General features: G+C 70.5%; 102 protein-coding genes and 1 pseudogene (1 of these 103 cut by a window edge). 54 read left to right on the forward strand and 49 right to left on the reverse strand.

Annotation, left to right across the window (positions count from 1 at the left end):
* Positions 1–191: hypothetical protein (locus ACWFR3_RS13085; protein ID WP_453734624.1), on the reverse strand; the 191-nt coding region annotated here is incomplete at its 3' end.
* Between the two features lie 261 nt (positions 192–452).
* Between ACWFR3_RS13085 and ACWFR3_RS13090 the strand changes: the two genes are divergently transcribed.
* The gene (locus ACWFR3_RS13090) at positions 453–701 is read left to right on the forward strand and encodes a hypothetical protein (RefSeq protein WP_453734625.1); all 249 of its coding nucleotides are present in this window, start codon (positions 453–455) and stop codon (positions 699–701) included.
* An 83-nt stretch (positions 702–784) separates the two neighbouring features.
* Here the strand turns inward: ACWFR3_RS13090 and ACWFR3_RS13095 are convergent, their stop codons facing one another.
* The 4 genes from ACWFR3_RS13095 to ACWFR3_RS13110 form a co-directional block, all read right to left on the reverse strand.
* Positions 785–2,455, reverse strand: a complete 1,671-nt coding sequence (locus tag ACWFR3_RS13095) for an amidase family protein (protein ID WP_453734626.1) — start codon at positions 2,453–2,455, stop codon at positions 785–787.
* Between the two features lie 184 nt (positions 2,456–2,639).
* A complete protein-coding gene (locus tag ACWFR3_RS13100) occupies positions 2,640–3,899 on the reverse strand; it encodes an MFS transporter (protein WP_453734627.1) in 1,260 nt (419 codons plus the stop codon).
* 76 nt (positions 3,900–3,975) lie between these two features.
* On the reverse strand, positions 3,976–4,551 hold the full coding sequence (locus ACWFR3_RS13105) for a helix-turn-helix domain-containing protein (protein WP_453734628.1): 576 nt from the start codon (positions 4,549–4,551) through the stop codon (positions 3,976–3,978).
* 181 nt (positions 4,552–4,732) lie between these two features.
* Positions 4,733–5,392, reverse strand: a complete 660-nt coding sequence (locus ACWFR3_RS13110) for a DUF4232 domain-containing protein (protein WP_453734629.1) — start codon at positions 5,390–5,392, stop codon at positions 4,733–4,735.
* A 418-nt stretch (positions 5,393–5,810) separates the two neighbouring features.
* Between ACWFR3_RS13110 and ACWFR3_RS13115 the strand changes: the two are divergent.
* The 4 genes and pseudogenes from ACWFR3_RS13115 to ACWFR3_RS13130 form a co-directional block, all read left to right on the forward strand.
* Positions 5,811–6,602, forward strand: a pseudogene (locus tag ACWFR3_RS13115) (phytanoyl-CoA dioxygenase family protein); the annotation flags it as partial.
* A 201-nt stretch (positions 6,603–6,803) separates the two neighbouring features.
* Entirely contained in the window at positions 6,804–7,004 is a 201-nt protein-coding gene (locus ACWFR3_RS13120; protein ID WP_453734630.1) for a hypothetical protein, read from the forward strand.
* Positions 7,005–7,013: 9 nt separating this feature from the next.
* Positions 7,014–7,283, forward strand: a complete 270-nt coding sequence (locus tag ACWFR3_RS13125) for a hypothetical protein (RefSeq protein WP_453734631.1) — start codon at positions 7,014–7,016, stop codon at positions 7,281–7,283.
* A gap of 82 nt (positions 7,284–7,365) precedes the next feature.
* Positions 7,366–7,827 carry an SRPBCC family protein gene (locus ACWFR3_RS13130; RefSeq protein ID WP_453734632.1) on the forward strand — a complete coding sequence of 154 codons (462 nt, stop codon included), beginning with the start codon at positions 7,366–7,368 and terminating at the stop codon, positions 7,825–7,827.
* Positions 7,828–8,001: 174 nt separating this feature from the next.
* Here the strand turns inward: ACWFR3_RS13130 and ACWFR3_RS13135 are convergent, their stop codons facing one another.
* The gene (locus tag ACWFR3_RS13135; protein ID WP_453734633.1) at positions 8,002–8,853 is read right to left on the reverse strand and encodes a GNAT family N-acetyltransferase; all 852 of its coding nucleotides are present in this window, start codon (positions 8,851–8,853) and stop codon (positions 8,002–8,004) included.
* Positions 8,854–9,127: 274 nt separating this feature from the next.
* Between ACWFR3_RS13135 and ACWFR3_RS13140 the strand changes: the two genes are divergently transcribed.
* From ACWFR3_RS13140 to ACWFR3_RS13155, 4 genes are all read left to right on the forward strand, one after another.
* Positions 9,128–9,814 (forward strand): FadR/GntR family transcriptional regulator, encoded by a 687-nt coding sequence (locus ACWFR3_RS13140; protein ID WP_453734634.1) that lies wholly within the window; start codon positions 9,128–9,130, stop codon positions 9,812–9,814.
* A complete protein-coding gene (locus ACWFR3_RS13145) occupies positions 9,811–11,238 on the forward strand; it encodes a hypothetical protein (protein WP_453734635.1) in 1,428 nt (475 codons plus the stop codon). The genes ACWFR3_RS13140 and ACWFR3_RS13145 overlap by 4 nt, the downstream gene beginning before the upstream one ends.
* A complete protein-coding gene (locus tag ACWFR3_RS13150) occupies positions 11,235–13,091 on the forward strand; it encodes a GMC family oxidoreductase N-terminal domain-containing protein (RefSeq protein ID WP_453734636.1) in 1,857 nt (618 codons plus the stop codon). Before ACWFR3_RS13145 ends, ACWFR3_RS13150 begins: the two co-directional genes overlap by 4 nt.
* A 114-nt stretch (positions 13,092–13,205) precedes the next feature.
* Positions 13,206–14,384 (forward strand): PucR family transcriptional regulator, encoded by a 1,179-nt coding sequence (locus ACWFR3_RS13155; RefSeq protein WP_453734637.1) that lies wholly within the window; start codon positions 13,206–13,208, stop codon positions 14,382–14,384.
* A 44-nt stretch (positions 14,385–14,428) separates the two neighbouring features.
* Here ACWFR3_RS13155 and ACWFR3_RS13160 read toward each other — a convergent pair whose 3' ends face one another.
* A complete protein-coding gene (locus ACWFR3_RS13160) occupies positions 14,429–15,310 on the reverse strand; it encodes an alpha/beta hydrolase family protein (RefSeq protein WP_453734638.1) in 882 nt (293 codons plus the stop codon).
* Between the two features lie 303 nt (positions 15,311–15,613).
* Between ACWFR3_RS13160 and ACWFR3_RS13165 the strand changes: the two genes are divergently transcribed.
* Positions 15,614–16,552 (forward strand): hypothetical protein, encoded by a 939-nt coding sequence (locus ACWFR3_RS13165; protein ID WP_453734639.1) that lies wholly within the window; start codon positions 15,614–15,616, stop codon positions 16,550–16,552.
* Between the two features lie 255 nt (positions 16,553–16,807).
* Entirely contained in the window at positions 16,808–17,317 is a 510-nt protein-coding gene (locus ACWFR3_RS13170; protein ID WP_453734640.1) for a hypothetical protein, read from the forward strand.
* A 155-nt stretch (positions 17,318–17,472) separates the two neighbouring features.
* On the opposite strand, the gene ACWFR3_RS13175 is transcribed toward ACWFR3_RS13170, so the two are convergent.
* Positions 17,473–18,057: a TetR/AcrR family transcriptional regulator gene (locus tag ACWFR3_RS13175; RefSeq protein WP_453734641.1), complete on the reverse strand. Its 585-nt coding sequence runs from the start codon at positions 18,055–18,057 to the stop codon at positions 17,473–17,475.
* Positions 18,058–18,177: 120 nt separating this feature from the next.
* Between ACWFR3_RS13175 and ACWFR3_RS13180 the strand changes: the two genes are divergently transcribed.
* Positions 18,178–18,867: a nitroreductase gene (locus ACWFR3_RS13180; RefSeq protein WP_453734642.1), complete on the forward strand. Its 690-nt coding sequence runs from the start codon at positions 18,178–18,180 to the stop codon at positions 18,865–18,867.
* A 99-nt stretch (positions 18,868–18,966) separates the two neighbouring features.
* Here ACWFR3_RS13180 and ACWFR3_RS13185 read toward each other — a convergent pair whose 3' ends face one another.
* Together ACWFR3_RS13185 and ACWFR3_RS13190 are read right to left on the reverse strand one after the other, a co-directional pair.
* On the reverse strand, positions 18,967–20,019 hold the full coding sequence (locus tag ACWFR3_RS13185) for a LacI family DNA-binding transcriptional regulator (RefSeq protein WP_453734643.1): 1,053 nt from the start codon (positions 20,017–20,019) through the stop codon (positions 18,967–18,969).
* Positions 20,020–20,177: 158 nt separating this feature from the next.
* Complete coding sequence (locus ACWFR3_RS13190) at positions 20,178–20,975, reverse strand: phosphotransferase family protein (protein ID WP_453734644.1); 798 nt, start codon at positions 20,973–20,975, stop codon at positions 20,178–20,180.
* A 77-nt stretch (positions 20,976–21,052) separates the two neighbouring features.
* Between ACWFR3_RS13190 and ACWFR3_RS13195 the strand changes: the two genes are divergently transcribed.
* Both ACWFR3_RS13195 and ACWFR3_RS13200 read left to right on the forward strand, forming a co-directional pair.
* The gene (locus ACWFR3_RS13195; protein ID WP_453734645.1) at positions 21,053–21,604 is read left to right on the forward strand and encodes a GNAT family N-acetyltransferase; all 552 of its coding nucleotides are present in this window, start codon (positions 21,053–21,055) and stop codon (positions 21,602–21,604) included.
* Between the two features lie 684 nt (positions 21,605–22,288).
* Positions 22,289–22,627 carry a MaoC/PaaZ C-terminal domain-containing protein gene (locus ACWFR3_RS13200; protein WP_453734758.1) on the forward strand — a complete coding sequence of 113 codons (339 nt, stop codon included), beginning with the start codon at positions 22,289–22,291 and terminating at the stop codon, positions 22,625–22,627.
* Position 22,628: 1 nt separating this feature from the next.
* Here the strand turns inward: ACWFR3_RS13200 and ACWFR3_RS13205 are convergent, their stop codons facing one another.
* Positions 22,629–23,327 carry a MerR family transcriptional regulator gene (locus ACWFR3_RS13205; protein ID WP_453734646.1) on the reverse strand — a complete coding sequence of 233 codons (699 nt, stop codon included), beginning with the start codon at positions 23,325–23,327 and terminating at the stop codon, positions 22,629–22,631.
* A 111-nt stretch (positions 23,328–23,438) separates the two neighbouring features.
* Here ACWFR3_RS13205 and ACWFR3_RS13210 point away from each other — a divergent pair, with 111 nt between their 5' ends.
* The 3 genes from ACWFR3_RS13210 to ACWFR3_RS13220 all read left to right on the forward strand — a co-directional run bounded on the left by ACWFR3_RS13210 (position 23,439) and on the right by ACWFR3_RS13220 (position 25,339).
* Positions 23,439–23,918 (forward strand): DUF6194 family protein, encoded by a 480-nt coding sequence (locus tag ACWFR3_RS13210; RefSeq protein ID WP_453734759.1) that lies wholly within the window; start codon positions 23,439–23,441, stop codon positions 23,916–23,918.
* Positions 23,919–24,134: 216 nt separating this feature from the next.
* A complete protein-coding gene (locus ACWFR3_RS13215; RefSeq protein WP_453734647.1) occupies positions 24,135–24,449 on the forward strand; it encodes a hypothetical protein in 315 nt (104 codons plus the stop codon).
* The gene (locus ACWFR3_RS13220; protein ID WP_453734648.1) at positions 24,446–25,339 is read left to right on the forward strand and encodes an NAD(P)-dependent oxidoreductase; all 894 of its coding nucleotides are present in this window, start codon (positions 24,446–24,448) and stop codon (positions 25,337–25,339) included. Before ACWFR3_RS13215 ends, ACWFR3_RS13220 begins: the two co-directional genes overlap by 4 nt.
* A gap of 252 nt (positions 25,340–25,591) precedes the next feature.
* Here the strand turns inward: ACWFR3_RS13220 and ACWFR3_RS13225 are convergent, their stop codons facing one another.
* Positions 25,592–26,095, reverse strand: a complete 504-nt coding sequence (locus ACWFR3_RS13225; RefSeq protein WP_453734649.1) for a DUF6281 family protein — start codon at positions 26,093–26,095, stop codon at positions 25,592–25,594.
* A 169-nt stretch (positions 26,096–26,264) separates the two neighbouring features.
* Between ACWFR3_RS13225 and ACWFR3_RS13230 the strand changes: the two genes are divergently transcribed.
* From ACWFR3_RS13230 to ACWFR3_RS13245, 4 genes are all read left to right on the forward strand, one after another.
* Entirely contained in the window at positions 26,265–26,519 is a 255-nt protein-coding gene (locus tag ACWFR3_RS13230) for a DUF6332 family protein (protein ID WP_453734650.1), read from the forward strand.
* Positions 26,520–26,867: 348 nt separating this feature from the next.
* Positions 26,868–27,878: a winged helix-turn-helix domain-containing protein gene (locus tag ACWFR3_RS13235; protein ID WP_453734651.1), complete on the forward strand. Its 1,011-nt coding sequence runs from the start codon at positions 26,868–26,870 to the stop codon at positions 27,876–27,878.
* Positions 27,879–28,076: 198 nt separating this feature from the next.
* Positions 28,077–29,552: an FG-GAP-like repeat-containing protein gene (locus tag ACWFR3_RS13240; RefSeq protein WP_453734652.1), complete on the forward strand. Its 1,476-nt coding sequence runs from the start codon at positions 28,077–28,079 to the stop codon at positions 29,550–29,552.
* 288 nt (positions 29,553–29,840) lie between these two features.
* Positions 29,841–30,041 carry a hypothetical protein gene (locus tag ACWFR3_RS13245; protein ID WP_453734653.1) on the forward strand — a complete coding sequence of 67 codons (201 nt, stop codon included), beginning with the start codon at positions 29,841–29,843 and terminating at the stop codon, positions 30,039–30,041.
* A gap of 42 nt (positions 30,042–30,083) precedes the next feature.
* On the opposite strand, the gene ACWFR3_RS13250 is transcribed toward ACWFR3_RS13245, so the two are convergent.
* Positions 30,084–31,358 carry an ROK family transcriptional regulator gene (locus ACWFR3_RS13250; protein ID WP_453734654.1) on the reverse strand — a complete coding sequence of 425 codons (1,275 nt, stop codon included), beginning with the start codon at positions 31,356–31,358 and terminating at the stop codon, positions 30,084–30,086.
* Positions 31,359–31,526: 168 nt separating this feature from the next.
* Here ACWFR3_RS13250 and ACWFR3_RS13255 point away from each other — a divergent pair, with 168 nt between their 5' ends.
* The 5 genes from ACWFR3_RS13255 (at position 31,527) to ACWFR3_RS13275 (ending at position 38,745) form a co-directional block, all read left to right on the forward strand.
* Positions 31,527–32,831: an ABC transporter substrate-binding protein gene (locus ACWFR3_RS13255; RefSeq protein ID WP_453734655.1), complete on the forward strand. Its 1,305-nt coding sequence runs from the start codon at positions 31,527–31,529 to the stop codon at positions 32,829–32,831.
* A 71-nt stretch (positions 32,832–32,902) separates the two neighbouring features.
* Positions 32,903–33,883, forward strand: a complete 981-nt coding sequence (locus tag ACWFR3_RS13260) for a carbohydrate ABC transporter permease (RefSeq protein ID WP_453734656.1) — start codon at positions 32,903–32,905, stop codon at positions 33,881–33,883.
* Complete coding sequence (locus ACWFR3_RS13265) at positions 33,880–34,785, forward strand: carbohydrate ABC transporter permease (protein WP_453734657.1); 906 nt, start codon at positions 33,880–33,882, stop codon at positions 34,783–34,785. The genes ACWFR3_RS13260 and ACWFR3_RS13265 overlap by 4 nt, the downstream gene beginning before the upstream one ends.
* Positions 34,782–36,785 carry a hypothetical protein gene (locus tag ACWFR3_RS13270; RefSeq protein WP_453734658.1) on the forward strand — a complete coding sequence of 668 codons (2,004 nt, stop codon included), beginning with the start codon at positions 34,782–34,784 and terminating at the stop codon, positions 36,783–36,785. The genes ACWFR3_RS13265 and ACWFR3_RS13270 overlap by 4 nt, the downstream gene beginning before the upstream one ends.
* A gap of 136 nt (positions 36,786–36,921) precedes the next feature.
* Positions 36,922–38,745, forward strand: a complete 1,824-nt coding sequence (locus ACWFR3_RS13275; RefSeq protein WP_453734659.1) for an RICIN domain-containing protein — start codon at positions 36,922–36,924, stop codon at positions 38,743–38,745.
* A gap of 140 nt (positions 38,746–38,885) precedes the next feature.
* Here the strand turns inward: ACWFR3_RS13275 and ACWFR3_RS13280 are convergent, their stop codons facing one another.
* Positions 38,886–39,086: a hypothetical protein gene (locus ACWFR3_RS13280; protein ID WP_453734660.1), complete on the reverse strand. Its 201-nt coding sequence runs from the start codon at positions 39,084–39,086 to the stop codon at positions 38,886–38,888.
* Positions 39,087–39,394: 308 nt separating this feature from the next.
* Between ACWFR3_RS13280 and ACWFR3_RS13285 the strand changes: the two genes are divergently transcribed.
* Positions 39,395–41,446 (forward strand): ATP-binding protein, encoded by a 2,052-nt coding sequence (locus ACWFR3_RS13285; RefSeq protein WP_453734661.1) that lies wholly within the window; start codon positions 39,395–39,397, stop codon positions 41,444–41,446.
* Between the two features lie 61 nt (positions 41,447–41,507).
* Here the strand turns inward: ACWFR3_RS13285 and ACWFR3_RS13290 are convergent, their stop codons facing one another.
* Complete coding sequence (locus ACWFR3_RS13290) at positions 41,508–42,746, reverse strand: hypothetical protein (RefSeq protein WP_453734662.1); 1,239 nt, start codon at positions 42,744–42,746, stop codon at positions 41,508–41,510.
* A 425-nt stretch (positions 42,747–43,171) separates the two neighbouring features.
* Here ACWFR3_RS13290 and ACWFR3_RS13295 point away from each other — a divergent pair, with 425 nt between their 5' ends.
* Positions 43,172–45,961: a glycosyl hydrolase gene (locus tag ACWFR3_RS13295; protein ID WP_453734663.1), complete on the forward strand. Its 2,790-nt coding sequence runs from the start codon at positions 43,172–43,174 to the stop codon at positions 45,959–45,961.
* Positions 45,962–46,070: 109 nt separating this feature from the next.
* Here the strand turns inward: ACWFR3_RS13295 and ACWFR3_RS13300 are convergent, their stop codons facing one another.
* The 8 genes from ACWFR3_RS13300 to ACWFR3_RS13335 all read right to left on the reverse strand — a co-directional run bounded on the left by ACWFR3_RS13300 (position 46,071) and on the right by ACWFR3_RS13335 (position 57,295).
* A complete protein-coding gene (locus ACWFR3_RS13300) occupies positions 46,071–47,966 on the reverse strand; it encodes an Hsp70 family protein (protein ID WP_453734664.1) in 1,896 nt (631 codons plus the stop codon).
* Positions 47,963–49,300 carry a KAP family P-loop NTPase fold protein gene (locus ACWFR3_RS13305; RefSeq protein ID WP_453734760.1) on the reverse strand — a complete coding sequence of 446 codons (1,338 nt, stop codon included), beginning with the start codon at positions 49,298–49,300 and terminating at the stop codon, positions 47,963–47,965. The genes ACWFR3_RS13300 and ACWFR3_RS13305 overlap by 4 nt, the downstream gene beginning before the upstream one ends.
* Before the next feature lie 70 nt (positions 49,301–49,370).
* Positions 49,371–50,249, reverse strand: a complete 879-nt coding sequence (locus ACWFR3_RS13310) for an SGNH/GDSL hydrolase family protein (RefSeq protein ID WP_453734665.1) — start codon at positions 50,247–50,249, stop codon at positions 49,371–49,373.
* 109 nt (positions 50,250–50,358) lie between these two features.
* Positions 50,359–51,792: a carboxylesterase/lipase family protein gene (locus ACWFR3_RS13315; protein ID WP_453734666.1), complete on the reverse strand. Its 1,434-nt coding sequence runs from the start codon at positions 51,790–51,792 to the stop codon at positions 50,359–50,361.
* Positions 51,789–53,273 (reverse strand): long-chain-fatty-acid--CoA ligase, encoded by a 1,485-nt coding sequence (locus ACWFR3_RS13320; protein ID WP_453734667.1) that lies wholly within the window; start codon positions 53,271–53,273, stop codon positions 51,789–51,791. Before ACWFR3_RS13320 ends, ACWFR3_RS13315 begins: the two co-directional genes overlap by 4 nt.
* A 167-nt stretch (positions 53,274–53,440) precedes the next feature.
* Positions 53,441–54,658: a PucR family transcriptional regulator gene (locus ACWFR3_RS13325; RefSeq protein WP_453734668.1), complete on the reverse strand. Its 1,218-nt coding sequence runs from the start codon at positions 54,656–54,658 to the stop codon at positions 53,441–53,443.
* A gap of 166 nt (positions 54,659–54,824) precedes the next feature.
* On the reverse strand, positions 54,825–56,147 hold the full coding sequence (locus tag ACWFR3_RS13330) for an MFS transporter (protein ID WP_453734669.1): 1,323 nt from the start codon (positions 56,145–56,147) through the stop codon (positions 54,825–54,827).
* Positions 56,148–56,368: 221 nt separating this feature from the next.
* Positions 56,369–57,295: a hypothetical protein gene (locus ACWFR3_RS13335; protein WP_453734670.1), complete on the reverse strand. Its 927-nt coding sequence runs from the start codon at positions 57,293–57,295 to the stop codon at positions 56,369–56,371.
* A gap of 186 nt (positions 57,296–57,481) precedes the next feature.
* On the opposite strand from ACWFR3_RS13335, the gene ACWFR3_RS13340 reads away from it, so the two are divergent.
* The gene (locus ACWFR3_RS13340) at positions 57,482–57,727 is read left to right on the forward strand and encodes a hypothetical protein (RefSeq protein ID WP_453734671.1); all 246 of its coding nucleotides are present in this window, start codon (positions 57,482–57,484) and stop codon (positions 57,725–57,727) included.
* 148 nt (positions 57,728–57,875) lie between these two features.
* Here ACWFR3_RS13340 and ACWFR3_RS13345 read toward each other — a convergent pair whose 3' ends face one another.
* Complete coding sequence (locus ACWFR3_RS13345) at positions 57,876–58,490, reverse strand: TetR/AcrR family transcriptional regulator (RefSeq protein ID WP_453734672.1); 615 nt, start codon at positions 58,488–58,490, stop codon at positions 57,876–57,878.
* Between the two features lie 67 nt (positions 58,491–58,557).
* Between ACWFR3_RS13345 and ACWFR3_RS13350 the strand changes: the two genes are divergently transcribed.
* From ACWFR3_RS13350 to ACWFR3_RS13365, 4 genes are all read left to right on the forward strand, one after another.
* Complete coding sequence (locus ACWFR3_RS13350; RefSeq protein ID WP_453734673.1) at positions 58,558–60,171, forward strand: FAD-binding oxidoreductase; 1,614 nt, start codon at positions 58,558–58,560, stop codon at positions 60,169–60,171.
* Between the two features lie 263 nt (positions 60,172–60,434).
* A complete protein-coding gene (locus ACWFR3_RS13355; RefSeq protein ID WP_453734674.1) occupies positions 60,435–61,175 on the forward strand; it encodes a peptidoglycan-binding protein in 741 nt (246 codons plus the stop codon).
* A gap of 141 nt (positions 61,176–61,316) precedes the next feature.
* A complete protein-coding gene (locus tag ACWFR3_RS13360) occupies positions 61,317–61,802 on the forward strand; it encodes a pyridoxamine 5'-phosphate oxidase family protein (protein ID WP_453734675.1) in 486 nt (161 codons plus the stop codon).
* A gap of 164 nt (positions 61,803–61,966) precedes the next feature.
* Complete coding sequence (locus ACWFR3_RS13365; protein ID WP_453734676.1) at positions 61,967–63,622, forward strand: PucR family transcriptional regulator; 1,656 nt, start codon at positions 61,967–61,969, stop codon at positions 63,620–63,622.
* A gap of 41 nt (positions 63,623–63,663) precedes the next feature.
* On the opposite strand, the gene menC is transcribed toward ACWFR3_RS13365, so the two are convergent.
* Genes menC through ACWFR3_RS13385 form a run of 4 tightly spaced genes read right to left on the reverse strand, consistent with a single transcriptional unit; the run spans position 63,664 to position 67,776 of the window.
* Positions 63,664–64,767, reverse strand: a complete 1,104-nt coding sequence (gene menC / locus ACWFR3_RS13370; protein WP_453734677.1) for an o-succinylbenzoate synthase — start codon at positions 64,765–64,767, stop codon at positions 63,664–63,666.
* Between the two features lie 29 nt (positions 64,768–64,796).
* A complete protein-coding gene (locus tag ACWFR3_RS13375; RefSeq protein ID WP_453734678.1) occupies positions 64,797–65,609 on the reverse strand; it encodes a GNAT family N-acetyltransferase in 813 nt (270 codons plus the stop codon).
* The gene (locus ACWFR3_RS13380) at positions 65,606–66,697 is read right to left on the reverse strand and encodes a M20 family metallopeptidase (RefSeq protein WP_453734761.1); all 1,092 of its coding nucleotides are present in this window, start codon (positions 66,695–66,697) and stop codon (positions 65,606–65,608) included. The genes ACWFR3_RS13375 and ACWFR3_RS13380 overlap by 4 nt, the downstream gene beginning before the upstream one ends.
* A gap of 41 nt (positions 66,698–66,738) precedes the next feature.
* Complete coding sequence (locus tag ACWFR3_RS13385; RefSeq protein WP_453734679.1) at positions 66,739–67,776, reverse strand: dipeptidase; 1,038 nt, start codon at positions 67,774–67,776, stop codon at positions 66,739–66,741.
* 237 nt (positions 67,777–68,013) lie between these two features.
* Between ACWFR3_RS13385 and ACWFR3_RS13390 the strand changes: the two genes are divergently transcribed.
* Positions 68,014–69,066: an NAD(P)/FAD-dependent oxidoreductase gene (locus tag ACWFR3_RS13390; RefSeq protein WP_453734680.1), complete on the forward strand. Its 1,053-nt coding sequence runs from the start codon at positions 68,014–68,016 to the stop codon at positions 69,064–69,066.
* A 56-nt stretch (positions 69,067–69,122) separates the two neighbouring features.
* Here the strand turns inward: ACWFR3_RS13390 and ACWFR3_RS13395 are convergent, their stop codons facing one another.
* The 3 genes from ACWFR3_RS13395 to ACWFR3_RS13405 all read right to left on the reverse strand — a co-directional run bounded on the left by ACWFR3_RS13395 (position 69,123) and on the right by ACWFR3_RS13405 (position 71,729).
* Complete coding sequence (locus ACWFR3_RS13395) at positions 69,123–69,776, reverse strand: hypothetical protein (protein WP_453734681.1); 654 nt, start codon at positions 69,774–69,776, stop codon at positions 69,123–69,125.
* A 3-nt stretch (positions 69,777–69,779) separates the two neighbouring features.
* Entirely contained in the window at positions 69,780–71,246 is a 1,467-nt protein-coding gene (locus ACWFR3_RS13400) for an alpha/beta hydrolase (RefSeq protein WP_453734682.1), read from the reverse strand.
* A 216-nt stretch (positions 71,247–71,462) separates the two neighbouring features.
* Complete coding sequence (locus ACWFR3_RS13405) at positions 71,463–71,729, reverse strand: hypothetical protein (protein WP_453734683.1); 267 nt, start codon at positions 71,727–71,729, stop codon at positions 71,463–71,465.
* A gap of 227 nt (positions 71,730–71,956) precedes the next feature.
* Between ACWFR3_RS13405 and ACWFR3_RS13410 the strand changes: the two genes are divergently transcribed.
* From ACWFR3_RS13410 to ACWFR3_RS13435, 6 genes are all read left to right on the forward strand, one after another.
* Positions 71,957–73,138, forward strand: a complete 1,182-nt coding sequence (locus ACWFR3_RS13410; protein ID WP_453734684.1) for a sensor histidine kinase — start codon at positions 71,957–71,959, stop codon at positions 73,136–73,138.
* Entirely contained in the window at positions 73,139–73,816 is a 678-nt protein-coding gene (locus tag ACWFR3_RS13415; protein WP_453734685.1) for a response regulator transcription factor, read from the forward strand.
* A 36-nt stretch (positions 73,817–73,852) separates the two neighbouring features.
* A complete protein-coding gene (locus tag ACWFR3_RS13420) occupies positions 73,853–74,746 on the forward strand; it encodes an NAD-dependent protein deacetylase (protein WP_453734686.1) in 894 nt (297 codons plus the stop codon).
* Positions 74,747–74,949: 203 nt separating this feature from the next.
* The gene (locus ACWFR3_RS13425; protein WP_453734687.1) at positions 74,950–75,774 is read left to right on the forward strand and encodes a PP2C family protein-serine/threonine phosphatase; all 825 of its coding nucleotides are present in this window, start codon (positions 74,950–74,952) and stop codon (positions 75,772–75,774) included.
* 125 nt (positions 75,775–75,899) lie between these two features.
* Complete coding sequence (locus ACWFR3_RS13430) at positions 75,900–76,928, forward strand: MASE1 domain-containing protein (protein ID WP_453734688.1); 1,029 nt, start codon at positions 75,900–75,902, stop codon at positions 76,926–76,928.
* 94 nt (positions 76,929–77,022) lie between these two features.
* Positions 77,023–77,403, forward strand: coding sequence for a hypothetical protein (locus ACWFR3_RS13435; protein ID WP_453734689.1), 381 nt, complete (start codon positions 77,023–77,025; stop codon positions 77,401–77,403).
* 58 nt (positions 77,404–77,461) lie between these two features.
* On the opposite strand, the gene ACWFR3_RS13440 is transcribed toward ACWFR3_RS13435, so the two are convergent.
* From ACWFR3_RS13440 to ACWFR3_RS13455, 4 genes are all read right to left on the reverse strand, one after another.
* Positions 77,462–77,839, reverse strand: a complete 378-nt coding sequence (locus ACWFR3_RS13440) for an STAS domain-containing protein (protein WP_453734690.1) — start codon at positions 77,837–77,839, stop codon at positions 77,462–77,464.
* 226 nt (positions 77,840–78,065) lie between these two features.
* Positions 78,066–78,602 (reverse strand): hypothetical protein, encoded by a 537-nt coding sequence (locus ACWFR3_RS13445; protein WP_453734691.1) that lies wholly within the window; start codon positions 78,600–78,602, stop codon positions 78,066–78,068.
* Between the two features lie 234 nt (positions 78,603–78,836).
* The gene (locus ACWFR3_RS13450) at positions 78,837–79,298 is read right to left on the reverse strand and encodes a hypothetical protein (RefSeq protein WP_453734692.1); all 462 of its coding nucleotides are present in this window, start codon (positions 79,296–79,298) and stop codon (positions 78,837–78,839) included.
* A 121-nt stretch (positions 79,299–79,419) separates the two neighbouring features.
* Complete coding sequence (locus ACWFR3_RS13455) at positions 79,420–80,364, reverse strand: SDR family oxidoreductase (RefSeq protein WP_453734693.1); 945 nt, start codon at positions 80,362–80,364, stop codon at positions 79,420–79,422.
* Positions 80,365–80,554: 190 nt separating this feature from the next.
* Here ACWFR3_RS13455 and ACWFR3_RS13460 point away from each other — a divergent pair, with 190 nt between their 5' ends.
* Entirely contained in the window at positions 80,555–81,394 is an 840-nt protein-coding gene (locus ACWFR3_RS13460; protein WP_453734762.1) for a helix-turn-helix transcriptional regulator, read from the forward strand.
* A gap of 98 nt (positions 81,395–81,492) precedes the next feature.
* Positions 81,493–81,822, forward strand: a complete 330-nt coding sequence (locus ACWFR3_RS13465; protein WP_453734694.1) for a nucleoside triphosphate pyrophosphohydrolase — start codon at positions 81,493–81,495, stop codon at positions 81,820–81,822.
* A 161-nt stretch (positions 81,823–81,983) separates the two neighbouring features.
* Here ACWFR3_RS13465 and ACWFR3_RS13470 read toward each other — a convergent pair whose 3' ends face one another.
* Both ACWFR3_RS13470 and ACWFR3_RS13475 read right to left on the reverse strand, forming a co-directional pair.
* Entirely contained in the window at positions 81,984–82,817 is an 834-nt protein-coding gene (locus tag ACWFR3_RS13470; RefSeq protein ID WP_453734695.1) for a PIG-L family deacetylase, read from the reverse strand.
* Between the two features lie 120 nt (positions 82,818–82,937).
* On the reverse strand, positions 82,938–83,888 hold the full coding sequence (locus ACWFR3_RS13475) for a GlxA family transcriptional regulator (protein WP_453734696.1): 951 nt from the start codon (positions 83,886–83,888) through the stop codon (positions 82,938–82,940).
* Between the two features lie 71 nt (positions 83,889–83,959).
* On the opposite strand from ACWFR3_RS13475, the gene ACWFR3_RS13480 reads away from it, so the two are divergent.
* The 3 genes from ACWFR3_RS13480 (at position 83,960) to ACWFR3_RS13490 (ending at position 89,379) form a co-directional block, all read left to right on the forward strand.
* On the forward strand, positions 83,960–84,799 hold the full coding sequence (locus tag ACWFR3_RS13480) for an alpha/beta fold hydrolase (RefSeq protein WP_453734697.1): 840 nt from the start codon (positions 83,960–83,962) through the stop codon (positions 84,797–84,799).
* Positions 84,800–85,114: 315 nt separating this feature from the next.
* Complete coding sequence (locus tag ACWFR3_RS13485) at positions 85,115–89,038, forward strand: SpoIIE family protein phosphatase (protein ID WP_453734698.1); 3,924 nt, start codon at positions 85,115–85,117, stop codon at positions 89,036–89,038.
* Complete coding sequence (locus ACWFR3_RS13490; protein ID WP_453734699.1) at positions 89,035–89,379, forward strand: STAS domain-containing protein; 345 nt, start codon at positions 89,035–89,037, stop codon at positions 89,377–89,379. Before ACWFR3_RS13485 ends, ACWFR3_RS13490 begins: the two co-directional genes overlap by 4 nt.
* Positions 89,380–89,434: 55 nt before the next feature.
* On the opposite strand, the gene ACWFR3_RS13495 is transcribed toward ACWFR3_RS13490, so the two are convergent.
* The 6 genes from ACWFR3_RS13495 to ACWFR3_RS13520 form a co-directional block, all read right to left on the reverse strand.
* Positions 89,435–89,635 (reverse strand): hypothetical protein, encoded by a 201-nt coding sequence (locus tag ACWFR3_RS13495; protein WP_453734700.1) that lies wholly within the window; start codon positions 89,633–89,635, stop codon positions 89,435–89,437.
* Positions 89,636–89,672: 37 nt separating this feature from the next.
* Positions 89,673–90,317, reverse strand: a complete 645-nt coding sequence (locus tag ACWFR3_RS13500; protein WP_453734701.1) for a TetR/AcrR family transcriptional regulator — start codon at positions 90,315–90,317, stop codon at positions 89,673–89,675.
* Positions 90,318–90,359: 42 nt separating this feature from the next.
* Positions 90,360–91,136, reverse strand: coding sequence for a class I SAM-dependent methyltransferase (locus ACWFR3_RS13505; protein ID WP_453734702.1), 777 nt, complete (start codon positions 91,134–91,136; stop codon positions 90,360–90,362).
* A 270-nt stretch (positions 91,137–91,406) separates the two neighbouring features.
* On the reverse strand, positions 91,407–91,676 hold the full coding sequence (locus ACWFR3_RS13510; RefSeq protein WP_453734763.1) for a pyridoxine 5'-phosphate oxidase C-terminal domain-containing protein: 270 nt from the start codon (positions 91,674–91,676) through the stop codon (positions 91,407–91,409).
* A 30-nt stretch (positions 91,677–91,706) separates the two neighbouring features.
* The gene (locus ACWFR3_RS13515; protein ID WP_453734703.1) at positions 91,707–92,723 is read right to left on the reverse strand and encodes a DMT family transporter; all 1,017 of its coding nucleotides are present in this window, start codon (positions 92,721–92,723) and stop codon (positions 91,707–91,709) included.
* Positions 92,724–93,062: 339 nt separating this feature from the next.
* Entirely contained in the window at positions 93,063–94,160 is a 1,098-nt protein-coding gene (locus tag ACWFR3_RS13520; RefSeq protein ID WP_453734764.1) for a MerR family transcriptional regulator, read from the reverse strand.
* A 263-nt stretch (positions 94,161–94,423) separates the two neighbouring features.
* On the opposite strand from ACWFR3_RS13520, the gene ACWFR3_RS13525 reads away from it, so the two are divergent.
* Positions 94,424–95,368, forward strand: coding sequence for a LysR family transcriptional regulator (locus tag ACWFR3_RS13525; protein ID WP_453734704.1), 945 nt, complete (start codon positions 94,424–94,426; stop codon positions 95,366–95,368).
* A 61-nt stretch (positions 95,369–95,429) separates the two neighbouring features.
* Here the strand turns inward: ACWFR3_RS13525 and ACWFR3_RS13530 are convergent, their stop codons facing one another.
* The 3 genes from ACWFR3_RS13530 to thrS all read right to left on the reverse strand — a co-directional run bounded on the left by ACWFR3_RS13530 (position 95,430) and on the right by thrS (position 98,841).
* Positions 95,430–96,671 carry a cytochrome P450 gene (locus ACWFR3_RS13530; RefSeq protein ID WP_453734705.1) on the reverse strand — a complete coding sequence of 414 codons (1,242 nt, stop codon included), beginning with the start codon at positions 96,669–96,671 and terminating at the stop codon, positions 95,430–95,432.
* A 49-nt stretch (positions 96,672–96,720) separates the two neighbouring features.
* Positions 96,721–97,431 (reverse strand): tRNA-dependent cyclodipeptide synthase, encoded by a 711-nt coding sequence (locus ACWFR3_RS13535; protein WP_453734706.1) that lies wholly within the window; start codon positions 97,429–97,431, stop codon positions 96,721–96,723.
* A gap of 165 nt (positions 97,432–97,596) precedes the next feature.
* Positions 97,597–98,841: a threonine--tRNA ligase gene (gene thrS / locus ACWFR3_RS13540; protein ID WP_453734765.1), complete on the reverse strand. Its 1,245-nt coding sequence runs from the start codon at positions 98,839–98,841 to the stop codon at positions 97,597–97,599.
* A 425-nt stretch (positions 98,842–99,266) separates the two neighbouring features.
* On the opposite strand from thrS, the gene ACWFR3_RS13545 reads away from it, so the two are divergent.
* The 5 genes from ACWFR3_RS13545 to ACWFR3_RS13565 all read left to right on the forward strand — a co-directional run bounded on the left by ACWFR3_RS13545 (position 99,267) and on the right by ACWFR3_RS13565 (position 106,551).
* Positions 99,267–100,469, forward strand: a complete 1,203-nt coding sequence (locus ACWFR3_RS13545) for a hypothetical protein (RefSeq protein WP_453734707.1) — start codon at positions 99,267–99,269, stop codon at positions 100,467–100,469.
* 66 nt (positions 100,470–100,535) lie between these two features.
* The gene (locus ACWFR3_RS13550; protein WP_453734766.1) at positions 100,536–101,501 is read left to right on the forward strand and encodes a diiron oxygenase; all 966 of its coding nucleotides are present in this window, start codon (positions 100,536–100,538) and stop codon (positions 101,499–101,501) included.
* Between the two features lie 91 nt (positions 101,502–101,592).
* Positions 101,593–102,597, forward strand: a complete 1,005-nt coding sequence (locus tag ACWFR3_RS13555) for a PDR/VanB family oxidoreductase (protein ID WP_453734708.1) — start codon at positions 101,593–101,595, stop codon at positions 102,595–102,597.
* 83 nt (positions 102,598–102,680) lie between these two features.
* Positions 102,681–103,382, forward strand: a complete 702-nt coding sequence (locus ACWFR3_RS13560) for a glutamine amidotransferase (protein ID WP_453734709.1) — start codon at positions 102,681–102,683, stop codon at positions 103,380–103,382.
* Positions 103,383–103,593: 211 nt separating this feature from the next.
* The gene (locus ACWFR3_RS13565) at positions 103,594–106,551 is read left to right on the forward strand and encodes an AfsR/SARP family transcriptional regulator (RefSeq protein WP_453734710.1); all 2,958 of its coding nucleotides are present in this window, start codon (positions 103,594–103,596) and stop codon (positions 106,549–106,551) included.
* A 37-nt stretch (positions 106,552–106,588) separates the two neighbouring features.
* On the opposite strand, the gene ACWFR3_RS13570 is transcribed toward ACWFR3_RS13565, so the two are convergent.
* Complete coding sequence (locus ACWFR3_RS13570) at positions 106,589–107,074, reverse strand: hypothetical protein (protein WP_453734711.1); 486 nt, start codon at positions 107,072–107,074, stop codon at positions 106,589–106,591.
* 131 nt (positions 107,075–107,205) lie between these two features.
* On the opposite strand from ACWFR3_RS13570, the gene ACWFR3_RS13575 reads away from it, so the two are divergent.
* Positions 107,206–108,366, forward strand: coding sequence for a serine hydrolase domain-containing protein (locus ACWFR3_RS13575; RefSeq protein WP_453734712.1), 1,161 nt, complete (start codon positions 107,206–107,208; stop codon positions 108,364–108,366).
* 42 nt (positions 108,367–108,408) lie between these two features.
* On the opposite strand, the gene ACWFR3_RS13580 is transcribed toward ACWFR3_RS13575, so the two are convergent.
* Together ACWFR3_RS13580 and ACWFR3_RS13585 are read right to left on the reverse strand one after the other, a co-directional pair.
* The gene (locus ACWFR3_RS13580) at positions 108,409–108,813 is read right to left on the reverse strand and encodes a DUF5640 domain-containing protein (protein WP_453734713.1); all 405 of its coding nucleotides are present in this window, start codon (positions 108,811–108,813) and stop codon (positions 108,409–108,411) included.
* A gap of 151 nt (positions 108,814–108,964) precedes the next feature.
* Positions 108,965–112,762 (reverse strand): CHAT domain-containing protein, encoded by a 3,798-nt coding sequence (locus tag ACWFR3_RS13585; RefSeq protein ID WP_453734714.1) that lies wholly within the window; start codon positions 112,760–112,762, stop codon positions 108,965–108,967.
* 82 nt (positions 112,763–112,844) lie between these two features.
* Between ACWFR3_RS13585 and ACWFR3_RS13590 the strand changes: the two genes are divergently transcribed.
* On the forward strand, positions 112,845–113,240 hold the full coding sequence (locus ACWFR3_RS13590; RefSeq protein ID WP_453734715.1) for a hypothetical protein: 396 nt from the start codon (positions 112,845–112,847) through the stop codon (positions 113,238–113,240).
* Between the two features lie 10 nt (positions 113,241–113,250).
* Positions 113,251–114,163, forward strand: partial view of a hypothetical protein gene (locus ACWFR3_RS13595; protein ID WP_453734716.1) — the 5' portion only. The gene runs 11 nt beyond the window's last position; 913 of the gene's 924 nt are visible here — the first part of the coding sequence; its start codon is at positions 113,251–113,253; the stop codon falls past the right edge of the window.

Genomic DNA, 114,163 nt, shown 5'->3' on the forward strand with positions numbered 1-114,163 from the left:
GAGCCGTCGCGCAGCTTCACCGTCTTGGCGCGCTTGGCCTTGGCGTGCGCCGCCGATTCGGCCGTCACGGAGGTGGGGGCGGTCGTGTGCGGGGCCGTGGCGGCCATGGCGCCTGACGCGGCGCCGAGGCTGATGCCGGCGGTGGCGATGGCGGCGATGGCGGTGGTGCGCAGAGTGCGGGGGGTACGCATGGTGAAAAGGGGCCCTCTCGGGTCGGTTCCAGCTGGCGGGGGGATGTTTCCGCTTCGTCGCGGCGACATCTACGAAGTTACGCAGCCCACATCAAAGCCTCCCGTAGGAGATGTAACAGTCATCACTCGCATTTCACGCAAAATGGACAGCGTGGGGGTTGTTTCGCAGTAAAATTCCCTGCACCACGGCCCGGCTCCGGCTTCACCCGGCCGGGCGGCCCTGCGGATGCGCCGCCCGCGACAACACGTGACGCTGGCGATATGACCGAGCCGCTCCCCGTCGTCGTATCCCCGCCCTCCCCGACCGGTGGCCGCCGCGTCCGCGTGGACGGACAGATCCTCGGCCTGGCACACAACGTGGCCGACATCGTGGAATTCCTGCGCCGGGCCGGCATGGACGAGGCCGACACCTACATGGTCGAGACGTCGATGTTCATCGACTGGCGGGGCGGCGGCCCCGAGGTGTGGTCCCGATCCCGGGGCGGGGGAGAGGGCCCGGCCGGCGCTTGAGGTGCCGCACATCCCCGCCGGGATGCAGAAGGGCTGCTGACGCCTCGCGGACGTCAGCAGCCCCTCCGTATCCCGTCCCGTACTTACCGTGGCGCGCCGGCCCCGGCCGTCGGCAGGTAGCGCGGTGCCCGCCAGGCCTTCAGCCGGTGCTCCACGGCCGCCCCCAGCGACAGCAACCCGGCGTCCTGGTGGTCACCGGCCATCAGGAGCAGGCCGACCGGCAGTTCGTGCACGGACCCGGCGGGCACCGAGAGGGAGGGGTATCCGGCGACGGCCGCCGGTGTGGAGGAGGGGATGACGTCGTTGTCGCCGCGTGCGCAGTCGGTCGTCCAGGCGGGCGGGTTGGTGGGCGCGGCGATGGCGTCCAGGTGATGGGTCGCCATGGTCTCGTCGATGGAGCGCCGGGAGAGATCCTTCAACTCCGCGCGCATGGCCAGGTACTTGGGGTCGGTGGTGGGCGGCGCGGCCAGGGCCTGCTCGAACAGCTCCTGGCCGGCGAAACAGGTCTGTTCCCCGGCGTGGCCGCGGTTGAACTCGATCAGCTCGGCGAGGTCGCGGGGTCCGTTGCGCGTGGCGAGATAGGCGTCGATGTCCCGGTGGAACTCGCTGAGCAGCGCCGGGAATTCGAGTTCGGCCAGCCGCGCCTGGTACGGGGGTGTCACCTCGAAGACCACGGCTCCGGCCTTGCGCAGCTTCGCCGCCGTACGGGTCATCACCGCGTCGACGTCGTCTCCGAGCGAGGGCAGGCGCCACAGGCCGATCCGCTTGCCGCGCAGGCCGGTGCCGTACTGCGCCGCCGCTTCCTTGGCAGCCGGGAGGCCGGAGGCGCCCGCGCGGCTCTGGAGGCCCGGCAGACCTGCGAGGCCGCCGGAGCGGGCGCCGTCACCGCGCGAGCTCTTGCCCTCGCTCAGCACCGAGAGCGTGAGCGCGGTGTCGATGACGTTGCGCGCCATGGGCCCGGCCGTGTCCTGTTCGGCAGAGATCGGCACGACGCCCGACCCGCTGACCAGGCCGAGGCTGGGCTTGTGGCCGACGACGCCGTTCATTCCTGCGGGGCACACGATGGACCCGTCCGTCTCGGTGCCGATCGCCACCTGTGACAGTGACGCGGCGAGCGCGGCGGCCGAGCCGGCGGAGGATCCGCACGGGTTGCGGTCCAGGACGTAGGGGTTGTTGGTCTGCCCGCCCACCGCCGACCACCCCGATGTCGGCTTGGCCGCGCGGAAGTTGGCCCACTCGGACAGGTTGGTCTTGCCCAGGATCACCGCCCCCGCCTTGCGCAGCCGGGTCACCAGCTCGGCATCGGTGTCGGGCGGGCTCCCGGCGAGCGCCAGCGACCCGGCCGTCGTCGGCATGTCGCGGGTGTCCACGTTGTCCTTGAGCAGCACGGGAATGCCGTCCAGCGGCCCCAGAGTCTTGCCGTGCCGGTGCCTGGCATCGCTGGCGGCCGCCTGGCGCAGGGCCGTGGGGCTGGTCCGCAGCACCGCATGAATCTTGGGGTCGACTCTGTCGATACGCCGCAGGTAGGCCCGGGTCAGCGCCGACGCGGTCAGCGAACCGTCGTCCATGCGGGCCTGCAACTCGGGAATCGTCACGGTGTCCAGGTCGACCCCGGGTGCGAGAGCGGAATCCGTCGGCGGCGAGTCGCTGGCGGTGCCGTGCTCGGCGGCCTGCGCGCCGGCGTTTGGTAAGCCCGTCAGAAGGGACCCCGCGACAAGGGCGGCGGTCATTGCGGCAATGCTCTTCTTCCCCATGCGGGTCAGCGCACTACACGAGCCGCGTCCGGCGCAAGGGTGCGGGGCTTACGCAAGGCTGGATGTCGGTCTTCGATCCGGGGAGGCGTCCGGGGCTTGGCCGGGATGGGCTTGGCTGGGAGGGGCTTGGCCGGGAGGAGGCCCGGTGCGCGCGTCGGGCGTCGGCGCCGGCTTGACGTGTCGCCTAATGCCGGGTGCGCGACTTGCTTCGCGTACGCGGGCGGCGGGTGTCCGAAGGGGTGCTGGGGGAGGGCTGTGCACGGGAGAGGACGACCGCGATGACCGCGGCTGCCATCGCGGCGGACATGATGGCGAAGCCGGCGGAGAACGTGGCTGCACGGGCTGCCAGGCCCAGTGCGAGGGAGCCGAGCCCGGTGCCGCTGTCGTAGCCGATGTTCCACGCGACCGACGTGATGTGCCGGTTCTCCGTGCCCGCACGGTTGAATGCCTGCACCAGCGTGAGGCTCTGGAGTCCTCCGTAGGCGGCTCCCAGCAGAAGCAGTCCGGACAGCAGGATGAGGACGCTGTCGCCGTCCGAACCGACAGCCAGGGCGATCAGCGCCAGGCCCGCGCACGCGGCCGAGACGAGGATCGCGCTGATCGGTCGCGGGGCGATCCGGTCGGCCAGTTCTCCGCAGCCCCAGCGGGCCAGCGCGGCGGTGGCGGTGAGGGTGAGCAGGCTCGCGGCGGCGAGCGCGGGGGTGTCGGTGAACTGCGGGGCGAAGGTGAGGATCGCACCGCCTGCGGCCGTGACCAGGAGCAGGACGGTGAGCGGGAGCAGGATGCGGCGCAGCACTGTGCTCGCGGGGGTGTGATGCTGCGGCTGGTCGGGCCGGTGCGGGGTGTCGGTGCGGGTTTCGACGGTGTGGGTTTCGACGGTGCGGCCGAGGGTCCGTGTCCAGGGCAGTGCGAGGACGGGAAGAACACCGCAGGCGATGATCGCGGGGAGGGTGATCGTGTCCATCAGCCACGGTGCCGCCGGGGTGAGGACGACCTGGGGCAGGGCGATGGCGAGGCCGTAGAGGCCTATGGCTGCTCCCTGGCGTCCACGGGGCGCCAGGGAGGCTACGGCGATGGAGCCGCAGACCGTGATGATGCCGAAGCCCGCTCCGCGCAGAGCGGTCGTCAGCAACACGGGCCACAGCTGGTCGCTGAGGGCTTGCAGGAGGGCGGGCAGGCCGAGCAGGAGAGCGCCGAGCGCCAGAGTGCGGGTCCATCCGAGCCTGCGCAGCGCTGTCTTGACGCCCAGTTGGGCCAGGACGGTGGTGGCCATCAGGACGGCGGTGACGAGTCCGGAGCCGAATTCGTCGGCTCCTCCGCTGACGGCCCACGCCGGTGTGACCGGCAGCAGGAGGGCGAAACCGGAGAAGCAGAACAGCACCACGAGCAGCAACTGCGGTATGCCCGGGGAGCGGAGGACGGATTCTTTCGCGGGTGCAGACATGGACCTCGGTTGTCCTTGATCTTCGAGGCGGGTGAGGGGCAGGGAAGACGGGTGAGGCGGAGGGCAGGGGGTGCGGTCAGGCGGGGCCGGGCGGCAGGTGGACGGTCATGATCAGGTGGCAGGTCCCGTCGCCGTCGCCGCGGTAGGTGTGGGTCACATCGCCGTTGAAGGTGGCGGTCTGCCCGGCCTCGACGGGATGCGCGGCGCCGTCGACAAGCAGGATCATGCGCCCCCGGGTGACGCTGACGGTCTCCACGACGCCGGCCTGGTGGGGGTGGCTGGGGTACTCCTCGCCGGGCTCGAGCTCCCAGCACCAGACTTCGACCGGGGCGGGCCCGGAGGTCGTCAGCATCAGCCGGGCCGCGCTGCCCTGAGGTCCTGCCCACAGCGGCATCACGCTGTCGACGGAGACGATCCGGACGGGCTGCTGCGAGGCCCCCTCCGTCAGGGCCGACACCGAGATACCGAGAGTGTCGGCCAGCCGGACCAGGGTGGCGAAGTTCGGGTTGCCCCGGGCCTTTTCCAGCGCGCACAGGGAGCCTTTGCTGACCTTGGCGCGCCGTCCGAGTTCGTCCAGGGACAGTCCCGCGCGGGTGCGCGCCGCTCTGACGTTGTGTGCGAGCGTCCGCAGCGCCGCCGGGGTTTCTGTCATCGGTTCACTCCCCTCCGCCGTCCGGTGTGTTGGGCTGCGCGGCCCTTCAGCCGAAGCACCACGTTCGTTTAACTGTACTGTTTGGTCGTTCTATTGATACTAAAGGGCGGTGAACGCCGAACGACCGCCCCCTTGCGGGGACGGTCGCACGGTCGACTGGACGGGCTCCGGGAGGTGCGGGTCAGTTCGCCCCGCCCTGACCGGCGCTGCCGATCGCGCCGACCTTCACCGGGGAGCCGGCGCCGTCCGTGACGGGCAGCGTCTTCGCGCCCGGCCATTCAAGGGCGAAGGACTTCGTCTCACCCGGCGGGGTCACCACAAGCCCCGTGACACTGACACCGGAGCCGCCCGAGTCGTTCACCGGGTAGGTGACGCCGAAGGAGACCGATTCCCCGTCCTTGAGGACACCCGGGTCGGCCGGCTCACCCGTGCGCTTCGCCGACAGCGCCCCCTCGCTGGTCTTCAGGTCGACGCCCGCGAACCCGGATATCGCACAGTCCTTGCCGCCGCCGTTCAGCATCGTCACCGCGACGGTGCCTTCGGTGTCGCCGTCGATGGTGCTGTCCTGCGCCGAGATCTCCAGGTCGTCGGTGCGGCACTTGGCCAGGTCGGCGTTCTCCTCGGACCCTGCCCCGGCGTCCGTGCCCTGCCCGCCGGACTTCCCGCCGGAGTCCTTGCCGCCGCCCTGCTCCGATCCGCCCGAGCCCGAACCGCTGTCCGAGGAAGACGAGGACGCGGCCGACGGATCACCCTGTCCCGCTACGTCCTCGTCGTTGCAGGCCGTGAGCGAGAGACTCGCGGCAACGGCCAGGGCGGCGAAGGTGAGCTTGTGAACGCGCATCGTCTATTTCCTCAGAATCGGTTGGGGTGCCGGCTGCTCGCCATGGGTGAGCATTTCTGATCAACAGGAGTCGGCCGGCCCGGTGAACCGTTCCGCGCAACTACCCCCTAATACATCCCTGTTACACACATGCCAGGCACCACACACACCACCACCGCGCACCACCCGCCCCTCCCGCGCTCCTGCTCTGCCCCCGTCCACCGCGGTAGACGGGCCTGAACGCGGCCCACCCGCGCAACCCGGGGGAGCGCGGCTCATGTGCCGGGACAGCGGTTCCCGCCAGGGTCGCGCAGGCGTTCGCATCCGCCGCTCGCTGGGACAGACCCGTAACCCGGCATCCCTTGACCCGACGGTGCCCGACAGAGGCGGTGCGGAAAGTGTGGGGTGACGAGGACCGACGACGCCACACGATGGGCGCATGGACGACACGACCTTGGTATCCCGCTTCCTCCGCGACGGCTTCGTGAAGCTGGAGGGCGCCGTCGCACCGCGCGTGGCCACCGACTGCGCGCGACTGCTGTGGCGGGAGACGGGCCTCGACCCGGACGATCCGGCGAGCTGGACGCAGCCCGTGCACTGGGTGGCCGGCATGGCACAAGGACCGTTCGCCGCCGCCCCCAACTCCCCGGCCCTGCACCGCGCGTACGACCTGCTCGTCGGCGCCGGGCGCTGGGAGCCGCGCTACTCGCTGGGCACGTTCCCGCTGCGCTTCCCGCACGAGGAGGAGCCGGACGACGCGGGCTGACACATCGAGGGGAGTTATCTGCCGGAGGGCGAGAGCTGGTACTTCACCAACCTGCGCTCCCGCGGCCGGTCGCTGCTGATGCTGTTCCTGTTCAGCGAGGTCGGTGAGCAGGACGCCCCGACCCGGATCCGGATCGGCTCGCACCTCGACGTGCCGAAGGTTCTTGAGAAGTACGACGAGGAGGGAGCCAGCGGCCTGACCCTGGCCCCCGACCTGGTGGCGGCTTCCGCCCGCCGGCCACTCGCCCTCGCCACCGGATCCCCGGGCGACGTCTTCCTGTGCCATCCGTTCCTGGTCCACGCCGCGCAGCCGCACCACGGAACCAGGCCGCGCTTCATGGCCCAGCCGCCGCTGATGCCGGCCGCGCCGTACGAACTGGAGCGGGCCGACGGCGCGTACTCACCCGTGGAGATCGCGATCCGACGGGGCCTGGGACGGCACACCCCCGGTCCGGACGGGGACGGCCCCGGTCCGGACGGGGACGGCCCCGGTCCGGACGGGGACGGTGCCGACTACGGCGCCGGTCAAGACGCCCGTGCGGACGCGGACCGGATGCGCTCTGACCTGCCGGTACGCCAGGAGTGATGCCCCCTGATATCAGGAGCGCTACCATCCGAATGTCAACCCGCAATCACGGATCGTGATCCCACAGCCCGGGAGGGCGGCATGAGTCAACAGCCGTGGACCGACGAGGAGTTCGCCGACCTCGACGAAACCATCGACGCCGCGCGGGTGTCCGGCAACGAGGAACTCGCCGCCTACTGGCAGGGCATCCGGGACGGCAAGACGCCGACCGCGGACTGGGAGGACCTGCGGGTGAAACTGTATGCGCATCACGGCATCGACGTGAGCGACCACGCGGCATAATCAGGCGCCATGGCGTCCACTCACGGCAGACCCGGAGCCCGGATCGTTCTCGGCCCCGTCGCAGCGGAACAAGCCGGCCGCTTCACTCCCGCCGAACAGATCGCCGTGGACCGGGCCTTGGCCGCCATCGCCGCCGACCCCACGATCGGCATCGCGCGTACCCGGACCGAACACGGGGGAATCGTGTGGCAGTACCGGGCGCCCGGCACCGGCGTCCGCATCGTTTACATGATGACCGTCCGGCGCACCACCGTCACCGTGGCGTACTTCGAGGCCTGAGACAGGATGACGCCCCGCGGCCGGGGCACCCGGATCACCGTCCGCCGCTGGTCCCGGTTCCGTGATCGTGTAAGGGTGCCCTATGACGACAGAGCGATTCGAAGTGCAGCGCCAGGTAGCAGCGCCCCCGGAAAAGATTTTCGCATTGCTGTGCGACCCCTCCGGGCACGTGGCGATCGACAGCTCAGGCATGCTGCAGTCCGCAGAGGGGGACCCGGCACGCGGGGCCGGCGATGAATTCGTCGTCCACATGGATCGCGAGGCGCTCAACGACTACCCGATGGGCAAGTACGACGTCACCGTGATCATCACGAAATTCGAGCAGGACGCCCTGATCGAATGGACCATCTCCGGCCAGGTGCAGCCCCCGATCCGCCACCTCTACGGCTACCGGCTCGAGGCCAGCGAGGGCGGCACCCTGGCCACCTCGTACTACGACTGGAGCGAGATCGAGGAACGCTACCGGGACGCGGGCATCTTCCCGGTCATCCCCGAGGCAGGCCTGCGCGCGACCCTCGGAATCCTGGCGCGGAACGTGGAGTAGCAGTAATCCCCGAAGACCTCTGCTCAGCGGGGACGGCCCGCGGGCCGATTACGCGGTCACGCGATCAGGCGCAGCCAGGCCCGACGGCGGGGGCCGGGGACTGGGGACTGGGGACCGGCGAGCTCGGCTCGTGAGCGCCGCGCCGGGGAAGTCCGCGGCAGGGCTGCGGGCAGTTCAGGGCTGCTTCAGCAGAATGGCGCGGGTGTAGAGCAGATCGAAGCCCTGGCGCTGCGCGTTCTGCTGGGACTTGGATCCCGGCTGGGTGGTGATGACGGCGACGTCGCAGCCGGCGGCTGCGGCATGGGCGAGCCGGTAGGAGAGCAGCGCGGTCTGGACGCCCCGGCGGCGGTGTGCGGGTGCGGTCGCCGCGCCCGTGAGCTGCGCGATGCCCTCTGCCGTACGGAAACTGGCGCCGCCGGCGACGACCCCGTCGCGCAGCGCGACCCAGCGCGTCACGCCGGCCGCCGCCGTGAGATCACGCATGGCCGTGGCGATGATCTCGCGCGGAAACTCTTCGTGCGAGGGCACCCCTTGGGCGTCGGGGTGCGCAAAGCCCTCTGCCACGACGTCCAGCCAGGGCTCGAACTCGTCGTCGCCGCTGGGCCGGACCTCGACCCCGGCCGGCGTGACGCGCTCGCGCCCGGCCTTGAGGGTCAGGCCGAGCACATTCTCAAAGGAGACGAGGTGATAGCCCCGTTCGGTCAGCAGGGCGGCGATCGCGGGGTCGGCGAGGTGGGCGAGCTCGATCTGTACGGGGGAGCCGCAGGCGGCAAAGGCCCGTTCGGCCTCGTCGAGAGCGGATGCGCTCGGCACACCGCCGAAGCCGAGCCCCGCAACCTTGTTGAGCGGCGAGCCCTCCTCGGCGAAACTCGCCACGCCGCCGGCGAGCGGCATCACGAAGCCCTCGCTGTCCGCCCTGCGACGGCGGGTGGCCTCGCTGCCCTTGGCGATGAGCTGTGCCTCGACCCGCTCGATGCGCTCGGCCAGAGCCGTGTCGCAGAAGAGGGGCAAACGATCGGCATCCATGGCTTGTCTGTACTCCCTTTTCCGCCGGGGACGTTCTTGCCCCAGCCGTGTCGTCCCAGCCTCGCGGACACGCAGGAGGCACTCAAGCAGGCGGGGCGGGTATCGGCCTGGTCGCATGACGCCCCGGGATGGGATCTGCCGGAGTCCGAGCCGCCTCTCTCCGCTCGGGTGTGCAGGGGCCCTTGACGCCGCAGCGCCGACCCTGTTCTCCTGACCTTACGTCAGTGGATGAGCCACTCATTCACTCATCAACCCCCGCACTGAGAGGCCACCCGTGGAGACGCTGCCGCGCGAGACCGTCGTCGATCTGCTCGAGGGGCGGCTGCGGGAGGGCATCCTCACCGGCCGGTATCCCGCCGGGAGTTACCTGCCGCCCGAGCGCGAACTGGCCGATGGTTACGGCGTCACCCGCACCACGCTCAAGCACGCCTTCGGCCGGCTCATCCAGGCCGGGCTGCTGGAGACCCGCCATGGCGTGGGCACCCGCGTGCGCGACTACACGCGGCTCGGCGGCGCCGACCTGCTGCCCATGCTGGTGCGCCACAGCCCGGCCTGGATCACAGAGGTCTTCGAAGTCCGGCGCAGCATCGGCGCGTTGATCGCCGGGCGGGCGGCGGCCAAGGCGACTGAGGGGCAGCGCGACGAATTGCGCACTCTGATCGAGGCGGTCCGGGCCGCGCAGAGCGCGGATGCGGTGCAGCTGGCGGATGTCGAGGTGCACCGCGCGCTCGCCCGCGCCACCGGCAACCGGGTATACGTCCTGCTCACCAACACCCTGTTCAACGCCTATCTGCCGGTCAGGTCAGCCCTGGTGGAGCCCTTCACCGACCCGGACGTCGCGCACGCCCGCCTCGCACCGGTGGTCGACGCCGTCGTGCGGGGCGACGAGACGGCGGCCCACTCGGCCGCCGAGGGCTATCTGACCGCCACCGAGCGCATCATGCTGGAGGGCCTCAAGTGAGCCCGCGCGGGACGCAGTTCGCGGAGACCATGCTGGGCACCGCCCGGCTCGACGGCGACGGGAGCGACCGCCGGACCCGGCTCGACCTGCGGGTCAGCGCGGATACGGTGCTCCGGCCGCTGGGCACGACCCGGGCGCGTCTGGCCGGGCGGATCCGGATAGCCGGGTGGGCCGATGACGCCCACGCCCCGGGCGATCTGGAGATATCGCCGCTCGCGCGCCGCCGCATCCGCTACCGCCTGACCTTCATCGCCCGGGGGCGCCGGCTGACCCTGGACGGCTGGAAGTCCATCACTCCGCTGCACCCGGTGCGGTCGATGACCGTCCTGCCCTTCACGCTGTATGAGACGCACGAGGGTGAGGAGCGGCCCATCGGGTCCGGGACCCTGCGCTTCCCGCTGGCCGGCGGCCTGGCCGCCTTCCTGCTGAGCTTTCGTTTCCCGCGCCGCGAGGACGGCGTCCCACTGATGAAGCCGCGCTGGAAGGGGGAGGCGGGCCGCACCGAGGTCTGGTACACCACTGCGACCGACCCGGTCACCGGCAGCGGACTGTGGCTGCACCATGAACTGGTCGCCCCCGCCGACGGGGCACCGCCGTTCGCGCACGGCTGGGCTGCCGTCTTCCCTGCGGAAGGTCCGGTCACGCACGCACGGTTCGGCCCCGAGCCCTGGCGCGCAGGCGACACCGAACCCTGGCGGGCGGGCGACACCGACGGCTTCACTGCCAACGGCATCCGCGCCCGCCCCGGACAACTCACCGGCAGCGCCGGGCACATCCAATGGGAGCTGGCCGAACACCCGCAAGACGGCCCGCTGTTCACCTTCCCGCACTGGTCCTGGCGCCGGCCGCTGCTGCCCGCAGCCCAGCTCCTGCCCGCGGCCCGGGCCTCGTACGACGGCAGCGTGACCTACGGCGGCAACAAGCTGACCCTGCACCGCGCTCCCGGAGCCTCCGCCCGCATCTACGGGCACGGCAACGCCCGGCGCTGGTCCTGGCTGCACGCCGACCTCGGCGGCGGTGACGTACTGGAGATCGTGGCCGCTGTCTCGATGCGGCCGGGGCTGCGGCGGCTGCCGCCCCTGGTCTTCTTGCGGCTGCGGCGCCGGGGACGCACCTGGCCGCGCCGGGCCGAGCGCACCGCGGTGGGCTGGGCGGGCCTCGGTCGCTTCAAGGCCGATCTCGGCCTGCCCCGCTGGACGGTGACCGGACGCAGCGGGCTGCGCCGTATCCGCGTCGAGGTGACCCAGGCCGAGGAGCGCACTTTGCACCTGGACTACGCCGACCCGGACGGGACGCCGGCCACCTGCCACAACAGCGAGCGAGCCGATGCCGTCATCCGGCTGGAACGGTGGTGGGGCCGCTGGCGCCCGGAGGCCGCGTGGGACCTGGACGGCACCGCGCACGCTGAGGTAGGCACCCGGTGAGCCTGACCGGTCTTGTCGCCGCGCTCCTCGCGGACGACGGCAGCCGGCGCTGGCCCGCACGGGTACCGCAGCGGCTCCAGGACGTACTGGACTCGATGCCCGCACCCGCCCGTGCCGGGGTACGCAGCGCCGCGGCCGCCGCGGACGCCTACGCCCTCGCGCGAACCGGACGGCGCCTCGCAGGACTTGAACCCGCCGAACGCGACACCGTGATGGAAGCGCTGGGTGCCCGGCCCGCACTGGTGCCGCTTCTGGATCTGCTCAAGGTGCCGGTGCTGCTCGCGGCAGGCACGGAGCGGATGCTCGAGCATGGCGCGCGGACCGGGCCGTTGGCCCCACCGGACGATCCGCCGCTGGACTGCACGCCCGCCGGGCAGTGGCCCGACCGGTCCACCGCGGACGCGGTCGTGATCGGCTCCGGCGCCGGGGGCGCCATGGCGGCGCGTACCCTCGCCCGGGCCGGATATCGCACCGTCGTCCTGGAGGAAGGGGACCACCACACCACCGCGTCCTTCGGCCGGCGCGCGCCACTGGACCGGTTCGCCGCGCTCTACCGCGACGGCGGGGCCACCGTCGCCGCCGGCCGCCCGCCCCTGCTGCTGCCGACGGGCCGTGCGGTGGGCGGCACCACGATCGTCAACTCCGGCACCTGCTACCGCACACCGGGCCATGTCGTCGAGCGGTGGCGCAGTGAGTTCGGCTTCGCCCTCGCCCGGGGGCTCGACACGCATCTGGACGAGGCCGAGCGCACCCTGCGGGTGGCGACCCAGCCACTGGACGTCCTGGGCAACAACGGGCGCCTGGCGCTGGCAGGCGCCGCCGGACTGGGCTGGAGGGCCGGGCCCCTGCGCCGTAACGCGCCCGGCTGCAAGGGCTCGTGCCAGTGCGTCGTCGGCTGCCCGACCGGCGCCAAACAGAGCGTGCAGCTTTCGGTGCTGCCCGACGCCTGCGCCGCCGGCGCACGGATCGTGACCGGGGCCAGGGTCCGCACCATCCTGGTCGACGCCGACCGGCCCGGCGGCCCACGCGCGGCCGGTGTCCGCGTACGCCGCGCGGACGGCAGCGACCTGGAAATCCTCAGCCCGCTGGTGGTCGTCGCGGCCGGCGCGCTGCAGTCCCCGCCGTTGCTGCGCCGCTCGGGCCTGGGCGGCCACCCGCGTCTGGGCCGCAACCTCAGCGTGCACCCGGCGACCAGCGTGGCGGGACGGTTCGCCGAGCCGGTGACGGCCTGGGAAGGCGTGCTGCAAAGCGTCGGCGTCGAAGAGCTGCACCACGAGGGAATTCTCGTCGAAGCCACCGCCACGCCCCCGGGGATGAGCAGCTTCGTCCTGCCGGGCGTGGGCCGCGAACTGCGCCGCGAACTCGACTCCGCCCATCACCTCGCCACCTTCGGAGCGATGATCGCCGACCTGCCATCGGGCCGGGTGCTGGGGCGCGGGCGCACCCTGATCCGCTACGACCTCCACCCGCGCGACGCGCACCGCCTCATGACAGCAGTGCACGCCATGGGCCGCCTGCTCTTCGCCGCCGGCGCCCACGAGATCCTCACCGGCATCCCCGCCGCACCCCGCGCCCGCTCCCTCCGCGAACTCGACGTACTGCTCGACAGGGTGACGGCCCGACAGCTGCACCTGTCCGCCTTCCACCCCACCGGCACGGTCGCCGCCGGCAGCGACCCCCAGCGGGCACCGGCCGACCCCGAGGGACGCCTGCGCGGCGTCCACGGCGTCCTGATCGCCGACGGCTCCGTGCTGCCCGCCTGCCCGGAAGTCAACCCGCAGCTGAGCATCATGGCCACGGCACTGGCAATCACCGGCCGGCACGTGCGGAACGAGGGAGGCGACGCGCATTGAGCCGGCGCCCATCGTGGGAGACCCGGCGGAGGGAGCCTCGGGTCCCGCGGCCCGCCCCGGGCAAGCACAGATCGTGGGTTCCCCCTGTGGGTGCAGACACATAATGTGCCGGGCATGACAGAAGGCGAACCGGCGCTGCGCAGCCGCCTCGCGCGGACGCTGCTCGCCGACCTCGACGGGCTCACCGCGCAGGTGGTGGCGGACATCCGCGCGCACAGTCAGGCCTATGCCTCCGGAGGCATGGTCTCCGCCGACGATCTGCGGGCGATCTGCCGGGACAACCTGGCTCTGGCCCTGGAGGACTTCGGCGGCCTGCCGGCCAGCGCCGGCGACATCGAGGCGGCGGCCACCGAGACCGGGCGGCGGCGTGCGGAGCAGGGCATCCCGCTGGATTCCGTCCTGCACGCCTACCGGCGCGGCGGCCGGGTGATGTGGCAGGCCATGACGCAGCCGCTGCGCGGTCCGGCGGCGGCCGAGCAGGATCTGGTCCTGGAGGTCGCGGGGGCGCTGTGGGAGACCATCGACCGCTTCTCGACGGTGGTGTCGGATGCCTACCGGCTCATGCAGCTGGAGCTGCACCACCGTGAGGACTCGCGGCGCGGCGCCCTCCTGGAGGCCCTCCTGGACGGGCGCGGCAGCGACCTCGCGGTGGCGGCGGCCGCGGCGGCGGCGCTGGGAGTGCCCGTACGCGACCGCTTCGCGGTGGTGGTGGTCGACCAGAATCCGGCGGCGCCGCCGGACCCGGGCCCGGCGCTGCGGGCGGCGGGCATGTGGTCGTTCTGGCGCACCCGCGCCGAACGGTACGCGGGCCTCGTACGACTGGGACCCGCCCAGCCGCACGAACTGACCGCCGTGCTGCGCAAGGAACTTGACGGTACGGCCGGCATCTCCCCGCCGTTCGAGGAGCTGACGGCGGCGGGCACCGCCCGCCGCCTGGCCGAGCGTGCCCTGCGCACGCTGGCACCGGGCAGCGGAGCGGTGGCCGAACTCGACGAACGCCTGGTGCAGGCGGCGTTCACCGGCGACCCGGAGATAGCCGCCCGGCTGGTCACCCGCTACCTGGACGGGGTCCTCACATGCGGCTCCGAGCGGGTGGTGCTCCTTGAGACGCTGCGGGTCTGGCTGGACGCCGGGTGCTCGGCATCCCGTGCCGCCGAGGAACTGTACTGCCACCGCAACACGGTGCTCAACCGCATCATCCGTATCGCCGAACTCACCGGCTGGTCCACGGAGTCGGGCGAGGCCAGGCTCGGCTGGGCACTGTCGCTGCGCGTGATGGAGGCGCCGAGCTGAGCACCGCGGAGGGAGGGTCCGGCCGGGTCGCCGACCTCCGCCGGTCAGGAGCCGGGAGCCGTCACGGCCGGGACTTGCGCGTTGCGCTGCCAATCGGACCACAGGACCGTGTCCGAGCAGTAGCCGCAGCCGGGGCCGAAGAACTCGGCCCCGGCCTGCTCGTCACCCATCAGCCAATAGCGCAGCCAGGCCGTCGTGGGGGCGCGGAACGCTCCGCCGTCCGCGATGGAGCTCAAATGCCCGGCGCCGCGGACCTCCCCGTAGACGGCCGGGACGTGATCGGAGTCGCGGTAGAAGGCCCGCACCAGCGAGGGCCACACGATCAGGTCGCGCTGTCCTGCGAGATAGAAGACGGGTTCGTCCATGCCGTCGGGGTCGGCGAGCGGTCCGGGCTGGATGGGAACGGCCGTGTCCACCCGGGGATCGACGGCTGCGTTGATGGCCGCCGCCCCGCCCTGTGAGTGGCCGGCGGAGCCGATGTGTTCGAGGTCGACCTTCTGGTGGAAAGGGCTGGCGCTGTCGGCATTACGCCGTTCCAGGACGTCGATGCCCGCCCGCATGCTGATGGCGAAGTTGGAGGTGGGCGTGTTGGCCGCGGCCACGATGAAGCCATGGCTGGCCCAGTGGCGCAGCAGGGAACTGTAGATGCCCGGCACCGCACCGGTCCCGTTGCCCCAGATGATCACCGGGTGCCGCTCGCCCGACTGCCCCATGGACGCCGGGTAGTAGAAGGTGTGCACCGCCTGGATGTCGACCTGCACTTCGTAGGGGCCCGGCTGCCCCCAGTCCCTGCCGACCGAGGGGATGGCACCGGGGGTCGAACCGGCCTCCGGCCCGGCCGCGCCAGCCGTCCCGGGCACGGCGGCCAGGGAGAGCAGCGTGGTGAGCAGGAGACTGCAGAGCGTGCGGCGTTTTCTGCCTGGCATCGGAGCTCCTTGGTCAGGTGTTGGCGCGAGGCGTCAGTCGCGTACGTGGCTGACCGCCCATGTTGATGCGTTCGCCCGCCGCTGTCCCGCTTCAGCTGCCCCGTTCTGCCGTCCCCCGCTTGGGCATTCGCACACCCTGCCGCCGAAGGCCAGGCTCGGCGGTTCCATGGCTCCGGCAGCCATGTGCTCCCCTCGGCTGATTCTCCCTCCGCCTGAGTAGGGACACGGATACGCCTGGCGGTTGACGCCCGTGGGGGCCGAGGTGCATGAGGCTCGAACTCCGTTATGCAAAAGGGGAGTTCAGTGGATCGATGGGATCGGCTCGGGAGCATCGCTGCGTATGGGGCGGCGCTGGCGCTGACGCCCTACTTGCTGATCAAGGTGTCGTGGGTGATCGGTTCGCTCCTGGGGCTGCTGCCGGTCGGGGCCGGGTTCGGCAAGGCGGAGTGGGTGGTGCTCAACAGCGCGACGATCGCCATGGCAGGGACGGGGATCGTGGTCGCGCTCGCGCTGGTGCGGCCGTGGGGGATGCGCATACCGGGTGCGCCGTTGGCCTTCTGCGCTTGGGTCGGGACGGGGTTTCTCGTCCCGGTGTTGCCCTACGCGGTTCTCAGTTCGCTCCTTGGCTCGGCGGACGGCAGTTCCAAGGGAGGTAGCGAGACCGACCCGTCGACGCCGGTCTGGGAGGCCGCGCTGGTTCAGACGGGCTTCATCGGCATGGGGCTGGGTCTTGCCATCGCGCTGCCCGCGTACTTGCGGCGGCGCTGGCCGGACGCGTTCGCGGGCCGGCTGGGGGACGGCGGGGCGGGGACGACCGGGGCGCTGGCGATGGCCGTGGTCGGCGCCGCCGTCGGTCTGATCTGGCTGTACTGGGCGGCGGGCGGCACGGCAGGTATCGCCCGCGAGGGCGAGCGGGACCTTGCTTGGCATGCGCTGTGCGCAGTCTTCGGGTCGTGGGCGTTGGTGGCGTCCGCCGCCACCCGGGCCCTCGCCCGGCGACGGCCCGCACGAGTTCCCCGGTGGGGTCCGATGGTGCTCGGCTGGCTCGGCTCGGGGTCGTTGTTCGCCTGGAGCGGCTGGAAGTTGGCGTTCACCCTGTACCTGGCGGCCGCGCGACCGGCTGATGCGGCCCTGCCGGAAAACCTCGCGCTCGCGGCGGTCCTGCACTTGGCGGCGGTGGGGACGGGTGCGGCGATGTTGCGGGCGCTGGTTCGGACGCGGCTGGTGGCATCGGCTCCGTAGCCGCCGCTCTCCTGTGTGCGTCACTCGCCAGCGCGGGCCGCCGGCGCGACGCGAGCACGACGCCAGCGCGATGCCAGCGCGATGCCAGCAGGGGCGCTGCGACGGACGAAAAAGCCCCTGTGAGGGGACCAACCGCCGGACCTTCCGCTTTGTCCTCTGGCTCTGACGCGTGGTTCCGGGCACCATCTCCTTACTCCACCTGCACCACAGCCGTCCCACCGTCAGCACGGTCATCAGCAGGAAGGAATTCCCCCCATGCGCATCCGTTCCGCCCTCACCGCGCTCGCACTGTCCGCAGGCGCCCTGATCGCACCGGGTTTCGGCGTCCTCACCACGGCCACCGACGCCTTCGCCGCCACCAAGATCAGCCACGCCACCGCCACGTCGATGTTCCGCGACGCCGGCGTCACCTGGTCGTCTTCCGGCGGCTGCTCGAACCGCAACAACCCCACGTGTACATCCTTCGACCAGCTCAACCTCGCCACCGCGCAAGGCGCCCGCACGCTCAAGAGCGCCAGCGGGTGCGCCCTGAACATCACGGGTGGCACGGAGACCGGCCACGCGAGCGGCACGTACTCTCACTGGAACGGATACAAGCTCGACTTCGGCAAGACCACCTGCGTCACGAACTACGTCAAGAACACCTTCACCTACATCGGACCGCGGGGTGACGGCGCGCCGCAGTACAAGTCCGGCTCCGGCAACATCTACGCCGACGAGGGCAACCACTGGGACGTCCTCTACTACAACTGCGGTGGCTGCTGACCTTTCCGAGCCCGGCCCCGCCCCGCCTGCCGCCCACCGGCATGCCGCACCAGCGTGTCAACAGGCCGCCGCCGTCTGCCCGTTCGATCAGACGGCGGCGGCCTGTTCAGGAGCAGGAAGCCGCCGCGGGTGCGTGCGGCCGCGAGGCGCGGTGTCTACAGGGCGCGTTCGAGCAGGATCTCTGCTGCCGCGCGCGCGTGCCGGCCGTAGTCCGCGTCGTCCAGGACCATGGCTCGACTGGCCGCGCCGTCCGCGAGGATGACCAGTTGTTCGGCCAGGGCGGCGGGCTCCCGGCAGCCCAGCTCCCTCGTCAGTGCGGTGACCAGTTGCACCATCCGCAGTTTCTGTTCGCGGGCGTAGGAATGGACCGCGCTTTTCGGGTCGGGGAACTCCGCGGCGGCATCGATGAAGGGGCATCCGCGCACCGGAGCCGCGTCCGGTGCGGGCTGGTCGAACAGGCCGAGGATCCGTTCCCGCGGGGGGATGTCCTCGCGGGTCAGCACGCTCTCCAGGGTGGCGCCCGACGCCGCGAGGTCCTGCAGGTGCGCGATGACCAGGTCGCTCTTGGTCCGGAAGTGCGCGTAGAGCGTGCGCTTGGACACCGGTGCTTCCTCCGCGACCTGTTCCATGCCGGTCGCGTTGATCCCCTGGACCGCGAACAGTTGGGCGGCGGCAGCCAGGATGCGCTCCCGGCCTCCGCGTCCCCGCCCTCGGGGTGCGGCAGTCGTCGTCGTGCTCATGCCGCAAGTATACGTACGCGTTTACTTCGGCGGGGTCGGCTTGCTACGGTGCTCTCGAAGTAAACGAGTGCGTTTACATTCGCTGTCGCTGTCGCTGTCGCTGACGCTGAGGAGTGCTCCATGACAAGGCCCGTTCCCACCGAACTGAGTGGCAGCGCGGAGAAGCTGATACGCGGGCGTCACGCGACACGCGCGTTCCGTCCGGACGTCGTACCGGCGTACACGATGCGCGCGATCTTCTCGCTGGCCGGCGCCGCGCCGTCCAACTCCAATACGCAGCCGTGGCGGGTAGAGGTGGTGAGCGGTGCGGCGCGCGAGCGCCTGGCCGATGCCCTGCAGGCGGCCCACGCCGAGAGCCGCATCTCGGCGGACCTTCCCTACTCCGAGGACATGTACGCGCCGGTGCACCGAGCGCGCCGGGCCGCCTTCGGAGCCGAACTGTACGGAGCACTGGGCATCGGCCGTGACGACCATGCGGGACGCGTGGCGTACGACGCACAGAGCCTGCGGTTCTACGGCGCGCCCCACGCCGCGTTCCTCTTCGTCAGCGGCGACGGTGCGACGCGGTTGGCCGCCGACGTCGGCGCCTACATGCAGACCCTGCTCCTGGCGATGACCGCCTACGGCGTCGACAGCTGCCCGCAGGGACTGCTGAGCTTTTACGCCGACACCGTCCGAGAGGAAATCGGCGTCACCGGAGGGCAGTTGCTCGTGGGCATCTCCTTCGGCTACGCCGATGAGACCGCGCCGGTGAACCGGGTTACGACCGAGCGCGCAGCACTCGAGGCGACCACGGCCTTTCACGACTAGGGAGGAGCGCTGAACTGGGGTGGCTGATTGGGGCGTCCGGCGTCCGCCCACGGCTGTCGGGGGAGGGGCAGCGAAAGCCCGCGCCAGTTGAGGCTCCGCTCAGGCGGACTGCCGCACGACCAAACGGGTCGGAGTGACCACAGAGGACGGCGGCGGGCTTCCGTCCCCCGACGCGGGCTGCTCCGATGCCCGCTTGAACAGCACCTGGGCCATCAGACGCCCCATGCCCTCGATGTCCTGGTGCACCGTGGTCAGCGGAGGTTCCGTCGACTCGGCGATGGCCGGAAGGTCGTCGAAGCCGACGACCGCCACGTCCTCGGGTACGCGGCGCCCGTGTTCTCGCAGTGTGCGCAGGGCGCCCGAGGCCATGACGTCGGAGGCGACGAAGACGGCGTCCAGGTCGGGGGACCGGTCAAGGAGTACGGTCATGGCGTCGGCGCCGCCCTGCAGCGTGAAGTCGCCCTCGGCGATGAGTTGGGCCGGGGTATCGAGGAGGACATCCCGGTAGCCGTCGAGGCGGTCGATCGCGGACGCCTGGTTGAGCGGGCCGGTGATGGTCGCGATGCGGCGGCGTCCCTGAGACAGGAGATACCGGGCGGCTTCCCTGGCTCCACCGCGGTTGTCGGCATCGACGTATGTGTACGTGTGACTGCGATGGCCGGACCCGACGACGGCCGGGCGACCACCGAAGACGGCGGGAAGTCCCATGCGCTCGACCATGGCGGGCAACGGGTCGTCGGTGCGCAGCGAGAACAGCAGCGCGCCATCGACGTGGCCGCCACCCAGAAAGTTCCCGACACGCGGATAGTCGTCCGGTTCCTCAATGAACAACAGCACCGGCTGCGCACCCTGTTGGACGAGTTCCTGTCGTATACCTCGCAGTAGGTGGTTGAAGTACGGGTCCACGAACAGCCGGTTCTGCGGTTCGGTGACCACGACGGCGACGGCGTTGTTGCGGCGCGTGACCAGGCTCCGGGCGGCTTGGTTGGGTACGTAGCCGAGCTCGTCCACGGCCTGGCGGATGCGCTCTGCCACTGAAGCCCGCACCCGGGGCTCACCGTTGATCACACGGGACACCGTGGACTTCGACACCCCTGCCCGGTGCGCTACGTCCTCAAGGGTGGGGCGATAGCTGCTCGACCGTTCCGTCAACACCTACTCCAATGAGCGCAGTTCTCCGGGCGCTGGACAGGTTAACCGCCGAACGCCGGGACGCGGAGTTCGCTTCGACGATCACGACGCCGGCCGCAACGTCGCTGCGCGGCAGCACTCTGCCTCAGCCCGGCGGGAAACACACCCGGTCAGCCCGGTCAGGCAAGCAGGTCCATCAAACGCTCGGCTTGCCGCTCCGCGGTGCCGGCCGGGTTCTTGGCATTCTCACTCTGTTTGTCAAAGTTGAGGAGGAACAGCCAGACCAGGGCGAGGAGCCGGCGGCAGTGCGCAAGCCGTGCGGTTTCGGCGGCGGTCAGGTCGAAGTGCTGCAGGAACGACGGGACATCGAGCGGGAACTCCACCCAACTCCCCACGTGCTCGGTGATTTCCGCAAGCTCGAAGGCGCGGTCACTGCGCCCCGAGTCCTCGAAGTCGACCACCCGGACGCCGGTGCCGTCCCAGAGGTAGTTCGCGAGATTGCCGTCTCCCGGGCCGAAGACCGGCGGCACATCCGCAGTCGCGTCTGTCTCCAGGCCCGACCGGGCGAGCCAGTCCAGCCCGCGGTCCATGGCCTGTGCCACCGGACCGTCCGGAACCGAGGGACGGGCCGTCTGTGCCCAGGTGTTGAGGCGGGAGATGAGATCGCTCTGCTGCCCGGGCCGGAGAGGAACCTCGCGGAGCGTGTCGGCGGGCACTGCGGCGTACAGCCGGCGCGCGGCTTGCGCCAGCGCCTTGATCTGCTCATTGCCCAAGGCGTATCCACGCAGGGGCACACCGGCAAGCCGGGACATCACCACGGTCGACCCCTCCGCCGTGAGGTTTGCCTTGCGGGGTTCGGGGGCCAGCCCCGGCGCATGAGCGAACAGGAGCCTCAAAGCGAGCCATTCGCGCTGGGCGCGGCCGCGGTCCTCTCCGGAAAACCGCTTGACCACCTGGTCAGCGGCCACCTCCACCACATGTGTACTCCATGCAACAGAGCTCATAGGAACGGATCATGTCACTGAGTTCACGCGAGCCGGAATAGGATCCCCGCATGGGGCGCTTGAAGCCGATCGAACCGTTGACGGAACCGCTCGCGGACGGGGTGGTCGCCGTGAGGTTCCGGCGCGAGTCAGATCTGCATGCGATCGGGGTGGCGAGCCATGACCCCGATACGCGTCGCTGGCTCGACGACACGCCCATGGATGAGGCTGCTCGCAGCACCAGCATGTCGCGGGTCGAAGAAGCCTGGCGCACCGGACAAGCGGCGCCCCTGGTTATCGTCGACGCCGCGACAGACGAACCCATCGGCATCATCAACCTGCAGTTCCGGGCCGATGACGTGGCGACCATCGCGTACAGCGTGTTCCCTGCCCATCGAGGACGGGGCATCGCCCCACGAGCCGTGCAGCTGGTCGTGCGATGGGCCTTCAGCAACCTCGGGTTGACCCGGGTCCTGCTGGAGGCCGCCGCGGAGAACGCGGCCTCGGTCAGAGTTGCCGAGAAGTGTCAGTTCCAGAGGATCGAAAGCCGGGTTGAGGCACGCGCAGAGGGCCTGCACACGACGATCGTCTTTGCTTGCACGAAGACTTGCACGAAGAACTGACTCGGGCGCGGGCTCTGGTCTGCTTTCGAGGGCTACGGGACGGCGACTTGTCGCTGACGGCAGAACACCGTGCCCGGCGCCTTGAGGTGCCGCCGCCATGAGTAGGTCGACCACGTAACTCTCCTCCACCATGCCAGCGGGAAACATCTCACTCAACCGTGCGCCCTCATCTGACAGGAAGTCACGGGCGCGGTCCTCGCCGAGGACGAGAAATGCCGAGCGGCTGGCGATGTTGGCCAGATGTGTGGCGAGGGGCACGCTCCGACTCCAGCCGTGGCGACGGCGTATGGCACGCAGGCCCGTGAAACCGGCGAGCCGGATCGCCTCCTCGTCGCTGGGACGGATACCGGCTCCTCCAGGGCGGCGGGCGGGCAGGAAGGCCGGTTCTCGGCGTAGCGCTCGGCGGCCTGGTCGAAGGAACGGGATCGGGACGCAGCGGACATCCCCGCATCCTCGCATGCCCGCACGCGCCACTCTGATCTACTTCGGTCCCGCCAGGGAGCAGTCTCCGCTAGCGTGCGCCGATGACCACACCATCGACCTCAGCGCAGGGCCCGGACTTCAACACACCGATCCAGGAACGCTACTTCGAGGATTACACCCCCGGATCGACGTACGCCTACGGCAGCATCACCATCATCGAGGAAGACATCTTGCTTTGCCGCCGAGTTCGACCCGCAGAGCATCCACACCGACCCCGAGGCCGCCGCGACAGGCCCGTTCAAAGGACTCATCGCCAGCGGCTGGCACACCGCATCGGTGATGATGCGCCTGTACGCCGACCATTACGTCAGCAAGGTAGCCAGCCTGGCGTCCCCCGGAATCGACGAACTGCGCTGGATCCGCCCCGTCCGCCCCGGCGACAGCCTCTCCATCCGCACCAGCATCCGTACGGCCAGGCCCTCACGGACGAAACCGGACCGCGGCATCGTGCATACGGACATCGAAGTGCTCAACCAGCACGCCGAGGTGGTGCTCACCCTGACCGCGATGAACCTGCTGCTGCGCCGACCGGCCGGTTGAGTCAGGCGGTGGGCGGTTCCCGGCCGGAGGTGACGACGGCTGCCAGGTCTGCGCCCGCGCGCAGCAGCGCCACGGTCCGCACGGCGATCTGGTCCAGACGCTGTTGGAGGACGTGTCGGGTCTCCTGCAGACCGTCGAGCCGGGCCAGGGAGGCCATGATGTCGCGCACTGCGGGAATGCCGTAGCCGCTGCTGCGCAGGGCCGCGACGATGCGGGCCGACCGGATCGCCGGCAGGCCGTAGCGGCGTGCGCGCAGTGACGTCACGCGCTCGGGAGTGATGAGCCCTTCCTGCTCCCAGAACCGCAGCGTCGAGGGACGCACACCGAGCGCTGCGGCAAGCTGCGTGATCGTCATCGCGTCGCCCTCCTGCTCGAACCCGGGCCCGCTCGTCTCCTCCCGGATCGCGCGCAACGCCTGCTGCGCCCGCAGAGCCTCGTCCCGCTTCCGTGCGAGTCCCACGTGCACCGCGCTGATCGCCGAGGCCGCCGCCTCCAGGGACTCCGTCCGCAACTGCGTGAGCAGCTGCCGGGCTGCGACAGGCCCGACAGCACCGGCGAGTCCGCGATAGGCGCCGAGCGCATGCACATGAGCCGAGGTGTAGGAACGGTAGCCGTTGCCCGACCGAGCGGCTGGAGGCAGGACTCCCAGCCGCTCCAGGTCGCGTACCTGCTGCACCGAGTATCCCGACTCCCTGGACACATCGACGGTCCTCAGCGTGACCCGTTGCGCACCGCTCTCGCTCCCGCTCCCGCTCTCGCCCACCGGCTCAACCCCACATAAGCACTTGAAGGTAATGCTTGAACCATGAGTATGGAACAGATCATCGCGTTCGTGCGCGGCCTCGACGGAGCGCTCGTGGTTGTCCCGGAACCGGGAGGCGACTTCCCTGAGCTGGTGTGGGGAGACGCGTTCTTCTACTACGCCCCCGACGGCCAGATGCCCCACAACACCCAGCCCTACGGGACGATCGTCACCAAGAACTACCCCGACGATGTCGCCTCCGACCTCGACCCGCCGGGCCGCTGGCGCGTGAACGTTCACGTCGACCGTGCGACGTTCGAGGAACTCACCGGACAGGAGCCGCGCAGCGTCAGCCACCCCGGCGACTACGCGGCCGCCGACCGTGTGCTGCCCCACCCGGTGTACGGCGTGCTCGGCTGGCTCTGCGTCGTCAGCCCGGGGGAGAGGACCACGGAGAGCGTCGTGCGGCTGCTGCGCGACGCCCACGACGCCGCGCGAGCCCGGTTCGCACGGCGACAGGAGGCAGGACACCCGCCGAGCACCGACTGACACGCTGGCGAAGACACTCCCGGCGCCTACCAGGCGAGGGAGAGGGGGGGGTGAGCGGCAGCTCGTCCGGATCGTGCAGGAGGCTCAGGGTCGGTTCCGGCCTTAGCGTCGAAGTGCCGCCGGATCGCGGCGCAGGCAGCGGAACGTGAGGATGCCTGTGACGCAGCAACGCGGCAACACGGACCGAACGCCCGCCGTATCCGAGAGGATCCCTGCATGACCACGCAGAACGCGATCACCTGGCCCGAGAAGTACTTGCCCGGCACCGGCGACAACTTCGTCTCCGACGAAGTGATCGTCCGGGGCCCGGCCGCCAACGTCGCCGATATCTCCTTCCCCCAATGCGGCGGCCCCGAGCTCAAGTCGGACACTGTCTTCAGCTTCGGCACCTTCGGCTTCCCGCCCTTGGACACCCGTCTCACCGAGTTCCAGCACCCCGCACAGGGCGTTCCCGGCCGCCCGATGCGCAACGGCCATGAGGCATGGCTGAACGGCCTCGTCCGCGCCGCGTCCGGGAAGGCGGACCGATGAGCGACACGCGCACCGTGGGCATCATGGGCACAGGGATTATGGGGGCCGCCATGGCCCGTAACCTGGCCCGAGCCGGACACACCGTCCGCGCCTGGAACCGCACCCGCGACAAGGCCGAGCCCCTCGCCGCCGACGGCGTTCAGGTCGCCGACACTCCGGCCGAGGCCGCCACCGGCGCCGACATCGTCCTGACCATGCTCTACGACGGCCCGGCCGCTCTGGACGTCATGCAGCAGGCTGCCAAGGCCTTGAGCCCCGGTACGGCCTGGGTGCAGTCGACGACCGCGGGGATCGAGGTGATCGGCGACCTGGCCCGTTTCGCCGACGAGCACCGGCTCGTCTTCTTCGATGCCCCCGTGCTGGGCACCCGGCAGCCCGCCGAAGCCGGGCAGTTGACCGTCCTTGCGGCTGGTCCGAGCGAGCACCGCCCCGCCGTGACACCCGTCCTCGACGCGATCGGCGCCCGCACCGTATGGACCGGCGAGGACGGAGCCGCCGGCAGCGCCACCCGGCTCAAACTCGTGGCCAACAGCTGGGTCATCGCCGCCACCAACGCGGCCGGCGAAGTCCTCGCCCTGTCACAGGCCCTGGGGGTGGATCCGCAGAACTTCTTCGACGCCATCGAGGGCGGCGGGCTCGACCTGCCCTACCTGCGGGCCAAGGCCGGCCTCGTACTGAACGACCAGCTGTCCCCGGCCCAGTTCGCCGTGAACACCGCCGTCAAGGACGCCCGCCTGATCGTCGAGGCCGGAGAGCGGCACGGCGTGCGGCTCGACGTAGCCGCCGCGGGCGCCGAGCGCCTGGCGCGCGCCGCCGCGGCCGGACACGGCGACGAGGACATGGCCGCCGCCTACTTCGCCAGCTTCGACGACCCGCCCGCTACGCACTGACCCGCGCCATCCGCCTGAGCCGTGTCCACCTACCGGAGCCGCGCCCGTCCACCGAACCCGCCCCCCGAACCCACCCCTCCAACACGACCGGCGGTCTGGTCGGCTGTCCGCTGGCCAGGACGCATCCTCTGCGTACATGGCTGCTGGACCAGTTCAGAGGCTGACGGGGCTGCACTGTTCTGCCCCGCCGAGCCGAGCGCAGCCGCCACGACAGCCGCGTAGGACGCAACGTGATGGAGGGCGCCTGCGGCGCTACGAGCCGTCGATCATTCGCTTCACCTCGGCTGGGAGCTTCGTACCGGAGTAGACGGCGACGAACTTGAGCTCCTCGCGCGTCTCTCCGACCGCAATCGCTGCCTTGGACGAGATGCCGTCCACCGCGTACGCGGTCACGGTCGACTCCGCGTCCTCGCTCCCGCCTTGCGCACCGGTGTCGTCGCAAGCGGGGAGGGTGGCGGCGCCGAGCTTTTCCTTCACTCGAAACTCGACATTCGCCACGTCCTGGTAGGCGCGGCCCTCATAGGTCACCCTGTAGGCGCAGACTGCCGATCCTTCAGCGTTGGTACCACTGTCCGACGAGCACGCAGCTGCCGACATCATGATTAAGGCCGCTATTCCCGCGCAGGCAAAACTCCTGGCCGAACCCATCGTTGTTCTCCCCCTGAGGCCAAAGGTGCGGGTGGCGCGGAGGCGCCCGCCCATCCTGTTCTCCACACCCAGAACACGCTCGACGGCGGCGACGTTGAGGTCGTTCACGCCTGGGCGAGCGGCATTCTCGGCGCTTCACAGTACGTACCTTCGACCCCCTGCGGAACACTTACCCGGCAGATCGCGCAGCTTTGGCTGCTGCCCAGCGCCAGATCAGCGGTGTCCAGTTGGAGCCGATCATGATGGTGTGGTTGGCCGTGGTGGTAGGACTTACGGCATGGATATGGGGCGTGAGTCGCGGTGGGAAAAGGACGCGATGACGGTAGAGATCGTCTTCGCCCTTGTGACGGCCGCCCTGCTGGCCGGAGCCGTATGTGCCCTGGCGCTGGCCCTCATGCTGCTACTGGACCTCACCGGTTCGGCACGTGACAACCTGCGGACGGCGGGCTTCCTGGCCGGAGCGGTGGTCGGAGTGTGGCGCGTGGTGCGGGTGCTGCGTCGGTTCGATAGGCGGCGCCGTCAGGGGCGTTGAGGCCATCGGGGCCGACAGGCCGGGCCGGAATCGTGCAGCGGCCGGTGTGGGACGGCACGGCACCTGCGAGATCGCTCCGACGGGCAGTGCCGGAGGCGAGTGACTTGGCGGGCGCAGCCCGCGTGACGCACCGGTCATGCCGGGAAGCCTGGAGAAGCGGCACGAGCACGGTCGGGCGGTCGCCTCCCCCCTGCCGCGGCCGTCCGACATCCAGATCGGGCCCGCCGACGGAGGGCCGAAGTGGACTGTGCTCGTGCTCGCTCACGTGCAAGATTGGCTGAGCGGTGATCGAGGATCGACGTGATTTGGCCTAGCCCGAATAACGACATCTTGATCAGGCTCTGCGCCATGCCCCTACGTCTCCACTTCACGGCCGCAGATCTGGCGCGCACCCGGCTGGCTGACGGACCTCGTCCCATGCTGGAGCTGGACATCGCGCTGCGACTGCTGCAAGAAGGGAGCCATCCGACGCGGTTCGGGGCCTGGCGCAGGGAATCACTGCGCCGTCTGCCATCCGGCACCAGGCGCCTCCTCGATCTGATCCCGCCGACGGGCTGGACCGTGGACTTCCTCGATCACGCGACGGTCGGCAGCATCGACGAGGCGCTGGAGCGGGTGCGCGCCACACCAGCCGCCCGTATCCGCAAGGACATGGAGACCTGGGCCGGACGAGGCCAACAGCGTGCCGTGCCGACCTGGGCCCAGTCACTCGGCAGCGACAGGCGACTGCTCATGGATCTGGCCGACACCGCCGCCCACGCCCATCAGCACGTCATCGCCCCCTATCAGGAGCACATCGACGCCCTCAGCGGTGCGGACCAAGCACTGCGTACCCGGCAGGCCGCTCACGGCGGACTCCAGGCCCTGCTGTCCGGACTCAACCCCCGCTACATCCGCTGGAGACCGCCCGTTCTGGAACTCACCATGGCCTCCGGCAGCGAAGGCGACATCCATCTCGCGGGCCGCGGCCTGCTCCTGATCCCCACCGTCTTCGGAGCCGTCTACCCCGCGCTGGACGGAACAGCCGAACCCCAGCCGTGGCTGACCTATCCCGTCGGCCTGCGTGACACGGACCTCTTCCTGCCGGCCACCGACACCGCACGGGCCCTGAGTACCATCCCCGACTCCCTGACCGCTCTGCTGGGGCACACCCGCGCCGTGGTGCTGTGGACCATCGCCCACCACCCCGGCTGCACCACCACCGAACTCGCCCGCCGCGCAGGCATCTCCCCGGCCAGCGCCAGCCAGCACGCGACCGTTCTGCGTACCGCCGGCCTCTCCCACACCACCCGGCACCACAACACCGCCCTCCACACCACCACTCCCGCAGGCACCAGCCTCCTCAACACCGCAGCCTGAGAGCGCAGGGGCGCAGGGGCGCAGGGGCGAAGGGGAGCCGGGCGCCGGGCCGCACGGTCCGCGGAGCAGTCCACGGGACAGCCGGCGCGCGTTCAAATGCCGTTCACCGCACAACCATCAGCCGTTTCCACGTGTCTCGCAGATGAATCACATCTGCGCGCACGCGTCTCGACACCGCTCGCGCTCTAGGGAGGAACCGTGGGCATCCGCCGACCCGCCATATCGACCGCCGTAGCCGCCGCCCTGATCGGGTCGCTGGGGGTGCCGCTCGTCGCGGGCATCGCATCAGCCAAGGACCGCGCCAATACCGTGCGCGAGGACTTCGATGGCGACGGCTACCAGGACATCGCCGTCGCCGCCCCCGGGGCGACGGTCGGCGGCCATACCTGGGCCGGCTACATCACGATCAGATACGGCTCGGCGCAGGGCCCGGCCTCCGGGCGCACCACGGTCATCAGCCAGGACACCCCCGGCGTGCCCGGTACCTCCGGGGACGACCAGGGCTTCGGCTACGCGATGATCGCCCGTGACCTGGACGGCGACGGCCTGACCGACCTGGGGCTTGTCACCCGCGAATACCGGCCGGAGGACAACGTCGGCGGGTCGGTGATCGTCCTGTGGGGACGGAAGAGCGGCATCACCGGCCAGGGCGCCGTACGCCTCGGGGCACCGGCGAACGCGCAGGTCGGTGAGGACATCACCGCGGGCGACTTCGACGCCGACGGGCACACGGACCTGTTCATGCGCAATGGCGACGACTACGACTACCACGCCGTGCTCTACGGTCCCCTCGACCGCGACGGCGCCCCCGCCCGCGAGCAGCAGGTGAAGGTCTACAGCACCGACAACTCCATCAACTCCACGGCCACGGGCGACTTCAACGGCGACGGCATCGAGGACCTGGCGACCTTCTACGTCTACGAGAACCACGCCGAGGGCGGCAAGCTCTGGCTGGGCACCAAGGACGGCCTGTCCACCGTTCCGCAGCGCCTGGACTCCGCCTCCAGCACCGCCGTCGCCGACTTCGACCAGGACGGTTACGCCGATCTCGCGACCCGGATCTTCGCCAACGGCGACACCGAGGGCACCGAGGACGACCCCGGCACCGTCAAGATCTACTACGGTTCGCCGACCGGCCCCAGCCAGACCCGTACGAAGACGATCACGCAGAACACGGCGGGCGTGCCCGGAACGAGCGAGAAGGGCGACCAGTTCGGCGGCCGCCTGAGCGCCGGCGACGCGAACGGCGACGGCTACCCCGACCTGGCCGTCGGCGTTCCCGGCGAGGCGATCGGCACGAAGGCGAAGGCAGGCGCCGTGGTCCTGCTGAAGGGCGCCAGGGGCGGGCTCACCGGCACGGGAGCACAGGCCTTCCACCAGGACACGGAGGGCGTACCGGGTGTCGCGGAGTCCGGTGACCGGTTCGGCGGGTCGGTGCGTCTGCTCGACGTGACGGGTGACGGCAAGGCGGACCTGACCGCGGGCGCACCCGGCGAGAACCTGGGGACCGTCGTGAACGGCGGCGCGGTGTGGCTGCTGCGCGGCGCCGCCTCCGGCCTGACGGCCGCCAACTCCACCGCGCAGAACCCGACCGACATCGGAGCACCGGCCGCCAAGGCGCTGTTCGGCCTGAACCTGAGCGGCGACAACGGCCCCGGAATCGTGATCCCATAGGGCCGCAAACCGTGGCGCCGGGAGGCGGCCGTCGTCCCATGCTGCCGCGAGGCGTCCGAAGTATTTCCAGCAGCCACCACGGCTGTTCGCCGTCGCCCGCAGCGCGGCTTCGAAACCGACCCAACCGTAAGGAAGTTGGACCGCCGCCGCTTCGTCCCCCCGGAGATTTGCCAGGTCAGACGCAGGGTCTCGGGCGTACCCCCGGTGTGGGCCGTGTGCGGGCGGGGGCTACGGTCCTCAATCGGAGAGTCGGTCGGCTTGGGGGTGGGGACAATGGTGGTGGTACGCATGGCGGCCGTGACGTTGGCCGGGTGGGGTGGCCTGCTTGTACTTCTGGTCGCGCCTTCGTTGCTGCCGGTGGCGTGGCACTACTACATCTATTCACCCGCAAGCGTGGGCCTTTGGCTGCTTTCGATGTTCCTCTCGCCCTTTGTGGCCTGCGCCATGAAGTGGGACTGGATCAGGAAAGGCGGTGGCAGGCGGACCTGAGTCCGGGCTCAGGTCCGCAATACGCCTGCAGCCAGACCGAGTTCACCCCGCGTCAGCAGTAACCCCGCCCGGGTCCTGGTACACGCTGTCGAGTGCCAGATAGGCACCCCCGCGTGCCGCCGCGCTGAAGCCCAGAGTGGACAGCACGATGTCGCAGTCGCCGGCTTCGGGGGCCATGACCCGGGCCGACAGTTCCCCGCGTACCCGGTCGACGAGGTGGTCGCCGAAGTGGGCGAAGTAGCCGCCCAGAACGATGGCCCGCGGGTTGAGGACGTCCACCAGGAGTGCGAGGCCCAACGCGAGGCCGTCGGCGATCTGTTCCAGTGCCGCAAGGGTGTGAGCGTCGCCGGCATCCGCGCGGCGGCGCAGTTCCGTCAGGCGTTGTTCCAGGTCCACGGTGGGGTCGTGGACCGGATCCTCCGGCGGCGCGGCGAGCCGCAGCAGGGCGGCCAGGCCGACCATGGTCTCCCAGCATCCGCGGCGGCCGCAGGAGCAGGGCTGTCCGGTCGGGTCCAGGGGCATGTGGCCGATCTCGCCGGCGAATCCGGCTGACCCGCGCAGCAGCCGTCCGTCCGAGATGATGCCGCCACCGACGCCCGTCTCGCCGGTCACGTAGATCAGGTCGTGGATGTCCGCCGCGGCGGCGACCCGGTATTCGGCGATGGCGCCGAGCTTGGCGTCGTTCTCCAGCCGGATCGGCAGCGCGCCGGGGGCGAGCCGGGTGCGCAGGCCGTCGGTGACGGCGACGTCCCGCCAGCCGATGTTGGGTGCGTAGGAGACCACGCCGGTGTCCATCCCGATCACTCCGGGGGCCGCGATGGTCACCGCCACGGGCTGAACTCCCCGTATGCGCAGGGCCTTTTGTGCTTCCCCGATCGCCTCGGCCATGCGGTCCAGGACGGCGTCGGGTTCGCTGCCCCGGGCGTCGAAGGGGATGTGGCGTTCGGTGATGAGCTCGCCGCGCAGGTCGAAGGCGATCAGGCTCAGGTAGTCGACGTTGATCTCCACGCCGATGCCGCAGATGGTGCGGCCGTCGATCTGCACGGTGCTGCTGGGGCGGCCGACCGAGCCGAGGCGCTCGGCCTGGCCCTCGCGCACCAGGCCGCGTTCGACCAGCTCTGCGACGAGGTTGGTGATGGTGGCCTTGGGCAGGCCGGTCTCGTTCGCGATCTGGGTGCGGGGCCGTGGCCCCGCGTCGCGCAGCAGCCGCAGCACCAGGCCGAGGTTGGTGCGGCGCAGCGACGCGCGGTCGCTCGCGCGGAGCGGTCCTTCGCTGCCGGGGCCGCGTACCCCTGCTCCGCGTAGATCTGCCTTCACCAGGCCTGCTCCTGTTCCGTTGGGCGATTCGCCCGTCAAGGTAGCCGGTCGCCGGGGACTCCGGGGCGGGTGCCCCTGCTCCGCTTCCGAAAGTCACCGGCCTCAACCCGTTGACGTGCCACTATTTATTTCAGATCCTAGCCGAACTAATTACGGCAAGGAGATGACATGAAGATGCGGCGGATCCGGGCAGGGGCGCTGGCAGTGGCCGGTGCCATGGTCCTGATGGCAGGGTGCTCGTCCGGCGACAGCGGCTCCGACGCCGCCGGGCAGCAGGTCACCCTCGACTTCTGGGGCTGGACACCGGGCTACGAGGAGGCCGTCGCCCGCTTCAACAAGACCCATCCCGACATCCAGGTCAACTTCCAGAAGACGGCGTCGGGCACCAAGGGCGGCTACACCAAGATGCTCACCGCGGCCAAGGCCGGCAACGCGCCGTGTCTGGCGATGGTGGGCTACGAGACGATGCCGAGCTTCGCCGCCGCCGGAGCGCTGCAGGACGTCGCCCAGTACGCGGGGCCGTACAAGAAGAAGTTCGCGCAGTGGACCTGGAACCAGGTGACCATCGCCGGCCAGACCTTCGGTGCGCCGCTGGATACCGCACCCATGGCGCTGTTCTACCGCAAGGACCTGTTCAAGAAGTACGGGATCGACAAGCCCCCGGCCACCTGGGACGAGTACCGCGCCGCAGCCGAGAAGGTGCACCGCGCGGACCCGGACGTATACCTGGGGACCTTCGGCAACGACCCCTACACCTACGCGGGCCTGGCCTGGCAGGCCGGGGCCAAGTGGTTCGGCACCAAGAACGACGCCTGGCAGGTGTCCCTCGACAGCCCCGCCAACACGAAGGTCGGCGACTACTGGCAGGGCCTCCTGGACGACAAGCTTCTCAAGTCCCATCCCAGCTTCGATCCTTCGCTCTACAAGGACATGGCCGCAGGCACGGTCCTCTCCGATGTCAACGCCGTCTGGAACGCGCCGATCCTCGCCTCCAGCGCGAAGGGCACCGCAGGCAAGTGGGCGGTGGCGCCCATGCCGGTGTGGGACGCGGACCGGCCCGCGCACGGCAACGACGGAGGCTCGGCCACCGCGGTGATGAAGGGCTGCAAGTACCCCGAGCAGGCCACCGAGTTCGCGATGTGGATGAGCACCGACAAGGACAGCCTGAACACCCTGATCAAGGCCGCAGGCATCTACCCGGCGGCCACCGCAGGCCAGAGCCACCCCGCCCTGGACAAGCCCGACCCCTTCTACGGCGGCCAGAAGATCTACGACGTGTTCAAGCAGGAGTCCGCGCACATCGACACCAGCTGGCAGTGGGGCCCGACGATGACGCAGGCCTCGACGGACCTCTCCGACGGCCTCGGGCGCGCCGGAAAGGGCGGCAGCCCGCTGCCGGACGTCCTGGCCGGCGTGCAGAGCAAGACCGTCGGCGAGCTCAAGCGCCAGGGCCTGAACGTCACCACCCGCTGACCCGAGGCCCTTGCGCCGCCATCCGCCGACGCAAGGCCCCAGCGCCACCATCCGCCGACTGGAGTTCCACCGTGACCCTTTCCGCACCCGCGGCGGCCGCACCCGCGCCTGCCGCAGCCCGGGCGGCCGCACCCCCGGCGGCCGCGAGGGGCGGCCGCCCCTCGCGGCACGGCCGCCGCCGTGCCAGGACCGCCCGGCTGTTCCTTCTTCCCTTCGCCGCGCTGTTCGCAGGCCTCTACCTGGCCCCCATCGGCTACACGCTCTACCAGAGCCTGTACGAGCAGCAGCGCTCCGGCCTGGGCCTGACCGAGCCCACCACCAGCTTCGCCGGACTCGGCAACTACCTCACCGCGCTGGGCGATGAGGCCTTCCGCGGCTCGCTGCTGCGCGTGCTGCTCATCGGTGCCGTACAAGTACCGGTGATGCTGGGCCTCTCACTGGGCCTCGCCCTGCTGCTCGACGCCCGCCAGACGCTGTTCAAGCGGTTCTTCCGGCTCGCCTACTTCCTGCCGTACGCACTGCCCGGCGTCATCGGCGCCATCATGTGGTCGTTCCTGGTGGCACCCCGGCTCAGCCCGATCAGCGCCGCCGCCGGCAGCCTGGGCATCGACCTGGACCTGACCACGGACGGCATGCTCGCCCCCGTCATCGGCAACATGCTGACCTGGGGCTGGACCGGCTACAACATGCTGATCATCTACGCGGCGCTGCAGGCCATCCCCGCGGAACTGAGCGAGGCGGCCCGCATGGACGGCTGCTCCGCGTTTGCCATCGCCTGGCGCATCAAGGTCCCCATGGTCCGGCCGGCCCTCGTGCTGACGACCGTGTTCTCCATCATCGGCACCGCGCAGCTCTACAACGAGCCGGCCATCCTGCACAACGTCGCCCCGAACCTCCCCAGCGACTACACCCCCATCTCGGCCGCCTACTCCGCCATCAACGCGGGGGACTTCAACTACGCAGCCACCCAGTCGGTGATCCTGGCCCTGCTGACGCTGGTGCTCTCCTTCGGCTTCCTGAAGTTCGTGCAGCGACGGGGGGCGGCCCTGTGACCCTCCAGACCCTCACCCGTCCCGCTAAGCCGGCCCCCACGCTGCCGGCGCCCGCCGCCCGCGCGCCGCTGGCGCTCTCCCGCTGGCTGGTCCTGGCCGTGATGATGCTGGCCGCCGGCTACTTCCTGCTGCCGGTGTGGTGGCTGGTCGTCTCCGCCACCAAGACCAGCTCCGGCCTGTTCACCGGCAACGGCTTCTGGTTCGGCGACTTCGCACTGGCCGACAACATCCGCACGGTCTTCACGGCACAAGGCGGGATCTTCTCGCGCTGGCTGCTCAACAGCGCCCTGTATGCGGCCGGCGGCGCGGCCCTGAGCACCCTCATCTCCGCGCTGGCCGGCTACGCCCTGGCCAAGTACTCCTTCCGCGGACGGGAGTTCACCTTCAACGCGGTACTCGCCGCAGTCCTCATCCCCCAGCCGCTGCTTGCCATCCCGCTGTACCTGATGTTCTCGCAGGTCCACCTGGTCAACACCTACTGGGGAGTGCTGCTGCCCAGCATCGTCAGCCCCTTCGGCGTGTACCTGGCGCGGATCTACGCCGCCGCCTCCGTACCGGACGAACTGATCGAGGCAGGCCGCATGGACGGCGCGGGGGAGGCGCGCATCTTCGCCACCATCGCCCTGCGGCTGATGTCGCCCGCCCTGGTGACGATGTTCCTGTTCCAGTTCGTCACCGTGTGGACCAACTACCTGCTGCCCGTGCTCATGCTGACCGACGACCGGCTGCAGCCGGTCACGGTGGGCATCGTGGGCTGGCAGGCCCAGCGCGGCATCGGCTCGGCGGTGCCCTACAACGTCGTCATCACCGCGGCGCTGGTCTCGGTCATCCCCCTGGTACTGCTGTTCCTGTGCCTGCAGCGCCACTGGCGCTCCGGCCTGGTCGCCGGGAGCCTCAAATGACCCCCGGCGCCCGGCGGGCGCGCTACCACCTGCGCTTCCAGCTGAGCCCGGGTGACGACCTCGCCGCCAGGGCCGCGGCCCTGGCCAAGATGTGCGGCGAGAACGGGGTCGACGAAGTGGTGCTCCTGCTCGGCGCCGAGCAGTTGTACACGGGCCACCTCGCGGGACCGGACGAGGCGCGCTGGTTCGATTCGGCGGCCGAGGCCCACGCGATCCTGAGCGGGGCGGGCCTGGACGTCAGCCTCAATCCCTGGGTCACCGTCGGGCACGCCGATCGGGGCCGCTTCGACGCGCTCGGCTTCACCCCCATGGTCTCGCCGACCGGCAGACCCGCGACCGCCCAGGCGTCCTTCGCCTGCCCGCGCTGGCGCCGCTGGCTGTACGCGCACTACGGGCGCTTCGCCGGCCTCGGCTTCCGGGTGCTGTGGGTGGAGGACGACTTCCGTTTCCACAACCACGCGCCGCTGGACTGGGGCGGCGGCTTCGAACCGCTCATGCTGCGGCGCCTGGCCGACCTGACGGGCGAGCCCGTCTCCCGCGAACAGGCCGTCGCGGCGATCACCGCTGCCGGGCGGCCGCACCCCTGGCGCACGCTGCTGCAACAGGTATGGCAGACCGCCCAGCTGGAAGTGGCCCGCGACCTGGCGCAGGTGGTCCAGGAGCGCTCCGGCGGCCGCTCGCAGCTGGGCCTGATGAGCTCCGCGCCGGCCATGCACTCGGTGGAAGGGCGCAACTGGGCCGACCTGTTCACCGCCCTGTCCGCTGGGGGCAAGGTGACCCACCGGCCGCACTTCGCGCCCTACTCCGACACCCCCGCGCGCAGCCTGACCTCCGCAATCTGGTCCCTGGAGGCCCAGCGAGTCCTGCGCCCGCAGCGGGCGGCCTGCGAGCCCGAGATCGAGAACTGGCCGCACACCGCGTGGTCCAAGTCCGACACCCAGACCTGGTCGGAGATGGTCACCGCCCAACTCTCGGGCGCCGACGCCCTGTTGCTCAACGTCCACCCCACCCAGGCCGAGCGAGCCGAGTCCTTCCCGCGCATCGACCGGCTGCTGCGCCGCTCCCGGCCCGCCCTGGACTGGCTCGCCGCGAACCGCCCTCATCAGGCCGTGCCGCTGGGCGTCGGATTGCCCTGGCGCCAGGACACCGCCGCCCGGTTGCCGAACGCGACGGGCACGCCGGAGGAGCTGGCGGCCGACGCCGGGCCGACCGCGGACTACCTCCTGGGCTACGGGGTCCCGGTCACCGCCGGGCCCGCCCCCGTCCAGGCCCTCTTCGGGCCGCTGGCCCATACCTTCGACGACGACGAGCTGCGCGCCCTGCTGCACGGGGGAGTGCTGCTCGACGGCGTGGCCGCGCACATCCTTGCCGAGCGCGGGTTCGCGGACCTGACGGGGGTGCGGGCCGGCGAGCTGGTCGCCCGCTCCCAGCGGGTTGGTCCCGGCCCCTACGCCATCGAGCGGGTGACCGCTGATGCCTCGGCGGACGCAGGGGTGCTCCTGAGCGTCGACGTCCAGCCGTCCCTGGCCCGGCTCGCCCCTCTGCCCGGCGCCCACGTGCTGACACAGATCCAGACACCCGACGGCCGCGACTGGGGCGCAGGACGCTGCCACTTCGTCAACGCGCTCGGCGGACGCGTCGCGGTCCTGGCCGCCACCTCGCCCGTCGAACTGGCCCGCAGTGACGAAGGCCGGCGGCTGCTCCACACCACCATCCGCTTTCTGGAGGGCGACAGGCCCCGACTGCCGCTCGTGAGCGGAGCGCCCCACCTGATCCCGTACGCGACGCGATCGGGCGACACCCGCCAGCTCGCGGTGGTCAACGGCAGCGCCGATGCGGCCCACCCGCGCATCCACCTGCCCGCGGCACCCCCCACCGTGCACGCCACCGTGCTCACGCCGCTGACCGAGCCGCAGCAGGCCGCCACCCGAGCCGCCGGCGACCTGCTGGAACTCGAGCCCGCCCTGCCGCACCGGGGCTGGGCGGTCATCACCTGGTGAGCCGCCCGCCCCGTACAGGCGGCCGGGCGGGCCACTCGACGAGGCACCCAAGGACATCGACCCCGGGGCCGCTCCCATCCCCAGCCTCACCAGCGGCCCGACCACGAGAGGAGAACCTGTGTCAGTTCGTTCCAGAATGAGGATCGCCGGTGCGCTCGGTGCGACAGCCGTAGTGCTGGCCGGCACGCTGGCGTCCGCCCGGGCGTCCGACCCGGCGCCCGCTTCGACACATGCCCCGACCTACGGCGTCAGCATCGGCGACAAGGGCCCGTGGACCAACCCCGACGACACCCCCGCCAGCACGTACATCGACAAGGACGGCAGCTTCCACTACCAGTCCGCCCATGCCCTGTACGCCGCGAACGACCCCCGCAAGTGGACGTTCTACACCGGCAAGGACTTCGACGCGGCGACGCGTGACGCGAAGCTGAGCGACGCGGTCAACCCGGCCAACGCCAAGGACCGCAACAACGACACCACCTGGCGGTGCAACAACAGCCCCACCGGCCGCGAAGCCACGAACGCCCCCGACACCGCGCACTACGCGCAGAAGAACTACTGCGACCTGCTGGGTGTGTGGACCGATCCGGACACCGGTGACTGGTACGGCCTGGTCCACAACGAGTTCACCCCCAAGCCCTTCGGCGACGGCCTGCACTACGACGCGATCGACTACGCCGTCTCCACGAACCAGGGCAAGACGTGGGACATCAAGGACCACGTCCTGACCTCGCCGTACTCGACCAAGCGCGGCGACGACGCGGCCTTCCCCAACGACCTCTACCACTACGGCAACGGCGACCCGCGGCTCTTCGTGGACACCGCATCCGGCTACTTCTACGTGTACTACAACTCGCGGGCCATCCCGAAGGGCGGCATATCCGGCGGCTGGACGGACGGCAGCCGGGCGCACGTCGCGCGCGCCCCGATGTCCGCGAAGATGGCGCCCGGATCCTGGAAGAAGTGGTACGACGGCAAGTGGTCCCAGCCGGGCGTCGGCGGCCTGGAGAGCAACATGGAGCCGGTCGACGCCGACCACCGCACGGGGTACACGCCCGTCGCGGGCGACTACGACCCGGCCAACGACGGCAACGTCAAGGAACAGCAGGATGCGGGCGAACTGCCCGCGAAGTCCGACCTGCTGACCATGAACATCGCCTACAACGCCTACCTGGGGCTGTATGTCGGACAGCCCGAGGCCATCACCCAGGACAGCAAGGAACCCCAGCGGTTCTACGTCACCGACAACCTCGCCACGCAGAAGTGGAAGCTCATCGGCGACTCCGGTGACTACAAATCGGGCTCCTGGTACCGCTGGATGCTCGACTCGGTGAACAAGACCGGATCCACCGTCGTCGGCAAGAGCTTCCGCAGCTACTGCTCCTTCCAGTGCTCGGACGGCAAGGACGGCGAGTACTACGAGACCACCCTCACCACCAGCGAGCCCGCCGCCCCCGTGACGGCAGGCACCGCCTACACGATCGGCAACGGCAAGGGGCGCGTCCTCTCCCAGGCCGCTGGCAGCCAGAACACCACCTCGCTGCCCGCGGGCGACGGCAGCGCCCGCAGCCGCTGGATCTTCACCCCGGGCGGTGACGGCTCCTACCGCATCACCAACGCCGCCACCGGGAAGCTGGTCGGCGTCGACTCCACCAAGGACGCGGGCCGCGCCTGGGCAGCCAAGATGACCGTGGCTTCGGCACCCGGCGGCAAGCCGACCGTGGGCCAGCAGTGGTTCGTCGTCCCGGGGTCGACCGCCGACGGCAGGTCCACCCGCACCGTCCACCTGGTCAACCGCTACAGCGGACTGGTCCTGGGCATGTCAGATGTCCCCGACCGGCTCGCCGAGACCACGCCGACCCGCGCCTGGACCGACACCACAGGTAACCCGGTCGGCGGGGGCCGCAGCGCCGCCGAGCAGACCCTGACGCTCAAGGCCGCCGGCCCGCGCAAGGGCTGACCGGGGGCGGGGGTGTCCCCGGGGCAGGTCGCCCCGGGGCACCCCCGGTGAGCCGGCCTTTTGCGCACCCGACCTGGCGGCGGGAGGCCGGCGCCGTTTTCAGCCGGTGTCGTCTTTCAGTCGGCGTGTCGTCGCCGGGGTCAGGAACCAGGGGCGAACAGCAGGGCGGCGCCCAGGGCGCTGACGGCGATCAGGGACCCTGCCGCCGCCAGGACAAACGCCTGCGCTTGCAGGGCGGTCTTGTCCTCACCGTCGTTCGGGGTGCGGCCCATGTCCCACACCGCCTGGATCTGCATGGACGCACCGGCAATCACGCCGATCAACACGATGACATCGACCATTCTGCTCCCATTTCTCCCCTCCCCGTCCTTCCCGGAACCGGCGGCGCCACCGCACCGCTCAGGGGAAACGCCGCGATTGGCGCACACCGAAATGGATCAGAAGGCCCAATGGAGTGGGGCTCGCCCCAGCGCGGCCAGGACCGGCACAGCCGATGGTGTGCCGCCCTCGCGGTTGGGCCCCGCCGGCTGACGCCCGCTCACCGGCCCGGGCAGAACAGCCCGCCGGCTCCCGTTGTCCCTGGTGAGAGCACGCGAGCCGGTTTACTCCTTTGGAGCCGTGCGGATGCCAAAGGGTGGAGAATGCAGGGATGTTGGGCAACACGCCAATTGAGATCAACCAGTTCGTCGGACGGGACGTCGATGAGGAGAGTCTGACCTCAGCGCTGATGAGCAACCAGCTCATCACGCTGACGGGTATCGGGGGTGTCGGCAAGACCCGGCTGGTCATACATGCCCTTCACCGCATGACGGCCCGGCACCTCGCCGGCCTCGGCGAGCCGTGCTGGGTTGATCTCGGAGCCATCCCGGACGCGCGGCTGCTGGTGGCGAAGGTGGCGGACACGGTCGGCTTCTCCGACCACACTTCCGACCGGCCGCTCGATGCCCTCTGCCACTGGCTGTCCGACAAGCGCCTGCTGCTGGTCCTGGACTCCTGCGAACATCTCGTGCCCGCGTGCCGGAGCCTGGTGGCCCGCTTGCTGGCCGCCTGTCCGCACCTCACCGTCCTTGCCACCACCAGACAGCCCCTGGAACTGCGGGAAGAAGTGCGCATCACCATCGAGCCGCTGCCCTGCGAGTCCGATGCCCTCGACCTGTTCTTCGCCCGCGCCGTGGCGGTCGCCCCGGCGCTGAGGAAGAGAAACCCGGCCCAGGTCGAGGACGCCGCGGAGATCTGCAGACTGCTCGACGGCATTCCCCTGGCCATCGAACTGGCCTCGGCCCAGGTGATGAACAGGCCCCTCCGGGAGATCGCCGCCCGGCTGAGCGCCCATTTCGGGGATCTGGCCGCACCCGGCCCCATCTGGCCCCGACGCCACCAGTCCCTGCGGACCGCGATCGGCTGGAGCCATGAACTGTGCGAGCCCCTCGAACGCCTGCTGTGGGCCAGACTCTCCGTCTTCCGGGGATCCTTCGACGAGGTCTCCGCACGCGCGGTGTGCGCAGGCGGCCCGCTGCCCGGCGAGCACATCGGCGCGACCCTCGCCGGGCTGATCGAGAAATCCGTGGTGGCCCGTTCCACGCAGGGACGCTACCGCCTGCTGGACACCGTGCGGGAGTACGGCTGGATGTGGCTCGGAGAACTCGGGGAGCGCGGGTCGGCCGCCGCCCGGCACGCCGAGTACTTTCTGGGACTGGCCCGCTCGGCAGACGCGGCGTGGGCGGGCCCCGCCCAGGTCGAGTGGTACCAGAAGATCGCCCTCGAGCACACGGACCTCTGCGCGGCTCTGGACCATCTCCTGGCGGACGAACCGCAGCGCGCGGTGGAACTGGCCGCCCTGGTGAGCTTCTTCTGGAGCTGCTGCGGCCATCTGCCCGAAGCCCGCGCCTACTTGGAGCAGGCCCTGCTGGAGCACACCGGCTCCAGCGCCTTTCACGGGCGGGCACGCTGGGCCCTGGGCGTGGTGCTGCTCCTGCAGGGCGAGCACGACGAGGCAGCCAGGATCGGCCGGCGCTGCGCGCGGGACGCGGCCGGCACCGGCAACACCGAAGAGGGTCTGGCCGCCGCGTACCTGCTGGGAGTCACACATCTTCTGCAGGGCGAGGCGAGCAAGGCGCAGGCCGTGGTCGAGCACGCCTTGCGGCAAGTTCCGGGACAACCCGCCTTCTCCTCGCCTTCCATGCTGCGCTGCCATCTCGTACGGGTGTTTGCGCTCACCGGGCTCGGGCACGTCGACACCGCGACGAAGCACGCCACGGAGCTGCGTGCCGACTGCCTCGCCCACGGTGAATGCTGGACCCGCGCGTACGCCGACTACCAGCTCGCGCTGCTCGCCCTGGCCCGGGGCAAGCCCACGCACGCCGTCGAACACGCCCGCGCCATGCTGGAGGGCAAGCGCCGGCTGGGTGACAGCTTCGGCATCGCTCTGGGCCTCGACGTCCTGGCCGCCGCGTCCGCGGCCCGCGGAGAAGGCAGAACAGCAGCCCTGGTGTCGGGCATCGGCCACACCTACTGGCGGTCGGTGGGGCACTCCCAGCGCGGCACGCCCGAACTGCGTGATCTGCGTGAAGAGTGCTGGCGGTCGGCCCGCACGATGATGGGGGACGAGGCGTTCGACGAAGCCTTCCGGCACGGCGCCGAGGGGAACCCGAGCGCCGTTCTGACGCTGGCGATCTCGGGGCAGTTGCTCAACGAGGCTTGATACAGCCGTTCGCCAGGGACGGGGGCGGCCTCGCGAGGACCGCCCCCGCGCTACGGGTGTCTCAGGAGGCGGACGGCAGGGTCCGCACGAAGACGTCCCAGGTGTTGTTGGTGTCGCCGGGGACGAGGTCGGTGGCGGACGAGTCGAAGGCGACCATGCGGTTGTCGCCGGTGATCGCCACCCGCCCGGCATAGGCGGGGGCCGGAGTGCCGTCCATCGCGGTGGTCACGGTGCGCACCTCACCGGTCTCCAGGTTCCGCAGGTACAGCGGCCACGGACCCGCGTTCGGGCCGGTGACACCCGCCATGTAGAGCGCGAAGCGGCCGTCGGGGCTGAGCCGGCCGCCGCTGGTGCCGGTCTGGGATCCGGTGGCCGGGATCGGCCGGGTGGTAGCGGTCGCCGGCTCGCGGATGAAGGTGTTCGAGTTCTGGTCGTTCGCCGTCACCGGGCTGGTGTCGGCGCGGTTGAAGAGCACCAGGCTGCCGTCCGCGCTCAACGACAACTGGCTCACGACGCGCTCCGGTGTCGCTCCGTCGTGCGAGACATCCACCATCTGCCGCTCGCCGGTGCTCCGGTCGAGGAGGTAGGCGTGGCCCTTCGCCGGGCCCTTGGGGAAGTACCGGGTGTTGGTGTACGCGATGTGCTGCCCGTCGTCGCTGATGACCGCTCCGCCCGCGTAGTAGGTATCGGTCGCGGTGTTCGGGTGACTCACCCACTGCGTCGTGCCTTCCACCAGATCACGCACGTAGACCCTTGAGCCCTCGGTCGCTGTCGACCCGGTGGGGCGGCTCTGCTCGAACACGACATAGCGGCCGGAGCCGCTGATCCGGGCGTTGTACGCGCCGCCGCCGGTGAACGCGCCCAGGTCCAGGTCAACCCGCCGGGTGTCGCCCGAAGTCAGATCGCGCACGTACAGGCCACTGCGCGACTTGATCACCATCTGGTTCCCCGAGGCGTCGAAGTCGTGCACATCCGCCGGGATGCCGTCGACGGCCACCCGCTCCAGCGTGCCTGTCCGCAGGTCGCGCAGGTACGACCAGTACCCCCCGCCGCCGGGCGGGACCGGATACGGGGGCACGAAGTTCGTCGCCTGTGAGACGAAGGCGACGTAGCGGCCGTTCCTGCTGATCACCGGCGAGTACGACGTTCGGTTGCCCTGCGTCCCGTCGGCGGCCACACTGATCCGCTCCGTGGCCGCATCACCCCCGGCGGGCTCCGCGGCGGCCGTGCCCATCGGCAGCAGCGCCGCCAACAGGCCGGCCCCTAACGCACCCGTCACCGCAGACAAAAGTCTTCGCATGTTCCCCCCTGGACATTGTCGGCCCCGGCCCCCTGCCGAGGCACTCCGCGATACAACCGTGCAGGGCCCGCCGTGGGCAATCAGTCCGGTTACGTACAACCTCCTGGACGCGGTTCGGGCACAAGGCCGGTCGGTCTTCCCGGTGGTTCATCCGGCAGCAACTGGGCTGTCGTGTATGGCTGGTGACGGGCCATCACGCGTTGTGCGTCTCTCGGGTGGCCCGGATGGGGGCGCGCATGGCGGCGCGTGAGGCGTGCTCCTCACGGAGGAGCTTCTTCAAGCCTCGAAGGCGCGACGGCCCGGCATCGGGTGCTCGGCGCCCGCCTGCCCCAGCTATTGACGCTTGTTTGCGCTGGCTTTACGTTCCTCGACAGCTGAGAGCGCTCTCAAGACGCCCTCCCCGTCATGACTTTGAGGTGCCGTCCATGCCATTCCCCCGCTTACGACCCGTCCCCCACGGAAGACCGGCCGCCGCCGTGCTGCTGGTCGGCGCCCTGGCCGCCATCGGCCTCGGCCCCGCCGCCACCCCCGCGGCGGCGGCCAACGTCCCCGTCGGATCCGGCAGTTACTCCGACACCCGCCCCGCCGGAACCTCCGGGCCCACCACCAACACCGGCACCCCGGTGACCCCCAAGGTCACCCCGGCCGCCAAGGGCAAGCCGGTCCCCACCAACGACTGGTGGACCTCCCTGGCCTTCCAGCGCTACGGCGACAACCCGTACTCCACCCCGATGTACGGACACCCGCTCACCTACCAGGCCGTCTCCGGCGGACTGGAAGTCGGCTACCCCACCGACCCCGCAGTCGTCGGCGAGGGCCGCCAGTACGAATACGCGCACAAGCGCGACCTCACGCTCGGCCTGAGCGGCCTCAACTCCGCCGACACCAAGGCCGACGCCTGGTCCGACTGGACCGTCACCCCCTACTGGTCGGACGGCACCCGCACCCTGCGCACCACCATCGGCCACGGCCTGCCCTACGTCTACGCCAAGGGCTCGGGCGGCAACGCCCAGATCACCACCGCCGGCGCGCCGAACGTCTTCGCCGACCAGGGCAACGTCCTGGGCATCACGGTCGGCGGCCACCACTACGCGCTCTTCGCCCCCAGCGGCAGCGACTGGAACGTCTCCGGCTCCACGATCACCGCCGGTCTGGGCGCCAAGGACTACTTCTCCCTGGCCGTCCTCCCCTCCACCGACGCGCTCGCCACGTACAAGAAGTACGCCTACAGCTTCGTCACCGGCTCCAAGGCGACCTGGTCCTCCGCATCCGGCTCGGTCAAGGCGACCTACAGCCTCACCACGCAGGCCCAGGAAGGAAGCGAGACCGGCACGCTCCAGGCGCTCTACCGCCACCAGTGGCTGCACACGAGCGATGCGCTGACCTCGTACACCTACAAATCGCCGCGCGGCACGATGAAGGTACGCGAGGGCACCTCCTTCACCACCGCCCAGAAGTCCTCCTCCGTCCTGCCCGCCCTGCCCAAGTCCTCGGGTGTGGACCGGGCACGCCTGAAGACCTACCTCGACGAGGTGGCGAACGCGTCCGACCCGTTCTCGGGCGCCACCGACACCTACTGGACGGGCAAGGCCCTCGGCAAGCTCGCCCAGCTCGTCCCGGTCGCCGACCAGATCGGCGAGACCGGCACCCGCGACAAGCTCCTGGGCCTGCTCAAGGGCCGGCTCCAGGAGTGGTTCACCGCGGGCGGTGCCAGTGAGTTCTCCTACGACAAGGACTGGAAGACCCTCACCGGCTACCCGGCGTCGTACGGCAGCGACACCGAACTCAACGACCACCACTTCCACTACAGCTACTACGTCTACGCGGCGGCGATCGTCGCCCAGTACGACCAGGGATGGGCCGCCGACTCGGCATGGGGCGGCATGGTCAAAACCCTTATCAAGGACGCGGCCAACCCCGCCCGCGGCGACTCGGCCTTCCCCTTCCTGCGCGGCTTCGACGTCTACGCGGGCCACAGCTGGGCCTCCGGACACCAGGGCTTCGCCGCGGGCAACAACCAGGAATCCTCCTCGGAGTCGACCAACCTCAGCGCCGCCCTGGTCCTGTGGGGCTCGGCCACCGACAACGCCGAACTGCGCGACCTGGGCGCCTACCTGCTGACCACCGAGTCGGAGGCGATCGCCCAGTACTGGTTCGACGCCGACGAGCAGGTCTTCCCCTCCGGCTTCGGCCACGACACCGCGGGCATGGTGTGGGGGAGCGGAGCGGCGTATGCCACGTGGTGGACGGCGAACCCCGAGGAGATCCACGGCATCAACGCCCTGCCCATCACCGGGGGCTCACTGCACCTGGCCGGGCACAAGGCCGCGATCCGGCGCAACCTCGCCGAGATGGTGCGGGAGAACGGCGGCCCGGCCGCCGAGTGGCGCGACATCCTCTGGGAATTCGAATCGCTCGCCGATCCGGCCGCGGCCAAGTCCAAGTGGGACGCGGGCAACGCCGGCTACACGCCCGAGCAGGGAGAGTCCAAGGCACACACCTACCACTGGATCAACACCCTGGACACGCTCGGCGCCCCCGACACCACGATCACGGGCGACATCCCGACATCGGCGGTCTTCGCCAAGGGCACGGCACGCACCTACGCGGCGCACAATTTCAGCTCCTCGCCCCGCACGGTCACCTTCTCCGACGGCAAGACCCTCACGGTCCCGGCCCGCTCCACGGCCACCGGCACCGGAACGGGCGGCGGCGACCCGGACCCCGACCCGCCCACGGGCAACGTCTTCCAGCTACGTAGCGGCGGAACCCTCACCACGGCGACCGGCGCCACAGCCGGCAGCGACACCCTCGCCTCGGCGGGCGGCGCCAACCACGACGGCATCCCGCACCAGCCGCAGGTCTACGAGGCGAAGAAGGTCAACGGCACCCTCACGTCGGGCAAGTCCACGACCTTCCGCCTCCAGGTGGACGCGGAGACCGCGGTCGGCCTGGGCCAGCAGGCCAGGGTCAGCTACGACCTCACGGGCGACGGCTCCTTCGAGCGGACGGAGACCTATCAGTACTTCGCCACCGACCCGGTCACCGGCTGGGAGACCTACAGCGAGGGCCGCGGCCTCAAGTCGGCGACGGGCTCACTGGGTGACCTGAAGAACGGAACGGTGCGCCTGGAGGTGTGGTCGGCCATCGGCATTGCCCCGGCGAAACTCCGGACCGGGACGGCGGACTCCATCCTGACCATTCCGTTCGGCTGACCGCGGTTCCGTGTCCACGTGATACGCCCGCTACCGCTCCCTGCCGGGAACAGGCAGGGAGCGGTAGCGGGCGGGGATATCCGTTCCCCACCCCTCACGAGGGGACGGTTCAGGCCGGATTGACGAAGCGCTCGATCTCCTTCGCCCGGTCGTCCATCTGCGAGGCGACGGACTCCGCGACCTCCTCCACGAGGTTGGTGATCTCGGTCGGTTCCAGGTGTGCCGTCTCCAGGACGCGAAGCAATCGCCAGCGGGCCGCATATTCGATTCCCGCGGCGCCGCCGACGATCACGGCACCGGCGGCGGCCACCACCCCGGCGGCGGCGAGGAGCGGAGCGGCGCCCCCCTTCCGGAAAGCCTGTACCGCCCCGTTCATGAGAACGCGGCCCGCCCCGTGCGCGCTTCCGGTGTTCGTCAAGATGCCTTGTGTCGTACCTGCTGTCCGCAGAACACCGCGGATACGTGCCTTCATCGCGGCACTGACGACGTTCGGCACCGTCAGGTCGAGTGGAAACCGATCGTCCCGGATTCCGTAGGCACGGCAGATGTCCAGAACGAGCGGGGTCAACGAGGACTCCAGCCGCGCTCGCAGCCGCCCGAACACCGCGTCGACATCGGCCATCTCACGGATCTGCTCGTCCAGCGAGGGCGAATCGGCGTCGCTGTGCCCCGCACTCCGCCCGACACGCTGCCGCAGCAGACTGATCACCTCGTCGAACGATTCGAGGAGCCTGGCGCGAATTTCCAGGGTGAAGTCGGCCTGGTCCTTCAGAGCCCGGATGTCACGCCGAAAGCGCTCCACGCCGACCCGATGCTGGCCGGCGCTCGCCAGACCTCGGGCCACGGTGAACGAGGGAGCGGGGTCGTTGCGTACCGTCGCGTCCGGGAATGCCTCGGCACAAGCCTCCCGGACGACCGGCATCCGTGAGCCGCCGCCGGTCACGACGATCAACTGAGGCCGGGCGGAGCCGAGATGTCGCTTCGCCCGGGTCAGCAGGGCGCGGAAGTCGTCCGCCCAGCCGCCCGGGGCGGCAACCAGCCGGGGGATCTCCACGCCGCGCAGACGGCCGCCGCCCTTGTCGATGATCGGGGCGAAGCGGGTGGCACAGCCCTGGGGCATGGTCAGGAAGTTGCCCCCACCCGTGTAGCCGGACGAGAACTGTGCCTCCTTGGCCCGGCGGCACACCAGCCGGAGCATCTGTGCTCCACCGGCCACTGTCAGGGCATCGGTGAACTCCTTGTCCCCGGCCAGTGCCGCGCGCATGAGGGCGGCGAGATCGTCATCGATCCGACGGCAGCCGAGTGAGGCTCCCACCGGCAGATTGCGCGGTTCGAGATCGTCCACGTACGTGAAGTCCGTCGTCGAGGAACCGACGTCGACGATCAGCACCTCCCGCAGTGCGTCGCGATCGAGACCATTGCCCCGATCCTCCGCGTGCCGGTCCCGGACATGGACCAGCGCGGACTGCGACTCGGGCATGAGCTGCACGGGTACGTCGAGAGGTGCGAACTGCCGCGCATACGCCTCGACGGCGTCCACCGGCCACCCCGCGGGATGCCCCACATACACCGCGCAGTCCTCCTTGACCTCGGGATGGCGGTGGAAGAACTCGCGGAGCAGCGCCTGGGAGAACGGCACTTGCCGCGGCATGACCTGCTGCTCGGGGTCGAAGGCGGTCTTGAAGTTCACGCTGAACTGCAGACAGTCGTTGGACATCACGGCTGGTTCGCCGATCAGAAGCCTGGTGGACTCCTCATGGTTCTCGTCCTCGTCCCCGTCCTCGTTCTCGCTGTGGTCGTCGTTCTTCCCGTGCTCCCACGCGATCGCCGTGATGATGCTCTTCTCGTTCGTGTGCCGTTCGAAGACCTCCGGCTCGTCCCCCATGGTGTCCGGATCCGTCGACAGCCAGCACAGAGCGCTCTCGCCGTCCCCGATGTCGAGTCCGATGACATGGCGGGGGCCGGGAGTGCGGAAGGGCTCCTGCGGTGAAGCGGCCTGGCTCATGACGGCTCCTCGGGAGCCGAGGGCAGACCGCCGGTCACGGTGAGGATCTCGGTGAGGAGTCTGATCTCCTGCTCGTTGGGCGGTGGCGGGAAGCCGAAGCCCGCGCGGTGCGGCGATACGTCGGCGAGGAGCCGTCGTACGCCCGGATTCTCCTGGGCGACCGTTTCGTCCCGACCGCCGAGTTGTGTCTTTCGGGCCTCGGCCTCGTCGAAGCGGAACCAGATGGCCGGATCTTCCTGGAGGACGAGGAAGAAGGACGGGTGCAGCATCCGTAATGCCAGCAGAACACCGGCGTGCAGCAATCGCTGTACGGACGGCGCCTGCTGCAAGTCCAGGGTCGCGGCGGAGAGATTGAGGCCGTTGATGAATCTGCGCACCCGTCGGGGATTGGCGCCGAAGGCGGACCGGATCAGTTCCCAGAGTTCCGTGGAGTCGGCCAGTTCCGGAGGCCGGATCGTCGTCTGCAATTGGCGGTAGAGCGCTTCGAACGGCACGACGGGCAGGTGGTACGGGAAGTGGATCAGCTTTTCCAGGTACTGCTGGCCTCGGACGAGATCCGGTTCGTCCGCGCCGGCCTTCCGCCCGGCCGCCTCGGTGATCACCTGTTGGTCCATCGCCAGGACGAAAACACAGGATGCCTCGCCGAGGAACAGTTTCAGGGAGTCCAGTACGGTGATTGCCGCATCCTGGGTGCAGCGGTCGAGGTCGTCGACGAAGAGGACGAGTCGGCCGCCGTCGGTGTACCGGTGGACGACATCCTTGAAGTCCTCCTCGAAGTGATTGACATGGCGGTATGCCGCGGTGTCCGAGGTCGTGATCGTCTCCTGGAAGCGATCGACGTCATCGGCCGTGAGGAAACCGCCGCTCAGCGGGCCGGCCGCCCGGCGGGCGAGGAGCCAGGCAGCGGTCTGGCTCAACTGCCGTACGGTGGCCAGCGTCTCGGTGAACCTCTCACGCTTTGCTTCACCGGCCTTGCTGCGACGCCTCTCCAGATCGACGGCCATTTCGGTGAGCACGGTCTGGATAAGCGCGTGCCAGATCTCGTCCTTCTGGTCGTACTTCCATGGGTTGAACCAGATGGCGGGAATCTCACGCTTGCGCAGCAAGTCGCGGCAGATATGCATGAAACTCGACTTGCCCATGCCCCACGGGCCGAAAATTCCGACGGTGAGCGGAAGGTCGTCCGTGCCCTCCAGTGCGTCACACAGAACTCGGGCATGTGCCAGAAACCCGAATGCATCACCGGATGCATCGGATATCGCATTGTCCGAGAGCAGCCCGATTTCGCGCATCGCCCCATCCCCCTCAGCGCACCGACAGAGGTGCCGCTCCATTTTCGTGGGGCGGGGGCGGCGGGGGTAGGTTCCGGCGAAAACGTCCTTCACGCACCGTCGTACGTGGTATTTATCGCGATGATGTGTCCGCCTCTACGGCGTCAGCCAGCGCCTGGCCGTAGGCGCGGGAGCCCGCGGCGTTGGGGTGCAGGGGGGCCGCGTCGCGGGTGGAGACGGTGCCTTCGATGTAGCGGTCGGCCGCGGGGGCGCAGGAGTCGTGGCCGGTGCCGAGTTCCTTGGCGTCGACGAACGTGGCTCCGTGCCGTGCGGCGGCTGACCGCAGCACCCCGCCTACCTGGTCGATCTTCGCCTGGATGTAGTCGGCGTCCTGGCCCCAGTAGGGCTGGCGGGGGAAGCAGCCCCCGTCGCGGAAGTACTTGCCGTAGCCGACGACGAACACCTTTGCATGCGGGGCGCGTTGGCGGACGGTGTCGAGGGCGGTGTCGAACTTCGGGGCCCAGGCATCGATGGCCTTGCCGTACCGGTCCGTGCCGCCCCGGGTGTTGGCCGTCGCGCAGCTCTTGCCGAGCGGCTGCGGCAGGGCGTTGAGACAGCTGACCGTGAGCGCGGACAGGGCGCTGTCATTGGCGCCGATCGTGATGCTGACGAGGTCGGTCTCGGCCGAGAGCGCGTCGTACTGGGGTGCGGTGCCGGCGTGCTGTGACGTGGTGAAGTCGTCGGCGGTGGCGCCGGAACAGGTCACGTCGGTCAGGTCGGCGCCGAGCGCGTCGGCGGCGACATGCGGGTAATCGGCCAGCGAGCGCAGGCACTTGGGGTCGGCAGGGTCGACGGGGCGCACCAGCGGGGCGGCGGCGAAGGAGTCGCCGAGTGCCACGTACTGGAGGCGGTCCTCTTCTCCCGCGGCGGCCGTCGCGGTGGCGGTCGGTGCGGTGAGGGCGGTTCCGCAGAGCAAGGTGGTGACCAGCAGGGCGCGCGAGGGCGTTTTCATGGCGGTGTCCTTGTCGTGGCTGTGCGGGTGGGTGAGCATGCCGATGGGCGAGTGAGTGGCACAGGGGAGTCGTGCGGGGGAGTGGTACGGGGCGGCCGTCTCCGCGTCCCTACGACCACAGGCGGCGTTCGTGCTCCCGGGGCGCGAGCACGACCCGGGCGCCGTCGGTGCCGTAGGTCATGACGGGGCGCTCGGCGCTCCACTCGGGCCAGCCGGGGTCCTCGCCGCTCGCGAAGGCGATCCACGCGCGGTGCATTGCCTCGGCCAGGTGGCGCGGCGCCGTCTCGCCCGCCAGGAGCAGGCTGTCGGGTGCGTCCAGGGTGTCGAAGACGAAGCTGATCTCCAGGGCGTGGCAGGCGCCGAGGCCGTGCTGCGGGGATGGCCAGGCGAACTCGTAGACGAAGGTCCGGCCGGGGCGGTCCGCGCGGGCGTCGGCAAGGCGGTTGAGGGGGACGCGCAGCATCTTGTCGGTGACGATGGCGCCGAAGATCTCGCCGGGTGACGCGTCGGGCCTCGCGGCGCGGTAGACGGCCGGAGCCCTGCCGGGAGCCTGGCCCTCGTGGACGGCGGCCGACAGCGTGGCCTCGCTGATGCGGTCGACGTAGCCGCTGGGCACGAACCACAGCCGGTACTCGTCGGTGTTGCTGCCCAGCAGGACGTCGATGCCGTCGGCGGCGCCCCGGGTGAGCGCGGTGGCGGGGTCCTCGGGCAGGACGTCGCCGTCGACGACGAGGTGGAAGCCGCGTCCGCCGGTCAGCGGGGTGCCGCCCGCGGTGGCCGCCCGTTGGGCGTCGAGCAGCCGGGCGCGGTCCACGCGGGCGAAGTCCGCGGCGGTGGGCGGGATATCGAGGTGTTCGGCGATGGCGGTCGTGGTGCGGGCCGCTTCGGCGCGGTCGACGGCCGTGGGGGCTCCGCTCTGCAGGACGGCCCGCCGGAAGAGGCCCCTGGCGTGCGGGCTGGCGAGCAGGGCCGCGATGCTGATGGCGCCTGCGGACTCGCCGAAGACGGTGACGTTGTCCGGGTCGCCGCCGAAGGCGCGGATGTTGTCGCGCACCCAGGCCAGCGCGGCGATCTGATCGCGCAGGCCGAGGTTGGCCGGGGCGTCGGGAAAGACGCCGAACCCTTCGATGCCCAGGCGGTAGTTGAGCGAGACCAGCACGACGCCGTCGCGGGCGAAGGCCCGGCCGTCGTAACTGGACACGGAGGACGAGCCGTTGCGCAGGGCGCCGCCGTGGATCCACACCATGACCGGGCGGGCGCCGTCGCCGGGCGCGGCCGTCCAGACGTTGAGGTTGAGGCAGGCGTCGCCGGGGATGTCCGGGTCGGGCAGGAGCGCGTCCAAGGGCGGCGCGTAGGGGTTCTTGGGGGCGGTGGGGCCGAAGGCGGTGGCCTCCAGGAGGTCTTTCCGGCGCGGTGCGGGCGCCGGGGGAGCGAATCGCAGGGGGCCCACGGGGGCCGCGGCGTAGGGGATGTTGCGGAAGACGGCGATGCCGTCCTCGAGGGTGCCGCGCACGGGGCCGCACTCGGTGTCGACGACGCTCATGCGCAGGCCTCCTTCAGCTCACGCTTGAGGATCTTGCCGCTCGGCCCGAGCGGCAGCTCGCCCAGCAGGCGTACGACCCGTGGGTACTTGTGCCTGCCGAGATGCTCGCGCGCCCAGGCCACGATGTCCTCGGGCGCGTCGGCGGCGCCGGGGCGCAGGACGACGGCCGCGCAGATCTCCTCGCCCCTGGCCTCGTCGGGCAGGCCCAGAACGCTGACCTGGGCGATGGAGGGGTGGCGCGCCAGGGTCTCCTCGACCTCGCGCGGATAGACGTTGAAGCCGCCGCGGATGATGAGGTCCTTCTTGCGGTCGACGATGCTCAGATAGCCCTCGGCGTCGTGCACGCCGAGGTCGCCGGTACGAAACCAGCCGTCGACGACGGCGGCCGCGGTCGCCGCGGGATCGTCGAGGTACCCGGCGAAGATGTTGTGGCCGCGCAGTACGACCTCGCCTACCTCGCCGGGCGCGAGGAACACGATCCGGTCCTCGGTCTCCGCGTCGGCGACGGCCGCCTCCACGCCCCAGATGGGGTGGCCGACGGTGCCGGGCCTGTGTCCGGTGGCCAGCTGGTTGAACAGGGCGGCCGGTGAGGTCTCGGTGAGTCCGTAGCCCTCCAGGACGACGGTGCCGAAGGCGGCCTCGAAGCGTTCGAGCAGCGCGGTGGGCAGGGCCGCGCCGCCCGAGACGGCCATGCGCAGGCCGCCGGGACGCTCCCCGCCGTGCTCCGCCGTCTCGGTCAGGGCGTGGTACATGGTGGGCACGCCCATGAAGACGCTCACGCCTTCGGCCGCCATCAGCTCCAGTGCGCCGGGGCCGGTGAAGCGGGCGCACAGGACCAGGGCGGAGCCGGCGCGCAGGGCCGCGTTCATGGCGCAGGACTGGCCGAAGCTGTGAAAGAGGGGCAGACAGCCCAGGACCACGTCGTCGGGGGTGAGGGCGAACAGGTCCTGGGCGCAGACGCCGGCGTTCATCACCAGGTTGCCGTGGGTGAGCAGGGCGCCCTTGGGCCGGCCGGTGGTGCCGCTGGTGTAGAGGATCACGGCGGTGTCCTGCGCATCGCGCGGCTCGACGCCGTGCAGGGGCTCTCCGCCGGCGCTCACCCGCAGCACGTCGATGCCGGCCTCGGCCGCCGCTTCCTTCGCCACGGCTTCGAGGGGTCCGGCGCTGACGATCGCGCGGCAGTCGCTGTGCCGCAGCACGTAGGCCACTTCGTCGGCGACGAGCAGGGCGTGCACGGGCACGACCGTGCCGCCGGCGGCGAGGATCGCGTAGTAGGCGCGCGGGAAGTCGGCGGTGTTGGGCAGCAGCACGGCGACCCGGACCCCCGGCCCGACGCCCTGATCGCGCAGCCGGGCCGCGAAGCGCAGGACGTCCAGCCACAGCGTGCGGTAGGAGAGGCGCACGTCGCCGTCGACGACCGCGATCCGGTCGGGATGGCGGACGGCGGATTCCTTGAGGATGCTGGCGACGCTCAACTGCACGGTTGCTCCCTTGCGCGTACGAACGGGGGTGTCCGACGGCCTCAGCTTCCGGCACCCCGCCCTCGCGGGACCATGTGCAAGGGCCCAACATCACCGTGCCTGCGGTGGGCAGCGGCACCGCACCCCGCCGGGCGGCCCGGAGGCGTCTCGCCGGGCGGAGCCCGTGGTCAGTGCTCCAGCTCCAGGGCCCGCAGGGCCAGCGCCCAGCCGAGCCGGGCCTCGCCGGAGTCGGCGGGCCAGCCGGTCAGTTCGGCGACGCGGCTGATGCGGTTGAGGATCGTATTGCGATGGCAGAACAGCCGCGCGGCGGCGCCGGAGGCGGAGCAGCCCGAGTCGAGCCACACGCCCAGCGTCTCCAGGAGCACGGGGCACTCGGCGCCGCTGTGCAGCACCCCGTCGAGGTAGCGCATGGTCAGGCGGTCGGCGATCTCCGGCTCGGCGCCGAGAGCGGCGTGCACCAGGCGCTCGTCCAGGGAGGCGACCTCGCCGCTGCCGGGCGCCAGGGTGTCGAGGGCGCGCCGGGCGAGCCGCAAACCCTGGGCGGCGGCGGGCAACTCCTCGAACAGCGGCGATATCCCGGCCCGGCACACGCCTTGGTCGCGCAGCACGTCGGCGAGCTGGGCGGAATCGGCCGTCCTGACCCGGACCAGGCCCGCGACCGACTCCGCGCGGGGCCGCCAGAAGGACCACATGCCCAGGGATTCCAGTGCGGGGCCGGGGTCGGGCGGGGAGGCCGGATCGAGGGCGTCCTGGGCGATGACGACGACCACATACCGGCCGTGCCGGGGCACTCCCAGGGCGGTGGCCGCCGCGGCAGCCACCGCGGGGTCGCCGCCCCGGCCGTCGAGGAGGGACTCGAAGAGGGCGCCGCGCTTGGACGTCTCGCGGTGCAGGAGCTCAAGGGTGCGCAGCCGGTAGGCGTCGGCCATCGCGGAGGAGAACCGGTCGATGGTCTCCCACACCGCGCCGGCCATGTCGCCCACCAGGCGCTGCTGTGCGGGTGAGCGATCGCGCATCCAGTCGGCCATCGCCTGCCACAGGACGCGCCCGCCGCGCCGGTAGGCACGCAGGACCGTGTCCAGGGGCATGCCCTGCTCGGCGCGCAGCCGCCCGTTCTCGGCCGCGACCGCCTCGAAGCGGTGATCGGATGCCATCCCGCCGAACTCGTGCAGAGCCAGCTCCATGTTGCCGCGCAGGACAAGGCGCAGGTCCTCGCGCGAAACCGGGCGCCCGCTGGCGTAGGTCGTGCTGTGGGCGCAGATGTCGGCCGCCAGCCGGTCGACGAGCCGGTCGATGTCGTCGACCAGCGTCACGGCCAGCTCGCGGCGCAGCGCCAGCTCCTCGTTCATGACGGTGTTCACGGCAGTGTTCACGGCGGCGTTCATGGCCGAAGGATAGGCACGTGTCGCGGTGGCTGAAATCGTGCGATTGCCCAAGCCGCCCGATCAGGCGGTGGGCAGCCGCACAGCAAGAGCCCCTCGGCGCGCCGGCCCCGGAAGGCGGGGGAGCGGTGCACCGAGGGGCGTACGTGTACGGGCGGTCGGCGCCGGGTCAGTCGGCGATCGCCGGGACCCGGCCCGGCAGGGCCCCGTCCTCGCGGCCGACGGTCCGCTTGAGGAGGGAGGCCAGGGCGATGCCCGCCAGGCCCGCGATCACGACGAAGACGAACGGGGTGCGTTCGCTGCCGGTGCGGCCCTCGATCAGGCCGAAGACCATCGGGCCGAAGAAGCCGCCGAGCAGCCCGACGGTGTTGATGAACGCCAGGCCCACGGCGGCCATCAGGCCCGACATCCGCGACATCGCCACCGACCAGAACAGGGGCAGTGTGCCGGTCAGGAAGAAGTTGGCGGCGAAGAGCAGCGCGTAGCGGACCCCCACGGAGTCGGTGGGCAGGTAGAGGCCCATGGCGGCGGTCCCGGCGACGGCGCAGAGCACGATCAGTCCGGTGTCGTTGCCGATGCGGCCGTGCAGCCAGGGGAAGAACAGGACTCCGGCGAGGATGGCCACGCCCATGCTGCCGGTGACCAGGCCGATCGACAGGGAGCCCTCGACGCCGAGACCCTCCACGATGGACGGCAGGTTGAAACCGATGGCCGAGGTGACGAGCTGGTTGACGAAGTACGTGCCGGCCAGCAGCAGCACCACCGGGCGCCCGAAGGCCAGTTTGAGGTTGCCGCGCAGCCGGTGGGGCGAGGGCTCACTGCCGGCGGCGCGCTCCGAGAGGGCAGCGGCCTCCTGCGGCGAGAGCCAGCGCGCGTCCTGCGGGCGGCTGGGCAGGGCGATCCAGACCACGACGCCGACGGCGACGGTCACCAGTCCCTCGACCAGGAACATCCACTGCCACCCCTGGAGCCCGGCGACGCCGTCGAGGGTCATCAGTCCCCCGCCGGCCGGGGCGCCCAGGATGGTCGCGGCCGCCGGCGCGGTGTAGATGAGGCCGACGACGGTGACGCGGTGCTGCTGCGAAAACCAGAGGGTGACCGTGTACATCAGCGCCGGGTACAGGCCGGCTTCGGCGGCGCCGAGGGCGAAGCGCAGCGCGTAGAAGGAGGTTTCCCCCTGGACGAACATCATGGCGGCCGACACCAGCCCCCAGGTGACCGCGATGCGCGCGATCCAGGCCCGGGCACCCACCCGGTAGAGCACCAGGTTGCTGGGGACCTCCAGAAGCGCGTAACTGACGAAGAAGACGCCCGCGCCGAGCCCGTACGCGGCGGCGCTGACGCCGATGTCGGCCTCCAGCTGCGTCTTGGCCAGCGCGACATTCGTGCGGTCCACATACGACATGAAGTACGCCAGGCCGAGCAGCGGCAGCAGCCGGCGTATCGCCCTGCGGGTCGCGATCGAGTGGAGCGCTTCGGAGGCAGTGGGCATGGGAGTCCTTCCCGCGGGCGCAGACGCGCGCAGCAGGCCGTGATGGAGGAGAAGCGGTCCGCACGTCGCCGCTCAGCGATTGCGGGGGTGCGTCGCTCGTGGACGTTCAGCTTCGGCGACGGCCCGTTGCCCCGGCCATGTGCATGTGCCCACCATGCGCGGCGGCCGGATGGGCACCGGCACGCCGCCGCCCGCCGCGTACTCCCGCACTCCCGTACTGCCTAGCCCCGCCCGCCGAAGCGCGCCGCGACGGCCTGCTCCAGGGACAGGCCGCTCGCTCGGTCCTCCGGTTCGAGGAAGGCGTGGATCACGGCGAGGGAGATGGTGCCGGTCAGCGAGCGCCGGCGGGCGTCGTCCACGACACCGGAGGCCGGATCGCCGAGGGCCCGCAGCGTCACGCCGTCGTTGGCCGCGGACAGCGCGTCGGCCAGGTCGTCGAGTGTGAGCCCGGGGCGCAGCCGCAGGCCGCGCTCACGCAGGACAGCGGCGTACAGCTCCTTCCAGGAGCCCAGGTAGGCCGCGTAGATGCCGGAAGTGATCCGTGCGATCTCCTCGTCGGCGTCGGCCACCGTCATCAGGGCCAGGCCGAGCCGTACGGAGGGCAGGTCCATGCCGTCCGTGGTGTGCCGGTGGGCGATGTCATGGACGGCGCGCACGAAGTCGCGGCCGTCGCGCCCGTGCACGAGGCGCCTGGTGTTCGCGTCGCGCTGGGTGCGGAACTCCGGGCGGTAGTTCTCCTTCCACACCGCGAAGTTGATGAGATCCACGATGAAGTTCGAGTACGGCGTCCAGCGGTCCCGCAGCAATCCCGCGCCATCGCCGTGTCGGGCGAAGGGCTCGGGGTTGTGGCCGAACGCCTCGCCCACGCAGCGCTGCGACAACGGGCCGAGCAGCAGGCTCTTGCTCGTGACCGGCCGCTCGGTGCACGGCCCGAAGTGCTGCTCGAGCAGCCGCATCCCGGCGGCCAGGAGCGAGGCCGTCACCCGGTGGTTCGCCAGCCGGGCGCGGCCCCAGGCGGTACGGCGGTTGAGGCGCGGCAGGATCCCTGACAGGTCCTGGTTGTAGGGGAAGGGCAGGTCCCGCTTCCTGCGGTGCGTGCGCGGCTCGTGCTGGTCGTCCTGGCCATCGCTGTCGTCCCTGTTCTGCATGCGCGCATGCTCTCGGCCGTTGTGACGGCCAACAACCCCCCGGGTGCGTGGAGGTGACCGGGAGCGAGGCACGCCAGGCAACTCCACGCTCCTGCGGGGCATCGAAGCGCAAGCCCCGGGCGGTACACCGGGCAGCGCCCCTCTCTCGCACCTCGCACCTCGTACTTCGTAGAAGGACGGTTGACGATGCTCACTTCCAGTACCGGCGTGGCCCTGTGGCTCCTGGGCTGCGCGGCCGCGAGCCGCGCCCTGACGCGGTTGCTCCTCGGGCTGCTCGCCGCACACGCCACTCGCAAGGCGCTGAGCCAGTCGGACGTGCCCCAAGGGGAGTCGAAGGCGGCGGAGCTGCTGCGCGCCCACCGGTTGGCCGTCCTGCTCACCCTCCTGAACGGCCTCAAGGCGCCCTGCTCCCTGCGCCGGCCTCCCCGATGAGTGCGGGACAGTACCGGCAGACGCGAGGGCGCAGCAGACAGGGAGTCATGGTCATATCGAGTGACTTGACGCCCATCCCTCAACCTCAGCTTTAGCGTGAGTGTTGGCGGTTGCTGCGGTCGGAGACCCGGCCCTCGCCGGCTCAGGCTTACGGGGCGAGCATGGCGACGATCCGCCCGAAGCGGGACGTCATCTGCGCGGCGCTCTGCTCGGGGTGGTGACGCCACCAGGTGACCGCGGCGCTCACCGTCCCGTACCAGAGATGCGTGGCGAGGTCGGCGTCGAGCGGGTCGTCGGCCGGGGCGGACCGGAGGAACTCGGATACGCCGACCGCACCCAGACGATTCAGCTCGCGCCGGTAGACGGTGGCCGCGGCATGGAGCCCGCCCTCCGGTGGCAGCGTTGCGTCGTAGACCAGTTCCCAGTCGTGCAGACGCGACTCGAGCGCGTGGAAGACGGCGGCGAGGGTGCGCGCGGCGCGCGTGATGTCCGAGGGGCCTTCCCGGGCGTCCCGCACGGCGGCCACCAGGCGGGTGCCGGCGCGCTCCAGGCAGGCCAGGTAGAGGCCGTCCTTGGACCCGAAGTACTCATAGATCAAGGGCTTGGTGATGCCGGCCCGCGCCGCCACCTGCGCGGTCGACCCGCGGGCGTAGCCCTTCCTGCCGAACTCGTCGGCCGCCGCGTCCAGGATCAGCTGCTCTCGTTCCCGGCGCGGCATTCCCTTGGTGCCGACTCCGCGCGTACCCGCCTCGTGCTTGCCCATGTTCTGACCCTATGCCAAGGTAACCGCCAGGTAACTTACCCTGCGTTCAGATCGGTGGTGCGGGCCTATGAAGGGCAAGACGCGTTCGTGGTGGGGCTGGGGAAATGTCGAGGACGCGGTCTCCGGATCCGAGCGCGAGGAGCTCACCCGTCGCACCGCCGAACTGCTGCCCAACGCGGATCTGACCGTCCACGAGGCCCCTCCGATCGAGGCGTTCGGCGTGGGGGCGAGCAGGATCAAGGCGCCCGACGCGCTGACTGCGATCGTCTCCGCAGACGTGCGCGACCGCCTGGCGCACAGTCACGGGCAGGCCTTCCGCGATGTCGTCCGTGCGCTCATCGGCAAGCTGCCCCACGTACCCGACCTCGTCGTACGACCGACCTCGGAAAGCCAGGTCGTCCACGTACTCGACTGGTGCCACGACGCGAACATCGCGGTCATACCCTTCGGCGGCGGCTCCTCGGTGGTGGGCGGTGTCGAACCCCGGGTGGGGGATCGGTACACCGGCGTGGTCAGCCTCGACCTCACGTCGATGGACCAGGTGCTCGAGGTCGACGCCACCAGCCGGGCCGCCCTCGTCCAGGCCGGTGTCCTGGGGCCGCACCTGGAGGAGCAACTGCGGCCCCGGGGATACACCCTGCGGTTCTTCCCCCAGTCCTTCGAGTTCTCCAGCCTCGGCGGCTGGCTGGCCACCCGGGCCGGCGGGCACTTCGCCACGCACCTCACCCACATCGACGACCTGACCGAATCCCTGCGGGTCATCACCCCATCCGGCGCGGTCGAGTCGCGCCGCCTGCCCGGCTCGGGCGCGGGCCCCTCACCCGACCGCATGTTCCTCGGCTCCGAAGGGTCGCTCGGTGTGATCACGCAGGCCTGGGTGCGCCTGCAGGAGCGGCCGCGGTGGCGGGCGGGCGCCTCGGTCGGCTTCGCCCGGTACGACGCGGGGGTCCGAGCGGTGCGCGCGCTGTCCCAGTCGGGCCTCGATCCGGCCAACTGCCGTCTGCTCGACCCCATGGAGGCCCTGATCAACGCGGGCTCCGCGACCGCCGTCCTGGTCCTGGGCTTCGAATCCGCGGACCACCCCGTCGACGCCTGGATGCTGCGCGCGCTGGAGTTGTGCCGCGACCACGGCGGGACCCTGGACGAGCCGCCGCGCTACACCGAAAGCACCGGCCGTGCCGCGCGTACCGCGGCCGCCGACACCTGGCGCTCCGCGTTCGTGCGGATGCCCTACCAGCGCGACGCGCTGGCCGCCCAGGGCATGATCGTGGAAACCTTCGAGACGGCCTGCACCTGGGACCGGTTCGACGCGCTGCGCGCGACCGTGAACGACGCCGCCCGGGACGCCATGCGCCAGGTGGGCGCGGAGGGCGTGGTGACGTGTCGGTTCACCCACGTCTACCCGGACGGGCCCGCCCCCTACTTCGGCATCTATGCCGCAGGCCGGTGGGGCAGCACCGTGGAGCAGTGGGACGAGATCAAGCAGGCCGTGTCCGGGGCGCTCATCACGGCGGGCGCCACCATCACCCACCACCACGCGGTGGGCCGCGACCACCGGCCCTGGTACGACCAGCAGCGTCCCGATCTGTTCGCCGCCGCCCTGCAGGCCGGCAAGAAGGTCCTCGACCCGGCCGGGATCCTCAATCCCGGCGCGGTGATCGATCCTCTGCGCGCTGCCTGACGCGGACACGGTCTGCTGCGGACGCTGCCTGACGCACGCACTGTCTGATGCGCACACTGACCCTCCAGCGCACTGACCCTCCACCCCGTGGGCGTGTGTCCCGCCTGCGGGCCGCAGCGGCGGGCCCCGAACCGACCATATGCAGGCGTGCGAGACGCTGGTGCTTATCCCGCCCTGAGTCGACCATCAACGCAGCCTTAAGGATCACGGTTCCGGGCCGGCAACGGGGGATAAGCGCCGCACGGACGCCTACGTTCGATCATGTGAGTTCCCAAGCAGCCGCCCCAGACCCGTCCATGTACCCCGCGCTCTCCTCCTACCTGACGCGCACGTCACCGCGTACCTCAGACCGACGTCGCCGTACGGCGTTCGGGCCGACGCACACGGCGCCCGCGAGCGTGCCGCCCGCCCCTGGCAGCGAGGGAAAGGGGCGCCACCGCGCAGCCGCCGCCATACGCCGACAGCCTCGACCTCGGGCGCGCCACGGCGCGATCAGGGCCAGACGGAGCTTCCCGCCGCTCTCATACGGCTACGCGTCCGCGGCCCTGCTCGTCCTCACCGCGGGGCTCCTGGCGCAGTCGTACGGACGCCCGGCCCCCACCAGTCCGCATGCGGCCCCGCCCGCGCAGCAACCGGACGCTCCCCGTCACGAATCTCCGCCCGCACCCGACAAGGCGCCCTCCACGCCCACTCCGCCCAGCAAGCCCGCACCGCACCCCAGCTCCCCGGGGAGCACCGGGCACGACGCCCCGCCTGCCCACTCACACCAGGCAGCCGACAACGCATCGAGCGTCGTGCTGCGCCCGGGCAGCACGGGCACCTCTGTACGGCAGTTGCAGGAGCAGCTGGGCCAACTGCGCCTCTACACAGGCCCCGTGGACGGCTACTACAGCCACGACGTCGCCGCCGCGGTCGCCCGCATGCAGCAGGCACAGGCCATCGACGAACCGCTCGGCGTCTACGGCCCCGGCACCCGCACCGCCATCAGCACCGCGGCGCTGTAACTCTGACTCCCCGTGGCGCGGATCGATCACTGTGGCTGAGTGGAGAACGATCCGGCCGCGGGTGTCGAGAACGTGACGGCGTCTCCGTCCCAGGGGTACAGCGGCCACGAGGGGCCGCGCGCCAGAGGAGGACGACGAGTCATGGACCCCGAACAGATCGCACAGGAGCTGGCCGACGCCCACGAGCTGTTGAGCCAGGCGTCAATGGCGCGGCTGGCATACAACGGGCCCGACGGGCTGCCACGCGTCATCCCGATCGGGATCTTCTGGACCGGCCAGGAGATCGTCATGTCCACCGCGGCCACGGCGCCCAAGGTAAAAGCGCTGACCGCCCGCCCCGAGGTCGCCCTGACCATCGACACCGGCGACAGCCCCGGCTCGGCCAGGACACTGTCGGTCCGCGGCCTCGTGCACCTCACCATCGTCGACGGGGTGGTTCCGGAGTACCTCGCGGCGGCGCGGAAGAACTTCGACACCGAGTACGCGGCCGAGTTCGAGCGGAACTGCCGGGCCATGTACGACCAGATGGCGCGCATCGCACTCGAGCCGCAGTGGGCACGGTTCTACGACTTCGGTGCCGGCAGAATGCCGCGGTTCCTCGCCGAACTCGCCGAGAAGTCGAGCTGAGCCGTCATCGGCCGCCAGCACGTCTGGTCGACGGCGAGCGGCAGGCTGCAGCGCGCCACGTGTGTTCTTCAGAGGCCGCACGCTGGTACGCCCACACGATTCTCGGACCCGAACTTGTTCCGGCATACGAACCCGAGTGATGGTGGTCTTTTTAATCTGAGGTAGTGATCAGTGACGTGGCGATGAATCTCCGCACCAGTCTTGTCCGGGTGCTCGATGACTTCAGTCCTGCCCTGCTCGACCTGGTGCACGGGAGCCCGGAGCCGGTCGACGAGGTGGGCGGGGTGGTCATCCACGACCCGGGGGACGAGGTCGCCTATCCGCAGCGCGCCATCGTGCTCGGCGTCGGCGTCTACGGCACCGAGGAGATCGTCCGGCTCCTGCGCGAGCTGGGCGAGCACGGTGCGGCGGCCCTGGTGGTGCGCGGTCCCGTCGAGCCTGCCGAGGCGCCGGCAGCGGCGTGCGCGGACTCGGGAGTGGCCCTGATCAGCCTGACGCAGGGCGCGTCGTGGTCCCAGCTCACTGAGCTCCTGCGGACGCTGCTCACCGAAGGGGATATCGGCGAGTCGGGGGCGGAGTCCCTGGGCGGTGTTCCCTCCGGTGATCTGTTCGCGCTGGCCAATGCCGTCGCGACGCTGCTGGACGCGCCGATCACGATCGAGGACCGCCGCCAGCGGATCCTGGCCTTCTCGGGCCGGCAGGACGAGGCGGACCAGTCGCGCGTGGCCACGATCCTGGCCCGCCAGGTGCCGGAGGCGTATCTGCGGATCCTGGAGAGCCGCGGGGTCTTCAGCGAGCTGTACCGCAGTGACCGGCCCGTGCACATCGCGCCGGCCACGATCGAGGAGGGGGAGACGGCCATCCCCCGGGTCGCCGTCGCGGTGCGCGCCGGTGACGAGTTTCTGGGGTCGGTGTGGGCGGCGGTGGAGGAGCCGCTGACCGCCGACCGTGAGCAGGCGTTCCAGGACGCGGCCAAGCTCGTCGCGCTGCACCTGCTGCGCCACCGGGCGGGCGCCGACGCGCAGAACCGGCTGCGGGCCGATCTGGTGAGCACGGTGCTGGAGGGCGGCACGGGCGCTGTGGACGCCCTGGACCGCCTTGGCCTGGTGAACGAGCCCACGGTGGTGATGGCCATGGGCATTACCGGGGAGAAGGGTGATCATGCTCAGCTCGCCGCGGAACGCCAGCGGCTGACCAGCGCTCTTGGCATCCACCTCAACGCGGTGCAGCCACGCTCTGCGCTGGCGTTGCTGGGCGATGTGGCCTACGCCGTCGTCCCGGTGCCCGCGGACCCGGAGGCCGGCCGGGAGCGGGCGGTGCAGATCGCGGCCAACTTCCTGGAGCGCGCCGGCAAACGGGCGCAGGCGGTGATCGGCGTCGGGTCGGTGGCGAGCGACCCCTCGGCCCTTGGCCGCTCACGCACCGGGGCCGACCGGGCCCTGCGGGTGCTGATGAGCGACCTGAGCAGCAGAAGGGTGGCCTCGATCGGCGACGTATACATCGACGCCCTGCTGCTGGACCTGCGCGACCTGGCCGCGGTGCAGGGCGATGAACTGCTCAGCCCGGTGGCCCGTCTCGTGGAGTACGACACCAGGCATCGCTCACACCTGGTCGAGACACTGCGCGCGTGGCTGGACGCCTTCGGCGACATCATCGGTGCCTCGGCGAGCGTGTTCGTCCACCCCAACACCTTCCGCTACCGCATCCGCCGGGCCGCCGAGGTCGCACAAGTCGACCTGCAGGATCCCTCGGTGCGCTTCGCCCTCACGCTGCAACTGCGGCTGATGAACCCCAGCGCCCCGGTGAGTAGAGGGGAGTGAGGGCCAGCGCCTGACGCGGCTCACCGCCGTCCGGTGAAGCGCTACGACAGCTGAATCCACTCCTTGGCCGTGGTCACCTGCTCCAGGATCGCCTCCACCGGCTCGACGCCCAGCCCCGGGCCGGTGGGCACATCGAGGTGACCGTCGGCGAGTTCGAAGGGCGCGGTGACGTCCGTGGCGAAGTAGCGGCTGGAGCCGGAGGTGTCGCCGGGCAGGGTGAAGCCGGGCAGGGCGGCCAGTGCGACGTTGGCGGCGCGGCCGAGGCCGGTCTCCAGCATGCCGCCGCACCACACGGGCACACCGTGCGCCACGCACACGTCGTGGATGGCCTTGGCCTCCAGGTAGCCGCCCACCCGGCCCGGCTTGACGTTGATGATCGAAGCGGCGCCCAGCGTGATGGCCGCGGCGGCGTCCTCGGCGGACTCGATGGACTCGTCCAGGCACACCGGCGTGCGCAACTGCTTGGCCAGCGCGGCATGCTGGACCAGATCGTCGTCGGCCAGCGGCTGCTCGATGAGCAGCAGGTCGAAAGCGTCCAGCTTGGCCAGCTGGCGTGCGTCGGCCAGGGTGTAGGCGGCGTTGGCGTCCACCTGCAGGAGCAGGTCGTCGCCGAAGCGCTCGCGCACCGCGCGGACCGGCTCGATGTCCCAGCCCGGTTCGATCTTCAGCTTGATGCGGACGTAGCCCTCGTCGATGAACCCGCCCACGGCATCGAGGAGTTGGGGGACGGAGTCCATGATGCCCACCGACACCCCGCAGGGCACGCGCTCGCGCTCGGCCCCGAGGAAGCCTCCGAAGGACTGGCCCGCGGCACGCAACTGGGCATCGAGTACGGCCGTCTCCAGCGCCGCCTTGGCCATCTTGTGGCCCTTGAAGGGCTTCAGGGCGCGCTTGACGGCATGGGCGTCCGCCGCGGCCGGCAGCGCCGGGATCAGGAAGCGGCGCAGCACGTCGGCCGCCCCTTCGACGTATTCGGAGCAGTAGCGCGGTTCGGACATGGCCACGCACTCGCCCCAGCCCTCGCTCTCGGGCGTGACGACGCGGACGAGCAGGACGTCGCGGGCCGTCTCGACGCCGAACGAGGTGCGGAAGGGAGCGCGCAGGGGCATCGCGATCCGGCGCAGTTCAATTCCATCGATCTTCATGGTGCTGGGGCTCCTGGGGAGGTCAGGGGTCACGTGGTGGTGTCGCGCGTGACGACGTAGGACGTGCGGTCGTGGAAGCCGGTGACGCGGGCGCCCTCGGCGAGGAGAGTGCCAAGCACCTCGCGCATCGCCAGGCGCCATGCCTTGGCCGCGGCCGGGTCGGTGCGGCGCAGCCCTTCGATGTCGGGGGGAACCTCGACCAGCAATGTCGCGGCGTCGCTGCGTCCGATGACGGGCCAACTGTCGCGTACCGCCAGCGCGGTAGCAGCGTCGTCGGGGACCGTCACGGGCAGGGTGCGCGACGCCGCTGCGGCGAGGGCCGCGGGATCGTTCAGTTCCCAGGCGATGAGCGCCCGGTCCGTGTCGTCGCCGCCGTTGATCTCGTCGTCCATCGGCCCGTAGAAACTGGTGAGGTATTCCACCGGGCGTCCGCCGAGCTTGGTCAGGTTGAAGTGGGCGTTGCGCCGTACCAGCGGATCGTAGGTCCAGGTGATCCGGCGAAGGCCGCGCTCCAGGGCCCACTCGCGCTGGTGGAGTTTGAGGGCCAGGCCCGCCTGGTGGCGGGGGAGCGCACCGGTGACGTGCGAGTGCAGGGCCTCGCCGGCGGGCGCGGCGAAGAAGGCGACGGAGGCGCCGACCAGCTGACCGCCGTCGAAGGCTCCGGCGACGTAGTTGCCCGCGTGGGAGAGCGCCCGCATCTGTTCGACGCCCATGGGCGAGCTGCCGGGGGCACTGCCCCAGATCTTCTCGAAGAGGGTGTTGGCACCCTCCAGTTCGTGCAGATCGTGCAGTTCCCGTACGACGAGATCGCGCGGCATCTGTCGTCCCTCGGGAGTGTTCATCGGGCGACCTCCTGGACGAGGGCGGCCAACAGCCGGGCGCGGGGGACCATTTCGGCCACGATCACATGCTCGTGGTCGGCGTGTGCGCCGCCGCCGACGGCACCCAGACCGTCCAGGGTGGGGCAGCCGAGGCCGGCGGTGAAGTTCCCGTCGGAGGCCCCGCCGACCGCCGCTGATGACAGCCGGCCAAGACCCAGTTCCCGAGCGAGCACGTCGGCCCGGGCGAACAGGTCGGCGGAGGATGTTTCCTCCAGTGGCGGCCGGTTGGGGCCGCCGCGGATCTCCACCCGCGCGCCGGGCAGCGTGCTCTTCATGTCGCGCATCGCGGTGTCCACCCACTCCTGCGCCTTGAGGGAGGGGACGCGGACGTCCACGTTGACGGTGGCGCCGGCGGGCACCGTATTGTTCGTCGTCCCGGCCTGGAGCACGGTGGGCACGACGGTGGTGTGCCAGCCCGCGCGGGCCTCGGCGTTGGCCTGGTCCGCGAGCGAGTCCAGGGCGAGGATCAGATGGGCCGCCTCGATCGCCGCGTTGATGCCCTTGTCGGGCTCCAGACCGGAGTGCGCCGCCTTGCCGTGCACCACCAGCTCATAGGCGGAGGTGCCCTTGCGCGCGGTCTTCAGCGCCCCGCCGTCCGCCGACGCCTCCAGCACGAACGTGGCCGCACAGTGCCGTGCGCTCTCCTCGATCAGCGCCTGCGAAGTTTCCGAGCCGACTTCCTCGTCCCCGGTCACCAGGACGCACACACCCTCCAGCGAGGGCAGCGAGGCCAGGGCGTGGAACATCTGAACCAGACCGGCCTTCATGTCGAAGATGCCCGGGCCGCGCGCGATGCCGTCGGTCACCGACCAGGGGTGCGTGGCCAGCGAGCCCATCGGCCACACCGTGTCGTGATGACCGAGCAGCAGCACCCGGGGCGTGCCGAAGGTCCAGCGCAGGTGTGTGACTCCGTCGATGACCAGGCGTTCGGGCTCGGCGCCCAGGTGGCGGGCGCCCTGCGCGGCCACCACGTCCGCGCTGCGCGTCACCGCGTCCAGGTCGGCGGAGAAGGACTCGCACACCACGAGTTCTTCGAGGTCCGCGAGCATCGCGGGCAGATGAATCGCCGGCCTGTCCGGCATCGCGGCGCTCACTTGGCCCTCCCCAGCTGCTCGCGAAACAGCCGCTGGACGTTGCCGCCCAGGACCGCGCGGATCGTGCTCTCGTCCAGCCCGCGCTTGAGCAGCGCCTGCGTCAGTGCGGGCAGCTCGGCGGGTCCCTCCAGACCCGGCAGTGAGGTGTCCAGGGCGATCCCGCCGTACTCGCCGCCGTCGCAGCACGGCGGCGTGATGTCCGCGGCGACCTCCCTAATGAAGTCCGGGCCGATGCCCACGTGCTCGGTGCCGACCAGTTCGATGACGTGCTCGATGTGATCGACGATCCGGTCGATGGTCTGCTGCTCCCGTTCCGCGGCGAGAAAGGCGGGGAAGAAGTTGACGCAGACGACGCCGCCGGTGGCCGCGACGCCCCTGATCTGCTCATCGGTCAGATTGCGATGGTGGTCGCACAGTGCGCGCGCCGCGGAGTGCGAGGCGATCAGCGGCCGGGTCGCGAGCTCCAGCACGTGCGCCACACCGGCCGCCCCCAGGTGGGAGATGTCGAAGACGACGCCCAGATGCTCCAGCTCGGCCAGTGCCTTGACGCCGTCGCTGGTCAGTCTGGAACCGGTCGCGTCCTGGCCGCTGCCGTCGCCGAGCGCGGAACGCCCCCAGTGGGCGATCGACACCATGCGCACCCCCAGACGGTGCAGCGTGCGAAACAGCTCCACGTCCGCGTCGACACCGGGCGCGCTCTCCAGGGCGAGCACCAGGGCGATCCGGCCCTCCGCCAGCGCGGCATCGACCTCGTCCCCGTCCCGGCACAGGCGTACGTCCTCGGGGTTGCCCTCGGCGAGCGCGTGTGCGCACTCGATCATCCGCAGGGTGCGGCGCAGCGCCCCTTCGGGCCGGAACTGGTCGTCCACGAACACCGGCAGGACCTGGATGTTCACCCCGCCCTCCCGCAGCTGCGGAAGCCACCGCTCGCGGAAGAACTCCGCCCACCGGTGCGGCGGCCGCTCCACCACCGACATGAGCAGGTCATTGTGCGTGTCGGCGACGACCGCGCGCTGGTGCAGATCTTCGGTCACCTTCGACTCCTCCTCGGATACATGACTGTGACGCTAGGCGAGAGCAGAGAGCCGGGGTTCGTCTGCGCGTACCAATTTCGTCCGCACTCTCCGTATCGCGGGACGACTGCTCCGGCAGGCTGCGTCCCTGGCGTCCGGGCGCCGCGCAATTACGTTGCGGGCAAGCCCCGGCAAGCGGACCCTGCTGGAACGGGCGCGAGCCCGGCCCGAAGTCGTCGCCGAGCCCGAGAGGAACCCATGCCAGGGGTCGTTGTCGTCGGTGCGGGAATCGTCGGTTCCTCGGTGGCCTACCACCTGGCACGCCAGGGCGTGCCCGTGACGCTGCTCGACCAGGGTCCGGCACCGGCTACGGGGGTGACGGGCGACTCCTTCGCCTGGATCAGTGACTGCGGACGGGACTGGCCCGGCGGAGCCCGGGACTTGCGCGGATCCGTGCTCGCGGACCACCGGCGCCTGGAGAGCGAGCTGCCCGACGTCGCTGTCCGCTGGACAGGCTCGCTGACCCGGACCGACGCCCGGGCCACGCGCGACGCACCGTTGGAACCCGGCCGGTTCCGGGTGGGAAGAGATGACATCGCGGCGCTGGAGCCACACTGGCTGAACCCTCCCGACCAGGCCGTCCATGCTCCGGGCGACGGAGGCGTCGACCCGATCGCACTGACCCGCGCGCTTGTGAACGCCGCTCGCGTCCACGGAGCAACGGTGGTCCACAACTCGGTTGTGACGTCGCTGCGGATGACGGGTGAACGCGTCGAGGGCGTATGGTCCTCCACCGGATTCCACGCCGCATCGACGGTGGTGCTCGCCGCCGGGACCGGCATTCCCCACCTGTGCGAGCCCTTGCTGCCGGATCTGTCCGTTGCCGCGTCGCCGGCCTGCCTGGTGCGGCTCACGGCACCAGCGGGCCTGGTCAAGACCATCGTGGCCGGCCGGGATTTCGAGGTCAGGGAGGTCCGTGACGGTGAGCTCCTCCTGGTGGCCCCATGGGGCGCGGACAGGCCGACGGCATCACCCGAGCAGGCTGCGCGAGACGCGCTGCGCCGCTTGCAGGACGTCTTCGGCGAAAGCGCGGGCTGCCGCCTGCTGGGCAGCCGCATCGGCATCCGGCCGATGCCTGCTCAGGGTCCGGTCATTGGATACATGACAAAAGATCGATCCGTCTACGTCGCCGTGATGCACTCGGCAGTGACCTTGGCGCCGACGGCCGGGCGGCTTGTCGCGGACGAGATCGTGACCGGGAAACCTCCCGCGGAACTGCGACGCTGCCGCCCCGGCGCCCCAACGCGCTGAGACCCGTTGAAACCCTGGGCCCGTGAAACGGCCGTCGAGACCGCTGCGCCAGAGGGTCAGCCCGCCCCGCCGTCGAGCAGCCAGTGGTGACGCAGCCGCAGTGCCCGCTCCGTGCTGGCCATCGCGGCACCGAGCCCGACCGCGATGTTGCCCCAGACCGGCAGACGCACGGGAGAGGTGAAAGTCCCCACGCGCCGGGCGATGGGCTCCGCCTCCGTGACCGCTGCGGCGAATTGGCAGAGGAGGAGGGCCAGCGCGATGACGAGCACGACCGACGAGAGGAGGCCGATCAGACGGCTCAGCGCGGGGTGCGCGTCCTCGAAATGCGCGCGGCGGCCCTCCGCGGAGTCGCGATCCGGGGTGAGTTGGTGCTCGGTCCCCTTGGCGGTGACGTAGTGGCAGCGCTTGAGCCCGAAGCCGCTCCCTTTCACTTCGACGCTGCCGCCCGGGACGGGGAAGAACGCAGGGAGCCTGGACCGGGCGTGCTGCCTGCCGTCGCGGTACAGGTGGGCTTCGACCACGCCGGTCGACTTGTTCCCCGCATGCCTGACGTCGACGGCGTAGACCGTCTGGAAGCCCTCGTCGTTGGTGAGCCGGAGATAGAACAGTGCGCGGAAGGTCAGCTGCCACCAGCGGAAACGCTTCAGTGCTCGCCCGTCCCCCGGCTTGGCCCGCTGCGCGGCCCGACGGCGCCGCATCTCGTCCAGCATGTCTCAGCCCTTCCGCTCTTCGTCGGGCTCGGCCGCGCAGGCGAGGTCGCGCGCCGGGCGCTGCCCATCGGTCAGGAACGCCGTCGCCGCGTCGTTCGCGCACGTGTTGCGGCCGATGGGATAGACGCCGTGACCGCCCTGGTCGGCGGTCACCATCGTGGCCCGCTTCCCGAACGCGCGCCGCAACTCCCTGGCCCCGGCCAGCGGAGTTCCCGGGTCGCGTTCGTTCTGCACCATGAGCACGTTCGACGGGCCCCGGTCACCGATGCGCACCGGCTTTTCGACCCGCTCCTGCGGCCAGAACGCGCACGGTCCGATGCCGGCCGTGGACCCGCCCAGCATCGGGTGCTTCACGCGGTCGACCGCGACATTGCGCTGGTACTCCCGGACGGTGTCCGGCCAGCGTGTGTCACCGCAGATGACGTAGAAGCGTGCGGCCATGGAGTTCTCCATGTCTGGCAGCGGCGGCACGGGAGGCAGCGGCCGGTCCGTGTCGAGGGCCTGCCAGAACTCGGCCATCTGGGGCATGAGCCCATCTGCGTAGAGGCGTTCGAACGTAAACCCGCGGAAGGCCGTCCCGTCGACGCCCCGGACCGGCTTCGCGTCCAACCGCCGTGCCAGATCGAAGAACTTCGCGGTCACCTGCCGCGGCGTGGTGCCAAGACCGTACTGCGGGTGCGCGGCCGCGAACGCCGCGAAGTCCGGGAACCGGTCGTCCATCCCGCGGGCGAAGCGCCGCATGGCCGTGACGTCGTAACCGCCGGCCCCCAGGTTGCTGTCGAGCACGATCCGGTCGCTGCGCCGCGGGAACAACGTGGTGTACACCGCGCCGAGTTGGGTGCCGTAGGAATGGCCGAGGTACGAGATCTTCGGCGCGCCCAGCGCCGCCCGGATGCGGTCCATGTCCCGTGCGGTGTTCGCGGTGGTGGTGTGGGGCAGCATCCATGCCGTTCGCGAGGTGGCGCACTGCCGGGCGATGGCCCGCGCGTTGCCCGCCTCCCGCGCGACGTCGGCGGCGGTGTGGGCGTACGGCGCGAAGTTGCCGCGTGCCTGCTGTGCGGGCGTCAGATCGCAGGTCACCGGGGTGCTGCGGCCGACGCCTCGCGGGTCGAAGCCGATCACGTCGTAGGAGTCGAGGACCTTGCGCGGCAGCCCGGCGCCGGCGAGAACGGCCGGATAGTCCAGCCCCGCGCCGCCGGGGCCGCCCGGATCGGTCAGCAGCACGCCACGGCGCTGTGAGGGCTTCTCGCTGGCAAGACGGGAGATCGCCAGCTCTATCTGACGGCCGTTTGGATCCTGGTAGTCCAGGGGGACTTGGAGCGTCGCGCACTCAAGGCGAGGCGCGGAGACGTCCTTGGGGCAGGGGCCCCACCGCACGGAGTCCGGGGCCGTCGCCGATGACACTCCCGGCACGGCGGTCGCCGCTGCCATCGTGGTGGTGACGAGGGCGAGGGACAGGGATCTGCGCATCTGATGTCCTCCTGAAAGTCTCATGGGGGGTGCCGGGGCACGACGTCGCACGGGGGTGCCGGGGCACGACGTCGCACGGGGGTGCCGGGGCACGACGTCGCAGGGGGGGGCCGGGGCCCGACTCGGAGTGCCGCCGGCTCGGCCTTCTCTTGCGGGAACGCCTCGGACCGGTCGTGCCGAGCAGCAGGTCCCTCGTTTCGGATCGGGTCAGGCCGCTCAGGGGCTGCGGAATCCTCCCGCCTCACGGCCCGGTGGGGCATCCGATTCCCGGCGGGTATGTGCCCAGCCGCCGCACACCGCCGCGACGAGCGCGAGGCACCCCAGCAGCACCAGCTGGTTGGTGCGGCCACCGGGGACCCAGCCGACCATGCCCCACAGCAACTCGGTGTCCTGGCGGAGCAAACCGCGGATCACCGCCTGGGCGGCCAGGGCGGTGATTGCCATACCGCCCGCCTCAAGAGCCGGGAAGCCGGCCTTGCGCATCGCGTCCCTCCCTCACCTGTCCCGTCCGTCGCCGACCCCGTCGGCCTGGCACGTGAACGAGTCTGGCCGCGCGGCGGATCAGGCACATCAACCCGGTGGCCCGCACCGTCTTCGACTCCGGGCGAGAGCGTCTTGGACCCCCGGCGAGGCGGTCATTGGACTTTGGTCTAGGACGCCTCAGCCCCGGGGCTGACTTGCCGGCCGCACCGATTGGCGACAATGGCCGGGTGAACATGGACGTCGCGCCACGGCTCGGGTGGTGGCAGCAGACCTGGCGGCTGGTGGCAGCCGCGTCAGTGGGCATCCCGGCCTGGCTCTATACCGGTGTGCTGCTGCACTGGCAGGGGGACGAGACGGGCCTCTGGTTCCGCGTCGGAGACCCGCTGGTGGCTCTGGGCTGCCTGACGGCGCTGCTGTGGCGAAGGCGCTTCCCGCTGGCCGTCGCCATGACGGTCGCCATCGCCTCGACCGCGTCGGCACTGGCCGCAGGCGCCGCGCTCGCCGCGCTGGCCTCCATCGCCACCCGTCGCCGGCCGGTGGAGATCGGGGTCGTCGTACTGGCCTACGTGGCCGCGGCGCAGTTCGCCGTCGGCGTCTACCCGGTCGAGAGCCCGCCCGGCACGTGGTGGATCCAGCTGACCATGCCGGCACTGACCGCCGGTATCGCGGTGGCCATCGGCATGGCCATCGGCGCGCGCCGCGTCGAAGTGCGGTCCTTGCGGGAGCGCGCGGAGAGCGCGGAGCGCGAACAGAGCGCACGAGCGGCGCAGACACGCGCCCAGGAACGCAACCGCATCGCCCGCGAGATGCACGACGTACTGGCGCACCGGATCTCCCTGGTCGCCATGCAGGCCGGAGTGCTCGATCACCGCACGGACCTCAGCGCCGACGAGAACCGTGTGCTGGTCCGCGGCATCGCCGAGGGCTCCCACCAAGCCCTGGAAGAACTCCGGGACGTCCTGGGCGTGCTCAGGGCGGAACCGGACCAGCCGGAACCACCACAGCCCTCCCTGGACCGGATCCCCGACCTCGTGGCCGACGCCCGCTCGTCCGGCCTGGACGTCACGCTCACCACCACCGTGCGGGAATCACCGTCCGACGTCGTCGGACGAACCTGTTACCGGGTGGTCCAGGAGGGACTGACCAACGCCGCCAAGCACGCTCCGGGCGCACCCGTGCACGTCACTCTGGCAGGGTCAGCGGGCGGCCGACTCGACGTCAGCGTCCGCAATGCCCCGGCCACCACAAGAACCGCGCAACGACCGGCATCGGGCTTCGGCCTGCTGGGCCTCACCGAACGCGTCGGCCTCGCCGGCGGAACACTCGACCACCACCCCACACCCGGCCACGGCTACCTCCTCACCGCGCAACTGCCCTGGCCGAACCCCACCCACGAAAAGAGAGCATGAGTGGACAGCGAACGCCCACCGGTGCGTGTGGTCATCGTCGACGACGAAGAGCTGGTGCGCATGGCCCTGCGGCTGGTCATCGACGGCGAACCGGACCTGATCGTCGTAGCCGAGGCGGCCGACGGGAATGCCGCGATCACCGTGGTGGACGAGCAGCGGCCGGACGTCGTGCTGATGGACGTGCGGATGCCCGTACGGGACGGTCTCAGCGCGACCCGTGAGCTGCTCACCCGCGCGGCGCCGCCCCGGGTGCTCATGCTGACGACCTTCGACTCCGATGACCTGGTGCTCGGCGCACTGCGCGCCGGAGCACTCGGATTCGTCCTCAAGGACACCCGACCTGCGCAGATCCTGGACGCGGTACGCACCGTCGCGGACGGCGAGGCCGTGCTGTCCCCAGCGGCCGCGGCACGGGTGATCGCCGCCGCCACCGGGCCGCAGTCCGCCCACGTCCGCCAATCGTCCCGCGACGCCGCACGGGACAAGCTGTCCGCACTGACCGAACGGGAACGCGAAACGGCCCGGGCCATCGCGGACGGTCTGGGCAACCCGGAGATCGCACAGCGGCTGCGCATCAGCATCGCGACCGTAAAGGCCCACACCAGCGCCCTGTTCGCCAAGCTGGCGGTGGACAACCGGGTCCAGATCGCGCTCCTGGTGCGTGACGCGGACGAATGACTCGTACGCGGGCGCCCGAAACGTAAGCTGGCACGTATGCGGACGCGACCCACGCTGACCTGGGAGCCCACCGGCGGCCTGCTGCCGGCCTCTACCGACCTCACGGCTGTCGTCGAGGCGCTGCGCGGCGGCGGGGTCGCGGTGCTGAGCGGAGCCGGCCTTTCCACCGAGTCAGGCATCCCGGACTACCGGGGAGAGCACGGCTCCCTGCGCCGGCACACCCCCATGACGTACCAGGAATTCGTCGGCGCCGAGCAGGCACGCCGGCGGTACTGGGCGCGCAGCCAGCTGGGCTGGCGGGCCATGACGCGAGCGAGTCCGAACGCCGGTCACCGGGCCGTGACCGCCCTGGCCGAAGCCGGGCGCGTCACCGGTGTGATCACACAGAACGTCGACGGGCTGCAACAGGCGGCCGGAACCCGCGACGTCATCGAACTCCACGGGAGCCTGAACCGGGTGATCTGCCTGGCCTGCGGGCGAGGCAGCGCCCGTGCGGAACTCGACCAACGGCTGCGGGAAGCCAATCCGGGCTTCGAGGCCGCCGCCGAGCGCTACCGTGCGGCGCGGGTCAACCCGGACGGCGACGTGGAACTGCCCGACGAGGCGGTGCGCGACTTCAAGGTGGTGGCGTGCTCGGCCTGTGGCCACGGGCCCCTCAAACCGGACGTCGTCTTCTTCGGCGAGAACGTGCCCTTGGAGCGGGTCGCTGCGTGCAGGCACCTCGTCGACCAGGCCGCCGCCCTGCTCGTGCTCGGCTCATCCCTCACCGTCATGTCCGGGCTGCGGTTCGTGCGCCAGGCGGCGCAGTCCGGCAAACCCGTCCTGATCGTCAACCAGGGCGCGACCCGGGGCGACCGCTGGGCCACCGAGCGCGTCGACCTGCCCCTGGGGGAGGCGTTGCCTGCCCTGGTCGCACAGGTGTGCCCCTGAGGTTGCTGTGCGCGGTAGCAGCCGTGGCACCGGCATCCCGCCTGCCCGCTCCGGCAGCGGCGCAGACGTCCGGGGAGAAGCGAGAGGGTGCGCCCGCCGTCATCTGAGGGCAGACTTGACCGCGACGTTGTGCCAGTGGTGGTGCACGAGGCGGAAGACAGCTGAACTGAACGCGGGGTGCTCTCGCGGAACCGGGGCGATCGATGTTCCGTACGCAGACCGCCGACGACGGTGACGAGCTGCTTGCCAGGCTCGGGGCCCTGACGGCCCGGGCCCGCGAGCTCGCGGAGATGCAGCGCTCCCGGGTCGAGCTGGCCGTGGCACTGCAGCGCGGCATGCTGCCCCACGACCTTCCCCAGCCCGCGGGCGTCCGGCTGGCCGTGGGCTACATGCCCGCCAACCACGGGCTCAACGTCGGGGGCGACTGGTATGACGCCTTCACCCTGCCCGACGGCCGCATCGGCCTGTCCATCGGCGACGTGCAGGGGCACAACATCAAGGCCGCCGCGTTCATGGGGCAGGTCCGGGTGGCACTGCGGGCGCTGGCCTCCGTCGCGGGTGACCCGGGGGAACTGCTCGCGCGCACCAACGATCTCCTGGTCTCTTTGGGTGCGGACCTCTTCGCGACGTGCACGTTCCTCCGGCTCGATCCGGCCACCGGCGTCCTGGAATGCGCCCGGGCCGGCCACATCCCCCACATCTGGGCCACCGCCGACGGACGCTCGGGCATCGACGAGGGAGAGTGCGGCCCTCCGCTCGGCGTGCTCGAAGGCGCCGAGTACCCGGTGGTGTGCCACCGGCTCACGACGGACGGTGTCGTCGTGCTGCTGACCGACGGAGTGGTGGAAGGTCCGTCGCTGAGTCTCGACGAAGGACTGCGGCGGGTGATGCGCCTCGCCGAGATCACTACCGCTGCCGGTCTGGGCATCAACTCTCTGGCCAGCGGCGTCATGCGGCTGGCGGACACGGTGGGGCACGAGGACGATGCCGCCGTCCTCATCCTCGGCCACGACACCGGCGCCCTGTAGCGGCATCCACCGCCTACCTGCGGACACTGCAGAGGGGAGAAGAGCCCCCGCAGTGCGGGGAGGGCTCGGCCCCGGGCGGCGGCCTTCGCGTGGCCGAAGTGGTCCGCACGGTGTCTGATGGCTCTGTGTTGGTGACTCGGCGGTTCCGGCTGTCCTGGGAGGTAGTCCTCAAGACACTGGCCGTGGCCGTCTGCTACTACGTGGCCGGGCGCCTGGGCCTGTTCGGTCGGCTCACCGTCGAAGGCGTGGTCGTCACGCCCATTTGGCCGCCCACCGGCGTCGCCGTGGCCGCACTGCTTGTCTACGGGGTGGCCATCTGGCCCGGGATCGCCGTCGGCTCCTTCTTCCTCATCATGTCCCTCACCACTCCCCAGCTCTCCACCATGGTGACCGTGGCGGGCAACACCGTAGGACCGCTCTGCGCCTATCTGATGCTGCGACGGACCGGTTTCCGGGTCGGTATCTCCCGTCTGCGCGATGGTCTGGCCCTGGTCTTCCTCGGCGGGCTCGGAGCCATGCTGATCAGCGCCACGGCGGGGGTCGGGCTCCAGGTGCTGACGGGCCGGCTGGACACGGTGGAGTTCTGGTCCGTGTGGCTGGCCTGGTGGGTGGGCGACGCGATGGGTGTCCTGCTGGTCACGCCGCTCCTGCTTGTGCTGGTGGGAGCCACCGGGCCACTGCGACTGAGGCGCTGGAAAGAGATGCTGTTCCTGGGCCTCGCGACCTTGATCGTCGTACCTCTGGCCGTGCTCGGCAGTTTGAGCCTGCTCTTCCTCGTCTTCCCGCTGCTCATCTGGGTGGCGCTGCGCTTCCAGCTGGCGGGGAGCATGTTGTGCGCGCTGTTCTCATCGGTCCTGACCACATTCGAGGCCAGTGAGCAGCAAGGCGCCTTCCTCAACCTTTCGGCCATCGAGGTCATGACCAAACTCCAGGCGTTCAACGGCGCCACCGCACTGACGGCGCTCCTGCTGTCGGCCATGGTCGCCGAACAGCGCGCCACCCGACGCTCGGTGCAGAACGCCTGCAAGGAGCTCGCCGAGGTCCTGGAACATCTGGCCGCGGGGGAGACCCCGCCCGAAGTGTCCGCCAGCCATGTCGCGGGCCTCCGCGGCGACGACACGGCACCGGCGCTGGACCGCCACCGGGAGGGGTAAGCGGTTCTCGAGGCAGGCGGGCACCGGGACGCGCTGCCCGTTTCCTGACTGCCGGGCCGGCGGCGTTGTCCGACCCCATCGGTATGTTCGGTCCATGAGCGTTTCCCTCTACTACTGCGCGGACCGGGCGAAGGCGTTGACCGCGGCTGAAACAGCCGCCGTCGAGCGCATCGTCGCCGCCCGCACGGCGTCCTTCCCGTACCCGGATGAGGAGGGCCTGTTCCTGTACGACAGCGGTGACGCGCCGGACGAGATCGTTGCAGGGTCCACCAAGCTGCCCCTGGCCCCCGGCCGGGTACTACCGGTGAACGCCCACACCCTGGACTCGGTGACCGAGTTGCGCCGTGCTGTGCCGGGAGCGCAGTGGCGCGTGCACATGGACGATCTCGATGTCCCGTGGGACGAGGAGGCGGGCTACGCGCTGCCGGGGATGCGTGATGCGGACCTCGCGGCCGAGCTGGAGCATCTCTGGTAATCACGCCTGCCTGAGCGTCGCCTGCGCTGCCCGGGCGGATCCGGAAGGGCGGATCGCCTCAGGGAAGTGCGGTGTGGTTGGTGGCGGCGGTGTTGAGCAGCGTGTGCAGTTGCTGCTCTCCCTGTTCGCGGGTGTCGGCCAGGGGCAGGACGTTGACGGCGCCGGTGAGGTCGAGCAGGCGTTGGATGGCCGTGTGGAAGGGGCCGGTCAGGACGAGGGGGCGTTGTGCCTGTTCGTGCTCGGCTTTCGTCTGCAGGATCAGACCGAGCAGAGTGCTGTCGGCGAAGGTGAGCGCGGCCAGGTCGAGCAGGGTGGCGTCTGTGCCGCCGTGGGTCAGGGCGCGGCGGAAGGTCTCTGTGACGGCGTCCGCGCGCTGCAGATCGATCTCGCTGCGCAGTGTGACCGCGATGATCCGTCCCTGCGGACGGAGTTCCATAGTGTTGTCGAGGGGAAACATTTTCCGACCCTGTCATATCTACGCCCGGGCGCGCAGGGGACACTGCAATTCCTGCGGGCCCGGCCGTGATTGGACCGGCAGGCCGCATCGTCGCGTCGGTCTCTTCGCCCAGTACGAGTCACTGGGGCCTACTTCTGACTGTTTGCCCGATTGGCCGCGGGGCGGCCTTCGCTACGCAGCGGCACTTGGCTGCTTCCCCGGTACGTCAGTCCTCCTCCGCACTGGACAGGGCGTCGCTGATCAAGCGGGTGGCGGAGTCGGGGTCATCTGTGATCCGGTTGATGTGCTCCGCGAGCAGGAAGGCGGTGACCTCCAAGGGGGTCATCTCCGCCTCGGTCCAGTCTCCGTACTGCCTGCGCCACAAGTTGGGGCTCAGACCGGTGCCCGCGGCGATGACGAGGCCGGCCATGGTGGGGATGGTCTCGGGGCGCATGCTCTTGGGCATCATGCGCATCGTGGCCACAAGGTTGGGCACCACGTACTCGATGACGTCCTTGTCGTGCTCCTCGTGGGTCTGCCGCAGCCAGGTCATGAACATATAGATGAGGGTGCAGGCGCCGTCCAGCAGGTCACGGACTCCCTGAGCGCCCAGTGACCTGGCGAACTGGTCCATCAGCAACTGTTGTTCGGGGCTGGTCTCGGTCCTGCCGTCGTGGACGCCTTTGAGCCGGGAATCGATGATCATCAGTGCTGTGCCCACATCACCGACGGGAGCGTGCTCGGGGTCGCAGGGCGATGACACAGGACTCCTCCTCAGGCGGCCGCGACGGGCAGCGGCGGCGCATCTGAACAGTAGACGGCCGACGCCAGGGGCCTCCGGCGAATCCCGATGACCGCCCGGACATATTCCCCTGGTCGAACACTCCGTCGGGCGCAGTGGGTCAGTGCCCGCAGCCCGGACGTCAGGGCGGGGCGGTCGCCCTGCCTGGGAGGCGTGCTGACGGGACCCGGCGCAGAGCTCGTCCGCTTGAGCCCCTCAACACCACCGCGAGCCGGCGCGGTCGGCGATGATCTCCACGTGGAGCCGGTCGTCGTCCGGTCCCTCGACCGTGAGGTAGGCGGTTGTGCCTCCCACCGGCTTGGTGAAGCACCCGGGTACCACCTTGCCCTTCTTCGTGGTCCGTGGCTGCCAGCCATCAGCCCGGGCGGTTGTCCCGTAGAACCGAAGAGCACTCTCGGGCGCATCACCGTGCCGGTATTGCGTCCCCACGACCACGAATCGATCGTCGTCGTCGCATTCCCGGTACCGATCCTTGCGGTCCGCTCCATCCGGCCCTGAGTCCAGTACTGCCTCGCCGGCCAGCACCTCGGCGAGCCGGTCTTCTTCCTCACCACAGCCGTAGGTGGTCAGGAAGTAGGCAACGGGCAACCCCACCAGCAACAGTCCCGACGCCACCACGACGGCGGCGGGTCGAATGCCTGCTCTGACTATGCGCATAGTGCGGAAAGTTAGCGCACTGCTGTGCAGGTCCGGAGCAGCGTGCGCACGGTAGGACAGACCGGAGTCCACCCGCCCCGGCATGCTCAGTGGGATAGCGGCCGGGCAGGCGTCGGGCTGCTCAACTGTCGGGGAAGTGAACCTTCGTGAGTTCTTCGGAGGCCTGCCAGATGCGCCGGGCTTCCTCGGTACTGCGAAGGCGCGAGTAGAGCTTCTGCTCGCCGGGAGGGCCGCCGATGTGCCCGGGTCCGCGAGGCCCGTAGAACCCGCCCCGCTTGGCGTCGGGCGAGGTGGCGGCGTAGAGGGCGGGCAGCTGCGCGGTGTGGACGGTCCCCACGAGGATGCCGCGGGCGGACAGAGCCCGGATCATGCGCACGCTCCTGGTGTCCTGGCTGCGCCCGACCTCGGGACGGGCGGCGAGCAGGCTCGTCGGAGCGACCCCGGGATGGGAGAGATTGCTTGTGATGCCCCAGCCGTTGCGCTGGCTGCGCCGGTCGAGTTCAAGGCCGAAGAGCCCGAACGCGATCTTCGACTGGCTGTAGGCCTTCATGCCGTCGTAGGAGCGATTCCAGTTCAGGTCGTCCCAGTTGATGGCGCCCTGATTCGCCGCGACGCTGACCTGTGAGGTCACGCGCGCCTGGCCGGCGCGCAGCAGCGGCAGCAGATGGGCCACGAGGGCGAAATGACCGAGGTGATTGGTGCCGAACTGCAGCTCGAACCCGTCGGCCGTTGACTGCCGGTCGGGCGGCGTCATGACACCGGCGTTGTTGATGAGGATGTGGATTGGCCGGTCCTCCTCCACCAGGGCCCGGCCGAGGGCGGCGACGGAGGCGAGCGAGGACAGGTCGAGCTCGCGCAGTGACACGTTCGCGCCGGGGGCCGTCTGCCGGATCGCGGTGATCGCCGCCTCGCCCTTGCGGGGGTTGCGAACGGGCAGGACCACTTCGGCCCCGGCCGCGGCGAGCCGTGTGGCGAGGCCGAGCCCGATGCCGTCGCTTGCCCCGGTGACGACGGCGCGCCTGCCGGACAGGTCAGGGAGGGTGATGTCGATCGGCTTGCGTGGCATGTGCCCACTCCCGGGTTGTGTCGTTGTCTCCGCCGTCGTGGCGGACGGCGGTACGTCACTGAGCCTCGGACGGCGCCGCAGTGGCCGCAACCGTTGAAGGGGGGATTGATGATCCGTGGATGTCGGGGTGCGCGGGCGGTAGAAATGGAGGATCCAAGGGGGAGCGGGCACGGTGACGGAGGCACGTACGGTGATCGATCGGACCGGCCTTGCGGAGTTCCTCCGGCGTCGCCGCGAGTCGCTGCAACCCCGGGACGTCGGCCTCCCGCGTGGACGGCGTCGCAGGACGACCGGGCTGCGGCGGGAGGAGGTGGCCGCGCTGTGCCACATGTCGACCGACTACTACGCGCGGTTGGAGCGGGAGCGGGGACCCCATCCGTCCGAGCAGATGATCGCCTCCATCGCGCAGGGACTCCACCTCTCCCTCGATGAGCGCGATCACCTGTTCCGGCTCGCCGGACACACCGCGCCCCCGCGTGGCGCGGACAGCGAGCACATCAGCCCCGGCCTGCTGCGCATCCTCGACCGCCTGCACGACACTCCCGCCGAGATCGTCACGGAGCTCGGCGAGACGCTGCGCCAGACCCCGCTCGGCGTCGCGCTCACCGGCGACACGACCGACTACAGCGGCCCGGCCCGCAGTATCGGCTACCGCTGGTTCACCGACCCCGCCACGCGACAGCTCTATGCCCCCGAGGAGCATGCGTTCCTCACCCGCATGTTCGTCTCGGGTCTGCGCGGGGTGGCCACTCTCAGGGGCCCCGGCTCCCGTGCGGCCCAGTACGCCGACCTGTTGCTCGCGCACAGCCCGGAGTTCCGTGAGGTGTGGAACGACCACGAGGTCGGCATCCGCCCTCACGAGGTGAAGCACTTCATCCACCCCGAGGTCGGCGCACTGGAGCTGACCTGCCAGACGCTGCTCGATCCGAACCAGCCGCATTTCCTGCTCGTCTACACCGCCGTCCCCGGCAGTGAGAGCTACGAGAAGTTGCAGTTGCTGTCCGTCATAGGAGCGCAGGCGCTGCGCTAGAGGGCGACGGATCTTTCTCTAGGATGCGTCGGCACAGGGGGCGGCATCCGGCGGCATCCGGTGACCGCCTCACGGCGAGAGGCGTGGGAGAGCATTCCGTGGACGGCTGCAGTAAGCCAGGCAAGTTGGTGCGGGACCGGATTCCGCAGATCATCCGGGAGGGCGGGGGAGAGCCGGTCATCTACACGGCGGGTCCGGCGGAGTACCGCGACAGGCTGCGGGACAAGCTCGGAGAGGAGGTCGCGGAGTTCCTGGCGGCGGACGAGGAATCGGCGGCCGAGGAACTGGCGGACGTGCTGGAGGTCGTGCGCGCGCTCGCCGCGGACCTGGGGATCGACGCGGCCGGTCTTGAGAAGATCCGCGAAGCCAAGGCGGGGGAGCGGGGCGGCTTCGCCGACGGGATCGTGTGGACGGGAAATCGTCGTTGAAGATCAGCACCGGTCCGGGTCGCGGTCCGGTCGGTGCCGGGGTGTCTGCAGCAGGCGATCAGGACGTCCATGAGGTTCCCGCCGGTGCGGCGAACCTTGGCTCGCTGCACCGGCGGTAGATCAGGGACTCGAGACCGTCAGCTCACTGTCGGACGGGCGGCTCAGCGCAGACCGGCGAAGAGATCGGTTTCGGGTACGGGCGCGCCGGTGGCGTCCTGGACACGTACGAAGGTCTCCATGCCCATGAACTCGCCGAACCTCTCCTTGCCCATCTTGAGGAAGAAGATGTTCTCGCCCTGGCTGGCGTGTGCGGCCAGCGCGTCGAATTTCTGACCGCTGAACGCGGTGGTGTCCACCCAGGTGGTGATCTCGTCGTCGGGGAGACCGATCTCGGCCATCGCGGCGGTCTCGGCGGGGTCCGGCTCCGGCATGTCCGGATGGAACTCGCGCATGATCTCACCGAAGCGCTGCATCCCCGAGCGGGGCATCGTCGTCCAGTACACCTTCGGTGTCAGCTCGGTCATCTCCAGCGCCGCCATCGTGATGCGGTGGGCCTGGATGTGGTCGGGGTGGCCGTAGAAGCCGTTCTCGTCGTACGTGACGACCACATCGGGGCGGTAGTGCCGCATGAGTTCCGCCAGGCGGGCGGCGCCCTCCTCTACGGGGGTCTGCCAGAAGGAATTGGGGGCGTCGTTGCTCGGCCAGCCGATCATCCCGGAGTCCGCATAGTCCAGCATCTCCAGATCGCTGATCTTGAGGACCTCACAGCTCTCCTGCAGCTCTTGACGGCGCATCAGGGCGACGGCTGCCGGATCGTGCGCGGGATCGTCGGGCTTGATGCCTCCCGGCCCGTCACCGCAGCCGCCGTCGGTACACGTCACCAGAACCGTGCGGATGCCTTCCGCCGCGTACTGCGCGAGGACCCCTCCGGTTCCGGTGGCCTCGTCGTCGGGGTGGGCGTGCACGGCCATCAGCGTCAAGGGTCGGTCGGGCATGAAAGAGTCCTCCGTCAGAAATATGTCTTGGTCGTTCTTCGATCAATGCAACAGTGCTGGCCGGACCGTCTGTTCCCGTCCCGCACGGCTCCCCGGGCACCTCGGGCCACCGGGCGATGCTCAGGTCTGGCCGAAGGTGCGTCGGTAGGCGCCGGGTGTGGTGCCCAGATGCTCCCGGAAGCGGCGGCGCAGGTTGAGCGCCGAGGCGAGTCCGACCCGGTGGGCGATGGTTTCGACGGGCAGGTCGGTCTGCTCCAGCAGGGCCCGGGCCGCGTCGAGACGCTGGGCGAGCAGCCACTGGCCGGGGCTGGTGCCGAGCTGGCGGGTGAAGCGCCGTGCGAGGGTCCGGCCGGAGAGACCGGCGTGTGCGGCGAGGCGGTCGAGGGTCAGCGGGGTGTCGAGCCGGGCGGCGGCCCAGTCCAGCAGGGGGGCCAGTGACGCGTCGGCCCTGGCCGGTGCGAGCGGTGCGGCGTACTGGAGCTGGCTGCCCTCGCGGTGGGGTGGCAGGACCATGTTCCGGGCGATCCGGGCGGCGTAGGCCGCGCCGTGGTCGCGGCGCACCAGGTGCAGGCACAGGTCGATGCCCGCGCCGGTTCCGGCGCTGGTCGCCACGTCGCCGTGGTCGACGAAAAGCACGTCCTCGTCCACCTGTACGGCGGGGAAGGCGGCGGCGAGGCGGGCGGTGCTGCGCCAGTGGGTGGTGGCACGGCGGCCGTCGAGCAGCCCGGCCTCGGCGAGGACGAAAGCGCCCGTGCAGATGGCCACGATCCTCGCCCCGCGCTGGTGGGCGGCCCGCAGCGCCCGGGTGACGGTCGAAGGCACCGGCGTGCCGTGCGCCTGCCAGCCGGGGACGATCACGGTGTCCGCCTGCCGGAGGGCCGTCAGATCCGCGTCGGCGAGCATCGTGAACCCGGCGGTGGTCGGCAGCCGGCCGGGCTGCTCGGCGCAGACCCGGAAGCTGTAGCGGGCCGGTGCACCCTGCGGGGCGGCGGTGAAGACCTCGGCGGCTGTGGCGAGCTCGAAGGGCGACTGGGGCGGGGTGAGGAGGGCCACGACCCGGTGAAGGGGCATGGCAAGAATGTACCTGAGGGTGTCTTTCCGGACTCTCGGCTGCGGGGCCGGCCCCCGGTCACAGTGGTCCCATGAGTGAATCCACCGAAGCGGAAGTGGTGCGCGGCGCGGTCCGGGTCGACGGCGAATGGGCCAGCTACCTGACCGTGGAGCAGGACGGTCCGGCCGTACTGCTGCTGCACGGGACGTACTGGAGCCGGGTCTGGCTGCCGGTGATGGGCCGCCTGGCCGAGGCGGGGCTGCGGCCCGTCGCGGTCGATCTCCCCGGGCTGGGGCGCTCGGGAGGCGAGCTCACCGCGGAAGCGGCCACGGTCCCGGTGCTGGCGGACTGGGTGGCGCGCTTCGCGTCCGCGCTGGAGATCTCCGGGGCGGTCGCCGTGGCGGGCCACGACATCGGCGGTGCCATCGCCCAGCACCTGCTCGTCCACGACCGGCTGGAGGTGTCCCGGCTGGCCCTGGTCAACTCCGTCACCTATGACTCCTGGCCCGCGCCCCACGTGGCCCGCTTCCGGAATCAGGGCGGCGCCCGGCAGGCCGGCGCCGACGATGTCCTGGCCGCCCGCCGGCAGGCGGTGACCAACGCGCTGGCCGGTGCCGCCACCGAGCAGCGGATCGCGGACTACCTGGACCCGTGGACCGATCCGCGGGTGCGCCGCTCCTGGCAGGCGCTGGCCGGCGCGGCCGACAGTCGCTTCACCCTCGATCTCCTTCCCGCGCTGCGGCGCTCCACGGTGCCCAAGTTGCTGCTGTGGGGCGAGGACGACGCCTTCGAGAGGGTGGAGTACGCCGAGCGGTTCGCGGCGGAGGTCCCGCACACCGCACTCATCCGTATCCCGGGCGCGGACCACATCCCGACGGAGAACGCGCCCGGCCGGATCGGCGCCGCGCTCGCCGACTTCTTCACGGCGTAGAAGTGCACGGCCCGTGACACACCCCGCGCGGCGCGGGCGACGCCTTGGCACCCGCGGTGCGGGCGAGGCCTTGGCACCTCGTCCACGGCGCGCGAGCAGCGCGGGTCGCGGGCCCGGACGCAGCGGTCGCACGCAGTGGCGGCGCGCGCGCCTTCACCGAAATGTGTTCGCCGGCCCCCCTGTCTGCGGCGCCGGGGTCCGGGCAGTATGGAGGGGGCGGCGTCCTACTTCTACGCAGAGGTCAGGTGGTGGCCATGGGGGTGCCTGCGGCTGCGTCGAGGGCGTCAGCGGGGCGCGACGTGAAGGTGTTGCGTGATGGCCCCTGAGCTTCCCCCTGATCTGGCCACGGCCGCTCTGCTCGGCGGTGAGATGGGGCGGCGGTTCGCCGCCTACGACTGGGGCTCCCATCCGCTCGGCCCTCCGTCCACATGGTCCGACGAGCTGCGTGCCGCGGTCGCGGTGGGGCTGACGTCGCGGTTCCCGATCGTGCTGTGGCTGGGGGCCGAGGACCTGTTCCTCATCTACAACGACGCCTATATGACCGGCCCCTTGGGAGAGAAACACCCTGCGGCGTTCGCCGAGAGGGGCCGCGACGTGTGGTGGGACATCTGGGAGCCCATCGCCCCCATGCTCGCCGGCGTCATCGAGACGGGAGTGGCGACCTGGTCCGACGACCTGATGCTGCCGATCGTCACCGCGGGCCAGGCGCAGGAGCGCTACTTCACGTTCAGCTACGGCCCGATCATCACTACGGCGGGGGCTGTGGACGGCGTGTTCTGCGCGGTCACCGAGACCACGGAGCGGGTGCTCGGACAGCGGCGGCTGAACATCCTGAACACCGTGGGTTCGGCACTGATGGAGGCCCGCACGGTTCAGGGCGCTGCCCGTGCGGCAGTAGCGGCCTGTGCGGCGCACGAGCGGGATCTGCCGTTCTTTGCCGTGTACGGAGAGGGTTCTGGCGCGCACGAGGGTGGCTTCAGTCAGTGCACGCCCCGCGTGGCCGGGCTGATGCCCCCTTCTCTGCAAGCCCTGCTGCCTCCCGCGTCGGCAGAGTCGCCCGGGTCGGAGATGCTGCTGGTGACGGGCCTGGGCAGGTTGCTTCCGTCGCTGGCGTCGGTCTTCGACGCCGGGTTGTGCCCGCAGCAGGCCCTGGCGCTGCCCGTATCCGATTCGGCGCAGGGCGCGCCGATGGGGGCCGTGGTGATCGGTCTCAATCCGCGCCAGCCGCTGGACGACCAGTACCGGGGGTTCTGCCGGTTGCTCGCGGATCAGATGTCGGCGGCGTTCGCCACGGCGAGTTCCTATCAGCGCGAGCGGGAACGCGCCGACCTCCTGGCCGAACTCGACCGGGCGAAGACGGTGTTCCTGACCAATGTCAGCCACGAGTTCCGAACCCCCCTGACCCTGCTGCTGGGGCCACTGGACGACGCTCTGGCGCAGACACCCGGTGAGTCGGCGCAGGCGGCGCGCCTGCACACGGCCCGCCGCAACGCACAGCGGCTGTTGCGCCTGGTCAACTCCCTGCTGGATTTCTCGCGGGCCGAGGCAGGAAGGGCCGCCCCGGTGCGGACCCTGGTCGACCTGGGCTCGCTGACCGCGCAGATCGCCTCCTCCTTCACGGAGTTGTGCGAGCAGGCGGGAGTCGAGCTGGTCCTCAGGTGCGACGACCACGTGATCGCGGACGTCGATGTCGGCATGTGGGAAACGGTGATGCTCAACCTGCTGTCCAACGCCGTCAAGTTCACCTTCGCCGGAGCCATCACGGTGGAGGTGGCCCGGGACGATGAGGCCGTCCGTGTCACGGTCAGCGACACCGGCACCGGGATCGCCGGGGCAGACATCGGCAACCTGTTCGACCGGTTCTACCGGGCGGGCAACACCCGCGGCCGCAGCGTCGAAGGCAGCGGCATCGGGCTCTCCCTCGTACGCGGTCTGGTGGAGCTGCACGAGGGGTCGGTGGACCTGGTCAGTGAGGTCGACGCCGGCACCACCGTGACCGTCCGCCTCCCGCCGGTCCCGGAGGACGAGCGCACGATCCGCGGCGTCACCGAGTTGCCGGCACCGCGACCCGACAGCGACAACCCCTTCGTCGCCGAAGCGTTGCAATGGCTCGGCCTCGACCATGAGTTGACCGAGAACGAGTTGACCGAAAGTCCCGCTGATCCCACCGCGGACGGGCCACGGGGCCTGGTCCTCATCGCCGATGACAACGCCGACATGCGCGCACACCTGCGTCGTATCGTGTCGGCCCGCTGGGACACCGTCGTTTTCGCCGACGGGGCGGCGGCCCTGGCCGGTGCCCGACAGCACCATCCCGACCTCATCGTGACCGACGTGATGATGCCCGCCCTGGACGGGTTCGAGTTGGTCACCGCGCTGCGCGCCGATCCACGACTGGGCTCGATTCCCGTCCTGATGCTCTCCGCCCGGGCCGGAGAGGAAGCCGCCGCCGAGGGGTTCGCCAGCGGCGCCGACGACTACCTGCCCAAACCGTTCCGCTCCGCGGACCTGCTGGACCGCATCGCCGCGCGCATCACCGCCGCCGAACGCGAACGCGCCGAACGCGAGCGCAACAAGGAACAGACCCAGCAGGCCACGGAGCGGGCCGAGCTCTCCGGGCGGCTGAGCGCGGCCACCTCGATCGAGGACATCCTCCATGCGCTGCTGGCCTCCCCGGGCAGCTCACTGAAGGCAGGCGCCGCCGCCATCGCGCTGCCGGACCGCGAGCTCGCCCAGACCCGCATCCACTACGCCGGCGGGGTGCCGACCGAACTGCGCGATCGCTACCACACCGTCGCGCCCGACGCCCCGATCCCCCTCACCGACGTGATCAGCTCGGGCGAGCCGATGATTGTTCCCGACACGGCCGGGGCCGGCGCGCGCTACCGGGTCGTGGCCCACGACGCGGAAGGCAGTGTCCGCGCCGCACTCATCCACCCGTTGAAGGATCCGGCCGGATCCGTCCAGGGGGCGGTGGCGCTCCTGTGGCCCGAACCCCGCCCCTTCGGCCCCGCCGAAGTGGAAACGTTCACCGGGATCGTCGCAACGCTCTGGACGGCGGTCGACCGCGTGCGCATCGCGCAGCGCGAGCACCGCATCGCCACCGACTTCCAAGAGCAGCTCCTGGACCTGGACCGGCGCTCTCCCGCCGCCGTGGTGTCGGCCCTGTATGAGCCCGCGGCCGAATCCATGCGGGTGGGCGGGGACTGGTATCTGGTCATCCCGCTGGACGACCCGGCGTGTGTCGCGGTCTCGGTCGGCGATGTCGTCGGTCACGGGCTGCCCGCCGCGACCGTGATGAGCAAGCTGCGCAGCGCGACCACCGTGTCGGCCCTGTCCGCCGCGGACCCCCGCCGCGTGCTCGGGCTCCTGCAGAAATACGCGTCCTCCGTACCGGGCGCCGCCTGCTCCACCGTCGGGTATGCCGTGATCGACGCCCGGGCGCACACCATCAGCTACGCCTGCGCCGGCCATCCCTACCCCTTGGTGGTCCCGCCCACCGGCGCTCCCCGGTACCTCGAACACGGCCGGTGCGCGCCCCTGGCCGCATCCGCCTCCCACGAAGTCGGCCCCGCGGACGTCATCGACTTCCCCTCGGGCTCCCTGCTCATCATGTACACCGACGGGCTCATCGAACGGCGGGGGGAGTCGCTGGACGCGGGGTTCGCCCGACTCGCTGCCGCCGCCGGCCAATGCCGTGACCTGCCCGTCGGGTCGATCGGAGCAGAACTGCTCAGATCCCTCTCGCCGCAGGGCGGGTATACCGATGACGTCGCCGTGCTCGCCCTGCGACCGACGGGAACCACTCCGCGCAGTTTTGTGACCGCCGTCCCTGCGGCCTTTGCGCACATGGCGGACCTGCGCCACCGCCTCCGGACGTGGATCAGTGAGCTGGGCATGCCCGAGACGCTCCAGTACGACCTGCTGCTGGCGGTCGGTGAGGCAGTGGGCAACGCCATCGAGCACGGCAGTGCGTCGAACGCGGCGAACAGCATCTCCGTCGAAGCCTTCGCCGATGAGGAGATGGTCTCGACGACTGTCTCGGACGCCGGGCGCTGGAGCGGTGATTCCTCGGCCAGCCGCCGGGAGGCCAGCCGGGGGCGCGGCCTCACGCTGATCAACGGACTCAGCGAACATGTCCGGACCGTCCGCTCGAGCACGGGGACACGCGTCACCATGCGCCACCGGCGAGGTGCCGCTCCGCCGGGGGATCCCACATCCAGGGGAGCAACCCCATGATCGCGTCTGTGTACGCCTTGTGCGCCGCCCCCGCGGACGGAGAGAGCAGCGACGACACCCTCGTCGTCAAGGTCACCGGCGAGATCGACACCACCAACGCCGACGCCTTCGCCGCGGAGGTCGGTGAGTTGCCCGGCCCGCGTCCCCTCGTGCTCGACCTGAGCAACGTGCTCTATCTCGACAGCGCCGGTTTCGCCGTCCTCGACCGGCTGATCTCGCGGCAGACGGTTCGTATCGTCATCTCGCCCGGAAGCCGGACCCACACGGCGGCAACGCTCTTGAGCATCCCCCACTACGCCGCTGTGGATCTGGCCGTGGCCGCCGCCGAACATCGGGCCTGAGCGGCCTGAGCGGCCTGACGCCGCGCCCCGGGGCGGAGGTCCCACGAGCGCCGGGTCATGACCGGTCCTCGGCGCGACGGCGCAGGTCGGCCAGCTGGGCCCGCGGTACCTCGTGGAACAGGTGACGGGACAGGCCGATGAGGCGCCGGCGCAGAGCGGTGTTGCTGATGGCCGGGGCACCGGCGAGGGCGGCGTAGGTGCGGTTCCAGTCGCGTTGGGTCTGCACGATGTCGGGGGTGTGTTCTGTGGGCGCCATGCTCCCAGTAGATCATGTGTTCGATTTCCGAGGCGAGTCAGAAACCCCCTGCGTGTCGCTGGGCGCGGTCGGACGACCCCTTCTGCTGTACCGGCACGGCGCGCAGCCCGTCGGTGACGATGGTGAGCAGACGCTCGATGCGTTCTCGGCCGCCGGGATGGCTGTCGGTCCTCCACAGGAACGAGACGAGCAGGAGGACCTCGTCCGCGTCGGCGTCGAGCCGTACCTGTTCGGCGTCTTTGCAGGCGGTGAGCAACCGGTCCAGCGCCTCGATGACCGGAGGGCGGTGGCGGCTCCCGGGGTCCGCGCGCGCGGCGGCCTCGATGGCCCGGGATGCCCCGTGCTTGACGCGGCCGTAAGCGGCGAGGCGGTCGAACCAGAGGTGCAGTGCGTCCAGCGGCTCGTGTTCTTCGAGCAGGCGCGGGACGGCGTCGGCGAGAGCCTCGACGTCACTCCGGTAGACGGCGAGGAGCAGGGCCTCGCGGTTGGGGAAGTGCCGGTACATGGTCCCCTGGCCCACGCCGGCCGCCTTCGCGATCGACTGGAGGGTCGCGTCGGGGGTGCCGGCGAAGGCCGTGCTCGCAATCTCGATGATGCGGACGCGGTTGTCCTCGGCGTCCGAGCGCGTCGGGCGTCGGCGGGGCGGCGCCGTCTGCCCGCTACCGCGACCGGAATCGGGCATGCATCCGTCGCCTCCTGTGTGCGGGATGTGTTCCTGACGCCGTCACGGAGCGGACCGCAGGAGGACGAGAGAACCGTCGTAGGACGGTCGGTTGCGCAGGTGGCCGAAGGCTTCGTCCCAGGCGCCCGATCCCAGGGCGTGGCGCAGGGAGATGTCGAAGTCCTGGCGGGCGCGGTCGCCGATGAAGCTCCAGGCCGAGCAGGCCTGGCGGACGGCGGGGTCCAGCAGGAGTTCGGGGCGGCCGTAGTACGCCTCGTTGAATCCGTCGGTGCAGTCCAGCGGGATGGGGACGCGCTGGACGGTGGTCGTGCCGCCGAGTGCGGCCGTGAGTCGGTGCAGGGGCGGGTGGCGACGGGCCTCGGTCTCCAGGACGTCGGGAGCGTACTCGTAGAGCCAGAAGTCGCGAATGCGCGTGGGGTCGCAGGTCAGTACGGTGACGGGGCCGCGGGTGACGCGGCGCATTTCGCGCAGCCCGGCGTCGACGTCGGACCACTGATGGATGCTGAACAGGGTCATCGCCGCGTCGAACTGCCCGTCGGCGAAGGGGAGATCCTCCGCGACGGCGTCGATGGCCGTGACGAGTTGGGCCGGACGCCGGGCGCGCATGGCCAAGGAGGGCTCGACCGCGGTGATCGTGTGCGCACTGCTCTCGTACGATCCGGTGCCCGCGCCGACGTTGAGGACCGTGCGCGCCACACCGAGCGACCGGGCGATGACATGCGCGATGCGGTCGTCGGGGCGGCGAGAAGAGACATGAGCGGGGCGGGCGACCCCGTCACCGACATCACCGGCGCTGCCGTCGTAGGTGCGCATGACCATGGGGGACCTCGCCTTTCGGGCCTGGCGGGAGCTGCGTTATCCGCGCCCCGAACAACACCACCTATCTTGCATCTGCCACACAAAATCTCATAGCTGCTTGGTGAATGCTTGGCTGATCGGCCAAAGAGTGCGGCATGTGCGGCGTTGCGCTTGGAGGTTGTGTCGGCGCGGGCCCGGTTCGGTCACCCGGGACCGGCGTTCGGGTTCTTCGCCTCGCCCTCATACGCCGTGACCCCGCCATCAGATAGGGCCCGGCGTCCCCAGGCGGGGCTACGGCCACAGCAGGTGCTTCTGCCGCGGTGCACCGGAAGCGGCGCGCTCGTAGCGCAGCCGGGTGTGGACCCGGCTGGTGTCCGCCTGCCAGAACTCGACCGTGACGGGGGCGACGGTGTACAGCGTCCAGGCGTCGGCGACCAGGCCGGGGTCCCCGCCTCGGCGCGTGCCGGGACCGAGCGTGCGAGGAAGTCCGCCGCGCCGCGCTCGGCGGGCTCCGTGACCACCGGCCCCCGCAGCCGCACCTGGCGCCCGAGAGCCGGCCAGTAGAAGGTCAGTGCCGCGCCGTTCGCGATCCTAGCTTTCGCCTCGCCGGGCGTCGGCGTTGGTCACCGGCTCCGTGGCGGCGGGAGAGGTCACGCCGCTCGAAGCGACGACGCGGCCCGCCCGGCTGCCCGAGAGCGCCGCGACCGCGACCGCCGCAAGCGCGAGCACGACGCCCGACACCGTGGCCGCGGTCACCCGGGTATCACCGTGCGGCAGCAGCAGGTCGAGGGCGAGCGAGCCGACCAGCTGGCCGGTGATCGTGCACAGCCCGAGCAGCAGGACGCCGAGCTTCTGGACCGCGGCGACCGCGATGGTGATGAAGGAAATGCCGACCAGGCCGCCGAGATAGAGATACGGCTGGGTCGGCAGGCGGGAGGGAACTCCGGCGGCCACGGCATGCGCCAGGAAGATCACACTCAGCGCGCCGGTACCGGCGACGAAATTGAAGAACGTGCCCGCGTACGCGGATTCGGCGGCGTTCTTCACATGTCCGTTGACCGCCTGCTGCCAACTCACGCAGATGCCCGCCACCAGCGGCAGCACCAGCAGCAAGTAGGGGAATCCGCCGCCCAGTTTGTCCGACATCGACAGGCCCACGGCCGCGAGCACGAGAACCGCCCCGACGACCCTGCGCCGCGTGGGCCGCTGTGGCCCGGCAGGACCGAGCCCCATCCGGTCGAAGAGGAGCCCGCCGGTGACCTGTCCCGCCACGATCGCGACCGTGAACAGGGCGACCCCGAGCGCCCCGACCGTCAGGCCCTGCGCGAGCAGGAAGGCCGCTCCGCCGAAGCCGCCGAGCACCTGCCACCACTTGAGCCGCCCGGTACGTACATCAGCGAGGACGAGGCCGATCCCGCGGCGTGGCCCTCGCAGGACAAGAAGACCGAGGGCCAGCACCGCGAACCCCGAGCCGAAGGAGATCACCGCGGCCGCGAATCCGTCGCCGCCGAGCCCGGCGGCGAGCTCGCCGGTGATACGCGCTTGCAGGGATATCAGGGTGCCGGAGAAGACGGCGAGGAGCAGCCAGGGGGCTGCGGCGGCGGGCATGTGCGTAGGACCTCTGGTGGGCATCGACGGCGGGAAGGGGAGTGTTGCGAAGGCACCGGTGGACGGTGGCCGGGCCCCTGCCTTTCTAACTGATCACCCCTTCGCCGGGCAGGGCGGGCCGGATGACGAGACGCCACGGGGGACGCCGCTCGTGTCAGGCGGGCTCGTACCGTCACGGGCCCGCCAAGATCGGCGACCGGGTGGGGTGCCGGCCGCCTAGAGTGCGGTGCGTGTCGGCGTACAGCATTGGGCAGGCAGCGCAGCTGCTGGGCGAGCCGGGCAACCGGCCCGGCCCGCGGGCCGTTCGGAGCCGCCATCGCGCTGACACCGCGGCATGGATCAAGCGATGAGCAGGCGCAGGCCGAGATCCGCCGCGTCCAGGTCGGCGAGGTGACTGTTGCGCTCGGCCCACCGGCCGGAATCGAGGTCGTCGCTCAGGCGTTGCACCGCCCGCTGCTCGGTCTGCGGCCCGACCCGTGTCCATACCGACGCCGCCCGGCGCACCTGCTCGTCCAGATAGGCGCCGGGCCTGCGCCAGTACGCCTCGAAGAGGCCGTCGGCGCAGTCCCACGGGATGGGCACCGGCTCCGCGCGGGCGCCGATCGCATCGGCCATCCCGGCAAGCGAGGGAAACGTGGCGAGAACCGAGGCGAACTCGGGCAGGTAGTCGCGGGTGAGCCAGAACCGGTCCTGCCAGCCGGGCTCATCGGTGTCGAACGTGAGCACCACCACCCGCCGGGCCACGCGCCGCATCTCGCGCAGCCCCGCCAGCGGATCGCCCCAGTGGTGCACGGTGGAGACGGCCATCGCGACGTCGAAGGACCGGTCGTCGAACGGCAGGCTCTCCGCGGCGGCGGCCACGCACGGCGCCGCCCCGGCAGGCCGCTGGCCCCGCATGACCGCCGAGGGCTCCACCGCGGTCACATGGCGGTCCGCAGGCTCGTAGGAGCCGGTGCCGGCCCCGACATTGAGCACCGTCCGCGCGTCCCCGAGCGCGTCCCAGATCTGCGCGGCGATCCGCGGTTCGGTACGCCGTGTCGCGGTGTACGCGCCGCCGATCGCGTCGTACAACCGTGCGCCGAGCATCCCCAGTTGCTCCTCCGGTGTCACCTTCACTCCCCTCGCTCGCGACTCGAGTTCCCTGTCGATGGCTGCCACCATGGCGTCCGCGCGATCACGCCGCTCCAGCTGCAGGCCTCGCAGTCGGCGCAGATGGGCGGTCGCGTCGGTGGACGGATCACCGACCAGTTCGGCAACCTCCCGCAGTCCGAAGCCCAGCCGCCGGTAGGCCAGCACCTCCCGCAGTCGCTCCACGTCGCCGGCCGCATAGGCCCGGTATCCGGCGGCGGTCCGCGCCGAGGGCCGGACGAGCCCGATCTCGTCGTAGTGGTGCAGCGTGCGCACGCTCACTCCGGCCAGGCCGGCCACGCGTCCCACGGTCCAGTGATCTTCCACGGCACCGACTATGCAGCCTGACGCCACGTGAGGGTCAACTGGCGGACGCACCCACCGATTGGGGGCGATGCCTGCGGCCAGCGCGGCCGCGCCCGCCAGTGCGAGTACCGTCCGGCGCACCCCCATGTCCGGCCCGAACAAACCAAAGTTGACCAGCAGGAGCAAAGCCCGCAGCACAACAGCAGGTCAAATAACCAATCCGCCAACAAGTCACAACCAAATGTTGTGCACTAAGCTCGACCGGCATGGACCTCGACGCCGTCCGCACCTTCGTCGCCGTCGCCGATGCGGGGCAGTTCCAGGAAGCCGCCGTTGAGCTGGCGGTCACCCAGCAGGCCGTTTCCAAACGCATCGCCACGCTGGAGCGCAACCTCGGCGCGCGGCTGTTCACCCGCACCGCTCGCGGCGCCGAGCTCACCATCGACGGGCAGGCGTTCCTGCCTCACGCGCGCGAGCTGCTGAGCGTCGCCGAGCGCGCGGTCGCGTCCGTTCGCAGCGACAGCCGTCCGCTGCGCGTCGATGTGATCAACTCGCGCGGCGCGACGTCGGGCCTGATGCGCGGCTTCCACCGTGCGCACCCCGAGATCGACCTCGACGTGCTGATGCTGTTCGACATCGAGACGGCCGTCGCCGCCATCCGGTCCGGTGCGATCGACGCGTCCTTCCGCGCCGTCGCCGTGCCCGGGCGGCCCCTTCCGGAGGACATCGAGTCCGTCCGGGTGTTCGACGAGCCCCTCCAGCTCATGACCGGCCCCGCACATGCGCTGGCGGGCGCCCGGTCGGTCCCCCTCGCTGAGCTGGCCGGGCACCGGATCTGGATGCCCGGCATCGTCCCCGGTGCCGAGTGGACCGCCTACTACGACGATCTCGTCGCCGAGTTCGGCCTCACCATCGAGGCGACCGGCCCCAACTTCGGCTCCGACGCGCTCCTCGACACCATCGCCGACACCCCGGCGCTGGCCACCTTCATGGGCGAGCAGACCCGTCTCGTCTGGCCCGCCGGGCACGGCCTGCGCCGCATCCCGGTGACCGACCCGACGCCCGTCTACCCGCACTCGCTGATCTGGCGCCGCGACAACCCGCACCCCGCCCTCACCGCACTCCGCAACTACCTCGGCTCCGTACAGCCCGACCGCCCCGACAGCGATACGTGGACACCCGCATGGACACCCGAGTGGACGCAGCGGTAGGCAGGAACCCTCCGTCACAGGAAGCTTGTTGAGCGGGGCCTTCTCGGCTGGTCCGGTGAGATCACCACAGGACCGGAAGCCTCTCGGGAACGCGTTTGATGTTGCCCGTGCGCCAGCACAGCTGGTTGGCCGGGAGCGCGAGTCGTAGCCGTGGCAGGCGCTGCAGGAGGACGGTGAGGGCTTCGGCGGCGTGTACGCGGGAGATCGCGGAGGCGGGGCAGAAGTGGCGGCCGGCTCCGAAGGACAGGTGGGCGTTGGGGGTGCGGCCGAGGTCGAACCTCTCGGGGTCCGTGAACTGTTTCGGGTCGAAGTTCGCGCCCTCCACGCAGACCAGAACCAGCTCTCCGGCCCGTACCAGCACGTCACCGACCTGGACGTCGCTCTGGGCGATGCGGGGCAATCCGTCGCCGATGGACAGGGTGAAGCGCATCAGCTCTTCCACTGCCCGCGGCATCGCCTCGGGGTGTCCTCGCAGGTGCTCCATCGCCTCCGGGTGGCGGACCAGGGTGAGCACGGCGTGCAGCAGGAACACGTAAGTGCTCATGGCGCCGGCTCCGAACAGGGAGGTGACCGTGGCGGCGAGCATCTCGTCGGTCAGGTCGCCGCCGTCGCGCCGGGGATCGTCCCGCAGCTCGCACAGCCGCTTGATGAGGCCCTGTTGGGCTCCTCGCTCTGCGTTCACGTGCCGCAGGACGAAGGCATAGTCCTTGTCCCAGTTGGCGGTGCAGCCCTCGAAGACGACGGGGCTGGTGACGAAGCCGAGGTCCAGGCCCGACATCAGGCGCAGCCCGTCCTGGTAGGGCAGGCCGAGCACCTGGCAGACCAGGGCGGCGGAATAGGGCTCGGCGAACCGCTCGCGCAGATCCGCCGGCGGCCCCTCCTCGATCATGGCATCGACCAGTTCGTGCGCGCGCCGGGCCAGCCACGGTGCGGACGCGGGTCCGGTCCGGGGTCCGAAAGCACGCAGTACCTCTTGGTGGAGCCCGGCGCTGTTGACGTTGCCCATCGTGTTGACGACCTCGGCAGGGATCGTCAGGGCGTATTGGCGCGGCACACCGGGGGATGCGGTCTCGCGCAGGCTGAAGCGCTCGTCCTCCAGGACCTGCCGGGCCAGTGCGTAGCTGGTGACCAGCCAGGCGTCGTCGCCGGTGAGGGTCTGGATCCGGGCGACGGGGCTGTCCCGGCGCAACTGCGCGCACTCGGCGGGGATGGTGTCGCCTCGCCGGGACAGCGGCCAGTGCACGGCTGCGTAGGGGACCGTGTCGGTGTCGGCGGCGGAGGTCGCAGGAGGGGTGGATGTCACGGCGGTCTGCCTTCTTCCAGGGCTTCCGGCCCGGTGGGGGAGGGGAGGATCAGTCGCGGCAGGCGACGATGGAGTAGCCCTGCGCGTCGGCCGGGCGCAGCAGTCCCGTGGGGCGCTCGGAGAACAGCAGCCGGCCCAGTGCCAGAACGGTGTGGTAGCAGTGGACGGACGAGGCGACGCCCAGGATGCGGGGAGTGTCCACGAAGAACGGCAGTTCGGCGTCGATGTAGTCGAGTGCCGCCTGCACCTGTGCGGGAGAAGGAAGCGCGCCCGCCTGTAGCCGCTGGACGAGGAAATGATGTGCCATGCCGTCCCGGACGGAGCGCAGTTCCATGTCGGTGCGCAGGGCGGATCCGGCCCGTGCCCGCACTTCCCGGTAGCCGGGCTGCTCCAGGAATGCGGACAGCGGCCGCACCCGTACCCGCATCGCGGCCGGTCCGATGTCCTCCAGGGCGCCCCCGATGCGCCGGCGGACCCCGCGCAGCTGTTTGGCCGCGCTCCTGCGTGCCGCCGGGCGCTCGTAGCCAAAAGCCTCCAGCGCCGCCTCCAGGGCGACATCGGCGTGCACCACGTCCACGACGGTGAACCGGTCCGCCGCCCAGGCCAGGGCGCTGGCCAGCCGGTGGCGGGTGAAGTAGCTGTTGCCCGTGCTCACTCCGAACAACGCGTGATCCCCGCGTCGGAGAATGCCTTCGCTGCGTGCTCCCAGGGGCAGGACGTCCAAAGTGAGTTGGGTGGGGGGCGGTCCGCTGTGGGGCAACCGTGGCTCCTCGCTGTTGCCTTTGAATATGCGCAGCGAACATGCCCACGGTGAGTGACATGGATGCCGTCAATTCCCCTAAGGGATGACAGTTGGGTAATAGTTCGGATGTGTCCTGATGGGGGGTGAGGAGCCGGCCGATTCCTCCTCGCCGTGCGCCGCCTGCTAGGGGGCAGCGTCGCCCCACAGCTCGGTGCTGTGGGCATCGACGAGAGCGCTGATACGGGTGAGCGCGTCGCTGACCGGCTGCGGGTCGAGTCGGTGTCCGTCGCGCAGCCGCACGGCGACGTGATCGTCCGCGGCCTCCTTGGCGCCGATGACGGCTTGGTAGGGGACCAGGCGGGCTTCTCGGATACGGGCCCCCAGGCTGCCGCGCTCCGGCCCCGCGATCTCGGCACGCAGGCCCAGATCGGCACATTGGCGTGCGAGAGCTTCGGCGTTCGGCAGTTCGGCGGCGGAAATCGGCAGGATCACGATCTGAGTGGGGGCGAGCCAGGCGGGGAAGGCACCGCCGTGCTGTTCGATGAGATGGGCGACGGCCCGCTCCACGCTGCCGATGATGCTGCGGTGGACCATGACCGGGCGGTGTTTGGCGCCGTCGGCGCCGATGTAGTGCAGGTTGAACTGCTCGGGCTGATGGAAGTCGACCTGGACGGTGGACAGGGTGGACTCCCGGCCGGCGCCGTCGGTGACCTGAACGTCGATCTTGGGGCCGTAGAAGGCGGCCTCGCCCTCGGCCGCCTCGTAGGGCAGGCCGGAGCGATCGAGGACGTCGGCCAGCAGGGCGGTGGACCGCTGCCACTTCTCGGGCGCGGCGACGTACTTGCCGCCGGGGCCGGGGAGGGAGAGCCGGTAGCGGGCCGGGGAGATGCCGAGCGCCTCGTAAGCCCGGCGGATCATCTCCAGCGCGGCCTGCGCCTCCCCGGCGACCTGGTCCAGGGTGCAGAAGATGTGCGCGTCGTTGAGCTGGATCGCGCGGACCCTGGTCAGCCCGCCGAGCACGCCCGAGAGCTCGGAGCGGTACATGCCGCCCAACTCCGCCATCCGCAGGGGCAGCTCGCGGTAACTGTGGGAGCGTGCGCGGTAGATCACCGCGTGGTGAGGGCACAGGCTGGGCCGCAGGACGGCTTGATCTCCTCCGAGTTCCATCGCGGGGAACATGTCGTCGCTGTAGTGCGCCCAGTGCCCGGAGATCTCGTACAGCTCCCGCTTGCCGAGGACCGGTGAGTACACGTGGCGGTACCCCGCTCGCCGCTCGGCGGCGCGGACGTACTCCTCCAGGGCGTGCCGTACGGTCGCGCCGTCGGGCAGCCAGTACGGCAGGCCCGCGCCGATCAGCGGATCGGTGTCGAACAGGTCCAGTTCACGGCCGAGCTTGCGGTGGTCGTACATGGCGGTCTCCTCACGGATATCGGGCGAGTGACCGCAAGGCGAAGCCCCGGGGCACTCGCCCCGGGGCTTCGACTCAGACAGCTGTCAGCGCGCCGGGACACTCTCCGGCGTCGTCGTCATAGCAGCGCGCTTCATGGCGCAGACGATAGCTCGACGTATCGATGTCCGCACTGTGTTTTCTCGGCGGGGGCGTCCGCAGCGTGCGCGGGGAGCCCGGCGTGTGCGCCGCGCCGTGCATTCCCCGCCTCGCTGAGCGGCCTCCTGCAATGCCGCTGCAACGAGTTCTGCAGCAGTTGCTGCAACCCGTACATGCACGATGAGCGCCTCGTCATCTTGAACGGACAACGAATTGTCAGCAGCCGGTTCGGCGCTGCGCGATGTCCGCGAATGCCAACGTCCAGCGAGGAGAGAGACAGAGGATGCATTTGCTCACCGGAGTAAACATGATGTCCAAGGAACTTGTTCTGGTCAGTGCCGACGAGGACAAGCTGGTTAAGGTGCCGCTCGAGGGCATCGACGGATGGCGGCCGGCCAGCCCTCAGCACACGTGGATCGCACCTGACGAGGAGACGGTGTATGTCGCCACGGACGCTATTCCGCCCTTCAACGCCTCCATCGTCGTCCTGCACCTGAACGGCATCAACTGGGACGCCGGGACCGCCGACGTGGAGATCAGGCAGATCGTTCCGCTGGATGTCGCCGGCACGCCCTCCGACATGCCGAACCTCAAGCAGACGACTCCCCATCAGCCGATCATGCCGTGGACGAGGCCTCTCTACACGCAGACGCACGGCCCGACTTTCCTGCCCCGCTCGAAGTTCACCTACGTCACGCACTACACGGACGATCGAGTGCGGGGATTCAAGATAAAACACGACGGAACGCTGGAGCAGCGAATTCTGTACTCGGATCGCGCACTGACCAGGCAGACCCACGGGGTGAACTTCAACGCGAAAGGCACCGTCGGACTCGGCGTCGGGTACGACTACGACATCGGCGAGGTGCGCGTCTACCGGCCCGACCGTCACACCGGGAAAGTGCAGGCGACCCACACGATCCCGTTGGGGACGGAAACCGAGTACGGCGCCTTCGCGCACTATGCGGCCTGGATCGACAACCGCTTCGCCTACATCGGGGCCATGCAGGTCGGGTCCACGTCCAGGACGCTCCCGGGGGCCACGATCGTCGGTCCCAGTGTCTGGCTGATCGACACCGATCTGGACACCGCCGAACGCGTCATCGGCCCCACCCGCACGCCGGGCGGCGCGGGGATGTACAGGTCGCCGTCGGATGTGGCCGTCGCGAACGGCAAGTTGTACGTGGCGGAAGAGGATTCGTGGGGTCCGCAAAAGGAGAGCCCCTTCGACTACGGACGGGACGGCTACATCTCGATCTGGGACATCGAGGACCGCGCCAAGCCCCGTTTCGTCAAGCGGCTGCGCCCCGGCCGTGAACTGCCGGCCGACTTCCGCAACGCCCACACGGCCACGGCGATGTTCGACGAGGACTCCGTCTTCGTCTCCAGCTTCGTCAGCGATCACCTCATCCGGATCGACACCCGTACGGACAAGGTGGCAAAGGTCTACGACGCCGACGACGGGCTGAGCATGTTCCACGGGGAGTTCGCCGCCGGGCGGAATCGGTGACCGGGCGCGGCCGGACCCGGACACCCGGATCGTGAACACCGCTGTATTGGAGCCGAACCCTTGATCATGGACAACGGCCCGGAGCCCCGGGCCGAGACCGACGACCTGTCTCACACCAAACTCATGCTGCGGCGGCTGGCCACCAGTTGGCCCCGGCGGGCCTATGTGAAGAAACAGGAACTGGAACCGTTCTTCGAAGAGGACAAGGAGGACTTCCTGGAAAGTCTCCTGCCCTTCCGGAACATGCCGCAGTATCAGGCGTGCCCGCCTGAGCTGAAGTCCCGCGTCTTGAGCTGCGGCTGGCTGATGTACAACGCCAAGACCGTGCAGATAGAGACGGAGATAGTCAACCCGGCCTGCCTCGACATCATCAAAGGGACGATGCCCGGCTTGCGTGCGGCCGACTCGCAGCAAGCGGTCTGCGAGACAATGGTGGATGAGGTCTACCACGTTCATCTCGTCGAGCAGGCGAGCCGGATGACGCGTAGGCATCGCGGGATGGAAGGCATCGTGGTGCCTCAGTTCAACCTGGTCCGGCATATGGAAGAACGCCGGCAAGGCTGCAGCGAGCCCTGGCAGGGGCGGATGATCCAGTTCGCCACGGCGGTGGTATCGGAGATCTTCATCAGTGACTACCTGCATCTGCTCAGCGAAAGCCAGGACATCCAGTCCTTCAACCGCATGACGGTAGCGGCGCACCGCCACGACGAAATGGTGCACAGTCCACTGTTCAGGTCCCTGACCCAGCTGTTCTCCCACGAGCTGACGGAACAACAGCGCGCCGCTTTTGCCGACGTCCTGCCCGAACCCGTGGTCTGGTTCGCTGACCGTGAGCTGGACATCTGGCTGTCTCTCCTGCGGCAGATCGGGTTTCCGCAGGCCGACGAAATGCTCCAGGAATGCAAAAGCATGGGTGCCGCTGATCTGACGTCGCTGGACTACTCGGCAATCGTCTCGCTGGCGGAAGAAATCGGCCTCCTGGACTCCGCTGCGGCCCGCGACAGCTTCTCCCGGCAGGGCCTGATCGCCTGATTCGCTGTCTGCGCGCGGCTTCCCTGTACGCGGGCGCGGCCACCCGCGCCCCCGTACACAAGCTCAGACCGAGCACAGGAGTGTGCAGAACATGGCAGTTGACATCGCAGGCCTGCCGGCGCGAAGTGCACCCGGCCCCTGCCGCGAATACACCGCTGTCCTTCGCATCAGCGAGCGGGCGAGGGCCGCCGACGGAGTGGTCAGCCTCACCCTTGTCGATCCGCTGGGGCGCCAACTCCCCGGCTGGACACCAGGAGCCCACATCGACCTGATCCTGCCCGAGATCGACGCGGTGCGGCAGTACTCGCTGTGCGGCAGCCCGACTGACCGGTACACATGGCGAGTTGCCGTGCTGCTCGAGCCGGGCGGTCGGGGCGGCTCTCGTCATGTGCACCAGGCACTCGGCGTCGGAGCGACCGTGCGCGTCCGGGGCCCGAGAAACCAGTTTCAGCTGGAGCCTGCCGCCCGCTACCTCTTCATCGCGGGCGGCATAGGCGTCACGCCCATCCTGCCGATGCTGGCATCAGCCGAGGCCGAGGGCCGGGACTGGGAGTTGATCTACGGTGGGCGGTCGCGGGCCTCGATGGCTTTCCTCGACGAGCTGACGGATTACGGCGATCGAGTGCGCATCTACCCGCAGGACGAAGTGGGGCTGCTCCCGCTGGCGAAGGTACTGACCCCGCCGCGCCGGGACTGCCTGGTGTACTGCTGCGGCCCCGAAGCCCTGATCGGCGCTGTCGGAAGAGGCAGCGCCGGATGGGCGGCCGACAGCCTGCGCACCGAGCGCTTCAGCGCCCGGCCGGTGCTACCCGACGAGGAGAGGCACCTGACGGCCTTCGAGGTCGAGTGCCGGCGCTCGGGCCTGACCCTGACGATCCCGCCGCACGAGTCGATCCTCGACGTGGCTGACCGTGAGGGCGTGCTGACGTTCTCCGCCTGCCGCGAAGGAGTCTGCGGGACGTGCGAGACGAGCGTCATCGAAGGAGCCCCCGAGCATCGTGACTCGATGCTCACCGAGGAGCAGCGGGCGTCCGGGGCGAGCATGATGATTTGCGTCTCCCGGGCCCGTGGCACGCGACTCGTGCTGGACCTCTGAACGGAGTTGCACGGGGAAGCAACGCCGGCCGGAGGGGCCGGGCAGACCACCCGGCAGACCACTGAATCCTGAGGACGATCGAGATGACAGAAGCTGTGGCAATCCGGCACGTGGCCTTCGAGGACCTGGGTTCCCTGGAGCAGGTACTGAGGGACCGGGGCATCGACGTGACCTACGTGGATGCAGGCAGGGGGCGACTTCTGGAGCAGGTCGAACGGCGCTCTCCCCGGTTGCTCATCATTCTCGGCGGGCCGATGGGAGCGCTCGAGACCGCCGCGTATCCCTTCCTGGAGGAGGAGTTGGCTCTGATCCGATCCCGCCTGTCCTGCGAGAAACCCCTGCTGGGCATCTGCCTGGGCGCGCAATTGATCGCTGCTGCGATGGGCGCCGGAGTCTCCGCGGGCGAGGCCAAGGAGATCGGCTGGCAAGCCGTCGACCTGTCCGCGGCGGGTACTGACTCACCTCTCGCCGAGGTGACCACACCTGTACTGCACTGGCACGGCGACACATTCGACCTGCCTGCGGGAGCCGTACATCTCGCCTCCACACCCGCCTGCAAGAACCAGGCCTTCGCGGTCGGGCGCCGTGTCCTCGGACTGCAATTCCACGCGGAAGTACGCGGCGCCGACATCGAATCCTGGCTGATCGGCCACGCCTATGAGATATCGCAGGCGCCGGGTGTGTCCGTACACGAGATCCGGGCTGACACCCGCCGGCACGCAGCCCTGCTCGAAACCCGGAGCCGAAGGTTCTTCGACCGCTGGCTGGACGGTGCACTGACGTAGGGAGACGGCCGCCAGCAGCACCCGGGCTGACTCCTGTGTCGCGGACGCTGCCGTCATCGGCTCGGGTGGGACACCGGCCTCATCGTGCGGGCCAATGGTGCAGGACGGGTCGCAGCACCGGCAGCACCGGGCGCGGGGAGCGTCTGATGGGTGTCCCCGGAGGCGTTGCGCCGGTTAGGTTGAGGGCGACTGCTTCACGGGGGAGGCGGTGATGGGCGATCACATAACGCCTGCAACGCTGCGGTTTGAGGTGCTCGGCCCGCTCCGGGTCTGGCGCGACGGGGTAGAGCTTGACGCCGGGCCGGTGCAGCAACGGGTCATGCTCGCCGTACTGCTGCTGCACGCCAACCGACCGGTGCCACGGGAAAGACTGATCGACGCGGTCTGGGGGGCGGCGGCTCCGGGACGGGCCGTGAACCTGTTGCAGCGGCACGCCGCCGGGCTGCGCCGGGTCCTGGAACCCTGCCGCCCGGCCCGCGCGCCGTCACGGCTGCTGACCTGGACCGAGGCCGGCTACCTGCTGAGGGTGCCGGCCGGCGGGCTGGACCTGGAAGTGCTCACCGAGCAGGTGGAGCGGGGGCGTTCCGCCCGAGCCGCCGGAGACTCGCCCGCGGCAGCAGAGGCGCTGCGCGCCGCGCTGAGGCTGTGGCGTGGCCGACTGTGCGAGGGGCTGGCCGGACCCCTGCTGGACGCCGAGCGGGGCCGGCTGGAGGAATACCGCCTTGGCGTGCTGGAGGAGCGCATCGAGATGGATCTGGCGCTGGATGCCGATGCGGATCTGGTCGGCGACCTGCGCCGGCTGATCGCCGCGCATCAGCTGCGCGAGCGGCTGTACGGCCTGCTCATGCGCGCCCTGCACCGCTCGGGCCGGCAGGCCGAGGCCCTGCAGGTCTACCGCGATGCCCGCCGCCTGCTGGCTGACGAGCTCGGAATCGAGCCCGGTGCGGAACTGCAGCGTGTGCACAAACAGATCCTGACCGCGGATGCCGCTCTGGTTCCGGTGGCTGCATCGCCTCCGGTGCTGGCCGCCCCGGAGGGGGAGGGCACTGGCCACGGCGACAGCATCGAGCTGCGGGCACTGGGCAACCTCCCCACGGAACTCACCAGCTTTGTGGGCCGTCAACGCGAACTGGCCAAGGTGAGACGCCTGTTGCTGACCGGGCGGCTCGTGACACTCGCCGGGGTCGGCGGTGTGGGCAAGACCAGACTCGGGTTGCGCGCCGCGACGGACCTCCAGCCGGCATGTCGTGACGGCGTGTGGCTGGTCGAGTTGGCCGGGCTGTCCGATCCCGGCCTCGTCGCGCACGCCGTGGTCACCGCCCTGGGCATCCACGAGCAGACGAATCGAGCGCCGTTGGCTGCTCTGGTCAAGCACCTTCAGGACCGGCAACTCCTGCTGGTCCTCGACAACTGCGAACACCTGCTCAATGCCTGTGCCGTGCTCGTCGACACCCTGCTGCGTGCGGCCACCGGCCTGCGGGTCATCGCCACGAGCCGGCAGCCGCTGGCCATCGACGGTGAACACATCGTCTCGGTGCCGCCGTTGTGGGTGCCGGCGGAGGCCGTGCGTGACCCCGAAACATCAATCCGGCGCCAGTTCGAGGGGGATGCCGCACTCACCCTGTTCGAACACCGGGCGCGCGCCGCGGTTCCCTGTGGGTTCTCGATCTCACCGGAGAACCAGGCGACCGTCACCCGGATCTGCCAACGGCTCGACGGCATCCCGTTGGCGATCGAGCTGGCGGCCGGACGCCTGCGGGCGCTGTCTCCCGAACAGTTGTTGGCGCGGCTCGACGACCGGTTCGGCGTCCTGGCGACAGCCCGGCCCACCGCGCTGCCACGCCACCAGACGCTGCAGGCGACGCTCGACTGGAGCTTTCACCTGTGCACCGCCAGCGAGCGTCTGCTCTGGGCACGGCTGTCGACCTTCACCGACACCTTCGACCTCGAGACGGCCGAAGCCGTCTGCGCCGGAGACGACCTCCCGGCCACGGAGATCCTGGACCTGGTCGACGGTCTCGTCGACAAGTCGGTACTGATCCGCGAGGAGTCCGGGGGATGCGTGCGATTCCGGCTCCTGGAGATACTCCGCGCCTACGGGCGGGACCAGTTGTGCGACGGGGGTCTGCAGACGACTCTCCGGCGTCGTCACCGCGACTGGTACCTGGCATTGGCCGAACAGGGCGAGGCCGAGTGGTTCGGACCCCGGCAGGCGGACTGGGCGGACCGCATGCGGCTGGAGCATGTCAACCTCCGCGAGGCCCTCAACTTCTGCCTGACCACCCTGGGGGAGAGCCGGGCCGGTGCCCGCCTGGCCGCCGCACTGCACTTCTTCTGGATCGGCTGCGGCCACGTGGAAGAGGCACAGCACTGGCTCGGGCGGGCGTTGTCCCTCGCCTCCGAACCGTCCCGGGCACGCGCCAAAGCACTGTGGGTGATGAGCCGGATCGCCTATCTGCGCGGGGACCTCGCCGAGAGCGTGGCGAGAGCGGAGGAGTGCCGGCAGCTGGCCGGGCGGCTCGGTGACGACGAAGCCGAGGCCTACGGCACTCACATGTCGGGCGCTGCCGCCCTGCTCCGCGACGACCCGCAGCGCGCGCGCCTCCTCCTGGAGGAGGCCCTCGCCCGGTACGCCTCGCTCGGCGAGGTGAACAGTGTGGTCATCATGGCGCAGGTCCAGCTCGCCATGGCGAGCGTCTTCATCGGCGAGCCGAGCCGGGCGATCGAGCTCTGCCGTAAGGCGCGAGGGATCTGCGACGCACACGACGAAAAGTGGACGCTCGCCTATGCCCTCTACGTGCAGGCCTTCGCGGAATGGGCCAGAGGCGACCGGGCGGTCGCGGCCCGGCACGCCCGTAAGTGCCTGCGCATGAAGCGGGACTTCCGCGACAGCCTGGGAATCGCCATGATCGTCGACCTGCTGGGCTGGATCGCCGCCGCCGACGGTGAGAGCTACCGTGCGGCCGTGTTGCTCGGCGCGGCCGAGGAGGGGTGGAACATGATCGGACTCCCGTGGTTCGGTTCGACGTACTGGAGGGCCCCTCATGAGGGGGGAGAGCGGCGGGCGCGGGAGGCGCTCGGGCACGAGGCCTTCGAGAGCGCCTTCCTTCATGGCGTCCGGCTCTGCCCGGACGGGGCCGTCGCGTTCGCGCTCGATGAAGGCGGGTGACTGGCCGAGCCAGTGGCGAGGATCGGAAGTGGCTCTCTCATGGCTGCTGTGTGCTGACCTCCGTCTGCTCTTCCTGCACGGTCGTGGTGCCGACGGCCGCCGCGCTGGCGCCGACGAGGATGGCGACGGCCGTCGCCGCGCCGAGAACCGCGAGCGGCAAGCGCGGCCGGCGTCGCCGCACGGGCGGCTCCGCGGCAGGTATGGCGGGTGGTGTGGTGGGTGGTGTGAGTGGTGCGGGTGGCTGGGCGCCCATCGCCAGTTCCCGGCGAGCGGCTACCCAGCGCCGGGTGTCGTCGGCGTCGAGACCGCACGCGACGACGAAGGCGACGAGGACGGTCTCGCGGGGCAGGCGGTCCCGGCGCAGCATGGTCGCGGCCGTCGAATACGGCAGCACCTCACCCGCCGTGGCAGCCGCGCGCTCCAGCTCCCGGTAGCTGAGGCCCGACCAGGCCTTGAGGCGGCGCAACTCCGCCATGAACGCGGGCGTTTGGGCGGTGCGGGGTGGCACGGGCGGTGGCGTCATGCGGGTCCCTCCGGTTCCGGTGTGCGTCGCTGACCTGTGTATACGGGAACTCGCACAAGCTCGAACAGCTCATCCGTTGAACGAGCCCGGGAGCGGCGATCAGCCTTGGTCTCACATCTGTCGTCGTTGTCTTGGAGGCATACGTGGGCCGCGTCGGTTCCCTCGCTCTGTTACTCGTACTCACCCTCGTCGGATGCTCGGACGTGCACACCGTGGCCGGAACAGGGCCCGGCGGCGGGAAGGCGAGAGAGACCCCGGCAAGCCGGAACCCGGCGGACCCGGACGTCGACCGCTACCTCGACCGGGTACTGCCCCGGGGGGCCGGCCTCACCGTGGCCGCCGCCCGAGGGGGCGAGCTCAAGCACTGCGCGGGGCGCGGACTCGCCGACCGCGCGGCGAAGACCCCCGCGACCTGCGACACCGTGTACGACGTCATGTCGATCACGAAGCAGTTCACCGCCGCCGCGATCCTGAAGCTGGAGATGAGCGGCAAGCTCCGGGTGAGCGACCGGATCGGTGCGCATCTCGGCTCCGTCCCCAGGGACAAGCGGGCCATCACCCTGCACCAGCTCCTGACCCACACCGCGGGCCTGCCCGAAACGCTCGGCGACGACTACGACCCGCTGTCGCGCACGGAACTGCTGGCCCGGGTGATGAAGGCCCGTCTGCAGTCGGCTCCCGGCAAGGAGTTCCACTATTCGAATCCCGGCTACAGCGTGCTCGCCGCGATCGTCGAGAGGGTCTCGGGCCAGAGCTACGAACGCTACCTCTCCGAGAACCTGTTCCGGCCCGCCGGAATGACCCGCACCGGCTACGTGCTGCCCGCGTGGAAGCGCGAGCAGGTCGCCGTCGAGTACGACCGCCACGGGCGCCCGCAGGGACGGCCGATGGACCATCCGTGGGCGCCCGACGGGCCGTCCTGGAATCTGCGCGGCAACGGCGGGATGCTCTCCACCGCCCGGGACATGTTCCGCTGGCATCGTGCCCTTACCGGCGACAGCGTCCTGTCCGCGGCCGCGAAGCGCAAACTGTTCGCCCCGCAGGTACGGGTGCCGGAGCTTGAAGGGGCCTATGGCTACGGCTGGGTCGTCGTCGACTCCAAGGACGGCCGGGTCGCCTGGCACGACGGGGGCAACGACTGGTCGCTGGCGATGGCCGCGGAGTTCCGCCGCGACGGGATCATGGTGTTCTGGGTGAGCAATCACGCGTACCAGAAGGGGAAGTGGAACCTGGAGGACGATCACCTGAAGCTGACCCGAGGGATCGCTGAGCGGGTGCGACGCCCTGCCTGACGACAAGAGCCGTACGAGGAGTTCCCGGCCACCTGCGTGGCCTCAGTTGAACGGCACGTAACTCTCGCCATCGAGGTACAAGTAGCCGTCCTGCCCGATGCCCCACTGGTACGTGTGTCCCATTCCCGCGTCCGGATACGTCGTGAGCTGGTTTCCGCTGACCGAGAAGCGGCCGGTGATGCGTACGTCTTTGATGTCCATGCTGTACTTTCCGTCCCCATTGAAGCTGTAGACGGAGGACCGGTAGCCGTCGGTGATGCCACCGCTCCAGCTTCCGATCAGCGCGGCCGGGATGCCTGGCCTCTGATCGCCGGGGCCGCCGCCGACGGAGGTGCCGGGCCCCGCCGACGTGTCGTCTGCCCCGCCCTCGTCCTCACCGCAGCCGCCGAGGGTGAGAAGGGCGCAGAGCGCCACCGTAGGTACCACCGTGCATCGGGCTGTCTTCACCAAGCCTCCAAGCGCCACGGCATTCCGTGCGCCCGCAGCGTCCTCCCCACCACCGACAGAACGCAATAGAACATTCGAAAACTCAACAAAGCGGTCGAATCTGTTCAATCTTCCGGTGTAAGTAGCCCAGGTGTATTCAGCGAGGACCAGATCAGGGTCCCGCGTGCACCTGGCACGCCCACAGGGTGGGCGTCTGGGGATAGGTGTCGCGCAGGGTGAGGACGGCGCGGTGCAGTGCCTCGGCCGTGCGGGCGACGTCGAGGGTGCCGTCGTCCCTGTTCAGGGTCTCGTACACGCTGAGCGCGACTTGCGCCCCGATCACGTCGTCGACGTGCCACAGGGAGCCGACGACATGGGGGAAGCCGGCCATCTGGAAGGCGCTGACGATATGGACGGCCTCGTCGGCGAGTTCGGGGCTGGTGCGCAGGGTGTCGCAGGCGGACAGGTAGGCGAGCTGGACCGACGGCAGCCGCTGTCGGGCCAGGTCGCGCACGGTCAGCGGGTGTTCGTTGTGGTCGTGCAGGAGGAGCCGGCTGCCGGAGGCGCGTTGCAGGTCGCCCAGTGCGTGGCAGGCGAAGTGGGCGTAGGCGTGGCGGGGCAGGGCCGAGACGACCGCGGTGTGTGTGGCGGAGGCGTCCGCAAGGAGCGTGGTGTGGGGGAGCAGGCGGGCCAGGTGCTCGGCCTCGCGGCGTGCGCCGGGGAGCGGGGCCTGTCCGGTGGCCTGCGCGACGCTGACGACGAGGGTTGCGGTGCCCGCCGGGCGGGCGGCGCGTCGCCGGGCATGGTGCAGGGCACGCAGGGTCGGCGTGTAGGAGGACACCACCCGGTCCAGGGCGCCAGGAGCGGCGCCGGCGGGCGCCGCCGCGTGCAGCGGCAGTGTGCCCAGGAGGCCGCCGGGCGACCACCACACACGGGTGGCCGCGGGAAGACGGTCGAGGACCGGGCCGGTGACCGCCTGCCACAACCAGGCGAGGGTTTCGCGTACGTCCTGCTGCGCGCGCTGCGACTGCTTGCGGGAGATGCCGGGTGTTTCGATGCGCAGCAGTGCGTCCTGGAAGGTCTGCCGACGTGTCGCCGTCGTCCGTGGGTCGAGGCCCGGGAGCGGCACGGCGTCGATGGAGTGCTCGGTGACGATCAGGGCGTCGCTGCCGTAAGGGGAGACGTTGACCAGGACCACCGGGCCCGCCGCGGCCGTGGCGCGCAGTTCGTCCTCGTCCCAGTCGCGCACCGGACGCAGCAGGCCCAGTTCGGGGTGCTCGGCGCGGATTCGGGCGGTGAGGTCCCGCCACTCGGCGGCCAGTTGCTGCCGTACATCGGCGCGGGCGTCGGCTGGGGCGCCGGTGGGGGCGTCGGCAGGACCGGACGGTTCCTCCGACAGGAACCCCTGGCTGTCGGTCGCCGTGTCGAGGGCTTCTCGGAGCTCCTCGAAGCGGTCGGCGAGGCCGGGGGCACTCTCCCGGAGCCGCGTCAGATCGCTGTCGGCGTCGAAGGCATGGGAGAGGATCACGCCCCTTGCCTGTTCGAGCAGTCCGACCGCGAGCCCGGGCCGGCCGCAGCGCACCGCGCAGGCAGCGGCAGCGGCGCCGAGGCCTACGGTACGGCTCAGCAGGAACTCCTGGTCGTCGCGGACGAGATGACGGGGCGCGACCGACTGCAGCAGGTCGACCGCCACGACGTAGCCGTCCAGGGCGCCGCCCCAATCACCCAGTTCCGCCCGGACTTCGCCCCAGGACCGGGCGGCGTCCAGACGCAGGACGGGCGCGCACTGCTGCTCCAGGGCCGCCTGCTGGAACCGCTCGGCCGCTTCGACCAGGTCGGCCTGACGGCGACGGCGGCGGGGCCCCAGGTCGCGCAGGGCAGCGCCGAGGTTCGACAGGCGCTGCGTGCTCGTGGGGTGGCCGGGCGGAGTAGCCTCGAGCGCCCGGCGATACAGCGCGACCACGTCGTCCCGGGCGGACGACGACAGCAGGATTCGGGGGTTCAGGCGCCGTGCGCCCGCGGCCACCGTGAGGGCACCGGGCAGGTCGGGGGAGCTCGGGGGCAGCGCCGCGATCACCGCGTCGGTCAGCTCGCGGGCCTCGCGGGCACCGTCGAATTGCAGCGTGTGTGAGACGCGGCTCATCAGGGCGGCGGCGAGGCCCTGGCGGCGCCGGGACAGCCTCGGGTCGCCCGGCGGAGTGAGGGCGAGCGCCTCCCTCAGCAGCCCTACCGCCTCGTCGAGCCGGGCCACGGGGTCGGGGTCACGCTCGCTGCCTGCCATGAGGCTGAGCCCGATCGAACTCAGCAGCGCCGCCCGGTGTGCGGGGCCCATGCCGGGCAGTTCGAAGGCCCGTTGCCGGCACTCCCGGGTCTCGCGCAGGTCGTCGCCGTCCTCGGTCAGCCGGTGCCGCAGACTCAAGGCGGCGCTGAGGTTGAGCAGCCGCAGTCCCAGCGTCCCGTGTCCCTCCCGGGTGAGTGCCACCGACTCCCGATGAGCCAGCACGGCCTGGTTCAGTTCCTGCGACCTTCCTGAGCGTTGATAGCAGGCCATCAGGACCAGGCCCAGGTCGTCGAGCGCTGCGGGACGGTCCGGGTGGCCCGGCGGCATGAGCTCCTCGGCGCGCCGCAGTTGGCGCAGCGCCTCGTCCAGATCCGCCCCGTTCGCCGGCGGGTCGAGGAGGTAGCGGTTGTAGAGGGCCATCGCGGGAGCGATGAGGGGCAGTTGCGGGCCGTCCGTCGTCTCCCGGGAGGTGAGGGAGCGGTCGGTGAGGGCGAGCGCCTCGTCCAGATCGGCCCGGGAGCCGGTCGCGACGGAGCGGGCGCGCAGAGCGTTGCTCAGTGCGTTGCGCAGGGCGGCGGTCTCACCCGTATTCTCTGCCGTTCGCAGGGCCTCGGTGAAGACGGAGATCGCCTCGTCCAGATCCGCCGCGCGGCCGGTGTGGTGCGCCCTGAGGACGAGCGCCATGCCCAGGTCGTGGCCTGCCGTCGTGAGCCCTTTGGGATGGCCGGCGACAGCTCGGCGGCACACGTCCACCACCTCGTCGCACTCCTCGGGCGTCGCCCCCTCCACCTGCCGCAACAACACCAGTGCTGACCCCAAGGCGCTCAAGCCGGGGGGTAAATACGAGTCGCCGTACGGCAGTTGGGCCAGCACGTCGCGCGCGATGCCCGCCGCCTCGTGCAAGTCTTCGGCATCGTGAGAGTCCAGGTAGCGGTCCAGGACACGGCGGCCCAGACCGCCGAGAACGCGGGGCCGTTCGGGGGAGTCGGCCGGGATCCGCTTGAGGGCACGGCGGATGAACCGGACCGGATCCGCGTCCGACAGGTCCCCGAACGGCCAGGTCGCCCCCGTGAGGGTCACAATGGCGGCCACACCTCTGAGCCGGCCCGGGAACCAGGGGTCGTACTCCGGGGTCGCGAGGACGGCGAGGCTGCCGAGCCCGATCGAGCTGGCGCGCTTGGCGTCGGGCGAGAGCGGCATGGCGTCCACCACCATGGCCAATTCGTGGAGTCGGCGCACGTCCTCGGGCGCGCCCGGCGGCGGGTTGTGCTGCCGCCCCTGCATGACGATCTCGAACGCGGCGACCTGGGCCGCCCACTCGTGGGGGCCGTCGGCGTTCGCCGGGTCGGGGTGCACGGCGGGATCGTTCGACGCGTAACCCGCAGCCAACTCCGGAGGCACCAGCCCGGGATCGGCGACCCACACCGGGTAGAGCAGCGTCCCGGACATCGCCCCGTGGACCCCGCCGTCATCCCACGGGGCGGCCATCGCCCGGGCGGCGCAGAGCCAGCCGGCCACGTGCCGGGCCTCCATGTCGGTGCTGGGATCGCAGGTGCGCAGCAGCCCCCGGAGTTCGGCATCCGCGACGGGGCCGAACACCACGTCCGCATCCACGCTCCCGTCCGCCCTGTCGGCCCGGCCCAGGCGCACGCGAATCGCCTGAAGGAACCACTCCCGGTCGTACCTCACGGCTTCGCTCCCCCCGGCCGCCACCTCCGACGGCACGTCAACTTCCCCCGTAACTCTGCACGATTTACGGCACACTTGGACCATGACTGCATCTCCCGGCTTCCCCCGACCCGACCGCAGGGCGGCAGCGGCGCTGTGCGCCCTGCTCGGCTCGGCGGAGGACCTGCGGCAGCCGGGAGTCCGGGAGAGGGCCGAACAGGCACGGGACCTGCTGCGATCCGGCGCGGACGCCGACGAACTCGCCGCCTGCTTCGATGCCCTGGACATGCTGCTGCGCCAGACCGGGGACGCACGCGGCCTCGTCAACGGGTCCCGGAGCGGGGAAGTCCCTGGCGTCACGCCCCACATCAAGGTGGCCGTATGCCCGGGACCGACCCGGTGCACCCGCGTGGCACGGGCCCGCGACCTGCGCCCTGCCCCGCACTGCGCAGTCAACGACACCCGTATGCACAAGAGCCGCCTGGGCCCCGCACAGTGACCCCGCCCGCATGAACCCTCTCCTCGCCACCCTGGGCGGCAAACTCGCCGAACGCTGGCTGAACCTGCTGGTCCTGCCCGGCGCCCTCTTCCTCGCCGCGTCGGCCGTCGGCACCACCCTGGGACACCGCCGCTGGAACGACGTCGACCGACTGCGCACCACCCTGGACGACCTCGCCGCCCGCCCCGCCCTCGAGCACACCGGGACCGCCGCACTCGTGGTCGCACTCATCCTGCTCACCGCGACGGCGGCCTCACTCGCCGCGCAGTTCCTCGGCGGCGTGATCGAGCAGTACTGGCTGCGCGTCGCACGCGACCCGCTCTCGCACGCCCTTGCCGACCGGCGCAGGCGCAAGTGGGAGCGCAGGGAGCAGGAGTTGGATGCGGCCTACCCCCTCACGTACACCGATGCCGAAGACGGCCACGCGGTGGCGACCCCGGCACGGTCCTTCGCACAGATCCAGGCGCTCACCGACGCCCGCAACCGCGTGGCGCTGCGCCGGCCCACCCGCCCCACCTGGTACGGCGACCGCATGCAGGCGACGGCGGACCGCGTAGAGGCCGCCTACGGCGTGGACCTCGCCGCTCTCTGGCCCCGCCTGTGGCTGATCCTCCCCGAACCCGCCGTACGCCACATCCAGTCGGCGCACGACTCCTTCAGCACCGCCGCCCGCCTCGCCGCCTGGGCCGTGGGCTACGCCCTGCTCGCCTGCTGGTGGTGGCCGACCGCACTGATAGCCGTCGGCTGCGCAGCGGTCGCCCGCTCCCGCGCCCGCGACGCCCTGGAGGCGCTCGCCGGGCTCATCGAGGCCGCCGTCGACGTCCACGGCCGTGAACTGGCCGGGCGGGTCGGCCTGATGGCGGCGGACTCGGCGGAGCTGCTCGGCCATGAGGCGGGGGACCGGATGTCGGAGCTGTTCAGGA

It is taken from the genome of Streptomyces sp. NPDC055189 (assembly GCF_053606765.1).

Coding starts and splice junctions, on each gene's coding strand:
- ACWFR3_RS13245 (WP_453734653.1), top strand. CDS start 29,841: ATGGCGGCCGTGACGTTGGCCGGGTGGGGTGGCCTGCTTGTACTTCTG.
- ACWFR3_RS13505 (WP_453734702.1), bottom strand. CDS start 91,136: ATGGTCATGCGCACCTACGACGGCAGCGCCGGTGATGTCGGTGACGGG.
- ACWFR3_RS13305 (WP_453734760.1), bottom strand. CDS start 49,300: ATGGAGCGGCACCTCTGTCGGTGCGCTGAGGGGGATGGGGCGATGCGC.
- ACWFR3_RS13315 (WP_453734666.1), bottom strand. CDS start 51,792: ATGAGCGTCGTCGACACCGAGTGCGGCCCCGTGCGCGGCACCCTCGAG.
- ACWFR3_RS13090 (WP_453734625.1), top strand. CDS start 453: ATGACCGAGCCGCTCCCCGTCGTCGTATCCCCGCCCTCCCCGACCGGT.
- ACWFR3_RS13395 (WP_453734681.1), bottom strand. CDS start 69,776: ATGCTGGACGAGATGCGGCGCCGTCGGGCCGCGCAGCGGGCCAAGCCG.
- ACWFR3_RS13215 (WP_453734647.1), top strand. CDS start 24,135: ATGACCACGCAGAACGCGATCACCTGGCCCGAGAAGTACTTGCCCGGC.
- ACWFR3_RS13360 (WP_453734675.1), top strand. CDS start 61,317: ATGGACCCCGAACAGATCGCACAGGAGCTGGCCGACGCCCACGAGCTG.
- ACWFR3_RS13390 (WP_453734680.1), top strand. CDS start 68,014: ATGCCAGGGGTCGTTGTCGTCGGTGCGGGAATCGTCGGTTCCTCGGTG.
- ACWFR3_RS13110 (WP_453734629.1), bottom strand. CDS start 5,392: ATGCGCGTTCACAAGCTCACCTTCGCCGCCCTGGCCGTTGCCGCGAGT.
- ACWFR3_RS13550 (WP_453734766.1), top strand. CDS start 100,536: ATGGACAACGGCCCGGAGCCCCGGGCCGAGACCGACGACCTGTCTCAC.
- ACWFR3_RS13590 (WP_453734715.1), top strand. CDS start 112,845: ATGACTGCATCTCCCGGCTTCCCCCGACCCGACCGCAGGGCGGCAGCG.
- ACWFR3_RS13525 (WP_453734704.1), top strand. CDS start 94,424: ATGGACCTCGACGCCGTCCGCACCTTCGTCGCCGTCGCCGATGCGGGG.
- ACWFR3_RS13100 (WP_453734627.1), bottom strand. CDS start 3,899: ATGTCTGCACCCGCGAAAGAATCCGTCCTCCGCTCCCCGGGCATACCG.
- ACWFR3_RS13180 (WP_453734642.1), top strand. CDS start 18,178: ATGACAAGGCCCGTTCCCACCGAACTGAGTGGCAGCGCGGAGAAGCTG.
- ACWFR3_RS13105 (WP_453734628.1), bottom strand. CDS start 4,551: ATGACAGAAACCCCGGCGGCGCTGCGGACGCTCGCACACAACGTCAGA.
- ACWFR3_RS13495 (WP_453734700.1), bottom strand. CDS start 89,635: ATGGCGCCCACAGAACACACCCCCGACATCGTGCAGACCCAACGCGAC.
- ACWFR3_RS13130 (WP_453734632.1), top strand. CDS start 7,366: ATGACGACAGAGCGATTCGAAGTGCAGCGCCAGGTAGCAGCGCCCCCG.
- ACWFR3_RS13230 (WP_453734650.1), top strand. CDS start 26,265: ATGGATATGGGGCGTGAGTCGCGGTGGGAAAAGGACGCGATGACGGTA.
- ACWFR3_RS13560 (WP_453734709.1), top strand. CDS start 102,681: ATGACAGAAGCTGTGGCAATCCGGCACGTGGCCTTCGAGGACCTGGGT.
- ACWFR3_RS13120 (WP_453734630.1), top strand. CDS start 6,804: ATGAGTCAACAGCCGTGGACCGACGAGGAGTTCGCCGACCTCGACGAA.
- ACWFR3_RS13375 (WP_453734678.1), bottom strand. CDS start 65,609: ATGAACACTCCCGAGGGACGACAGATGCCGCGCGATCTCGTCGTACGG.
- ACWFR3_RS13255 (WP_453734655.1), top strand. CDS start 31,527: ATGAAGATGCGGCGGATCCGGGCAGGGGCGCTGGCAGTGGCCGGTGCC.
- ACWFR3_RS13300 (WP_453734664.1), bottom strand. CDS start 47,966: ATGAGCCAGGCCGCTTCACCGCAGGAGCCCTTCCGCACTCCCGGCCCC.
- ACWFR3_RS13135 (WP_453734633.1), bottom strand. CDS start 8,853: ATGGATGCCGATCGTTTGCCCCTCTTCTGCGACACGGCTCTGGCCGAG.
- ACWFR3_RS13435 (WP_453734689.1), top strand. CDS start 77,023: ATGAGCGTTTCCCTCTACTACTGCGCGGACCGGGCGAAGGCGTTGACC.
- ACWFR3_RS13515 (WP_453734703.1), bottom strand. CDS start 92,723: ATGCCCGCCGCCGCAGCCCCCTGGCTGCTCCTCGCCGTCTTCTCCGGC.
- ACWFR3_RS13350 (WP_453734673.1), top strand. CDS start 58,558: ATGAAGGGCAAGACGCGTTCGTGGTGGGGCTGGGGAAATGTCGAGGAC.
- ACWFR3_RS13160 (WP_453734638.1), bottom strand. CDS start 15,310: ATGCCAGGCAGAAAACGCCGCACGCTCTGCAGTCTCCTGCTCACCACG.
- ACWFR3_RS13485 (WP_453734698.1), top strand. CDS start 85,115: ATGGCCCCTGAGCTTCCCCCTGATCTGGCCACGGCCGCTCTGCTCGGC.
- ACWFR3_RS13545 (WP_453734707.1), top strand. CDS start 99,267: ATGATGTCCAAGGAACTTGTTCTGGTCAGTGCCGACGAGGACAAGCTG.
- ACWFR3_RS13380 (WP_453734761.1), bottom strand. CDS start 66,697: ATGCTCGCGGACCTCGAAGAACTCGTGGTGTGCGAGTCCTTCTCCGCC.
- ACWFR3_RS13400 (WP_453734682.1), bottom strand. CDS start 71,246: ATGCGCAGATCCCTGTCCCTCGCCCTCGTCACCACCACGATGGCAGCG.
- ACWFR3_RS13405 (WP_453734683.1), bottom strand. CDS start 71,729: ATGCGCAAGGCCGGCTTCCCGGCTCTTGAGGCGGGCGGTATGGCAATC.
- ACWFR3_RS13470 (WP_453734695.1), bottom strand. CDS start 82,817: ATGCCCGACCGACCCTTGACGCTGATGGCCGTGCACGCCCACCCCGAC.
- ACWFR3_RS13270 (WP_453734658.1), top strand. CDS start 34,782: ATGACCCCCGGCGCCCGGCGGGCGCGCTACCACCTGCGCTTCCAGCTG.
- ACWFR3_RS13565 (WP_453734710.1), top strand. CDS start 103,594: ATGGGCGATCACATAACGCCTGCAACGCTGCGGTTTGAGGTGCTCGGC.
- menC (WP_453734677.1), bottom strand. CDS start 64,767: ATGAAGATCGATGGAATTGAACTGCGCCGGATCGCGATGCCCCTGCGC.
- ACWFR3_RS13455 (WP_453734693.1), bottom strand. CDS start 80,364: ATGCCACGCAAGCCGATCGACATCACCCTCCCTGACCTGTCCGGCAGG.
- ACWFR3_RS13310 (WP_453734665.1), bottom strand. CDS start 50,249: ATGAAAACGCCCTCGCGCGCCCTGCTGGTCACCACCTTGCTCTGCGGA.
- ACWFR3_RS13335 (WP_453734670.1), bottom strand. CDS start 57,295: ATGCAGAACAGGGACGACAGCGATGGCCAGGACGACCAGCACGAGCCG.
- ACWFR3_RS13210 (WP_453734759.1), top strand. CDS start 23,439: ATGGAACAGATCATCGCGTTCGTGCGCGGCCTCGACGGAGCGCTCGTG.
- ACWFR3_RS13125 (WP_453734631.1), top strand. CDS start 7,014: ATGGCGTCCACTCACGGCAGACCCGGAGCCCGGATCGTTCTCGGCCCC.
- ACWFR3_RS13555 (WP_453734708.1), top strand. CDS start 101,593: ATGGCAGTTGACATCGCAGGCCTGCCGGCGCGAAGTGCACCCGGCCCC.
- ACWFR3_RS13570 (WP_453734711.1), bottom strand. CDS start 107,074: ATGACGCCACCGCCCGTGCCACCCCGCACCGCCCAAACGCCCGCGTTC.
- ACWFR3_RS13285 (WP_453734661.1), top strand. CDS start 39,395: ATGTTGGGCAACACGCCAATTGAGATCAACCAGTTCGTCGGACGGGAC.
- ACWFR3_RS13420 (WP_453734686.1), top strand. CDS start 73,853: ATGCGGACGCGACCCACGCTGACCTGGGAGCCCACCGGCGGCCTGCTG.
- ACWFR3_RS13440 (WP_453734690.1), bottom strand. CDS start 77,839: ATGGAACTCCGTCCGCAGGGACGGATCATCGCGGTCACACTGCGCAGC.
- ACWFR3_RS13220 (WP_453734648.1), top strand. CDS start 24,446: ATGAGCGACACGCGCACCGTGGGCATCATGGGCACAGGGATTATGGGG.
- ACWFR3_RS13425 (WP_453734687.1), top strand. CDS start 74,950: ATGTTCCGTACGCAGACCGCCGACGACGGTGACGAGCTGCTTGCCAGG.
- ACWFR3_RS13480 (WP_453734697.1), top strand. CDS start 83,960: ATGAGTGAATCCACCGAAGCGGAAGTGGTGCGCGGCGCGGTCCGGGTC.
- ACWFR3_RS13490 (WP_453734699.1), top strand. CDS start 89,035: ATGATCGCGTCTGTGTACGCCTTGTGCGCCGCCCCCGCGGACGGAGAG.
- ACWFR3_RS13475 (WP_453734696.1), bottom strand. CDS start 83,888: ATGCCCCTTCACCGGGTCGTGGCCCTCCTCACCCCGCCCCAGTCGCCC.
- ACWFR3_RS13345 (WP_453734672.1), bottom strand. CDS start 58,490: ATGGGCAAGCACGAGGCGGGTACGCGCGGAGTCGGCACCAAGGGAATG.
- ACWFR3_RS13235 (WP_453734651.1), top strand. CDS start 26,868: ATGCCCCTACGTCTCCACTTCACGGCCGCAGATCTGGCGCGCACCCGG.
- ACWFR3_RS13330 (WP_453734669.1), bottom strand. CDS start 56,147: ATGCCCACTGCCTCCGAAGCGCTCCACTCGATCGCGACCCGCAGGGCG.
- ACWFR3_RS13095 (WP_453734626.1), bottom strand. CDS start 2,455: ATGGGGAAGAAGAGCATTGCCGCAATGACCGCCGCCCTTGTCGCGGGG.
- ACWFR3_RS13280 (WP_453734660.1), bottom strand. CDS start 39,086: ATGGTCGATGTCATCGTGTTGATCGGCGTGATTGCCGGTGCGTCCATG.
- ACWFR3_RS13170 (WP_453734640.1), top strand. CDS start 16,808: ATGCGCATCCGTTCCGCCCTCACCGCGCTCGCACTGTCCGCAGGCGCC.
- ACWFR3_RS13195 (WP_453734645.1), top strand. CDS start 21,053: ATGGGGCGCTTGAAGCCGATCGAACCGTTGACGGAACCGCTCGCGGAC.
- ACWFR3_RS13325 (WP_453734668.1), bottom strand. CDS start 54,658: ATGAACGCCGCCGTGAACACTGCCGTGAACACCGTCATGAACGAGGAG.
- ACWFR3_RS13295 (WP_453734663.1), top strand. CDS start 43,172: ATGCCATTCCCCCGCTTACGACCCGTCCCCCACGGAAGACCGGCCGCC.
- ACWFR3_RS13500 (WP_453734701.1), bottom strand. CDS start 90,317: ATGCCCGATTCCGGTCGCGGTAGCGGGCAGACGGCGCCGCCCCGCCGA.
- ACWFR3_RS13275 (WP_453734659.1), top strand. CDS start 36,922: ATGAGGATCGCCGGTGCGCTCGGTGCGACAGCCGTAGTGCTGGCCGGC.
- ACWFR3_RS13175 (WP_453734641.1), bottom strand. CDS start 18,057: ATGAGCACGACGACGACTGCCGCACCCCGAGGGCGGGGACGCGGAGGC.
- ACWFR3_RS13155 (WP_453734637.1), top strand. CDS start 13,206: ATGACAGAAGGCGAACCGGCGCTGCGCAGCCGCCTCGCGCGGACGCTG.
- ACWFR3_RS13450 (WP_453734692.1), bottom strand. CDS start 79,298: ATGCGCATAGTCAGAGCAGGCATTCGACCCGCCGCCGTCGTGGTGGCG.
- ACWFR3_RS13290 (WP_453734662.1), bottom strand. CDS start 42,746: ATGCGAAGACTTTTGTCTGCGGTGACGGGTGCGTTAGGGGCCGGCCTG.
- ACWFR3_RS13340 (WP_453734671.1), top strand. CDS start 57,482: ATGCTCACTTCCAGTACCGGCGTGGCCCTGTGGCTCCTGGGCTGCGCG.